The organism is Pseudomonas sp. WP18 (assembly GCF_036689585.1).
In the GTDB taxonomy this organism is placed as follows: domain Bacteria; phylum Pseudomonadota; class Gammaproteobacteria; order Pseudomonadales; family Pseudomonadaceae; genus Aquipseudomonas; species Aquipseudomonas chlororaphis_E.
Genome location: NZ_CP144758.1, coordinates 2271876 through 2381115 on the forward strand (window position 1 = coordinate 2271876; position 109240 = coordinate 2381115).

Here is a 109240-nt window from a genome sequence, read left to right on the forward strand (position 1 = left end):
GCCCCCATCACTGTATTCGCCAACTAAACGAACCTTTCTTTCCATGCATGCAGTCAGCCAGATTCGACTAACATTCAATCAGGATCGCCCGGATCTACACGACGACGATTCCGCAGGCATTGCTGTTCAGGAGGCAAAGCCTGCATTACAGGCGCCACCGATGTACAAGGTGGTTTTGTTCAACGATGACTACACACCGATGGATTTCGTCGTCGAAGTGCTCGAGGTGTTTTTTAACCTGAATCGCGAGCTGGCGACCAAGGTCATGCTGGCCGTTCATACAGAGGGACGGGCAGTATGTGGAGTGTTTACCCGCGACATCGCCGAGACAAAGGCCATGCAGGTCAACCAGTACGCCCGGGAAAGCCAGCATCCGCTACTCTGTGAAATCGAGAAGGACGGTTAACGCCGACCACTTGGGTATGAGGTGAAGCTATGTTAAACCGCGAGCTCGAAGTCACCCTCAATCTTGCCTTCAAGGAGGCTCGTTCGAAGCGTCATGAGTTCATGACCGTCGAGCACCTGCTGCTGGCCCTATTGGATAACGAGGCTGCCGCCACCGTATTGCGTGCCTGCGGCGCGAACCTCGATAAACTCAAGCATGACCTGCAGGAGTTCATCGACTCCACCACGCCCTTGATCCCCGTTCATGACGAGGATCGGGAAACCCAGCCAACCCTGGGCTTCCAGCGTGTCCTGCAGCGTGCTGTCTTCCATGTACAGAGCTCGGGCAAGCGTGAAGTCACTGGCGCCAACGTGCTGGTTGCGATCTTCAGCGAGCAGGAAAGCCAGGCCGTATTCCTGCTCAAGCAACAGAGCGTTGCACGTATCGATGTCGTCAACTACATCGCCCATGGCATCTCCAAGGTGCCGGGGCATGGCGATCATTCCGAGGGTGAGCAGGATATGCAGGACGACGAGGGCGGTGAGTCTTCTTCTTCGGGCAATCCGCTGGATGCCTATGCCAGCAACCTGAACGAACTGGCGCGCCAGGGGCGTATCGACCCGCTCGTGGGCCGAGAGCTCGAAGTCGAGCGCGTGGCGCAGATCCTCGCCCGGCGGCGCAAGAACAACCCATTGCTGGTGGGCGAGGCGGGCGTAGGCAAGACCGCGATCGCCGAAGGCCTGGCCAAGCGCATCGTCGACAACCAGGTGCCGGACCTGCTGGCCAACAGCGTGGTGTATTCCCTCGACCTGGGTGCCTTGCTGGCCGGCACCAAGTACCGCGGTGATTTCGAGAAGCGCTTCAAGGCGTTGCTCGGCGAGTTGAAGAAACGTCCGCAGGCGATCCTGTTCATCGACGAGATCCACACCATCATCGGTGCCGGCGCCGCGTCAGGTGGGGTCATGGACGCGTCCAACCTGCTCAAGCCACTGCTGTCGTCGGGTGATATCCGCTGCATCGGTTCGACCACGTTCCAGGAATTCCGCGGCATCTTCGAGAAGGACCGGGCCCTGGCGCGGCGTTTCCAGAAGGTCGACGTGTCGGAGCCGTCGGTGGAAGACACCATCGGTATCCTGCGCGGCCTGAAAGGGCGTTTCGAGCTGCACCACAACATCGAGTACAGCGATGAAGCCCTGCGCGCGGCGGCCGAACTGGCCTCGCGCTACATCAATGACCGGCACATGCCGGACAAGGCCATCGACGTCATCGACGAGGCGGGTGCCTATCAGCGCCTGCAACCGGTGGACAAGCGCGTCAAGCGCATCGACGTACCTCAGGTCGAGGACATCGTGGCGAAGATCGCGCGGATTCCGCCCAAGCATGTCACCAGTTCCGACAAGGAACTGCTGCGTAACCTGGAGCGTGACCTGAAGCTGACGGTGTTCGGTCAGGACGCGGCCATCGACTCGTTGTCGACGGCCATCAAGCTGTCCCGCGCCGGACTCAAGTCGCCGGACAAGCCGGTGGGTTCGTTCCTGTTCGCCGGGCCTACCGGCGTGGGCAAGACCGAGGCTGCGCGGCAACTGGCCAAGGCGATGGGCATCGAGCTGGTGCGCTTCGACATGTCCGAGTACATGGAGCGCCATACCGTGTCCCGTCTGATCGGTGCGCCTCCGGGCTATGTCGGGTTCGACCAGGGCGGCTTGCTGACCGAGGCCATCACCAAGCAGCCGCATTGCGTGTTGCTGCTCGATGAGATCGAGAAGGCCCACCCGGAAGTCTTCAACCTGCTCCTGCAGGTCATGGACCACGGTACGCTGACCGATAACAATGGGCGCAAGGCGGATTTCCGCAACGTGATCCTGATCATGACCACCAACGCCGGTGCCGAGACGGCGGCGCGCGCTTCGATCGGTTTCACCCATCAGGACCATTCGTCCGATGCGATGGAAGTGATCAAGAAGAGCTTCACGCCTGAGTTCCGCAACCGCCTGGATACCATCATCCAGTTTGGTCGCCTCAGCCATGAGGTGATCAAGAGCGTGGTGGACAAGTTCCTCACCGAACTTCAGGCGCAGCTCGAAGACAAGCGTGTGTTGCTGGAAGTCACCGACGCGGCGCGCAGCTGGCTGGCGGAAGGCGGCTACGATGTGACGATGGGTGCACGGCCAATGGCTCGCCTGATCCAGGACAAGATCAAGCGTCCGCTGGCGGAGGAGATCCTGTTTGGCGAGTTGTCCGAGCATGGCGGTGTGGTGCACATCGACATCAAGGACGGCGAACTGACCTTCGACTTCGAAACCACGGCCGAAATGGCCTGATCGAAACCCGTAACAAGCAAAAGGCGCCGAAAGGCGCCTTTTTGCTGTCTTCGCAACCGCACCCTAACCCCTGTGGGAGCGAGCTTGCTCGCGAATGCGGTTTCTCATTTGACATCCATGAAAGCTGATCCACCGCTTTCGCGGGCAAGCCCGCTCCCACAGGAGAGGCGGGGGATTATCAAATCGCGGACAAACAAAAACGCCCGGCATCAGCCGGGCGTCTTGTATTGACTTGTTAGCGAGCGCGGTAAGTGATGCGCCCTTTGCTCAAGTCATAGGGCGTCAGCTCGACGCGCACTTTGTCACCGGTAAGAATACGAATGTAGTTCTTGCGCATCTTGCCGGAGATATGCGCGGTTACGACGTGCCCATTTTCCAACTCCACGCGAAACATGGTGTTGGGCAGGGTGTCGACGACAGTGCCTTCCATTTCGAAGCTGTCTTCTTTCGACATGCAGTAAAGCCCTCGGTGTCCAGTGAATGGCCCGGTGCAACTGCGCCAGGCAAAAGCGGCGTGCATTGTGCCCGAAAAAGGGGGGGCAAGCCAAGGGGTTCTAGTTCAGGACAACCCAGCGCTGGTTAATCAGCAGTTCAATGGGGCGATATTGGGTCTTGTAGTTCATTTTCTTGCAGTTCTTGATCCAGTAGCCCAGGTACACCGCATCGAGCCCCAGGCGCCGGGCTTCGCTGATTTGCCAGAGGATGGCGAAGCGCCCCAGGCTGCGTCGCTCTTGCTCTGGCTCATAGAAGGTGTACACCGCTGAAAGACCGTTGGGGAGCAGGTCGGTGACGGCAATCGCCACCAACCGTCCGTCGAGACGGAACTCGTAGAAGCGCGAAAAAGGCAGGTCGCGCACCAGGAAGGTGGAAAATTGATCGCGGCTGGGCGGGTACATGTCGCCATCGGCATGGCGTTGCTCGATGTAGCGTTGATACAGGTCGAAATACTCCTCGGTGAACTGCGGCTTGGCCGGCCGGACCTGAAGGTCGGCGTTGCGCTTGAAAATGCGTTTCTGCTGGCGATTGGGCGCAAATTGCACCACGGGGATGCGCGCCGGGACGCAGGCGTTGCAGTGCTGGCAATGGGGCCGGTAGAGATGATCGCCGCTGCGACGAAAGCCCATTTCCGACAGGTCAGCGTAGACATGCACATCCATCGGCTGGCTGGGGTCGAGGAACAGCGTCGTGGCCTGCTCCTCCGGCAGGTAACTGCAAGAGTGGGGCTGAGTGGCATAGAACTTCAAACGCGCCAACTCGGTCATGATCAACCCTCGGGATAAGCTATGGGGTTAAGTGTAAGCCAGGAGCGCCAATGTCGCTCAGCAAACCCAGGTCGCGTGGTTGGGTTGATCCAGGTGCGCCTCGAGGTAGCCGGCGAACGTTGCACGGGGGATCGACCGGGCGCCCAGGCTGTGCAGGTGCTCGGTAGGCATCTGGCAGTCGATCAGCACGAAGCCGGCGGCCTTGAGGTGTTGGACCAGCGTGGCGAAGCCGAATTTCGACGCGTTGTCGGCCCGGCTGAACATGGACTCGCCAAAAAACAGCTGCCCCATTGCCAGGCCGTACAGACCGCCCACCAGCGCGCCCTGGTCCCAGACCTCCACGGAGTGGGCGAAGCCGCGCCGATGCAGCTCCAGGTAGGCGCTCTGCATGGCCTCGGTGATCCAGGTGCCTTCGGCGTAGTCCCGTGGCGCGGCGCAGGCCCGGATGACGGCGGCGAAGTCCTGGTCGAACGTCACCTGGTAGCGTTGCTTGCGCAACAGTTTGCCAAGGCTGCGGGAGACGTGCAGCTCGTCGGGAAACAGCACCGTGCGAGGGTCCGGAGACCACCACAGGATCGGCTGGCCCTCGGAGAACCATGGAAAGCAGCCGTGGCGATAGGCCTGGACCAGGCGGTCAGCGGACAGATCGCCACCAGCGGCCAGCAGCCCGTTGGGGTCGCGCATGGCTTTTTCCAGCGGTGGGAAATCCAGGGAGTTGCGTTGTAACCAGGTCAGCATTGTCATTCGCTTGCAGAAGGGGAGGGTGGGCGCGCGCAGATGAACTGTGGCGAGGGCTGTCAGGTCCTCGCCACAAGACTAACCGTCAAACGGCCGGAATGTCATCGAGATACTTCTCCGCATCGAGCGCGGCCATGCAGCCGGCGCCGGCAGACGTGATGGCCTGGCGATAGACGTGGTCGGCGACGTCGCCGGCGGCGAACACCCCTTCAATGTCGGTGGCCGTGGCATTGCCCTCGCTGCCGCCGCGCACGAGCAGGTAGCCGTCATGCATGTTCAACTGGCCCTGGAACAGTTCGGTGTTGGGCTTGTGACCGATGGCAATGAACACCCCAGCCAGGGACAAGGTGCTGGTTTCGCCGGTCTCGCTGTGGCGCAGGCGAGCGCCGGTCACGCCGCTGGCATCGCCCAGGACCTCGTCCAGGTTCTGGTTCCAATGCAGCTTTATGTTGCCGTTGGCGGCTTTTTCGAAGAGCTTGTCTTGCAGGATCTTCTCCGAGCGCAACTTGTCGCGACGGTGGATCAGGTGGACTTCCCGGGCAATGTTCGACAAGTACAGGGCTTCCTCGACCGCGGTGTTGCCGCCGCCGACTACCGCGACCACCTGGTTGCGGTAGAAAAAACCGTCGCAGGTCGCGCAGGCGGAAACGCCCTTGCCGGCGAAGCTTTCTTCCGACGGCAACCCCAGGTACTGGGCCGAGGCGCCGGTGGCGATGATCAGGGCGTCGCAGGTGTAGGTGCCGCTGTCGCCGATCAGTTCGAACGGGCGCTGCTGCAACTTGGCGGTGTGGATATGGTCGTAGACGATCTGCGTGTCGAAACGCTCGGCGTGCCGCTGCATGCGCTCCATCAGCACCGGCCCGGTCAGGCCTTCGACATCGCCCGGCCAGTTGTCGACTTCCACCGTGGTGGTGAGCTGGCCACCGGCCTGCATGCCGGTGATGACAACGGGCTTGAGGTTGGCCCGGGCGGCGTACACCGCCGCGCTGTAGCCAGCAGGCCCGGAGCCGAGAATGATCAAGCGTGAATGCTTCACTTCGTTCATAAAAACACCTCATAAGCCTTTGTCACAAAAGACAATGCATGGTCCAATTGACGCCTGTGCAGGCCGTTCTGGGCCAGGTGGGGATCCAGGGGCCGGGCGATGCCTCGGGGCCGACAAACCCGTACAATGCTTGAGTTTTGAGCGCAGGATGGGCTAAAGATCAAAATTTTCGGCAGCACCTGCGGTTTTCTGGATGCACCTCACAGTGGTAAAAGTAGTACCGGTTGTGCACATTCACTTTTTTACCTGTTCGTCTTGAGCAGTTTTTTATAGTCATTCAACAGATGGACGCGCCGTTGGCGCAGGAAAAGAAGCGTTTTGAAGAAATCCACCGCAGCACCTAAAACAGTCGTTCCGCTCTGGCGCCAGCAATTGCACTACCGGCTCAAGGAAGGTGCGTTGATCGCGATCGGTGCCTTGTGCCTGTTCCTGATGATGGCTTTGCTAACCTACGGCAAGGACGATCCGGGCTGGAGCCACAACAGCAAGATCGAGGACGTGCAGAACTTCGGCGGGCCGGCCGGCTCCTACAGCGCCGACATCCTGTTCATGGTCCTGGGTTATTTCGCCTACATTTTCCCGTTGCTGCTGGCGATCAAGGCCTACCAGATCTTCCGCCAGCGCCACGAGCCGTGGGAGTGGAGCGGCTGGCTGTTCTCCTGGCGGCTGATCGGCCTGGTGTTCCTGGTGCTGTCGGGCGCTGCGCTGGCTCATATCCATTTCCATGCGCCCACCGGCTTGCCGGCCGGGGCGGGCGGGGCGCTGGGGGAAAGCCTCGGCGACCTGGCCAGGAACGCCTTGAACATCCAGGGCAGCACGCTGCTGTTCATCGCCCTGTTCCTGTTCGGCCTGACGGTGTTCACTGACCTGTCGTGGTTCAAGGTCATGGACGTCACCGGCAAGATCACCCTCGACCTGATCGAATTGATCCAGGGTGCGATGAACCGCTGGTGGGCGGCGCGCACCGAGCGCAAGCAACTGGTGGCGCAACTGCGTGAAGTCGACGACCGCGTCCACGACGTGGTGGCCCCGACGCTGCCGGACAAGCGCGAGCAGGCCAAGGTCAAGGAGCGCCTGATCGAACGCGAGCAGGCGTTGAGCAAACACATGTCCGAGCGCGAGAAGCAGGTGCCGCCGGTCATCAGCATGGCCCCGCCCAAGCCGCCGGAGCCGAGCAAGCGCGTGCAGAAGGAAAAACAGGTGCCGTTGTTCGTCGACAGCGCCGTGGAAGGCACCTTGCCGCCGATCTCGATCCTCGACCCGGCCGAAAAGAAACAGCTCAACTATTCTCCCGAATCCCTGGCGGCCGTCGGCCATCTGCTGGAGATCAAGCTCAAGGAGTTCGGGGTCGAGGTCTCGGTGGATTCGATTCACCCGGGCCCGGTCATTACCCGCTACGAGATCCAGCCGGCCGCCGGCGTGAAGGTCAGCCGCATCGCCAACCTGGCCAAGGACCTGGCACGTTCCCTGGCCGTGACCAGCGTGCGGGTGGTGGAAGTGATTCCCGGCAAGACCACCGTGGGCATCGAGATCCCCAACGAAGACCGGCAGATCGTGCGCTTCTCCGAAGTGCTGTCGACCACCGAGTACGACAACCACAAGTCGCCGGTCACCTTGGCCCTGGGCCACGACATCGGCGGCAAGCCGGTGATCACCGACCTGGCGAAGATGCCCCACCTGCTGGTGGCCGGTACCACCGGTTCGGGTAAGTCGGTGGGGGTGAACGCGATGATCCTGTCGATCCTGTTCAAGTCGGGCCCGGAAGACGCCAAGCTGATCATGATCGACCCGAAAATGCTCGAATTGTCGATCTACGAAGGCATTCCGCACTTGCTGTGCCCGGTGGTCACCGACATGAAAGACGCTGCCAACGCCTTGCGCTGGAGCGTCGCCGAGATGGAGCGCCGCTACAAGCTGATGGCGAAGATGGGCGTGCGCAACCTGTCGGGCTTCAATGCCAAGGTCAAGGAGGCCGAAGAGGCCGGCACCCCGCTGAGCGACCCGTTGTACCACCGCGAAAACATCCACGATGAAGCGCCGCTGCTGCACAAGCTGCCGACCATCGTGGTGGTGGTGGACGAATTCGCCGACATGATGATGATCGTCGGCAAGAAGGTCGAAGAGCTGATCGCCCGTATCGCCCAGAAGGCCCGTGCCGCCGGTATCCACCTGATCCTGGCGACCCAGCGGCCGTCGGTGGACGTGATCACCGGCCTGATCAAGGCCAACATCCCGACCCGCATGGCGTTCCAGGTGTCGAGCAAGATCGACTCGCGGACCATCATCGACCAGGGCGGTGCCGAGCAGTTGCTCGGTCACGGTGACATGCTCTACATGCCGCCGGGCACCAGCCTGCCGATCCGGGTCCATGGCGCGTTCGTTTCCGACGATGAAGTGCATCGCGTGGTGGAAGCCTGGAAGCTGCGCGGGGCACCTGAATACAACGACGACATTCTCAATGGCGTCGAGGAAGCCGGCAGTGGCTTCGAGGGCGGCAGCGGCGGCGGTGAAGAAGATGCTGAAACCGACGCGCTCTATGACGAAGCGGTGCAGTTCGTCCTGGAAAGCCGCCGGGCCTCGATTTCCGCGGTTCAGCGCAAGTTGAAGATCGGCTACAACCGCGCCGCGCGCATGATCGAAGCCATGGAAATGGCCGGGGTCGTGACGGCCATGAACACCAACGGCTCGCGCGAAGTGCTGGCGCCGGGCCCGATGCGCGACTAACGACCCGAGCGGCGTGCTTCACGCCGCTCGCCCCCCTATGAATTCATGAGGATTCCCATGCGCCTGATTCGCATGTTGCTGTTGCCCGTACTGGCCCTGACCACCTTGTCGGCCCACGCTGACGAAAAGGACGTGGCCCGCCTGACCCAGCTGTTGGAAACATCCAAGACCCTGACCGCGCGCTTCTCCCAACTGACCCTGGACGGCAGCGGCACCCAGTTGCAGGAAACCGCCGGCGACATGGCGCTGCAACGTCCAGGCCTGTTCTACTGGCACACCGATGCGCCGGCCGAGCAGTTGATGGTGTCCGATGGCAAGAAGGTCTCCTTGTGGGACCCGGACCTGGAGCAGGTCACCATCAAGACCCTCGACCAGCGCCTGACCCAGACCCCGGCGTTGCTGCTGTCGGGTGACATTTCCAAGATCAGCCAGAGCTTCGACATCAGCGCCAAGGAAGCGGGCGGCGTGATCGACTTCACCCTCAAGCCCAAGACCAAGGACAGCCTGTTCGACAGCCTGCGCCTGTCGTTCCGCAATGGCCTGGTCAATGACATGCAACTGATCGACAGCGTCGGCCAGCGCACCAATATCCTGTTCACCGGCGTGAAGGCCAACGAGCCGATCGCCGCGTCCAAGTTCAAGTTCGACATTCCCAAGGGTGCCGACGTCATCCAGGAATAAGCACAGCCGACTTGTGGGAGCGGGCTTGCCCGCGAATGCGATGTAACATTCAACATCAATGTTGACTGACCTGCCGCATTCGCGGGCAAGCCCGCTCCCACAAGGGTCTCCGGCAACAGGATCGAGTGAGGTTGCATAAGCAGTGATGGACCTGTTTCGAAGCGCACCGATTGCCCAGCCATTGGCCGCCCGCCTGCGCGCGACCAACCTGGATGAGTACGTCGGCCAGGAGCATGTGCTCGCCCGCGGCAAGCCGCTGCGCGAGGCCCTGGAGCAGGGGGCCCTGCACTCGATGATCTTCTGGGGCCCGCCGGGCGTGGGCAAGACCACCCTGGCGCGGTTGCTGGCGGAAGTTTCCGATGCCCACTTCGAGACGGTGTCCGCGGTGCTGGCCGGGGTCAAGGAAATCCGCCAGGCGGTGGAAGTGGCCAAGCAGCAGGCCGGCCAATACGGCAAGCGCACGATCCTGTTCGTCGACGAAGTGCACCGTTTCAACAAGTCCCAGCAGGACGCGTTCCTGCCGTACGTCGAGGACGGTACGCTGATCTTCATCGGCGCGACCACCGAGAATCCGTCGTTCGAACTCAACAACGCCTTGCTGTCGAGGGCGCGGGTCTATGTGCTCAGGAGCCTCGACGAGTCGGCGATGCGCAAGCTGGTGCACCGGGCGCTGACCGAGGAACGCGGCCTGGGCAAGCGCCAACTGACGCTTGACGAGGAAGGTTTCCAGATCCTGTGTGCCGCCGCCGACGGCGATGGCCGGCGGTTGCTCAACTTGCTGGAGAACGCGTCCGACCTGGCCGAGGACAACAGCGAGATCGGCGTCGAGCTGTTGCAAAGCCTGCTGGGCGATACCCGTCGTCGTTTCGACAAGGGCGGCGAGGCGTTCTACGACCAGATCTCGGCGCTGCACAAATCCATCCGCGGTTCCAATCCCGACGCGGCCTTGTACTGGTTCGCGCGGATGATCGATGGCGGTTGTGATCCGTTGTACTTGGCGCGGCGCGTGGTGCGCATGGCCAGCGAAGACATCGGCAACGCCGACCCGCGGGCCTTGAGCCTGTGCCTGGCGGCCTGGGATGTGCAGGAACGCCTCGGCAGCCCGGAAGGCGAACTTGCCGTGGCCCAGGCCATCACCTATCTGGCCTGCGCGCCCAAGAGCAATGCGGTGTACATGGGCTTCAAGGCCGCGATGCGCAGCGCCACCGAGCACGGCTCCCTCGAAGTACCGCTGCACCTGCGCAATGCGCCGACCAAGCTCATGAAACAGCTGGGCTATGGCGAAGAATACCGCTATGCCCATGATGAACCGGACGCCTACGCCGCCGGCGAGGATTATTTCCCCGAGGCCCTCGAACCCCAGCGGTTCTATGAACCCGTGCCCCGGGGCCTGGAATTGAAGATCGGCGAAAAGCTCAACCACCTGGCCCAACTCGATCGCCTGAGCCCACGGCAGCGGAGAAAACCTTGATCCCCCTGATCCTTGCAGTGTCCGCCGGCGGCGTGGCCGGCACGTTGTTGCGTTTCGCCACGGGCAATTGGATCAATGCAAATTGGCCCCGGTACTTCTATACCGCGACGCTCGCCGTTAATATCGTGGGCTGTCTGCTGATCGGCGTTCTATACGGTCTGTTTTTGATTCGTCCCGAAGTGCCCATTGAAATGCGCGCGGGGCTTATCGTCGGCTTCCTCGGCGGCCTGACGACTTTTTCATCCTTTTCACTGGATACGGTGCGCCTGCTGGAAAGCGGGCAGGTGCCGCTGGCCCTGGGCTATGCGGCCATCAGCGTATTCGGCGGGCTGCTCGCCACCTGGGTCGGCCTGTCCCTGACCAAACTTTGATAACGAGAGACCGACATGCTCGATTCCAAACTGTTACGTAGCAACCTCCAGGACGTAGCGGGCCGCCTGGCGTCCCGCGGCTTTGTCCTGGACGTCGCGCGCATCGAAGCGCTGGAAGAACAGCGCAAGACTGTCCAGACGACCACCGAGAAGCTCCAGGCCGAGCGCAACGCCATTTCCAAGAGCATCGGCCAGGCCAAGCAGCGCGGTGAGGATATTGCTCCGTTGATGGCCAGTGTCGAGAACATGGGCAGCGAACTCAACAACGGCAAGATTGCCCTCGACGCGATCCAGACCGAGCTGGACGCGATCCTGCTGGGCATTCCGAACCTGCCACACGAGTCGGTGCCGGTCGGTGAGGATGAAGACGGCAACGTCGAAGTGCGCCGCTGGGGGACGCCGAAGACTTTCGACTTCGCGGTACAGGACCATGTCGCCCTGGGCGAGAAGTTCGGCTGGCTGGATTTCGAAACCGCCGCCAAATTGTCCGGTGCCCGTTTTGCCTTGCTGCGTGGGCCGATCGCCCGCCTGCACCGCGCCCTGGCGCAATTCATGATCAACCTGCACGTGACCGAGCACGGGTACGAGGAAGCCTATACCCCGTACCTGGTCCAGGCGCCGGCTTTGCAAGGCACCGGCCAGTTGCCGAAATTCGAGGAGGATCTGTTCAAGATCGGCCGCGAAGGCGAGGCCGACCTGTACCTGATCCCGACCGCCGAAGTGTCGCTGACCAACATCGTGGCCGGCGAGATCGTCGACGCCAAGCAACTGCCGATCAAGTTCGTCGCCCACACCCCATGCTTCCGCAGCGAAGCCGGGGCATCGGGGCGCGACACCCGCGGGATGATCCGCCAGCACCAGTTCGACAAGGTCGAGATGGTGCAGATCGTCGAGCCTTCCAAGTCCATGGAAGCGCTTGAAAGCCTGACGGCCAACGCCGAGAAGGTTCTGCAACTGCTGGAGCTGCCGTATCGCACCCTGGCGCTGTGCACCGGCGACATGGGCTTCAGCGCGGTCAAGACCTATGACCTGGAAGTGTGGATCCCGAGCCAGGACAAGTACCGTGAGATTTCGTCGTGCTCCAACTGCGGCGACTTCCAGGCCCGCCGCATGCAGGCGCGTTTCCGTAACCCGGAGACCGGCAAGCCGGAACTGGTGCACACCCTCAATGGCTCCGGCCTGGCCGTGGGCCGGACCCTGGTGGCCGTGCTGGAAAACTACCAGCAGGCCGACGGCTCGATCCGTGTGCCCGAGGTGTTGAAGCCGTACATGGGCGGTATCGAGGTCATCGGCTAAATGGAATATTTGCCACTGTTCCACAACCTGCGCGGCAGTCGCGTACTGGTGGTTGGCGGCGGGGAGATTGCCTTGCGCAAGTCCCGCCTGCTGGCCGATGCCGGTGCGCTGTTGCGGGTGGTCGCACCCGAAATCGAACCGCAATTGCGCGAACTGGTGAGTGGCAGCGGTGGCGAATGCGTCCTGCGCGGTTACCTCGAAGCGGACCTGGACGGCTGCGGCCTGATCATCGCCGCCACTGACGACGAGGCACTCAACGCCCGGGTCTCGGCCGATGCCCATCGGCGCTGCGTGCCGGTCAACGTGGTGGACGCGCCGGCCCTGTGCAGCGTGATCTTCCCGGCGATCGTCGACCGTTCGCCGCTGGTGATCGCGGTGTCCAGTGGCGGTGATGCACCGGTGCTGGCGCGGTTGATCCGGGCCAAGCTGGAAACCTGGATTCCCTCGACCTACGGGCAACTTGCCGGCCTGGCGGCGCGGTTTCGCAGCCAGGTCAAGGGCCTGTTCCCGGACGTACAGCAACGCCGGGCGTTCTGGGAAGACGTGTTCCAGGGGCCGATCGCCGATCGCCAGTTGGCCGGGCAGGGCGCCGAGGCCGAGCGTCTGCTGCGCGAGAAGATCGCCGGCCAGGCGCCGCATGCGCCGGGCGAAGTCTACCTGGTGGGGGCAGGGCCCGGTGATCCGGACCTGCTGACCTTCCGCGCCTTGCGGCTGATGCAACAGGCGGATGTGGTGCTCTACGACCGCCTAGTGGCGCCCGCGATCCTCGAGCTGTGCCGGCGTGACGCCGAGCGGGTCTATGTGGGCAAGCGTCGTTCCGAACACGCCGTGCCCCAGGACCAGATCAACCAGCAACTGGTGGACCTGGCCCGACAGGGCAAGCGCGTGGTGCGGTTGAAGGGCGGCGATCCGTTCATTTTCGGTCGCGGCGGCGAAGAGATCGAAGAACTGGCCGCCCACGGCATCCCGTTCCAGGTCGTGCCGGGTATCACCGCGGCCAGTGGTTGCGCGGCGTACGCGGGCATTCCGTTGACCCACCGCGACCACGCCCAGTCGGTACGTTTCATCACGGGCCACCTCAAGGATGGCAGCAGCGACTTGCCGTGGGCAGACCTGGTTTCCCCGGCCCAGACGCTGGTGTTCTACATGGGGTTGGTGGGCTTGCCGATGATCTGCAGCGAGCTGATCAGGCATGGCCGCGCGGCGGATACGCCAGCGGCCTTGATCCAGCAAGGCACGACGGTCAACCAGCGGGTATTCACCGGCACCCTGGCAGACTTGCCGCGGCTGGTGGCGGAGCATGAGGTGCATGCACCGACGCTGGTGATCGTGGGGGAAGTGGTGCAACTGCGCGAGAAGCTGGCGTGGTTCGAAGGGGCCCAGGGGCAGGTCTGAAGACTGCGTCGCGCCCTTCGCGAGCAAGCCCGCTCCCACGTTGGATCGTTGTTCACCATGAATCGGTGGCCATACACGGTCCAGTGTGGGAGCGGGCTTGCTCGCGAAGAGGCCCTCAGTGACAACGGACTTCCCGGATCAATCCCCAGTCCCCCGCCAAATCCCTTTCCCACTCAACCGCGCCCGATCATGGGCCCCGGTGAAGTCCTGCTTCGGCCCCTTCGGTACGATCCCATTGGGGTTGATGGTCTTGTGGCTGCCGTAGTAATGACCCTGGATGTGAACGAAGTCCACGGTCTCGGCGATGCCCGGCCACTGGTACAACTCCCTCAACCAGTTCGACAGGTTCGGATAGTCGGCGATGCGCCGCAGGTTGCATTTGAAATGGCCGAAATACACCGCGTCGAAGCGAATGATCGTGGTGAACAGGCGGATGTCCGCCTCGGTCAGGTATTCACCGGCCAGGTAGCGGCGGCTGGCCAACAGGGCCTCCAGTTGGTCCAGCTCGGCGAACAGGCCGTCGAAGGCTTCTTCGTAGGCGGCTTGGGTGGTGGCGAACCCGGCGCGATACACGCCGTTGTTCACCGCCGGGTAGATCCGCTCGTTGAGCGCGTCGATCTCGCTGCGCAGGTGCGCCGGGTACAGGTCCAGGTGATTTTCAGTCAGGCCGTCGAATGCGCCGTTGAACATGCGGATGATCTCCGCCGATTCATTGTTGACGATGCGCCCCTGTTGCTTGTCCCACAGCACCGGCACGGTGACGCGGCCGGTGTAGTCGGCGGTGTCGGCGGTGTAGCGCTGGTGCAGGAAGTCGAGGTCGTCCAGTTTGTCGCCGGTGGAACCGTGGGTTTTGTCGAAGGTCCAGCCGTTTTCCAGCATCAGGTAGCTGACCACCGAGACGTCGATCAGGTTTTCCAAGCCTTTGAGCTTGCGGAAAATCAGCGTGCGGTGGGCCCAGGGACAGGCCAGGGAGACGTATAGATGATAGCGCCCGGCCTCGGCGGCAAAACCGCCCTCACCGCTAGGGCCGGCGCTGCCATCGGCGGTCACCCAGTGACGGCGCTGCGCCTGCTCGCGTTGGAAGCTGCCGTCCTTGCTTTCATACCACTGGTCCTGCCAGCGGCCTTCGACTAACAAACCCATCTCGATCTCCTCGACCTATAAACGTTGGAGAGGAGTCTATTCCGATAGGTTCGAACAAAAAGCGCAAAGGTTAGGCGTTAATCATCAGTTAAATCGAACGATCCCGGCCGTCCCAGTACTGGCGGGCGCGCTCGAACGCAGCTTCACGAGTCAGGCCCAGGCCGCGCAAGGCCAAGGCCATGGTGGCGATCAGGGCCAATTGCGGGTAGCTGTCCTGTACGTCACCGCGCCAGACGGCCTTCAAGTGTTCGGGGTCGAGGCTTTCCGGCTTGACGTGGCGCTGTTCGGCCAGTCGCGGCCATTGCTCGTCCCAGCTGACGCCGCCGGACGTTCCGTAGAGGTGGCTGTCGGCGTCCGGGTTGATCTCTATTTCGCCGCCGTCACCCTTGATCACGATGGCGGTATCGCCCAGCAAGCCGCTGGCTTCGCGGTGCACGGCCTGGTAGCCGGGGTGGAAAATGCTCTGCAACCCGCACCGTGCGCCCAGCGGGTTGAGGATCCGCGCCAGGGAATGGATAGGCGAACGCAACCCGAGGGTGTTGCGCAGGTCGATCATCCGTTGCATCTGCGGCGCCCAGTCCACCAGTGGCATGAAGGCCAGGCCGCCGTTGTCCAGGGCGCTGGCGACTTGCTGCCAGTCCCGGCACAGCGGGATTTGCAGAAAGCCCAGCAATTGTTCGGTGTAGAGCCGGCCCGCCGTATGAGCGCCGCCGCCGTGCATGAAGATCCGCACGCCGTTCTGCCCAAGGCACTTGGCTGCCAGCAGGTACCACGGCAAATGGCGTTTCTTGCCGGCGTAGGTTGGCCAGTCGAGGTCCACCGTCAACCCCGGCACGACCAGGCGCTCACGCAGGGCTTCGGTGAAACCGGCCATTTCCTCGGCGCTTTCTTCCTTGTGCCGCAACAGCATCAGGAAAGCGCCGAGCTGGGTGTCCTCGACCTGTTCATCCAGCACCAGGCCCATGGCCTGGCGCGCTTCTTCGCGGGTCAGGTTGCGGGCGCCGCGCTTGCCTTTGCCAAGGATGCGCACGAACGGGGCGAACGGATGTTCGGCAGGGGTCTCGAGGGTCAGCGAAGCAAAGTCGGTCATAGGCAATTCGTCGGTTTGGGCAGGCCCGCCAGCTTGGCGGCGAGTTTGGCGGGAGTGCCTTTGAACAGTCGGTTCAAGTGCAGGCTGTTGCCTTTGTCCGCGCCCAATTTCAGCGCGGTGTACTTGATCAGTGGCCGGGTCGCGGGGGAGAGCTGGAACTCGCGGTAGAAGCCGCGCAGCAGTTCGAGGATTTCCCAGTGCTCGGGGCTCAGTTCGATTTCTTCGGTGGCGGCCAGGGCCGTGGCGACATCGGCCGACCAGTCGTCCAGGTCGGCCAGGTAGCCGTCCTTGTCCAGCGCGATGGCGCGTTCGCCCACATTCAACGTGTTCATAGCCAGGTGTTGACCTTGTCATGCTCGATCGACAGTTCGACGAAGGCCGGATAGTCGATGGCCTTGGCCCAGTCTGGCGCTTGCAAGGCGCGGGCCTGGACGTCTTCAGCGAGCACGAACAGTTTCAGGCCGCGGCCCAGCAGGGTTTCAAACGGCGCGGTGCCAGGCCGTAGGGCATACGTCGCGTCGCCGCACAGCAGCAGGGCATCGTGTTCGCCGAATATGCGCAAGCAACTGGCGAAACGAGAGTCGCCGAAGGGCGAGTGAGACAATACGTGCAAGGTCGACATCAGAGGGTGATCACCTGGTCGTAGCGGTCAATGAGCGCGGCGATCTGTGCCGCGTCCAGTACATTCACGTCGTCCAGCGCCAGCGTGTCCGGGGCGACGCCGCGCTCGGCGGCGCTGTCGGCGCAGACAAACAGTTGCTCGACGCCGAACAGCGGCAGTGCCTGCAGGTTCGCGCTCAGGTCCTTCTGCTGGACGGCCCTGGCGTCTTGCGCCGCGAGTAACTGGAGCACGCCGTCGTCGAGAAACAGCAGGCCGATGGGCAGGTCGAACGCGCCGCCGGCCAGGACGATGTCCAGCGCTTCGCGGGCGCTCGGGCCCGACCATGGGGCCTGGCGGCTGATCAGCAGTAATGACTTGGGCATCAAGCGCCTCCAAAACAGATCAGGCGGTCCGCGTCCTGGATTGCATCGTGCAACTGGCCGAGGCCGGACAGGGCCCAGGGCGCCTCGACACTGGCCGCCGAACGCTGGTAGCGCTGGGCTTCCTCATCGTTCAACACACCCCGGCGCAACGCCGCGGCGATGCACACCACGCCGTCGAGCTGGTGGTCGCTGACGAACGTGCGCCATTCGCGTGGCAGGTCCTGTTCGTCCTGGGGCGTGACGATGCTGGCGCCGGCGTTATAGACGCCGTCCTGGTAGAAAAACAACCGCACGATTTCGTGCCCACCGGCCAGCGCAGCCTGGGCGAACAGCAAGGCACGGCGCGAGGAGGGCGCGTGGGCGGCGGAAAACAGCGCGATGGCGAACTTCATGACAGACCCGGTCAGCGAAACTGCGGCCATGATAAAGCTTTATGGGCGGTGGGGCGATTGCCAAGGGGGCTCGACACGAAGGGCATGGCGATCACTGTGTGGTGAGCGAGCTTGCTCCCTCGCCACGGTTACGGCTTGTCTTCAAGGCCATGCAGCTGGCAATACTCCGCCCAGTCCATCCCCGCCATTTCCGCCACTTCCTTGTGCACCTCCAGGCGCTGGGCCTGGTAGTCCTCGGGCGAGGCGGCGGTCAGTTGCAGGGTCAATTCCCAGGCGAACAGGTGCTGGCGCTCGGCCTCGGCTTCGAAGGCTTCATGCAGCCGTTCGGCGCGATATTGTTCGGCGGTCTCGCCCTTGGCCTGGGCGAGCAGCGGGTTGAGGGTGTCCAGTTCATGGCGCAGGTGCGGGCGTTCGTCGAGAAACCTTGCCAGGGCCCGTTCGTGTTGTTGTTCGGTTGCCGCCATGGTGACTCCTTTGGTTGATGGCCCACAGGTTGCGCGAATCGAGGCCTGCTGTCGCGGGTAAATTTCAGTAAAGCAGCGCGACGGTTCGGGTCCTAGTGCTACAGTCGGCTTTTTTCGGTGAGAGAACGCAATGCGAATGTTGACGGTGGCCCTGGCCGCTACCTTGCTGGCCGGCTGTGCGGGTTCGGCGATGAACCAGGCCCGGACCCAGGCGCCCTACAAGACCCTGGCCTCGGACAAGCCTGCGCAGGTCGTGGCCCAGTGCGTGCAGTTTGCCTGGCAGGACGAAGCAGTGTTCGGCGTCGATGCCGCGGCGTACCTGCAACCCGGCGAGAAGGGTGGCCTGACGGTGTACACCCGCTCCGCCGAATCGTTCGTCGATGTCCTGGCCGGCGCCAACGGCACCGCGTTGAACTACTACGCCCAGCACGACGACTTCGTCGCCAAGCGTCGGTTGGCGGCGCTGGCGACCTGTTTGTAAGTCGCCAGCCCAGCAGCCCTGTGGGCGTTCAGTCCGCAGCTTTCAGGCGCTTCTGGAAGAAAAAGTGCTGGTGGCCCGGAGGGTAGTCGTCGATGTGGCCGACTTCCGTGAAGCCTTGCTTGCGATAGAACGCCGGTGCCTGGAAGTCGAAGGTGTCCAGAAAAATGCCCACGCAGTTTTTCTCCCGCGCCAGGTCTTCGGCCATTTGCATCAGGGTCGAGCCCGTGCCTTGGCCGCGGGCCTGTTCCGGCACGACCAGCAACTCGATGTAGAGCCAGCGGAAAAATATTCGCCCGTAGAGCCCGCCGACGACTTCAGTGCTGTGCTCGTCGCGTATCAGCAAGGCGACGAGCTCGGGCACCGTGGCGCCGGTCTGGGCGCTGTTGTAGGCGCGCAGCGGCGCGAGAATGGCCTGGCGCTCCTCGTCGGTGGGCGCATCGGTGCGTTCGATTCGCAGCGTCATTGGGGATGTCCTCAAGCGGGAATGATCTGCGCGAGACTATCGCAACGGGCGCATTGCGCAAACCGGGCCATACTGGCTAGGTCCTAAAACAAGAAGAGACCTGACCCATGATGTTCCAATCCCTTGCCAGGACCCTCCTGGCCACCTCGCTGACCCTTGGCTGCCTGGCCGCGCAGGCCGCGTCCCAGGCGCCGGTTGCCGCCGAAAACGGCATGGTGGTCACCGCCCAGCACCTGGCCACCCACGTGGGCGTCGATGTGCTCAAGAACGGCGGTAATGCCGTGGATGCAGCAGTGGCGGTGGGCTATGCCCTGGCGGTGGTCTACCCGGCGGCGGGCAACCTGGGGGGCGGCGGCTTCATGACCCTCCAACTGGCCGACGGCCGCAAGACCTTCCTGGACTTCCGCGAAAAAGCCCCTCTGGCGGCCACCGCCAACATGTACCTGGACAAGGACGGCAACGTCGTGCCCGAACTCAGCACCCGTGGCCACTTGGCGGTGGGTGTGCCCGGCACCGTGTCCGGCATGGAGCTGGCGTTGCAGAAATACGGCAGCAAGCCCCGGGCTGAACTGATCGCCCCGGCCATTCGCCTCGCCGAAGAAGGGTTCACCCTCGAGCAGGGCGATGTCGACCTGCTGGAAACCGCAACCGATGTGTTCAAGAAGGACATGCGCGACTCCGGGGCGATTTTCCTGCACAACGGCGAGCCCATGCAGGTTGGCCAGAAACTGGTGCAGAAGGACCTCGCCAAGACCCTGCGGGAAATCTCCGCCAAGGGCGCCGATGGCTTCTACAAGGGCTGGGTCGCCGATGCACTCGTTACCTCCAGCCAGGCCAACAAGGGCATCATCACCCAGGCCGACCTGGACAAGTACAAGACCCGTGAGCTGGCACCGGTGGAGTGCGACTACCGCGGCTACCACATTGTCTCGGCGCCACCGCCCAGTTCCGGTGGGGTGGTGTTGTGCCAGATCATGAACATCCTCGACGGCTATCCGATGAAGGAGCTGGGCTTTCATTCGGCCCAGGGCATGCATTACCAGATTGAAGCCATGCGCCACGCCTACGTGGACCGCAACAGCTACCTGGGTGACCCGGACTTCGTGAAGAACCCCATCGACCACCTGCTGGACAAGCAATACGCCGCCAAGTTGCGCGCCGCCATCGAGCCGCAAAAGGCTGGCGATTCGCAGAAGATCAAGCCGGGCGTGGCGCCCCATGAGGGCAGCAACACCACCCATTACTCCATCGTCGACCAGTGGGGCAACGCCGTTTCCGTCACCTACACCCTCAACGACTGGTTCGGTGCCGGGGTGATGGCGAGCAAGACCGGGGTCATCCTCAACGACGAGATGGACGACTTCACCGCCAAGGTCGGCGTGCCCAACATGTACGGCCTGGTGCAGGGCGAGGCCAATGCCATCGCACCGGGCAAGGCGCCGCTGTCGTCCATGAGCCCGACCATCGTCACCAAGGACGGCAAGACGGTGATGGTGGTGGGGACGCCGGGCGGCAGCCGCATCATCACGGCGACCTTGTTGACCATCCTCAATGTGATCGACTACGGCATGAACCTTCAGGAAGCCGTCGATGCGCCGCGTTTCCATCAGCAGTGGATGCCCGAGGAGACCAACCTGGAAACCTTCGCCGCCAGCCCCGATACGCAGAAGCTGTTGGAAAGCTGGGGCCACAAGTTCGCCGGCCCGCAAGACCCCAACCACATCGCGGCGATCCTGGTCGGTGCGCCGTCGCTGGGTGGCAAACCGGTGGGCAAGAACCGCTTCTATGGCGCCAACGACCCTCGCCGTAACACTGGGTTGTCGTTGGGTTACTGATCCCATCAACGTTTGCAGAGGAAAGTCATGAGCACCGCATTGCTGATCATCGATGTCCAGAACGGACTGTGCAGTGGCGAAGAAGAATGTTTCGACATCCAGCGCGTCATCCGGACCATCAACGACCTCAGCGCCAAGGCCAGGGCGGCCGGCTGGCCGGTGATCCTGGTCCAGCATGAGGAGCTGGAAGGTTCGCTGACCCATGGCTGCGACGCCTGGCAACTGGCTGACGGCCTGCTGACTGACGCAGACGATCTGCGGGTGCGCAAGACCACGCCGGACGCCTTCTACCAGACCGACCTGCTGTCGCTGCTGCAAGCGCGGAGTATTGATCGGCTGGTGGTCTGCGGGCTGCAGACCGATTACTGCGTCAACGCCACCGTGCGCCAGGCCCATGCTCTCGGCTATGACCTGGTGCTGGCGGCAGACGCCCACTCTACGGTGGACAACGGCAGCATGACGGCAGAGCAGATCATCGCCAACCACAACAACCGCCTGGGGCGCCTGAGCAGCGCGGTGTCGCGGATCGATGTGGTGCCGGCGGAGGCCGTGCGGTTCTGACCTCACCCAGCACCTGTGGCGAGAGAGCTTGCTCCCTCGCCACAAAACCTGGTCGCCAGGGCGCGACGCCGGTGCTTCAGTTACGCCCAGCCACCCCGGCCACGGGCGCCTTGGCCCGTTCAACCTTGCGGTACGTCAGCAGCACGATACCGGTGACCACGATCGCGCCGCCCAGCACCTGGCCCGGGTTGAGCATCTGGTCCAGCACCAGCCAGCCAATCAGCAGCGTGGCCAGCGGTTCGATGTTCATCACTGGGGCGTTGCGTGGCATATCCAGGCGCGGCACGCAGATGAACAGGACGGTGAACCCGGTGCCGTAGAGCACCACCAGCGTGGCCAGGGCCAGCCAGCCGGTGCTGCTGGCCGGCAGGTCGAAACCGCCGGGCAGGGCGCCGGTCAGGCCGGCGAGGTTGACGCTGCTGAAGACGATGAAAATCGTCAGCAGGCTGCGCACCGAGCCGCGCACCTGGGACAACTTGTGGTCGGTAATCCACAAGGCGCAGGCAAACACGCAGGCGGCGCAGAAGGCCAGCCCCACCCCGACCAGCCATTGCGGGCCGACGCTCTGTTCAGAGGCCAGCCGCGCCGGCACCTCCAGCACGAACACCAGGCCCACCAGGATCATCCCCATCAGTGCGGCGGTGCGTGCGGTCGGGCGGGGCCCACCCAGTGCCCAGGTGAGCAGCGCCAGCAGAATCGGAAAGAGGTTGCCGACCAGCAGCGCCAACGCCACGGGCACCCTCGCCACGGCGGAGTAGAGGCATAGGCTCTGGGCACCGATCAACAACCCCAGCGTCAGCTGCCAGCGCCACGCACCGCGGGGCAGGCGCAGGCTCTGGCGTTGCCACAGCACCAGGGCGGCCAGCACCAGCAAGGTCCCGCCCGAGCGCAGCAGTATCGCCAGCAACACGCCGGCGCCGTCGTCGAAGGCGGCCCGGGCGGCGACATGATTACCGGCAAAGGCGCAGCCCATGCACAGCAGGACAAGCACCGCGAGGTGCCGGGGAAGTGGAGTGGGAGCGGCAGTAGCGAGGGTCATGGCGGTCTCGAAGGGCAGGCCGCCGAGCAAGTATTTCGGATGGCCGTTATTGTTATTAGTTATCGTACAACATGAGTTTTTACCCCACGAAGGGCCAGGAAACAAGCGCGCAGTCGGTATCAGTGGCTCGCCATCAGTGGGCTGAAATGCGGAGCATCGCGAAAAAACGCTGAATTGCCTGTCTTGTACGATGTCTTATCACGGAGTAAAACTGTGCTCCCGTCCAATAACAATAACGGAGAGACGCACGATGGATGCTTCGCAATCTTCAACCGCCGCCGATCAGGGGCGTCGGGTCTTCCTGAAAAAATCCCTGGTGGTTTCGGCGGCTGCCGCTACCTTGGGCAACCTGCCGGGGCTCGCCCAGGCCGAACCGCTGAGCCAGCGTTACCCGGACCCGTTGATCAATATCCTCGACCCTAGCTTCATGGACTTGCGCATCTTCAACGCCAGCGTGGAAAAGCTCGCCACCGGCCTGCGCTGGGCGGAAGGGCCGGTGTGGATCGGCGACGGTCGTTACCTGCTGGTCAGTGACATTCCCAACAACCGCATCGTGCGCTGGGATGAAATCACCGGCGATCTCTCGGTGTACCGCGAACACTCCAACTTCTCCAACGGCATGTGCCGGGATCGCCAGGGACGATTGCTGGTGTGCGAAGGTTCCACCACGTCCAGCGAAGGCCGGCGCGTGACCCGCACCGAGCACAACGGCACGATCACCGTGCTGGCGGACAGTTTCGAGGGCAAGCCGCTCAACTCGCCCAACGACATCGTCTGCAAGAAGGACGGTTCGATCTGGTTCACCGACCCGCCGTTCCAGACCGGCAACAACTACGAAGGGCACAAAGTCACGCCGGCCCAGCCCCATGCGGTGTACCGCATCGATGGCGAGACCGGTACGCTCAGCCGGGTGATCGACGACCTGGCGGGGCCGAACGGGCTGTGCTTTTCCCCGGACGAGAAAATCCTCTACGTGGTCGAAGGCCGGGCCAAGCCCAACCGCCTGATCTGGGCGATCACGGTCAAGGACGACGGCACCTTGGGCGAGCGGCGCAAGCACATCGAGGGCCTGGACTACGCCGCCATCGATGGCATCAAGTGCGACGAAAGCGGCAACCTCTGGTGCGGCTGGGGCGGCAACGGTGACCCCAAGGCCGACCTGGAAAAACTCGATGGCGTGCGGGTGTTCAACCCTCAAGGCAAGGCTATCGGGCACATCTCCCTGCCGGAACGCTGCCCCAATGTCTGCTTTGGCGGCCGGGAAGGTAACCGGTTGTTCATGGCGGGCAGCCATTCGTTGTATTCACTGTTCGTGAATACGCGGGGGGCGACGTTCGCCTGATCGATCGAGTGCTGTCAGGCAGCCCTTTTCCTGTGGCGCGGGCTGCCTCGCAGCCCCGCGCAAGCAAGCGCCCTCGCCACGGAAGGGGCGACGCCGGTCATTTATGGCCGACGTCCAGCCTGGTGTAGGTCACTTTCCCGCCTTCGCTGGCGTACCCGACGTTGTCCAGGGTGTAGACGCCGGCCTTGAAGTAAAAGTCGTAGGCGTACCAGGAAGGGTCCAGCTTGACCTGCTTGCCGAGGCTGTTGATCAGCACGGTGAGCGTGCCTTGCTTGTCCATCTGCAACGCATAGGTGAAGGCTTTGTTCAGCGCCATGTTCGGCACGCTGAAGAGCACCGGGCTCTTCACGTCCTTGGGCTTGACCCGGTATTCCACGTCGAGGTTGCCGGTGCCCTTGGCGTAGCGATACACCAGTTTCAGCAGCGGGGCGGGGGCGTCCTTGGCGTGGATCTGCGCCACCACGACCCGTCCTTCCGACGGTACCTGGTTTACCGACAAGGTGCCGTTGAGGGTGTTGAGGCCACTGTTGTAGCGCCAGTTGCGCAGCTTGCCGTCCTTACCGGTTTCCCGCAGTTCGGAGCGCGGGAAGTCGCTTTTGCCGGTGTGGGAACCGGTCACCGGTGCCCAGAACACGATGCGCTCGCCGTTGCGGTTGAAATACGGGCTCTGCAGCGTCGGCATGGCCTTGGTGGCTACGGTCAGGGCCGGCGTTTGCACGGGCAGGGTGATGTTCCAGACAGTCAGGTCAATCATGCTCAAGCGCTCCAACGGGGCTGGCCGTCGTTCATCGATACTTGGTCTGCTGGGCAACCAATGGCCTTGCCGGGCGCAGTGACTGGTTTATCGACGGCGCGCCGTTTCGCTGGAGCGGCAACTGACGAGCGGCTCTGGGTGGCGCCTCGCAGCTGAACAAGTGAATGCTGTCAATCTGATGCTGATCGGTTAGAGTACGCGCCGCCCGAGAGATGGATCCCGGGCGTTTTCCCATGGAGTATTCAATGAACCACCTCAGCAAGATCGCTGCCTGCGCACTGCTCGGCCTGGCCCTGGCGGGCTGCACCGGCGCCCCGATGAAAACCCAGCAATACGACAGCAGCCAATACACCGTAGTCGGCCACAGTGAAGCCAAGGCCACCGGCCTGCTGCTGTTCGGGGTGATCCCGATCCAGCAGAACAGCCGTTTCGTGCGCGCCCAGACCGCTGCGATCAAGGCTAAGGGCGGCGACGCCATGATCAACACCCAAGTCCAGGAAAACTGGTTCTGGGCGTGGGTCCTGACCGGCTACACCACCTCGGTGTCCGGTGATGTGGTCAAGCTGAAGAACGTTCAGTAAGCCATCGCTGTGGCGAGTCAGCGTCTCCCTCGCCACAGTCCCCTCAGTGCCCCCCGACCACCATCCGACTGAACGGCACCACATACGCCTGCAACGTCACCAGCCCGCCCACCAGGATCGCCAGCACGACCGAGTGGAAGAATACGTAGCGCAGGATTTCCCCTTCATGGCCGTACCAGCGAGTCGCGGTTGAGGCGACCACGATCGATTGCGCATCGACCATCTTGCCCATCACCCCGCCGGAACTGTTCGCCGCCGCCATCAGCACCGGGCTGATCCCCAACTGTTCCGCCGTGACCCGCTGCAAGCCACCGAACAGCACGTTGGACGCCGTGTCCGAACCGGTCAGCGCCACGCCGAGCCAGCCCAGCAGTGTGCCGAACATTGGGTAGAAGATGCCCGTCGCGGCGAAGGCCAGACCCATGGTGGCGTCCAGTCCCGAATAGCGCGTGAGGAACCCCAGGGCCAGCATCGCCACGATGGTGATCAGCGAATAGCGCACCACCCAGAGCGTGCGCAGGTACTGGCGCAGCAGTTGCGGGATCGAATAGCCCATCAGCAGGCCGCCGAGGATGGCCGCCAGGAAGATGCCGCTGCCGGTGGCGGTGAACCAGTTGAACTTGTAGATCGCTTCCTCGGTTTTCGGTTGTGGCACCACCGGCGGGACTTTCTCGATCTGCTGGTGCAGGGTAGTGAATGTCAGCATCGGCGAGAACAGCGGATTGGCCTCGCGCACCGGCTTGCCTTGCTGATCCAGCTTGACCGACTGGGTCTGCGGGTCGAGCGCCGGACGGGTGTCGAACAGGTTCTTGAAGCCCTGGGTGCCCCAGGCGAAGACGAACACGGTGAGGATGATCCACGGCATCCACGCCCGCAGCACGGCCGGGCGCGCATCGCTGGCGAACGCACCGCCGGCGACGGGCTGCGCCTGCTCGCTGGCCTCGATCTTCGAGTCATCGACCCGCCCCGACAGCGCGGCGGAGGTGTGCACCGTGGCCGGTTTCCAGACCTTGAGGAAGCCGGTCAGGCAGGCCATGGAAATCAGCGCGGCAATCACGTCCACCAGCATCGGCCCGTGGTAGTTGGAGACCAGGAACTGCGGGATGGCGAAGCTGACGCCGGCCACCAGGATCGCCGGCCAGATTTCCAGCATCTTGCGCCAGCCGGCGAATGCCCAGATCAGCCAGAACGGGACGATGACCGAGAAGAACGGCAGTTGCCGGCCGACCATCATCGACAGCTCCATTTCATCCAGGCCGGTGACCTTGGCTAGGGTGATGATGGGCGTGCCCAGGGCGCCGAACGCCACGGGCGCGGTGTTGGCGATCAAGGCCAGGCCCGAGGCGGCCAGGGGCGAGAAGCCCAGGCCGATCAAGATGGCCCCGGTCACCGCCACCGGCGTACCGAAGCCGGCCGCGCCTTCGAAGAATGCGCCGAAGCAGAAGGCGATCAGCAGCAATTGCAGGCGCCGGTCGTCGGTGATGCGTGCGAGGGAATCCTGCAGGACCTTGAACGAGCCGTTCTCGGTGGTCAGTCGGTGCAGGAAAATGATGTTGAGCACGATCCAGCCAATGGGTAACAGGCCGTTGGCCGCGCCGTACAACGCCGCCGACCCGGCCATCCCGGCGGGCATGCCGAAGGCGAAGATCGCGATCAGCAGGGCCGACGCCAAGGCCAGCAGCGCCGCCAGGTGCGCCTTGATATGAAAGAACGCCAGGGACGCCAGCATCACCACCACCGGGACCGCCGCCAGGAGCGTCGACAGCACTGCATTACCGAAGGGATCGTAGACTTGTTGCCAGACCATGTTCCACCTCTGCTTTTTATTATTGGAAGTGCAGGCCCCGTGGGGGTTGGCAGAACAGTATAGAAGGGGATTGGGCGGTAGGCCGTCCCGTCAGTTTTGCTCCTCTCGCAGCGCCAGGCTCAAGCCATCGCAGCTTTGCGACCAGGCACTCAACCAGGGCGCCAGCGCCGGCGACTGTTCGGCCAGCCCCAGTGCGCGGATGAACTCACCCGGTGCAACCGTGCCCCGGGCCGAGCGGAACAGGCCCCGCATGATCACCACGCCGACTACGCGCCCCTGGCTGATGAAGCGATGCTCCATGAAGGTCCACTTGTCGTCCCAGCCGAGCATCCGCGAGTGCACCTCGAACGCTTCGAACAACTTGAGTTCGCGCCGGAACTTGCCCCAGACATCCCCCACGATCGGCACCGCGCGTTGGCGCAGGGCGACTTTGTAGGCGCCGCTGCGCAGCACGTAATCCATGCGCCCGACGTCGGCCAGGGTGAAGTAGCGCCCGTTGGTGACGTGGCGGTTGAGGTCCAGGTCCAGTGGCCAGACGCGCATCCGCACCACGGTGGTGCCCAAAGGGTCAGTGGGCTTGCGCCAGGGACGACGCAACAGCATCAACAAGAGTCGGAACCAGAGATTCATGAGCACGCCACCAGGATGGAAACGGCGCACTTTAGCGGCGTGGTCGAGGCCGGGCTAGGTGCGTAAATGACTGTTTTTCGGGAAAACGCGCGTTTGGGGCAGGTCGCGGAGCCCGAGGTTTATGCTGGAACCTGTGGCGAGGGGATAAATCCCCTTGCCACATAAGTGCCTCTACCCTGCAGGTTATACCGGCAACATCAGGCCTTGGCGGCTATTGCCGTCACTTCCACGCGCATGCCTTCTACTGCCAGCGCCGCCACGCCCACGGCCGCGCGCACCGGCCAGGGTTTGGCGAAGAAGCGTTTGTAGACTTCGTTGAAGGCACCGCGATCCGCCATGTCGGTAAGGTAGATGGTCAGGTGCAGGACCCGGTCCATGGAGCTGCCGGCGCGCTCCAGGGCGGTCTTGAGGGCTTGCAAGGTGCATTCGCTTTGCAAGGTGATGTCGCCCAGCTCCAGGCTGCCATCGGCCCGGGTCGGGATCTGGGTGGAAACCAGCAGGCCGCCGAAGCCGGCAACGTCGGAGGAGATGGAATCTGCGTCTGGGTCGGGGGTGAAGGTGATGTCTGGATTGGCCATGCAAGTCTCTTGTTCGAAAGGATGAGGGGCGGTGTTGCGCGGCCAGTTTACCGTCCCTCGTCGAGCCTTTCGTGATTTCCTTGAGTGGCGCTGTCAGCCTCGGCCTTGGATCAGCCGTTGGGGTGGCGGGATGTGTCCGAGGGGTGGGTTGATCAGCGCCGCGCTCGCCGCGATCTGCTGCGCCTGTTCCCAATCCAGGTCGGGCCGTAGCCACTGGAGGGCTTCCTCGCCGGTGAAGGCCAGCAGGCGCTGCTGCTTGCTGGCGATGTCGCCGTAGGTCACCAGGGTCAGGCCGTCGCAGCCGTTGGGTGTTTCGCTGGCCTGGGCCAGAGCCGCGAGGAAGATCGGCGCGCCCTGGTTGGACGCGGTGTAGCTCAGGCGCGGGGAGGCGGGCGCCACGGTGGCGTCGGCCGACTCGTACCAGCCGTTCACCGCCACCAGCACCCGGCCCTCGCGCTTGATTCGATCGAAGACCTTGGAGCGCATCACCAGGTGCAGCGGCAGATGGGTCAGCGGCGGCATCGTTCCGACGGACCAGATCGGCGACCAACCCCAGCGCACCTTGATGCACTCCAGGCGCCCGCCCCGGCAGCGAATGGCACTGAGCTGCATGTTCGGCTTGATCAGGTTCTGCTGGTCGTGGGGTTTGAACTGAGCCGTCACCGACAGCCCGGCGGCGGGCGCACTGGCCTTGAAACCCGTGCCGTGGGTATCGCGTTGGGCAAAAAACGCCAGGGACTCCTTCGAGGAAACCTGTTGGACTAGGCATTCGTACATGGCGAAACTCCGGCAGTGAACTGCAAGGACACTCAATGCGCCCGCCGTTCAAGCCGTGATGCCCCGTCGCTTGCAGCGGTGTCATGTAGCTACGAGCCGTAGCGAGACGCTTGGTTCGAAAATCCTGAGGGCGGGGGGACGAGTGGCGGGTGGGCTGGGCCGAAACCGCCGGATCGGCGTGCAGCCCTGTCGAGGCGGGCCGCCACCGTCATTTGCGGGCCTGGATGAAATCCACGAAGGCCCGCAGCGGCGAGGGCAGGTAGCGGCGGCCGGGGTAGTAGAGGAAGGGGCCGGTGAAGCGCTGCCACCAGGGTTCGAGGACCGGTTCGAGGGCGCCGCTGTCGAGGTAGGGGCGCAGCCAGTCTTCGAACAGGTAGATTACGCCTAGCCCATCCAGGGCGGCCTGGACCGCCAGGTCCACCGCGCCGCCGATCCGCACGATCAACGGGCCGCTCGGGTCGACGCTCACGGTTTCGCCGTCGCGTTCGTACTCCCACGGCGGCATGGCGCCGCTGGCGAACTTGCCCCGCAGGCAGGCGTGCTGGAGCAGGTCCCGCGGGTGTTCGGGGCGGCCCCTGGCGTCCAGGTACGCCGGTGAGGCCGCCGTGGCGAAGCGTTGGAAACGCGGGCCGATGGGGATAGCGATCATGTCCTGCTCAAGGCGCTCGTCGTAGCGGATGCCGGCGTCGCAACCGGCCGCGAGCACGTCCACGAAGCTTTCTTCGGCAATCACCTCCAGGCGAATGTCGGGGTAGCTTTTCAGGAACGGCGTGACGATCGCGGGCAGCACCAGCCTGACCGCGCTGGCCGGTACGTTCAGCCGCAGCGTGCCCGAAGGGCGGTCGCGAAATTCGTTGACCACGTCCAGCGCCGACTCGACCTCGCCCAGGGCCGGCACGATGCGCTCCATCAACCGGGCACCGGCCTCGGTCGGTACCACGCTGCGAGTGGTGCGGTTGAGCAGGCGCACGCCCAGGCGGCGCTCCATCCGGCGTACCGCATCGCTGAGGCTGGAGGCAGACTTGCCGCTGAGCCGCGCGCCTTCGCGAAAGCCCCCTGCGTTGACCACCGCCACGAAGGCCAGCAAGTCCTGGATATCCGCCGCCATTGTTCTCTCCGTCGTACAAGCTGTGCCGATTGCACCCGATTATCAGCGCAATGGTCAATGCTTATAGTGCTCGTACTTTCATTGATCCAAGGGGCACGCGATGAGCATTGCAGACAAGGCAGGCACTTTTCTACTGGGCGACCGTGCGGTCAAGCGCATGGGCTACGGGGCGATGCAACTGGCGGGGCCCCATGTATTCGGGCCACCCAAGGACCCGGCGGCGGCCGTCGCGGTGCTGCGTGAGGCCGTGGCTAGCGGGGTCAACCACATCGACACCGCCGACTTCTACGGCCCGCACGTCACCAACCAGTTGATTCGCGAAGCGTTGCACCCCTACGCCGAGGACTTGACCCTCGTGACCAAGGTGGGCGCAGTGCGCGGCGCCGATGCATCCTGGAACCCGGCCCAGAGCCCCGCCGAGTTGACCCAGGCGGTGCACGACAACCTGCGCAACCTGGGCCTGGATGTGCTGGATGTGGTCAACCTGCGGGTATGGGGCAATATGAATTCGCCGTCGGACGAATCCATCGAGCAAGCCTTCACGGCCCTGGCTGAGTTGCAGCACCAGGGGTTTATCCGGCATTTGGGCGTGAGCAACGTCACCGCCGCGCAGGTCAGGCAGGCCCAGGGCATCGCCAAGGTTGTCTGTGTGCAGAACCACTTCAACCTGACCCATCGGGCCGACGAGTCCCTCATCGCCGAGCTTGGCCGCGAAGGCATCGCCTACGTGCCGTTCTTCCCGTTGGGCGGCTTCACGCCGTTGCAATCGCAAACCCTGTCCAGCGTCGCGGCGCGCCTGGAGGCGTCGCCGCTGTGCGTGGCCCTGGCGTGGCTGCTGCAACGGGCGCCCAACATCCTGTTGATCCCGGGTACGTCATCGTTGGCGCACCTGCGGGAAAACCTCAGTGCCAGCGAGCTGACCCTTGCACCGGCGCTGCTCGCCGAGCTGGACGCCTTGGTGGAGGTGGGCTGACGTCGGGCGCGCGACTCAGTCCGGCTCCGGCCGATGCTGTTCGGACCAGCCGTGGGTCGGCCGGGCGCGGTCTTCGTTGAACATTTCTTCGAGCAATGCGTTGGCTCGTAGGTAGGCGTTGTGGCGGAAGTCGAGGTCGTCCGCCGGGTGGGCCACGATCTCGTCGAGCATCTGCAGGTTCAGGCGACGGAACTGGTCCGCGCGCTCCCGTGCCTCGTAGCTGCCCACACCCATCTGCACCAGGGCGCTTCGACCCAGCGCCAGCGCGCTTTCGAAGGTTTCTCGCTCGGCGGCCTCCACGCCCAGTTGCCGCAGGGCGATGATGTGCCCCATGTCCCGGGCCCGGGCAAGCAGCTTCAAGCCGGGGAAGTGTTCCCGGACCAGGCGCGTCAGCTTCAGGTTGTCTTCCTGGTCGTCGATCGCATTGATCATCACCACGGCCTGGCCCGCGCCGGCCGCTTCCAGCAGGTCGAGGCGGGTGGCGTCGCCGTAGAACACTTTCACGCCGAATTTGCGCAAGGTCTCGATGTTGTCCGGGTCGTGGTCCAGGACCACCACCTCGACGCCGCAGGACATCAGCAGGCGGCCGGCGATTTGCCCGAACCGGCCGAACCCGGCGATGATCACCCGGGGCGTCTGCGGGTCGACCAGGTCGGATTCCTGGCGGTTCTTCTTGCTGGCGGACTCCATGCGCGCCAACAGCAGGATGAGCAACGGCGTCAGGCACATGGACAAGGCCACGGCCAGCGTCAGGCTTTTACCCCATTGCTCGGTCAGGATGCCCGCGACCGTCGCGGCGCCGAACACCACGAAGGCAAATTCGCTGCCCTGGCCGAGCAGCACCGCCTGCCATGAGCGCTGGCCACCGGGGACATTGAGCACGCGTGCGATAAGCCGGATCACCAGCAGCTTGATCAGGATGAAACCCAGGGTCAGGGTCAGGACCTTCAGCGGCGCATGGATCAGGGTGCCGAAGTCGATCGACATGCCCACGCCGATAAAAAACAACCCCAGCAGTAAGCCTTTGAACGGCTCGATGTCGCTTTCCAGGGCGTGCCGGTATTCCGAGCTGGCCAGCAGCACCCCGGCGAGGAATGCGCCCATCGCCATCGACAGGCCGGCTTCCTCCAGCAGGAACCCGAAGCCGAATACCAGGAAGAGGGCGACGGCACTGAAGATTTCCCGCAGGCCGGATTTGGCGACAAAGCGCAGCAGCGGCCGGGAAACGTAACGGCCGAGCACCACGACAAGGCCGACTGCCGCGACGATCTTGCCGATCGACAAGGCCAGGTCGGCGCCTGACGGGGTTCCGCCGTGGGCCGCCAACAGGGGGATCATGGCCACCAGGGGAATGGCGGCGATGTCCTGGAACAGCAGCACGGCAAAACTGCTGCGCCCCACGGCAGTCGCGGTCAGGTTGCGCTCACTCATGGCCTGCATGGCAATGGCCGTGGAGGACAGGCTCAAGGTCAGGCCCACCAGCAGCGCCGCCGTCCAGTTCAGGCCAAGCAGCGCGCAGAACGAGGCGATGGCTGCGCCACAGGCGAGCATTTGCAGCGCGCCGCCGCCAAACACCATTTTGCGCAGCGCCCACAAGCGCTTGGGGTCCAGTTCGAGGCCGATGATGAAGAGCATCAGCACCACGCCGATCTCGGCGAATTCCAGGATCGCCTTGACGTCGGTGACGAGCTTCAGGCCCCAGGGACCGATGGCGCAACCGGCGAGCAGGTAGCCCAGCACCGGGCCCAGCCCCAACCGGACGGCGATCGGCACGATCAGAGCCGCCGAGCCCAGGTAGATGAGCATTTCAATCAGGCTATGTGTTTCCATTTCAATCGTCCTTCCAGGCGGCCAGGCGAGCGCAATAGTGCTCGATTTGTGCGTCTTGGGCGTCGCAGGCACCGGCATACGCGCCGTGCACGGCTACCGGCTCCAGCCACCGCATGTGGCAGTAGAGGGCTGTCGCGTGGAGGGGTTGGGCCAGCGCCAAAAAACCGGGGTAGTCGCCCATCTGGAAATGATCGTGCGCGCCACCGGTGGTGACGGCCCACAGCAAGGGCTTGCCCTTGAGGGCGACGGCGCCCTTGCCATAGGCCCAGCCCTGGGTGAACACCTTGTCGATCCACAATTTCAGCAGTGGCGGGGCGCTGTACCAGTACATCGGGTGTTGCAGCACCACCAGTTGCGCTTGCTCGACTGCCCGCTGTTCGGCCTCGACATCGATGTCGAAGTCCGGGTACAGCTCGTAGAGGGAGCGGATGACCACGTCCGGGTGACGGGCGGCGCGCCTGAGCATCTCCTGGTTGACCCGCGATTTATCGGGGTAGGGATGGGCGTAAATGATAAGAATCATCGGGTGAACTCCATAACGTTCAATTGGCTCCGTCGATCCTTTGGCACACGTGAGCGAAGGGGGAACGATTGCGCCCGAGCGCGGTGTCGGGCAGAAAAAAAGCGCCTTCCCGGACAGGGCCGGGGCAGCGGGGCCGGACATCCTATCGAGGAAGGCGCCGATTGTTTAGCGCATTATTCATCGTGGGGTTTTTTCCAGCCGTTGCCGGGCTAACCATTCAAGGGCAGCAGGACCTTGGCCTCCAGTCCACCACCGTGACGATTGTTCAGGCTCAGCGTCCCGCCATGCTCCAGCACGGTGGCCCGGGCTGCTGACAGGCCCAGGCCGACACCGCCGGTGTTTTTGTTGCGTGAGCCTTCGAGGCGGAAGAACGGAGCGAATACCCGCTCCTGGTATTCGGGGGCAATGCCTGGGCCGCGGTCGAGGATGCGAATCTCGACGTGATCGGTCCAGGCCTTGAGTTGCACCGCCGGTTCGCTGCCGTACTTGATCGCGTTGTCGATCAGGTTCACCAAGGCGCGCTTGATCCCGATGGGCCGGCCGACATAGACGAACCGCTGGGCGCCCTCGAAGGCCACCTCGATGCCGGCGTCCTTGAAATCATCGACGACGGTGTGCAGCAGTTCGGCCAGGTCGAAGGCGGTGGCATGCTCCAGCCGGGCGTCGTCGCGGAAGAACTCCAGGGCCGAGTTGACCATCGCCTGCATCTCGTCCACGTCCCTGAACAGCCGGGATTGCTGCTCGGCATCGTCGATGAACTCCCCGCGCAGGCGCATGCGGGTCAACGGTGCCCGCAGGTCATGGGAGATGGCGGCGAGCATTTGCGTGCGGTCTTCGATGAAGTGCCTGAGCTGGGCCTGCATGGCATTGAAGGCGAGGATCGCCTGGCGGATTTCGTAAGGGCCGATCACGGGAATGGGCGGGGCCCGGTGATCCACGCCAAAGCGCCTGGCCCCTTCGGCGAAGCGTTCCAGAGGCGCGGCCAGGTGCCGGGTGGCGACCAACGCCACGATGAAGGTCGACAGCAGGATCAACGCCAGGATGATCAGGTTGCGCTCCCAGTCTTCCAGCCCCCAGTTGCGCGCGGGCATGGAGAACATCACCCACGAATGATCACTCAACTCGATCAGCGCGGCGTAGCGCCCGCCGGGTTCGCCAGCGGGCCAGTCGCTCGGCTCGTAGCCTTCTATCCGCGCATCCGGCCTGCCCAGTTGCTGGCGCAGCCGCGCCGCGCCGTCGTTGTATTGCGGGTCGTCGTCGATCACCGGCACTCGTGCGTCGTCGTGGTGTTGCAGCCATTGCGTGTTGAATGCCTGGTCGCTGGCGGCCCTGGCGATGGCGGGGCGCTGTTCGGGCGTTGCCGAGTCGATGATGCGGCTGATGGCGGAGATCTTTTCGAACAGGCCGGTTTCCATCAGGGGCGGGCGCGCCCAGGCATCGGCCAATTGGCTGAACAGCGCGTTCAGGGCCAGCAACGTCAGCATGGCACCGAGGGTCGTCAGGGCGATCCAGCGCGCCAGGGTGTCCCGTGGGCGCTTGGCGCCCGAGCGCGGCGGTTTCATCGTTTTACCACCTGGGGCGTGAACAGGTAGCCGCCGTTGCGCACGGTGCGGATCATCGACGCGCCGGTGCTGTCGGTTTCCAACTTGCGGCGTAGCCGGCTGACTTGCACGTCGATGCTGCGGTCGAACGCGTCGTAGGTCTCGCCACGGGCCATGTCCAGCAACTGCTGGCGGCTGAGCACCCGGCGCGGGTGCTCGACAAAGACCAGCAACAGTTCGAACTCGCCGGTGGAGAGCGGGATCATGACGTTGTCCGGTGAACGCAGTTCGCGGCGGGTGACGTCCAGTTGCCAGTTATCGAACGCCAGCACCCAGCGGGACGTGTCGTTGGCGGGGCTCCTGGTTTCGCCGGTGCGCCTGAGGACGGCGCGGACCCGGGCCAGGAGTTCGCGGGCATCGAACGGTTTGGTCAGGTAGTCGTCCGCTCCCAGCTCCAGGCCCACGACGCGATCACTCAATTCGCCCATGGCGGTGAGCATGACGATGCCCACGGTGTGCTCGGCCCGCAGTCGCTGGCACAGCACCAGGCCACTGTCGCCCGGCAGCATGACGTCGAGGATGATCAGGTCCGGCAACCGGCGTTCCACCGCTTGCCAGAGGGCGCGACCGTCGGCGGCCACGTCCACGCTGTAGCCATGTTGTTCGAGGAATTTGCGCAAGAGGGCGAGGACTTCGAGGTCGTCGTCCACCAGTAGTAAATGGCTCACGGCGGGCACGCTGGGCAAGGAATACAGGCGTCGATACTAGGGTCAATCCAGGGCCCGCGTCATATATTTCAATTCGGAAATAAAGTTGCCGCTGGGCAATGTTGCGGAAATCTTCGGGCAAGAAAACGGCGGCAGGATTGCGCCGGTGTCAGTCAGTTTGCCTGCGACCACACTCGCCACGGGCATTCAGGCAGCACTTCCTCAATTCCTTGCGAGACAGCCCCGTATGCCGCTCACCGATCCCGCTTCGTTACGTGTTCGATATTCCCTGGTCCTGGCACTCGCCGCCTTCGCCAGCGGCTGTGCCCAGACGCCGGCGGCCACGCCCGGCCGTTGCGAGCATGCGCGCTATGGCGTCCATGATCCCGCCGAGCCCATCAATCGCGGCATCTTCGCCTTCAACCGGACGGTGGATGACTATGCGCTGGCCCCGGTGGCCCGCGGTTACCGCAAGCTCCCTGGGTTCTTCCAGGCCGGGGTGCACAACTTCGTGGCGAACTTCGGCGAGCCCAAAGTGTTCGTCAACGACCTGCTGCAAGGCAACGGCCAGCGCTCGGTCAACACCCTGGGCCGTTTCGTGATCAACACCACGGCGGGCATCGTCGGCCTGGTCGACGTCTCCGGCAAACTGGGTATCGAACGCCACGAGGCCGATTTCGGCCAGACGTTCGGCGTCTGGAACATCGCGGCGGGGCCGACCGTGGAACTGCCGATACTGGGCACGGCCAACCTGCGGGACGCCACGGGCAAGGTGATCGATTTCATGGTCAGCCCGTTCGGTGACAACAGCAGCACCGTCGACACCCTGGGCACGCTCAACACCGCCGGCGGCATCGTCGATGGACGTGCGCAGGCGTTGCCGCTGACAGACGAACTGCGGACCCGACCGGACTATTACGCGGCCCTGCGAGAGGCCGTGGCACAGCGGCGCGCCGATGTTGTCGCCGAGGGCAAGCTGGGCGCCGTGGTGACCGGTCAATCAACATGCCCGGACGAGGAGAACGCCGATGAGTAGGGGCGCGCTGGTCTTGCATCGACGGATGCGCACGCTTGAGCAGGGGGCCTTGCACTGCCGCGAGGTGGAGCTGCACCTGGCCGAGGATGGGCGCCATGTGGTGCTCAGCCGCTATGTCGAACGGTTCAGCCAGGACCACGCCGGTTGGTGCGCCGTGCACCAGCATCGAGTGGCGTTGGTGGACATGGTGCGCTGGATGGTCGAGAACGGCGAGCGCTGAGGGCGCTGGCTGTCAAATTGCCAGCTTTTCCGGCCGCGGATCAATGAAACATTTCTACATACTTGAGGCTCAAGAATGGTTGTACGATGTCGTATCTAATGTGTTCGACTGTGGCCCGTTTCTCACAAAAAAAATAACGGAGATTCCATCCATGTCGAGCATTCCGTCCGTCGAAGGCAAGGCCGCCGCGCCCGCCCAAGGCCGCTTTGTACGAATACTCAAGCTTCTGGGCCCGGGCATCATCGCGGTCCTTTCCTGGCTCGGCGCCGGCGACCTGATCACCTCTTCGGTGGCCGGTGCGAACTACGGCTACGCGATGATGTGGGTGCTGGCGGTGTCGCTGCTGCTCAGGTACCTGATCGTCAACATCATCGCGCGCTTCCAGCTCTGCAATAACCAGGGCATGACCATCTTGCAGGGGTACGCCCAGCTCAACCCGTTCTTCGCCTGGTTCCTGCTGGTCTACGCGCTGCTCATGGGCCACTTGATGAACGCCTACATGATCAAGGGCGCTGGCGAGTCCCTGGCGATGCTGCTGCGGGTCGACTACCCGTTGCTGTGTTCGGTGGCGGTGGTGCTGGCGGTGTGGCTGCTGGTGGGGCGCAACATCTATTCGATGATCGAAGGGGTGATGAAGGCGCTGCTGGCGATCATGACCCTGGCGTTCATCGCCCTGGCCGTGATGTCCGGACCGGATGTGGTGGGGATCGTCAAAGGCACCATCGGCTTCAGCATTCCTGCGGACGAAGGTGTCCACGGTGCGCTGCTGGTGGCAGTCTCGGTGATTGGCGCGGTGGCCGGCTCGATTGCCAACTTCGTGCATCCATACGTCATGCGCCAGAAGGGCTGGACCGGGCCCGAGCACAAGCGCATCCAGCGCAACGACCTGCTGTTCGCGGTGTTCGTGGGGATTGTCATCAACCTGGCGATCTGGATCGTCGGTGCCGAGATCCTGCGGCCCAACGGCATTGAAGTCAAAACCCTGGGTGACCTGGGCAAGGCGTTGGAAATCTTCTTCGGCCCCATCGGCTGGTATGTGTTCTTCGTCGGCGTATTCGCCACGCTGTTCGCCAGTATTTCCGGCAAGACCACGGCGTTCCCGATGCTCATTACCGATGCCTTCCAGCACGTCCTGCCCAAGCGTCGGGAGCGCTACGGCAAGGAGTTCCACCGTGACCCGATGCACAAGTGGTTCATGCTCTTCATCCTCGTCACACCGTTGATCTGGTCGATGCCCGGCATGCCGGACTTCGTCACCCTGACCATCGGTGTCAGCGCGCTGAACATCGTCGGCCTGCCGGTCATTTCCCTGGGCCTGTTGATCATGTCCAACCAGAAATCGTTGCTGAGCAAGCAATACCGCAACAACCTGTTCGAGAACATCGCACTGCTGTTCGCGACGGGACTGGCGCTGTGGGTGGCGTTCCAGCTGGGGGTCGATCTGTTCACCTGATGGGCGATAGGCCCGGCTCGATAGGGGACTGCTAGACTTCACCGTCCAGTCCCTCTCTCGGAGAACGCGGATGAACAACAAGAACACAATCTGTCTCTGGTACGACGGCGCTGCGCTGCAAGCGGCCCAGTTCTATGCGCAGACCTTCCCGGACAGCAAGGTGCTGGCCGTGCACCGTGCGCCGGGCGATTTCCCTTCGGGCAAACAAGGCGATGAGTTGACGGTGGAGTTCACGGTGATGGGCATCCCGTGCCTGGGGTTGAACGGAGGGCCTTCGGTCAAGCACGGCATTGCGTTTTCCTTTCAAGTGGCCACTGATGACCAGGCCGAGACCGACCGCTTGTGGCACGCGATTGTGAGCAACGGCGGGCAGGAAAATGCCTGTGGCTGGTGTACGGACAAGTGGGGCATCTCCTGGCAGATCACCCCTCGGGTCCTGAGCGAGGCCGTCACTCACCCGGACCAGGCGATCGCCAAGCGCGCCTTCGACGCCATGATGACGATGACCAAGATCGACATCGCGGCGATCGAGGCGGCAGTCAGGGGTTGATCACGGCTGATCCACCGCCTTCGCGAGCAAGCTCCCACAAATGGCTCTGCGGCGCCCTACCGCGCGCCTTTGTGGGAGCGAGCTTGCTCGCGAAGGCGTCGGCCGAAGACTTACCCCTTGCCACCCTCCGGCAACTTGGCAATCACCTTGATTTCAAACTCAAACCCATACAACCAGGTCACACCGACCGCCGTCAGGGTCGGATGCGGAGCGTTGCCCCAGAATTCGGGCACAACCTCCCAGATGGCCTCGAATTTCGCTTCGGGGTCGACGATGAAAACGGTGACGTCCACCACGTCGTCGAAGGTGCAATCGGCGGCCGCGAGAATCGCTTTCAGGTTGTTGAACGCCTGCCGCACCTGGGCTTGTAGCTCGGGCACCGGCGAACCCTCCTCGGTGCTGCCGACCTGCCCTGACACGAACAGAAACCCGTTGGAACGAATGGCCGGCGAATAGCGATTGCGCTCATAAAGCGCCTGGCGTCCGGCGGGGAAAACAACGTCACGCTGTGTCATGCAGACCTCCATCAATGGGCCGTGAGCGACCCGAAATCAACGATGAAGTCACTCTAGGGACTTGTGCCCAGGCGATAAACGAGCAACCTTGGCGATCACTGTTTGTAAAATCCAAACAATCCGACAAGTGCCGAGGCAGATATGGATCGTTTCGATGCGATGCAGGCGTTCGTGCGGGTGGTGGAGGCGGGCAGCTTCACCAAGGCTGCCGAGACCCTGCACATGAGCAAGACCACCGTGACGCAACTGGTCCAGCAACTGGAGGCGCGCTTGCGGGTCAGGTTGCTCAATCGCACCACGCGCAAGGTCAACGTCACCGCTGACGGCGCGGCCTATTACGAACGGGTGATCCGGCTGCTGGCGGACATGGACGATGCCGAGACCAGCCTCGCCGGTGCGCAGACCTTGCCCCGTGGACGGCTGCGGGTGGACGTGCCGAGTCCGCTCGCTGCCATGATCCTGGTGCCGGCCTTGCCTGCGTTCTATGCGCGGTACCCGGACATCCAGATCGACCTGGGTGTCAGCGACCGGATTGTCGACATGCTCGATGAAAACGTCGATTGCGTGGTGCGTGGCGGCGAGCTGGTGGATCAGTCACTGGTTGCCCGGCGCATCGGCGATCTGGCCCTGGGCATTTTCGCCGCGCCGGGTTACCTGGCGCGTCACGGCCCGCCGGATCATCCGCAGGCGCTGGAAGATTCCCTGCACCGTGTCGTTGGTTTCCTCTGGGCGCGCACGCGCAAACCCATGCCGTATGCGATGCATCGCCGGGGCGAGCGCTTGCAGGTCAAGGGCCGCTACGCGCTGGCCGTCGACGATGGCAACGCCTACCTGGCGGCGGGCCTCGCGGGGCTGGGGGTGCTGTGGCTGCCTCGGTACATGTCCAGGCCATACGAAGCGCAAGGCCAGCTCGTACCGCTTTTCGAAGACTGGCGCATAGACCCCATGCCGCTCTACCTGGCCTATCCGCCGAACCGCCACCTCAGTGCCAAGTTGCGGGTGTTCATCGAATGGGTCGCGGAGTTGATGGCGTTGCATGCGCCCGTTATCAATCGTCATGATCCGTGACTACTGACCGCTGCATGCATTTCCAAGCAAGGAAGACGGATGATCGCCCAGGCAATTGTGATACTGCTGGACTACGCGTTGTACCTGATACCCGGCCTTGTGCTCTTCGGGCTGTGGTTCGGCTTGACGCCCAAGGCCCTGACAGGAACGCGTATTTTGATTCTGCTGATGGCGTTCGTGCTGATGCGCGACGTGATGACACCGCTGCGCCTGTGGTCGCTCAAGGGTGACTTGCAGATCAGCTTTCTCGCCAACCCGTTCGTGCTGGCCACACTGGGGCTGTCGTCGCTGGGGCTGATCGCACTGAGTGCTCGCTTGTTGCCCGATCTGTGGCAACTGGTGGTGTTGTCCAAGGGGCGTCGATTGACGGGCGTTGCCCTGGGCGTCGGCGTGGGAGGCTTGATCGGCTTGCCGCTGCGGCTTTGTCAAGCGACTGATGCGGCAATGCTGCCAGGCTATTGGGCATGGTTGCCGGGCATGGTGGTGCTGGCCTATGGTGCCAATATGCTGGAAGAAGTGCTGTTTCGCGGTTTCCTTCAGGGCCATCTCGAACAGCACGTCAGCGCCCTGCGAGCGGCGCTGATCAGTGGTGTGGCGTTTGCGGCGTGCCATGGGTTCCTCGCCTTGAGCGTGACGTCGCTTGGCTGGCCAATTCTTCTTTTCACGTTGGTGGAGGGGTTGGCTTGTGGGTGGGTGCGCATGCGCCACGGGGTCGTGGCATCGACCGCGACGCACGGTACCGCGATCTTGCTGATGGCGGTACCGATGGTGGGCAACGGCTGAAGCAAACCAGATGCAAGAGGGGTCGAAGGTGTATCGATACCCTGGCCAAGAGGAACCACACCATGGACCGATTCACCGGCGGATGCCTGTGTGGCAACGTGCGTATCGAAGCCTCGGGCCGCCCTTATCGAGTGGGGCTTTGCCACTGCCTCGACTGCCGCAAGCACCATGGGGCATTGTTCTTCGCGGCGGCCATATTCCCTGAGACGGCGGTTAGGATCGAAGGCGAGACGCGCGATTACGACGGGCGTTTTTTCTGTCCGCGCTGCGGCTCGTCGGTGTTCGCCCGCAGCGGGGATGAAATCGAGGTGAACCTGGGCGCCCTGGATGCCCCTGATCAGTTGATGCCGACCTACGAGTGCTGGACCCGGCGGCGCGAGGCCTGGTTGCCGGCGTTCGTGCACATGAAACCGTACGCAGGCGACCGTAAGGGCCCTGGGCGGTCAGAGCCGTAGGCGATCAACCGAAGCCGACAATCGCCTTGGTCTCCAGATACTCCTCGAACCCATGGACGCCATACTCGCGGCCATTGCCCGAGCGCTTGTAGCCACCGAACGGCGCCATCGGATTCCAGGCCGGGTAGTTCAACAGCACCTGGCCTGCGCGGATGCGCGACGCCACGCTGCGCACCTGGTCGAGGTCCTGGCCCTGGACATGGGCCCCGAGGCCGTAGACGGTGTCGTTGGCGATGGCGACGGCTTCGTCCAGCGTGTCGTAGGGGATGATGCACAGCACCGGGCCGAAGATCTCTTCCTGGGCGATGCGCATGGCACTGTCCACCTGGGAGAATACCGTCGGCCGGGCATAGAAACCTTTGTCAAAGCCGGGCACGCGGCCTGGCCCGCCGCACAGCAATTTTGCGCCTTCCTCCAGGCCGAGGGCGATCATGCCTTGCACGCGGTTGAACTGCGCTTCGTTGGCGATGGGGCCGAGGACGGTGGCTTCCGATTGCGGATCGCCAACGATGATCGCGTTGGCGGTCGCGGCCGCGAGGGCTTCGACCTCCGCCAGGCGACTGCGCGGTACGATCATCCGGGTCGGTGCGCTGCAGGACTGGCCGACGTTGCGAAATGCCGACATCACGCCTGGCGGCACGGCCTTGGCCACGTCCGCGTCCGGCATCAGCAGGTTCGGTGATTTGCCGCCCAGTTCCTGGGTGACGCGCTTGACCGTGGGCGCGGCGGCCTGGGCCACCAGCGCGCCGGCGCGGTTCGAGCCGGTGATGGAGATCATGTCGATATCCGGATGCGCCGCCATGGCCGCGCCAACGTCGGCACCGCTGCCGTTCACCAGGTTGAAAACGCCTGGAGGGAGGCCGGCGTCATGCACCAGTTGGGCGAAGAGCAGGGCGCTCAACGGCGACAGTTCGCTGGGTTTGAGGACCACCGTGCAGCCGGCGGCAATCGCCGGGGCGACCTTGGCGGTGATCTGGTACAGCGGCCAGTTCCACGGCGTGATGAGGCCGCAGACGCCAATGGGCTCGCGGTCGATGGCGGTGCCGTTCTCGACCTTGCGAAACGCATAGGTGGCGAGCAGGTCACGGGCCACCCGGACATGTTCGGCCGCCAGCGGCACCTGCATGGCCCGGGCGAAACCGATGGCGGCGCCCATTTCCAGCGAGAGCGTCTGGGCCAATGCCTCCTTGTGTTCAAGGATCAGCTCATGGAGTCTGCCCAGGATCGATGCGCGCGTGGCCACCGGGGTCGCGGCCCACCCCGCAAAGGCCCCACGGGCGGCGGCGACTGCCCGGTCGACGTCCTCGCTGGAACCGCGGGCGACTTCGGCGATTACCGCTTCGGTGGCCGGGTTGACCACCGGTAGCGTGGCCGGGTGGGCCGCAAACGACCAGTCGCCGTTGATGTAAAACTGCCCATGCTTCAGCGGGCTATTCGAAGATCGGGTGGTCATCCAACGGGCTCCCATGGGGCGTAATGCGATGGCCGGCAGCAGATCGCGATGCCGTTTCTCATCAATAAACTATCAAAGCCGTTGCGATGGCTTGTGCCGTTGTTGAGCCTGGCAAAGGATAATCTGCTGTATCTGCCGGGCAGACTGGGCAAAACGTAGCGACGCAGGTTTCATGGCGCAAAAAACCTCGGGTCGTCAGCCGATGGCTTGGGCGGTTCAGACAAGCTTGCCGGTGCTCGCGATGCTGGCCGAGAGCGGCGTGGCGAGGGCCATCGGGTCGGTGAAGCGGCGGATGTCGAACGGGCTGATCAAGGTGCCGGTGCTGCCGGTGCTGATCAACTCGGCCATGACATCGCCGACGCCTGGGCCGAGCTGGAAACCATGCCCGCAGAACCCGAAGGCATAGAACAGCCCCGGCACCCTGCCGCTGGGGCCCATGATCGGCAGCGAGTCGGGGGTATAGCTCTCGATGCCGCTCCACACGCGGATGATGTTGAGGTGGCCGACCCCCGGCAGCAGGCGACTCATCTGGTGCATCTGGTTGAGCAGGCTTTCCGGCCGGAAGTAGGCGCGACGGTTGATCATGTCCGGCTTGCAGCGGTTGCCACCGCCGATGATGAGATTGCCCCGGGGGATCTGCCGGAAGTAGATCACTTCTTCCTTGATCTTGGTGAACACTCCAATCACTGTCGGCAACGCATAGGGCACCGGTTCAGTGACCGACATCTGTGGCCCGTTGGGCTCCAGGGGCACGGCTTCGTCGAACTGTTCGGACAGCCTGGCCCCCCAGGCGCCCGCCGTGATCAGCAACTGCTCGCCGATGAACTGCTGGCCGTCGGTGGTGGTCACGTGGAATTCGCCGTTGACCTTTTGCACGTCGGCCACTTCCGTGCGTTCGCGGACGTGGGCCCCGGCCCGGGTTGCCGCGCGGGCAAAGGCCGGGGCCGCCAGGCGCGGATTGGCGTGACCGTCGTGGGGGGCGTAGGAGCCGCCCTTGACCTCGGGGCCGAGGAAGGGAAAGCGCTCGTGCAAGGCCTTGCCGGTGATGATCTGCAAGTCCAGCGCCCGAGCCTCGGGGGCGTCGGCGTAGGCCTGCAGCTCGGCGATCTCGTCTTCGCGATAACACACGCGCATGTGGCCGCTGGGAATGAATTCCAGGTCGTCGCCGATCAGTTCGGGTAGCCGTTTCCATAACCCGTAGGAGCGGTTGGACAGCTCCAGTTGGCCAAGGAATCGTCCCTGGCGCCGCACGTTGCCGAAGTTCACCCCACTGGCGTACTGGCCGATCAGGTCGCGTTCCAGCAACGTCACCGAACGCCCGCGCTGGCGCAGGAAAAACGCCGACGCCGAGCCCATGATGCCGCCGCCGATAATCAGTACATCGCTTTTTTGTGGCTTCATGATGTGTGCTCGATGGGCCCATGGGGCGAGGGTGAATAGGTGCCCTCGGGGACACCGGCCAGCGCTTCGATTTCGATGAGGTAACCGAGATGCAGGGCCGGCACCGGGACCACGGCCTGGGGGTAATGCCTACCCGGCGCGGCAGGCTGGGGGGTATGAATCAAGTCGATTTCACCAGCCATGCAGGCGACTCCAGGTCTGGATTTCGCCGCTGGCCTCACAGGCGCTGTACTGAGCAAACTGCGCGCCCGTGGCGCACGCGTGGTTGGGCAGGATGCGCAGGCGGCTGCCGACGGGAAACCGTGTCGTGATGTCCACGTTTGCGGGCTGTTCCAGGGTGATGATGCCGTGCTCCTGATTGGCGCCGGTGAGCCGCGCGCCGTCGATCCAGTCGCCGGCCTCGTTGCACACCTGGCCGTAGCCAAAGTCGCGCCGTTGGCGCTGCGTCCCCCGGTCGCGACTCATGGCCATCCAGCCGGCATCGGTGATGATCCAGCCTTTGTCTTTCTGATGACCGATCACGGTGGTCAGTACGCTCAGGGCCAACTCGTCGGCGGCGCAAACACCGACGTTGTGCATCACCAGGTCGAAGAACACATACACCCCGGCGCGAACTTCGGTGACGCCTTCCAGGTGCTGCGCCGACAAGGCCGTGGGTGTCGAGCCGATGCTGACCTGCGGGCAGGCCAGGCCGGCTTCGCGGATGCGCTGGGCGGCGCTGACACAGGCGTGCCGCTCCTGTTCGGCCAAGGCTTGCAGCGCCTGGGGCGTGTCGAGTTCGTAGCTGGATCCGGCGTGGGTCATCACGCCGCACAGGTGCATGCCGCCGTCGCTGAGTGTCCGCGCGATGTCGACGAGCGACGGGTCCTCGACCCGCAGGCCGGATCGATGGCCGTCGCAATCGATCTCGATCCAGACGGCGAAACGTTCGTCGTGGTGCCCGCCGAAATCGACGACGGCCTGGGCGGCGGCCAGACTGTCGACCAGGAGGCTCAGCTGGCAGCCCTTGCGCCTGAGGGCCAGGGCCTGGGGCAATTTGCCAGGAGCCATGGCGACCGCATAGAAGATGTCCTGGATGCCGTTGGCGAAACAGTGTTGCGCCTCCTTCAAGGTGGAGACGGTGATCCCGCTGGCGCCGGCCTGGATCTGTGCCTGGACCACGGGCAGGCATTTGCTGGTCTTGATGTGCGGGCGCAGGCGAACGCCCAATGCGTCCATGCGTTGCTGCATGCGTTGGATATTGCGCTGCATTCGCGGCACATCGATGAGCGCAACGGGGGTGTCGAGAAAGGCAAGGGAGGCAGGCATGGGCAGGACTCGGTGAGGGGAGACAGGGCGACTCTACGCAGCCATCGTGAAGTTATGGTTCAATGCTTCGTCATCTATCATTAAGTTGAATTGAATGATTGCCATCGAAGACCTGCGCATGGCCGTGACGCTGGCGCGTTCCGATTCGTTGAGTGCCGCCGCCAGGGCCCTCAATGTCTCGCCTCCGGCGCTATCCATGCGTTTGCGCAAGCTGGAAACGCTGCTCGGCCTGACCTTGGCCAACCGCGACGCCCGGCGCCTGAGCCTGACCGCCGACGGCGAGCGGTTCTCGCGCCAGAGCGCGCTGTTGCTGGAGCAGTTGGAGGCGCTGCCCGAGTCGTTCAAGCAACAGGACGATCAGCTGGCCGGCACCCTCAGGCTGGCGGCGCCGTTCGGCTATGGTCGACAACGCATCGCGCCGCTGCTGGCCCGTTTCGCCCGGCTGCATCCGCACCTGTGCCTGCACCTGGATTTGCGCGAAACGCCCTGGCCTGATCGCCATGACAGCGACGCGGTGATACACGTCGGCGCCCTCAGTGACAGCCAGTGGGTGGCCCGGCCCCTGACCCAGAATGATCGATGGCTCTGCGCAAGTCCGGCCTATCTGGAGCAGTACGGTACGCCTGCGTTACCTGAGCAACTGGCTGAACACCGCTGCATCTGTATTCGGGAAAACGATGAAGACGTCACGCTGTGGCATCTGCGCAACGGGCAGGGGCGCAAGACGTTGCGCATCAAGCCCGCGCTATTGAGCAACGACGGCAGCGTGGCCCGGCGTTGGGCCGAGCAGGGGCTGGGCTTGGTGCTGCGCTCGCAATGGGACGTCAGCAAAGCCATCGCCGAAGGCCGCCTGGTGCGGGTGCTCGCTGATTGGCAATTCGACAGCGCCCCGATCAACCTGCTGGTGCCCTCGCGCAAGCTCCGCAGCGCACGGGTACAGGCCTTGGTGAGCTTCTTCGAGGCTGAATTGAAGGCCTGAGTTCTACAGGCCTACCGCCTTCGCGAGCAAGCTCGCTCCCGCAGTGGTTTGGTGGGGTGCATCCAGTGCAGCAACACCCGATACCTCCTGTGGGCGCGAGCTTGCTCGCGAAAGCGATCGTCCATTCCACACAGCCGGCAGCACTGCCTATTCCAGGCGTAGATTCTGCCGTAAAGCACCCTTTGCAGCGCCGGTTTGCGCACCATAACTGCCCGCAAAGCCTCAGAAACACGGGTGCAGCGCCCACGCCTGGAGCATCCCGCAAAGTCTGCTGAGGGAGCCCCGCAAAACGGTGGTTTGTACCAAGCGGCCAGTATTTTTAACCGTTTTTCCACGGTCTCATGGTGTTGTAATGAAAACGTGATGCAGCGATGCCGCGACGCCTCACGACCCGCAGCAATGTTTGCCACGTCAGGCCCTCAACCATCATCAGGACCCGCACTCATGAGCTTTCTTCGACCCAAGTACATCACCTTCGACTGCTACGGCACGTTGACCAATTTCCAGATGGGCACCATGACCCGCGAGCTGTTTGCCGACCGTGTCAGCGCCGGGCAGATGGACCAGTTCGTCACGGACTTCGCCGCCTATCGTCTGGACCAGGTGATGGGTGACTGGCGGCCCTATGATGAAATCATCAAGACCGCCCTGATGCGGGTCTGCAAGCGTTGGGGCGTCGAGTACCGGGGCGAAGGCCAGCTCTATTACGATGCCGTTCCCACCTGGGGCCCGCACGCCGACGTACCGGCGGGCCTGTCGAAGATCGCCGACAAGATCCCCCTGGTGATTTTCTCCAACGCGATGGACGAGCAGATCATGTCCAACGTCGACAAGCTCGGCGCGCCTTTTCATAAAGTCTTCACCGCCCAGCAGGCCCAGGCCTACAAGCCGCGCCTGGCGGCCTTCGAATTCATGCTCGACAACTTAGGCTGCGGGCCGGAGGACGTGCTGCACGTCTCGTCCAGTTTCCGCTACGACCTGATGCCCGCCCACGACATGAAGATCAGGAACAAAGCCTTCGTCGCCCGTGGCCATGAACAACCAGGCAACGCCATCTACGGCTACCACCAGATCGCCGATATCGGTGGCTTGCCCGGCCTGGTCGGGCTCTGAGGCGCACGCATTCTTCAAGGTCAAAGGGGTTAGACATGGGCAGTGAGTCCTATTGGCTCGATACCGCACCGGCGTTCACCGGTGCCCAGCTCGGCGGGTTGCCGGGGCAGGTCGACGTCGCCATCGTGGGTGGTGGCTTCACCGGCCTGGCGGCGGCCCGCGCCTTGGCCTTGAAGGGCGCCAGCGTGGTAGTGCTGGAGGCCGGCAGAGTGATCGGCGAAGCGTCGGGGCGCAACGGCGGCCATTGCAGCACCGGCGTGGCCCAGGACTACGCCGCACTCACCGCCAGCCTTGGCGCCGATAAGGCGCGTGCCTATTACCAGGCCTACGAAAGCGCGGTGCAAAGCGTCGTTTCACTGGTGGAGCAGGAGGGGATTGCCTGCGACCTCAAGCGCAACGGCAAGCTCAAACTGGCCGCCAAGCCGATGCACTACGAAGGGTTGGCGCGCACTTGCGAGCTGATTCGCAAGGAGGTCGATGCCCAGGTCCAATTGCTGTCTGCGCAAGAGGCCCGGGCGGAGGTCAACTCCAGCCAGTTCCACGGCGGCCTGTTGCAGCGCAACGGCGTGCAGATGCACGTCGGGCGCTTCGGGATCGGCCTGGCCGAGGCGGCGGCGCGTCACGGCGCGCTGATCTTCCAGGGCGTCACGGTCAAGGACTGGAAGGCCAGCGCCGGCGGCTATCGGGTCAACACCAGCAAGGGCACGTTGCACGCCTCGCAGGTCTTGTTGGCGACCGGCGCCAGCCAGCAGGGCGGCTTGGGTTGGTATCGGCGGCGCATTGTCCCGGTGGGCAGCTTCGTGGTGGCTACTGAGGTGTTGCCTGACGCATTGATCGACAGCCTGCTGCCGGCCCGGCGCTCCTATGTCACCAGCCGGATGATCGGCAATTACTTCCGGTTGACGCCGGACAATCGCCTGCTGTTTGGCGGCCGCGCGCGGTTTGCCATGTCCGACAGCGTGTCCGATGCCAAGAGCGGCAAGGTGCTGCAAGCGGCGATGGTGCGGATGTTCCCGCAACTGGCGAACACCCGGATCGATTATTGCTGGGGCGGCCTGGTGGACATGACGTCCGATCGCCTGCCCCGGGCCGGGCAGCATGGCGGGGTGTTCCACTCCATGGGCTACAGCGGCCATGGCGTGCAGATGTCGGTGCACATGGGCCAGGTCATGGCCGAGGTCATGGCCGGCAAGGCCGAGGCCAATCCTTGGCGTGAACTCGATTGGCCGGCCATCCCCGGCCACTTCGGCAAGCCTTGGTTCCTGCCGTTGGTGGGGGCGTACTACCGGCTGCAGGACTACCTGCACTGAGTTTCATGAAGTTGCTTGGCGTTCCATTCACGTTGCGTCAACCGTGCGCAACCGAGCCCTTATCACTTGGAAAGGTAGAACTGACATGACTGACAATAAGAACAGCATCGACAGCCAGTTGATTACCGGCACAGAAAGTCTGCGTGTTTTCGAAGGGCTCAACCGCGGCATGTCGCGTCGCCACGCCTTGCAGATGCTGGGGCTGGCGGGTGTCGCGGCAGCGGGGGCCGGCAGCCTGTTCGGCGCCGCTGGCAAGTTGTTCGCCGATGAACAGGCCAACCCCGGCAAAGGCAAGCCCGGCGGGCGTATCCGCGTCGCGGGCATCTCCAGCTCGACCGCCGATACCCTGGACCCGGCCAAAGGCTCGTCGTCCACCGACTACGTACGTCACTACATGTTCTACAACGGCCTGACCCGTTTCGACAGCCACATGGTGCCGCAACTGGAGCTGGCCGAACGCATCGACACCACCGACGCCACGCTCTGGGTCGTCACCCTGCGCAAGGAAGTGACGTTCCACAACGGCAAGGGGCTGACCGCTGCCGATGTGGTGTATTCGCTGATGCGCCACAAAGACCCGATCACCGGTTCCAAGGTCATGTCGCTGGCGGAGCAGTTCGCCGAGGTCAAGGCCACCGGCACCCACGAGGTGCAGATCCGCCTGAGCGGCCCGAATGCCGAACTGCCGTCGATCCTCGCCGTTTCTCACCTGCTGATCGTCCCGGAGGGCACCAGCGACTTCAACCAGGGCATCGGGACCGGGCCGTACAAGGTCAAGGAATTCAAGCCTGGGGTGCGTTCGATCGGTGTACGCAACACCGGCTACTGGAAACCCGGCCTGCCGTACCTGGACGAGATCGAATTCATCGGCATCGGCGACGAGCCGTCGCGGGTCAACGCGCTGCTGTCGGGCGACGTGCAGATCATCAACGAGGTCAACCCGCGTTCGACCACGCGGATCAAGGACAGCAGCGGCCATCGTGTGGTGGATTCCCCGTCGGGCAACTACACCGACCTGATCATTCGCCAGGACCAGATGCCCGGCCAGAGCGCCGAGTTCACCGAGGCGCTGAAACTGCTGCTGGACCGCGAGCAGGTCAAGTCGGCGATCTTCCGTGGCTTCGCCCGGGTCGGCAACGACCACCCCATCGCCCCCGGCGCACGGTTCTACAACGCCGACCTGCCTCAGCGGGTCTACGACCCGGAGAAGGCCAGGTTCCTGCTCAAGAAGGCCGGCATGGAAAGCATCAGCATGCCGTTGATGTGCTCGCCGGCCGCCACCGGTTCGGTGGACGTGGCCGTGCTGTTGCAGCAATCGGCCAAGGAAGCCGGGCTCAAGCTCAACGTCAACCGCCTGCCGAGCGATGGCTACTGGTCCAACCACTGGGCCAAGCACCCGCTGAGTTTCGGCAACATCAACCCGCGTCCCAACGCCGACATGCTGTTTTCGCAGTTCTTCCAGTCCTCGGCGCCGTGGAACGAGTCCGGTTGGAAGAACCCGCAGTTCGACCAACTGTTGGTGCAGGCCCGGGGGGAAACCGACGAGGCCAAGCGCGGCAAGATGTACGCCGACATGCAGACCCTGGTGCACGACCACAGCGGCATCGGCATTCCGGTGTTCATCAGCAACATCGACGGCGTCGACCAGCGCGTCAAGGGCTATGGCACCAACCCGCTGGGCGGTTTCATGGGCTACATGTTCGCCGAGCAAGTCTGGCTGGACGCCTGATGAGCGTCGGGTATCGGCCGGGTGACCGGGCAGGAGGGCAGGGTGATGAATAGCAGCACACTGTGGCTGATCGGCCGGCGCGCAGGCGCCGCGATCGTGACGCTGTTGATCGTCTCGATGGTGGTGTTCGCCATCACGGCGGTGTTGCCGGGAGATGCGGCGCAACAGGCCCTTGGACAGTTCGCCACGCCGGAGCAGGTCGCGGCGCTGCGGGTGAAGATGGGCCTCGATCAGCCGGGCGTGCTGCGCTACCTGCACTGGTTGACGAGCCTGCTCAGTGGCGACCTCGGCGTGTCGGTCTCCAATGCCGTGCCGGTCACCGAGCTGATGGCAGGCAGGGTGCCCAACACGCTGATGCTGGCGGCCACCACGGCGCTGGTCTCGGTGCCCGTGGCATTGATCCTGGGCATTGGCTCGGCGATGTGGCGTGGTGGCCGCGTCGACGGTTTCATGAGCTTCTTCACCCTGATGATGGTGGCGGTGCCGGAGTTCCTGGTCGCGACCCTGGCGGTGCTGATTTTCGCGGTGAACCTGGGTTGGCTTTCGGCACTGTCCTACGCCAGTGAAATCACCTCGCCGTGGCAGTTCATGCGCACCTACGCCTTGCCGGTGATGACGCTGTGCTGCGTGATCGTTGCGCAGATGGCGCGCATGACCCGGGCAGCGGTGATCGATCAACTGGACAGCCCCTACGTGGAAATGGCCCGCCTCAAGGGCGTGAGTGCGGTGCGGGTGGTGCTGCGGCATGCCTTGCCCAACGCGATTGGACCGATCGCCAACGCCATCGCCTTGAGCCTCTCCTACCTGCTGGGCGGGGTGGTGATCGTCGAGACGATTTTCAACTACCCCGGCATCGCCAGCCTGATGGTCGATGCCGTGACCAACCGTGACATGGCGCTGGTCCAGGCCTGCACCATGCTGTTCTGCACGGCGTACCTGATGTTGGTGCTGATTGCCGATCTGTGCGCGATCCTTTCCAATCCGAGGCTGAGAAACCAATGAACAATCCCATTGTGAAATCCCCGACGGCGGCGGTCGCACTGGCATTGGGCAAGGACGCTCACGGTTCGTCCTGGCTGGGGCTGATCGGCGCCGTGATGTGCGCGGTCTGGCTGCTGGTGGCGATCTTCGGCCCCTGGCTGGCACCGCACCCGGTGGGCGAAGTGGTCTCCGACAATATCTTCGACAGTTTCAGCGCGGCCTACCCGCTGGGCACCGATTACCTGGGGCGCGACATGCTCAGCCGCATTCTCGTGGGCGCGCGCCTCACGGTGGGCCTGGCGCTGGTGGCGGCGGTCCTGGCCAGTGGGCTCGGCACCAGTTGCGCGCTGCTGTCAGTGGTCTCGCCCAAGTGGCTGGATGAACTGATCAGTCGGCTGATGGACGCCTTCATTTCGATCCCGAGCAAGATGCTGGCGCTGATCATGGTCTCGGCCTTCGGTTCGTCGGTGACGCTGCTGGTGTGCACGGCGGTGCTGAGCTACACGCCGGGCGCGTTTCGCATCGCCCGCAGCATGGCGGTGAATATCGAGGCGCTGGAGTACGTGCAAGTGGCCCGCACCCGGGGCGAGCGGCGGCTGTACGTCGCCTGTGTGGAAATTCTGCCGAACATGCTCAACCCGGTGCTGGCTGACCTGGGGTTGCGCTTTGGCTTCATCGTCCTGCTGCTCAGCGGCATGAGCTTCCTCGGCCTCGGCGTGCAACCGCCGGACGCCGACCTGGGATCGCTGGTGCGCGAGAACATCGGTGGCCTCAACCAGGGCGCACCGGCCATCGTGATCCCGGCGTTGGCCATCGGCACCCTGACCATTGGCGTCAATCTGTTTATCGATCGCCTGTCGTCACGGCGCAATCGACGTTCGGGAGGCCATTGATATGAGTGAATTGATCCGAGTCGACAACCTGCGGGTGGTCGCCAGTGGCGAGCGCGGTGACGTGGAGATCGTCAAGGGCGTGAGCTTCGCCCTGGAAAAAGGCGAGGTGCTGGCCCTGATCGGCGAGTCCGGCTCCGGCAAGACCACCATCGCCCTGGCGCTGCTCGGCTACGCCCGGCGCGGCTGTCGCCTGGCGGGTGGGGTGGTGCAGATCGGCGAGCACGACATGCTCGCATTGAGCGAAAGCGAGTTGCAGGGCTTGCGTGGCAACCGAGTCTCGTACATCGCCCAAAGCGCCGCGGCGGCGTTCAACCCGGCCAAGAGGTTGATCGACCAAGTGGTGGAAGGGGCACTGATCCATGGCCTGGGCAGTCGGGCCACGCTGGAAGCCAAGGCCATGGAGTTGTTTCGCGACCTGGCGTTGCCGAACCCCGAACGCATCGGCCGCCGCTATCCTCATCAAGTGTCCGGCGGACAATTGCAGCGGGTCATGGCGGCCATGGCGCTGATCAGCGACCCGCTGCTGGTGGTGCTCGACGAGCCGACCACTGCCCTGGACGTGACCACCCAGATCGATGTGTTGCGTGCCTTCAAACGCGTGGTGCGCGAGCGCGGCGCCACGGCGGTCTACGTGTCCCACGACCTGGCCGTCGTGGCCCAGATGGCCGACCAGATCGTGGTGCTCAACGGCGGGCAGATCTTCGAGCAGAGCGCCACCGCGCCGTTGCTCAAGGGCCCGGCCCACGCCTACACCCGCAGCCTGTTGGCGGCGGCGCGACCGGACATGACCCTGCGCCCGCCGTGCGGCGTGGCGCAAGACACGCCGCTGCTGACCATCCAGGGCTTGACCGCCGGCTACGGCAACAAGGATGCGCGCGGCATGCCGACGATCCGCGTCCTGGAGGACATCGACCTGACGGTGCGCCGGGGCCAGGCCATCGGTGTGATCGGTGAGTCGGGTTCGGGCAAGTCGACCCTGGCGCGGGTGGTGGCGGGGTTGCTGACCCCGGCGGTCGGCGGGCTGACGTTCGACGGGCAACCCTTGGGTGGCAGCCTGTCCGAGCGCACCGATGAACAGTTCCGACGGATCCAGATGGTGTTCCAGAACGCCGACACCGCGCTCAATCCGATGCACAGCATCAGCACCATCCTGGGTCGGCCGCTGAAGATGTATTTCGGCCTCAAGGGCGCGGCCCTGCGTGAGCGTATCGGTGAGCTGATGGACCTGGTACGCCTGCCGCGGGACTTGGCCGAACGCCGCCCCGGCGAGCTTTCCGGCGGGCAGAAACAGCGCGTCAACCTGGCCCGGGCGCTGGCGGCGAAGCCGGACCTGATCCTGTGCGATGAAGTGACCTCGGCCCTCGACACCGTGGTCGGCGCGGCGATCCTCGAACTGCTGCGCGACCTGCGCCAGCAACTGGGGGTTTCCTACCTGTTCATCAGCCATGACATCTCCACGGTGCGGGCGCTGTGCGACGACATCGTGGTGATGTACAGCGGCTACAAGGTCCAGGCCGGTGCGCGGCAAGCCTTCGCCCAGGCGCCGTTCCATCCCTACACCGACCTGTTGATCCATTCGGTGCCAGAAATGCGCCAGGGCTGGCTGGAAAGCTGCGGCGCCACGACTTGCGGCTCGCTGCCCGCCCTGGGGCCGAGGGCCGATGTGCCGGGGTTGTGCACCTTTCTCGAACGTTGCCCGGTGCGGGTCGATGGCGTGTGCAATCGCACCGCGCCGCCGCGACGAATCATCGACGGCGGCAGCGAAGTGCTCTGTCATCACGACAGCGGCGAGCTGCTCAAGACCCAACAGGATTCAAACAGCATGATCGTGGGAGCCTACGCATGAACGCGCGTTTTGTGAGGTTGGCCGAACAGGGCCGGCCCGTTGTCCGATTGAAGGTCGATGGCGAACCCATCGAGGCGTTGCAGGGCGACACGCTGATGGTCGCGCTGTTGACCCATGGCCCGGCGCTGCGCCAGTCGGAGTTCGACCCCGGCAGCCGCGCCGGCTTCTGCCTGATGGGCGCCTGCCAGGATTGCTGGGTCTGGACCCGCGGCGGCGAGCGCCTGCGCGCTTGTTCCAATGAAGTGCGCGAAGGATTGGACATCATCACCCGGCAACCGGAGGCGATATGGCCACTGCGCGGATGAACACTCATCGAATTGCCATCGTCGGCGCGGGCCCGGCCGGCGTGCGGTGCGCCGAGACCCTGGTGGCGGCGGGCTTCAGGCCGATCCTGATCGACGAAAATCGTCGCGACGGCGGGCAGATCTATCGCCGCCAGCCCGAAGGCTTCACTCGCAGCTACGCGACGCTGTACGGCACCGAGGCGGACAAGGCCAGGGCCTTGCACGACAGCTTCGATCGCCTGCGCCCGCAGATCGACTATCGCCCGGACACCCTGGTCTGGAACCTGACGCCGGGCCAGCTGTGTTGCGTCGGCCAGGGCGTGCATTCGACGGTGGAGTACGACGCCCTGATTCTTTGCACCGGTGCCACCGACCGCTTGATGCCGGTCGAAGGCTGGCAACTGGGCGGCACCTACAGCCTCGGCGGGGCGCAGATCGCGCTCAAGGCCCAGGCCGTTTCCATCGGCCATCGCGTGGTGTTCATGGGCAGCGGGCCGTTGCTGTACCTGGTCGCCAGCCAGTATGTGAAAGCCGGGGCCTCGGTGGCCGCGGTGCTGGACACCTCGCCCCTGGGCCATCGGCTCAAGGCTTTGCCCAAGCTCATGGCACGCCCGGGATTACTGTTCACCGGGCTGAAACTGCTGGCGCAACTGTATCGGGCGAAGATCCCGGTGCACCTGGGCATTTCTCCCCTCGGCGTGCTCGGCGAGGCCAGCCGTGGCGTCAGCGGCGTGCGGGTGCGCCGCGCGAATGGCGAGACGTTGACCGTGGCATGCGACGCGCTGGCGCTGGGTTACCACCTGCGGCCGGAGACCCAACTGGCCGACCTGGCGGGCTGTCGCCTGCGCTTTGACGAGGCGAGCAGTCAATGGTGGCTGGACACGGACGCTGAGGGCCGGACCTCGGTCAGTGGCGTCTACGCGGCCGGCGATGGGGCGAAGGTCCGCGGTGCCGATGCCGCCGAACATGCCGGTCGCCTGGTCGCCATGGCGCTGCTCACTGACCTGCAGCAGCCGGTGGAGGCGACACACCTGGCCGATCAGCAGCGTGCGCTCAAGGTCATGGATGCGTTTCGCCTGGGCCTGGCCGAGGCATTCCCCTGGCCTGCCGAACAAGCCGGGGCCTTGCCGGACGAGGCCATCGTCTGTCGCTGCGAAATGATCAGCGCCGGCGAGTTGCGCCGCACCGTCAGCGAGAAGGGCGCCTGCGAAGTGAACCGGGCCAAGGCGTTCAGCCGGGTCGGCATGGGCCGCTGCCAGGGTCGTTACTGTTCCCAGGCCGGGGCCGAAGTGATCGCCGCCGCCGCTGGCATCCCGGTGCAGGAGGTGGGGCGCCAACGTGGCCAGGCACCGGTGAAACCGCTTTCGATGCTGACCCGGGAGGTAACCCCATGACGGTGCAACGAGCCGATGTGGTGATTGTCGGCGGCGGCCTGATGGGCTCGGCCACGGCGTTTTTCCTGCGGCAGCGGGGGCAGTCGGTGATCCTGCTGGAGCGTGACCAGGTCGGTCAGTACGCCAGCGGTGTGAACTTCGGCAATGTGCGACGCCAGGGGCGTTTTCTCGGGCAGTTGGAACTGGCGAACCGTTCGTGGGCCTTGTGGAAGCGCCTGCCGGAGTTGATCGACGATGACCTGGAATTCATCGCCAGCGGTCACATGCGCGTGTGTTATCGCGAGGATGAAATTGCCGAGCTCCAAGCCTACGCGGCGGCGCCTGAGGCGGCGCAGCTGGATTTGCAGATCTACCGGGGCGCCGACCTGCACGAGCGCTTCCCGTTTCTGGGCAAGGATGTCAAGGGCGGCTCCTATGCGCCGCACGACGGGCATGCCAACCCCCGCCTGGCGGCACCTGCGTTTGCGCGGGCGGCCCGGCGGCTCGGGGCGCGGATCGAAGAGCGCACCGAGGTGGCCGAAGTGCACAAGAGTGGCGACGGGTTTGGCGTGACCACCACCGATGGCCGCCAGTTCAGCGCCGCGCAGTTGCTGATCACCGCCGGTGCCTGGGGCGAGAAGCTCTCGGCGCAATTCGGCGAACCGGTTCCCCTGGAAACCAACGGCCCGCAGATGGCCGTCACCGAACCGGTGCCGTATGCCTTGCCGACGGTGATCGGCGTGTACACCAAAATCCCCGAAGAGGTGATCTACTTCCGCCAGATCCCGCGGGGCAACATCATCATTGGCGGGGGATATCGCAGCAAGCCGGACATGCTCAACCGCCGGGCCTACGTCGAGCCGCGCAGCATCCTCAACCAACTGGAGCAGATGCGGCGCCTGGTGCCGGGCATCGACAACCTCAACATCATCCGGGTGTGGAGCGGTATCGAAGGCTACCTGTCGGATGCTTTGCCGGTGATGGGTCGCAGCGGCAATGTCGACGGTCTGTTCTATGCTTTCGGCTTCAGCGGCCACGGCTTCCAGCTCGGCCCGGGCGTCGGCGACGTCATGGCCGAACTGATCAGCACCGGCAGCACCAGCACTTCCATCGAGCCGTTTTCCATTCGCCGGTTCGCCTCATCCGCCGAGCAACGGAGCAAGGCCTCATGAAACCTCGGGTACTGGCCATCCTCGAACGCCTGCTGGCCTTTGAAACGGTCTCCTCGCAGTCGAACCTCGCCTTGATCGAATATGTGCGCGACCTGTTGCTGAGCAAGGGCATCGATTCATTGATCGTCGAGGATGAAAGCGGCAAGAAAGCCAACCTGTTCGCCAGCACCGGGCCACGGGAGTTGCCGGGGATCCTGTTGTCCGGGCACACCGACGTGGTGCCGGCGGCCGGGCAGGCCTGGACGGTCCCGGCGTTCCAGGCGACGCTGCGGGACGGCCGGATCTACGGCCGTGGCAGCTGCGACATGAAGGGCTTCATCGCCCTGGCCATCGACGCCATGCTCGATGCAGCCGAGCATCCGTTGAGCCGGCCGTTGCAGCTGGCGTTGTCCCACGACGAGGAAATCGGTTGCGTGGGGGTGCGACGCTTGCTCGATGTGCTGCACCTGGCGCCGGTGCGACCGTTCCTGTGTGTGATCGGCGAGCCGACCAACATGCAGTTCGTGCTCGGCCATAAGGGCAAGGGTTCCTACCGCACCTACTGCCGTGGCCTGGAGGCGCATTCGTCGCTGGCGCCGCGCTCGGTGAATGCGATCCACCTGGCCTGCGACTTCATCGCCGCCTTGCGCCAGAGCCAGCAGCGGTTGCAGGCGCACGGAGCGCAGGATGCGGATTACGACGTGCCCTACAGCACCGTGCATGTGGGGCAGATTGTCGGTGGCAAGGCGCTGAACATCGTGCCGAACCTGTGCACCCTGGATTTCGAGGTGCGCAACCTGCCGGCCGATGACCTCGACGGGTTCCTGGAGCAGTTGCGCGAACACGCCGAATTGATCGTCAGGGAGGCCAGGCAGTTGTCCAGCGTGGCGGCCATCGAGATCGAAACCGTGAACGTCTACCCGGGCCTGGACACTCACCCGAGCGTCGAGGCGGTGCGTTTCCTCAAGGCCTTCGCCGCCCCGGACACCGGCACCGCCAAGGTCTCCTTCGGCACCGAGGGCGGCCTGTTCAAGCAACGCCTGGACGTGCCGGTGGTGGTCTGCGGCCCGGGCTCGATCGAACAGGCGCACAAGCCCGATGAGTTCATCGAGATCAGCCAGATGGAAGCGGGCGAGCGATTCCTGGATGGGCTGCTGGGATCGCTCAAGCGCTAGATTTCTGTGGGAGCTTGCTCGCGAAAATGGTGTGTCAGCCGCTGCCTAGGTAGCTGATCTGACGCCTTCGCGGATAAGCCCGCTCCCACAGGGTTTCTGCTCGCCGCAATTATCGCAGCCACCCCAAAAACAACTGTGCGAGCTTGCCCCCACTCGGGATTCTCCAACAAGGGGAATCATCAGGATCAGGTTGATTCCGGCGGTCGGTAGAGCCTGCCGTCCCGTCGCGATTTTCAGCATCCAACACTGCGCCAAAATACCCTTTCAGCATCCTGCCCCGTGGCATCTCCCTAGACTGGAATGACCTCGGAACAGGACACGACCATGCTCAAGAATCGCCTGAAAGATCCCAGCCTGCTGGTAGAACTCGCCTACATCGATGGTCAATGGGCCGCCGCTGATGACGCGGCCACCCTCGACGTGCTGGACCCGTCCAGCGGCCAGTGCCTCGCGCGGGTGCCGGCGATGCAGGGCGGCGAAACCCACCGCGCCATCGAGGCCGCCGAGCGTGCCTGGCCAGCCTGGCGTGCGCGCCCGGCCGCCGAGCGCGCGGCGCTGCTGGAGCGCTGGTACCAAGCCATGATCGACAACCTCGACGACCTGGCGCTGATCATGACCTGTGAACAGGGCAAGCCGCTGAACGAAGCCAAAGGCGAAATTCGCTACGGCGCCAGTTTCGTCAAATGGTTTGCCGAGGAAGCCCGCCGGGTGTACGGCGAGACCATCCCGACACCCAGCGGCGACCGGCGCCTGCTCACGCTCAAGCAGCCGGTGGGCGTCTGCGCGGCCATCACACCGTGGAATTTCCCCAACGCGATGATCACCCGCAAATGTGCGCCGGCCCTGGCGGCGGGCTGCCCGGTGATCGTCAAGCCGTCGGACCTGACCCCGTTGTCGGCGCTGGCGCTGGCGCTGCTGGCCGAGCGGGTGGGGATTCCGGCCGGGGTGTTCAACGTCGTCACCGGCCTGCCCACGGCCATCGGCGAAGCGCTGACCAGCAACCCGGTCGTGCGCAAGATTTCCTTCACCGGCTCAACCGCCGTCGGCCGTTTGCTGATGCGCCAGAGCGCCGAGCACATCAAGCGCCTGAGCCTGGAACTGGGCGGCAATGCCCCGTTCATCGTGTTCGACGACGCCGATCTGGAGCAAGCCGTGGCCGGCATCATGCTCAGCAAGTTTCGCAATGCCGGCCAGACCTGCGTGTGCGCCAACCGCATCCTGGTGCAGGACGGCATCTACGAGCGTTTCGCCGCGCGCCTGGTGGAAGAGGTGGGCAAGCTCAAGGTTGGTAGTGGCCTGGAGGCTGACGTGACGATCGGCCCGCTGATCAATCCGGCCGCGGTCGACAAGGTTGCCCGGCACATTGACGATGCCCTGAGCCAGGGTGCTCGGCTGCTGTGTGGGGGCGTGCCTGACGGCGACAGCCAGTTCGTCCAGCCGACGGTGCTGGGGGAGGCCCACGCCGGCATGTTGTTGGCCAGCGAAGAAACCTTCGGCCCGGTGGCGCCGCTGATGCGCTTTAGCACCGAGCAAGAAGCCCTGGCCCTGTCCAATGCCACCCCCTATGGCCTGGGGGCGTACTACTTCACCCAGGACCTGCGCCGCTCATGGCGGGTCGGGGAAGCGCTGGAGTTCGGCATGGTCGGCCTCAATACCGGGATCATTTCCATGGAGGTCGCGCCGTTCGGCGGGGTCAAGCAATCCGGCCTGGGACGCGAAGGCAGCAAGTACGGCCTGGATGAATACCTGGAAGTCAAAGCCTTCCACATCGGTGGGCTGTGAGCCGGTCACCGTTCGAACCAACACCGTGGAGCCACGATAGATGAATAGACCCTTTCGAATCGCCGCCATTGCCGGCGATGGCATTGGCAAGGAAGTCCTGCCGCAAGGATTGCGGGTACTGGAGCAGGCCGCAAAAACATGGCAGCTGGCGCTGAGCATCGAAGTGCTCGACTGGGCCCACTGCGACTACTACCTGGAGCACGGGCAGATGATGCCCGCCGACTGGTTCGAGCGCCTCAAGGGCTTCGACGCGATCTACTTCGGCGCCGTGGGTTGGCCGGACAAGGTCCCGGACCATGTGTCGCTGTGGGGCTCGCTGCTCAAGTTCCGCCGCGACTTCGACCAGTACGTGAACATCCGCCCGGTGCGCCTGTTCCCCGGCGTGCCGTGCCCCCTGGCCGGACGCGAAGCGGGGGACATCGACTTCGTGGTGATCCGCGAGAACACCGAGGGCGAATATTCTTCCGTCGGCGGCAAGATGTTCGAAGGCACCGAGCACGAGTTCGTACTCCAGGAGTCGGTGTTCACCCGGCGCGGTGTCGATCGCATCCTCAAGTTCGCCTTCGACCTGGCCCAGGCCCGGCCGCGCAAGCGCCTGACGGCGGCGACCAAGTCCAACGGCATCTCCATCAGCATGCCCTACTGGGATGAGCGCACGGCGCTGATGGCCGAGCAGTACCCGCAGGTCCAATGGGACAAGCAACACATCGATATCCTGTGCGCGCGTTTCGTCCTGCAACCGGATCGGTTCGACGTGGTGGTGGCGTCCAACCTGTTCGGCGACATCCTCTCCGACCTGGGTCCGGCCTGTGCCGGCACCATCGGCATCGCGCCCTCGGCCAACCTCGATCCGCAGCGGCGCTTTCCGTCACTGTTCGAACCGGTGCATGGTTCGGCGCCGGACATCTATGGGCAGAACATCGCCAACCCGATCGCGATGATCTGGTCCGGGGCATTGATGCTCGACTTCCTCGGCAACGGCGATGAACGTTACCGCGCCGCCCACGACGGCATTCTCAAGGCCATCGAGCAGGTGATCGCCGAAGGCCCGATCACCCCCGACCTGGGCGGCCAGGGCTCGACCCAGGACGTCGGCAGGGCGATTACCGAGGCGCTCCGGGCCGATTGAACGCCATCCACTCGCAGCACCTTTGCCCGCGCACACTGCGGGCTTTTTTATGGGACTGCGCAGGTAAACCCTGTGGGTGGGGCGGGGGGGATTCAACCTGTCCTACCTGACGACATACACCTTGCGCACATAGACCAGGCTCTTCCAGGCACACGGCGCATTCAGCGGCACGAACACTGTATCGCCCGTGCCGACCAGCAGTTCGCGGCCATCGGCGACTTGGAGGGTGACGCTGCCTTCGAGCAGGTGCATCAGTTCATGCAGCTTGTGCGGTCGTGAGCCGCGGGTGTAGGGCGTCGAATCCCAGAGGCCGACGCGCAGGTCGGTGGCCTCCTCGACGAACAGATTGTGCGAGCGACATTGCGGCGTGGCACTGAGCAGGATCTGCGCATCGGGCGCCGCCGAAGGCGAGAGCAGGGTGTGGGCGGGCAGTGCCGTGAGCACGGGCATCCGCGTGTCGATCGCCTGCGTATCGGCGCAGAAGGCCCAGAGCGACTGAGGGTGTGCCTCGACCTCCAGTGACGTCCCGCGGCCGATCACCGCGCTGTCCCCTGGTTTGAGCTGCAGCGTGTGCGCCGGGCTACGCAGGGTGACGTCGCCGGCGTGCACCACGATCGTTTCACTGAACGGGTAATCCTCGACGGTCAATCGTCCGCTCGCCCGGACCACCCCGGCCGCCATGCCATCCGCGCCATGGTAGGCAATGAGCCTGTCGAACGGATCGTTGGGCCCCAGGGTGCCTTCGGTGAACGGGGTCGAGGGGAGGCGGCCGTCGGCGTGGGCCAGCAGCATGGCGGTGGGTTCGAGCATGGCGATGATTCTCTTGGAATGTTGTTCGGAACGGTAAATGCTCAGCCGACGGCCTGGGTCGCCAGCGCGAACTGCTGCACGCCGCCGCTGGGCTGTGGCGGCGTGCCCCGGGCCATCTGGGCGACGCTGTCGACCTGCTTGAGCCCGGCGTCTTCCAGCCAGGGCGCCAGGCCCGTGTGGACGGGAATGTCGATGCGCACGAAGGCGTCCGGCACCCGGGCCAGCAATTGAGTGATCAAGTGCCGGGCCTGCTCGGCGGTTTGCGCCACCACCGGGCCAATGCAGCGGCCACGGCCAAAGGGGCGCAACAGGGCGAAGGCGCACAACTGGCCGTCGCGTTCGATGCCCACCGAATGCTCGACGACCTCGAACAGGTCCGTCAGCAGGGCTTCCCGATCCAGCCCGCTGCCGGCGTTGGCCAGTTGGATCAGGCGGGCGTTGTCGGCGCTGGTCAACGCCCGGCAATGCTCACCGGCGGCCAATGCTTGCAGGGCCGGCACCCGCGCCTGCCCTTGATGCTGCTGGACATGCCCGAAGTCGACGAAACCCTGGCTGGCATACAACGGCGCGCCGGCCAGCGTGGCATTGAGGATGGCCGTCCGCGTGCCGCAGGCCTCGATGGCCAGTTCCATCAACTTGCGCCCGATTCCCTGGCCCTGGTACTCGTCGCTGACAATCACCAGGCCGATGGTGGCATGGCCGCCCTGAGGGCAGGTGAAGGCCGAACCGATCACGCGGCCTTGGTCTTCCACGACGAACCCGTGGGCGACACGCTGCAACATGGCCCAGTCTTCCAGCCGATGAGGCCATTTCAACTGCACCGACAATGCGTGCGCCGAAGGGACATCGGCGGCCGTCATGGAACGGTAGGAATAGGTGGGGCGTTGCGCATTGGACATGGCGAGTCACCGCTGGAAAAGGTGCTTGATGGGGGCGGATTCAACCGCTGCTGGTGCTTGTATCTCACCTGCAACGGGCCCTGACAAGCGCCAGCAATTGATTCGGCAGGTTAGGTAAGCCGGGGCTTTTGCCGCCACATTTCTTGCTCAAATGCGCGGCTTGGCCAGCAGTAAATACCGGGCCATTTTTCAGTGGCCCGACGCGGGGCTTGCCGTGTATCGCCTGTCACGCGACGGGCCTTTGGGCGGGCGATCAGCCTTTTTTCAAGGTCGACAACAGGTCGGTCAGCCCAGGCATGGTCGGGCCGGACTCGTTGGAGATGAGCCCGGTTTCCGAACGACTGAACAGCGACTGCAGGATGATCTTTCGCGACTCTTCGTCCACTTGCGTGTCGTTGTTCAAGGACAGGTACAGGTGCGTGAGCTGTTCTCGTTCCTCGGCATCCCGTTGCAGGTGAAACGCGCTGAAGATCAGCTTGGAGAGCGTCCTGACGGTAAAGGCCAGCGTCGACAGGAGCGAGACGAAAATCAGCGCGCCTTCAATCTGACTGAGCCCCACCGGAGTCCGCGCGCCACTCAACCAGATGTTGAAAGACGTCCATAGCCAGATGACAGAGACGAACAGGATGACGCCGAGCACGCCGGTCCAGATGTAGCCGCGGGTCTGGTGCTCGCTGGCTTTCTTCGCCCAGTAGGTGGCCGGTCCCTCCAGACGCAGCTTTTCCCGGTAGGTGGCTTCCAGCGTGGTGAAACGCTGGGTCCAGTCCTCTTTTTCGGTCTTGTGCCAGTCGGAAAACGTATTCAGCTCTTTTTCAGCTTTGCGGGTGAGCCTGGCTTTGGCTTTGAAGAACTTGGAATGGACGTCGCGCAGGGCCAAGGTTTGCGCAGCGGCACGGCCAGCGAAGGCGCTTTCCAGGGGCAGCTTGAACTCATAAGCCGCCAGGTAGCCCGTCAGGTGATCGAATGAATCCAGGTGCTCGCTTTTTCCAAGGAAGATCCCGTCATAGAAGCCTTCCGCCACCCCCGGTTGTTGTGCGTGCAACTCCAGCCATTTGCGCGTTGCGGGGGACTCGCTGTAGAGCCAGACATCCGAGAGTCTCTCTTCGGGCTGGTCATCGTAGATAAAGTCGTTCTCATTGACCTCGATCTCGTATCGGAGGACGGCCAGGCTGTTGGCCAGGTTTTCGAAGGCTTGGTGCTTCGCAGACATATTTTTGACCTGGAGCGCTTCATGTTGCGCTTTCCAGAAGCTCAGTTCGTTTTTCATGAACTCGCATTTGGCGGCGATGCTTTCGAACACATAGCGTTCGCCGTTCAAGGTGATCAGCGTCCTTGCAGCTTCATTCATGCAGGCGGTCCATCAGAAGTTGAAGGCTAAATGCTATCACTTCGGTGGAGGCCAGAGGTAGTTGGCGTGCTGTGGGGCAACAGCGCAGCCCGGCGGGATAAGCGCCTTGCCACGGCTGCACGCCTCTTGTCGGCCTGGCCTTGCGCCCGTCGCGGTCAGTAACTGCGCGCTCGGTCCACGCATCCCAGCATCGGTTCGCCCCGTTGATGCCGACGAATGTTTTCCAGCAACCCCGCAAAGGCGCTGTCGGGTTGCGTCATGGCGGCGATGTGGGGCGTCAGCAGGATCTGCGGATGAGTCCAGAACGGATGGTCCGGCGGGGCCGGCTCCTGTTCCAGGACGTCGAGCACGGCAGCGCTCAATTGGCCGCTCGCCAGGGCTTGGAGCAGGTCCGCTTCGACCAGGTGCCCTCCGCGGCCCATGTTGACCAGCGCGGCCCCCTTTGGCAGGTGCTGGAACAACGAGCGGTCGAGGATCCCACGGGTCTGCTCGGTCAGCGGCAGCACGCACACGACGATGTCGCACTGGCCGAGAAAGGCCGGCAGTTGTTCGGTGCCGGCAAAGCAGGTCACCCCGTCGATGCGATGTTCGCTACGCGCCCAACCCGACAAGGCGAAGCCGAAGGCCTGCAGGGTGGTGAGTATCTGCCGTGCCTGCAAGCCCAGGCCCATGACCCCGACCCGGCGTTGTTGCGCGGGCACCAGCCGGTGCGCCTGCCAGTTCCCTTGGGCCTGTTGCTGGCGGTAGCGCAGCATGTCGCGGTGCAGGCCGAGCACGGCGAAGCTGGCGTATTCGCACATGCCCTGGGTGATGCCCGGGTCGAGCAGGCGCACCACCGGCAGCGTGGCCGGCAAGCGGTCGAGGTTGAGCTGATCGACCCCCGCCGACAGGGCGAACAGCACTTGCAGGTTCGGCAGCAGTGTCTGGATGTCGTCCGGTGCCTGCCAGGCCGCGAGGTAGCGGATTTCCCGAGGGTCGCCGATGTCTGGCCAGGCACGCCATTGGATGTCCGGCGCGTGTTCGGCGAACAGCCGTCGCCAGTGTTCACCGCGTACCGGGTCAGCTTTGTAGAGCAGGGCCATGGATCGCTTCTCGCCTGAAATCAAGGAGCCTCAAGCATGCCTCAACGGCGGAGCAGGATCTGTCGAAAGGGGCGGCGATAAAACCCGGCGCTGCGTTGCAGGGCCCTCGGGGCGGCAGATTCGATGGGCCTGGGGCGCCTTGGCGGATTCTGCTGTTTGCCGACGTGTAAACAGTCGATCCGAATTTCTCAGTGACCAAGTTCGGCTTAGACAATCGTGTCGAACGCTTAACCTGTGATCACACCGCAGCCGCTTCCCGGGTGCGAGGCTCACGATGGGAAATGCCAATGAACAGTAAAGTCGAAGAAACCCCAAGTCTGCTCCGTCAACGTGATCAATTCGTGCCCCGTGGCCTGGTCACCGCTCACCCCTTGGTGATCGACCGGGCCCAGGGTGCGCAACTGTGGGACGTGGACGGCAAGCGTTACCTGGACTTCGTCGGCGGTATCGGTGTGTTGAACATCGGCCACAACCACCCCAAGGTCGTCGCGGCGGTGCAGGCCCAGTTGCAGAAGGTGTCCCATGCCTGCTTCCAGGTCGTGGCCTACACGCCTTACCTCGACCTGGCCCAGCGGCTGTGCCGGATGATCGGCGGCGAGCAGGCCTATAAAGCGGCGTTCTTCACCTCCGGCGCCGAAGCGGTGGAAAACGCCGTGAAGATCGCCCGGGCCCACACCCAACGCTCGGCGGTGATCGCCTTTCGCGGCGGGTTCCACGGCCGGACCTTGCTCGGCACCACGTTGACCGGCATGAGCCAGCCGTATAAACAGAACTTCGGACCGTTCGCCCCGGAGGTCTTCCACACGCCTTATCCGAATGCCTATCGCGGCGTTACCAGCGAGATGGCGCTCCAGGCCCTGGACGAATTGCTGGCGACCCAAGTGGCGCCCGAGCGCGTCGCCGCCATCATCATCGAGCCGGTGCAGGGCGACGGCGGTTTCCTCGCGGCCCCCGCCGAGTTCCTCCAGGCGCTGCGGGCGCTGACCGAGAAGCACGGTATCGTGCTGATCCTCGACGAGATCCAGACCGGGTTCGGTCGCACCGGTAAATGGTTCGGTTACCAGCACGCCGGGATCCAGCCGGACCTGGTCACCGTCGCCAAGAGCCTGGCCGGAGGCTTGCCCTTGTCGGGCGTGGTCGGCAAGGCGCAGATCATGGATGCGCCGCTGCCGGGCGGGTTGGGTGGCACTTATGGCGGCAACGCGCTGTCGTGCGCGGCGGCGCTGGCGGTGATCGACGCCTACGAGCAGGAGCATCTGCTGGCCCGTGGCGAAGCCCTGGGCGAGCGCCTGCGCCAGGGCTTGTTGCGCTTGCAGGCCCGCTACCCGCGTATCGGCGACGTGCGCGGCAGCGGTTTCATGCTGGCGATCGAGCTGATCCAGGACGACGAAGCCCGCACGCCGGATGCCGAGTTGAACCAGCGGCTGATCGACGAGGCCCGGCTGGGCGGGCTGCTGGTGATCAAGTGCGGGGTCTACCGCAACGTCTTGCGCTTCCTGGCGCCGCTGGTGACCGACGAGGCGCAGGTCGACGAAGCGCTGCAGATTCTCGAGGGCGCGTTGGCGCGGGTCATGAATTGAATCGCCACACTCGGCGCAATTCCTTGGAAGAACGGCATTAGGGACTCATCAGAGGTTTACCCATGAGGCTGACTGAATATCGAGCGTTGTTGATCGACTGCGACGAGGTTCTGGTGGACCGCGATTCCGGTGTCTGGACGGCGTTGCAGCCGCTGTTGGAGCAGCGTGGCGAGCCGCAGGACAAGGCCCGGGTGTTGGCCGAGTTCGACGAGGTGTTGCAAGCCTTGTACCCGCGTTTCGGCGAGCTGGGCTTCAGTGGCCTGCTGTGCTTTGCCCACCGTCAACTGGCCGAACGCTGGAGGCTCAAGGTCAGTTGGGAGGAGGGCATGAGTTTCGCCCGCTCGGCCGCCAGTTGGTCGTTGTTCGAGGATGGGCCGGGTGCGATGCTCTACCTGCGCAAATTCTATCGCCTGCTGGTGCAGGGAGACCGGGATGCCGAAGATCGCGGTGTGTTGTGCGAGCGGCTGGGCATCGAGCCGGAAGATTTCATTTCCCTGGCCAGCGATCCCTTGCAGGATCACGCCTGGTTGCAGGCCAATGCCCTCGACGCCGAGGCTGTCCTGCGGGTGACCCGCCCGGGCGCCCGTGCATTGGCCGTCGGGGCGGCCTGCCTGATCTGTCGCGACCCCGACAAAGCGTCCCGGCCGTGCAGCGCGGACTACTGCATCGACAGCATGGCTGACCTGGTGGCTCAGCATCAGCTGTCTTTACGACGCTGATTTTGTTAGAAGATTGTCTTACAAACGGCAGGCAAGAGGTATGCGATGGAAGGTTTAGCGAAACTGGACCGGATCGACATCAGCATTTTGGTAGAGCTTCAAAAAGACGGTCGCATGACCAACGTCAGCCTGGCCGATGCCGTTGGCCTGTCGGCAAGTCCCTGTCTGCAACGGGTCAAGCGGCTGGAATCGCTGGGCTATATTTCCAGCTACAAGGCCCATCTGAACCTGGCCAAGATCACCGATTCGGTGACGGTCTTCACCGAGGTCACCCTGAGCGACCACAAGCGCGAGGATTTCGCCAAGTTCGAATCCAATATTCGCCTGGTGGATGAAGTGCTCGAATGCCACCTGATCAGCGGCGGCTACGACTACCTGGTGCGCTTCATGACCCGCAGCATCCAGGATTACCAGGACGTGATGGAAAGTCTGTTGGACCGCAACATCGGCATCTCCAAGTACTTCAGCTACATCGTCATCAAGTCTCCGGTGCGCAAGGACGAGATTCCGCTGCGCAAGCTGCTGCGCCATTGAGTCAGCGCTTGGCCGACTGGATCAGCGAGCGCACCCGGCGCCCCAGGTCGGTCAGGCTGAAGGGCTTGGTCATGATCCAGGTCGTCGCATTGGCGCTGACCAGGCTTTCCCCCTCGGCGAAGCCGGTGATGAACAGCACCTTCAGCCCCGGGTCGCGCTTGCGCAATTCGTCGGCGAGACCGATGCCGTTCATGGCGCCGGGCAGGCCGATGTCGGTCAGCAACAGGTCGATGGCCCCGGCTTTTTCGGCTTGCTGCAAGGCCGAGACACTGTCCAGAGCCTCGACGACGCGATAACCGGTTTCCGCCAGGTACTCCGAGACCATCTGCCGGATGGCCGCTTCGTCGTCCACCAGAAGGATCGTTTCGTTGCCGCCGGGTTGCACCGGCGCCACGCTGTCGGGCGCGGCGGTTTTCGTGCGTTGGGAGGCGCGGCGCGCCACCGGGAAATACATCGTCACCGTCGTACCTTCGCCGACATTGCTCTGGATCCTGACGTGCCCTGCGGACTGCTGGGCAAATCCGTAGATCATCGACAGGCCCAGCCCCGATCCCTCGCCCAGGCGCTTGGTCGTGAAGAAAGGGTCGAACACCCGGGACAGGATGTCGGCACTGATGCCCGTTCCCGAGTCCGAGACCGCGATCGCTACATACGGCCCCGGCGGCAACAGTTTTGCGTCGGCGCCGTTTTCCTCGATCACGTAGCGGTGGACGTCGAGCTTGAGGACACCGCCTTCGGGCATGGCGTCCCGGGCGTTGATCGCCAGGTTGAGCAGGGCATTCTCCAGTTCGTTCGGGTCGCACTTGATCGGGTCGTTGTTGCGGAACGAACACTCCACAACGATGTTCGGCCCCACGGAGCGGCGGATCATTTCTTCCAGGCCGGCCACCACCTTGCGCGGTTCGAGGACGGCCGGTTGCAGCGATTGCTGCCGGGAAAAGGCCAGCAGCCGCTGGGTGAGGGCGGCGGCCCGGGTCGCCGAGGTCAAGGCAACGGCGTTGTAGCGCGACAGCTCGGCGTACTGCTGGTTGTCGATGCGCCGCTGCATCAGCTCCAGGCTGCCCGTGATGCCTGCCAGCAGGTTGTTGAAGTCGTGGGCGATGCCGCCGGTGAGCTGGCCGACCGCTTCCATTTTCTGGCTTTGCCGCAGCTTCGACTCGGCCAGGGCGCGCTCGTGCTGTTCGGCCTCCAATTGCCCGGTACGCTGGGCGATGCGTGCTTCGAGCTGGTCGTTCCAGTCTCGCAATGCGGCTTCCAGCTGCACCCGCTCGTTGATGTCTTCGACGGTGCCATACCATTGTTCGCAGTGCCCGGCAGCGTCGAGGCTGCACAACGCCCGGACCCTGAACCAGCGGTATTCGCCGGTGTGCCGGCGCAGGCGAATCTGCGCGTCGAAGGGTTGCAGGCTCGCCAGGGACTGGTTCCACGCCCGGGCGATGGTGAGCTTGTCGTCGGGGTGCGCGGCGTTCAACCATTGGCGCCCCAGCGTCTGCTCCGGGGTCCGGGCGGTGTAGTCGTACCAGCGCGGATCCAGCGACAGCAGCGCGCCATCGCTGGTGGCCGTCCAGGGCCAGAGTGGGTTGAGCTCGGCCGCGATCCGGTAGTGCCTTTCACTCTCGCGCAGCTTTGCCTCGGTCAGGCGCATGGCGTGCAAGGTCACGGAGCGCTTCAAGGCCGCCCCGATCAGGTTGGCGTAGCCGCGCAAAAAATCGATATCGCTCTGGGTAAACTGTCGTGGATGGCGACAGTCGACCTCGAAGATCCCGAACGGTCGCGCTTCGGTGGCGCCATGGACCAGCACGTTGACGAAAGCCTGGACGCCGTTCTGGATCTGGAAGTCGTGATAGCGAAAACGGGTTTCGGTGGCGATGTCCGTGGAAATCACCGCACTGCCGGTGTCCAGCGAGTGGCGTTCGGGGGTGCCGTCCAGCGCCTGCACCCGGACCTGGCCCACCACGCCCGGGGCCCAACCGACTCCGTTGCGCACGGTCAGCGTGAGCCCGTCCTCTTCCAGCAGCATGAATTTCGCCATGTGGGTTTCGAGTGCATCGCCCACCAGACGGCACGCCTCGTCGAGGATGTGCTCCAGGTCGTCCGACACCAGCGCCAGCTCACCGAGTTCGGCCAGCACCTTGCGTTGGCGCAGTAACGTATCTTCCATTGCCATGTGGGTCACCCTTGCTCCGTCTTCCATATCCGAGGGCCGGGCGCAGACTAGGTTCACACGAATCGATGACCGTGCCTGTTCACTTCACCTGTGGGAGTGAGCTTGCTCGCGAAGGCGGTAGGTCAGGCGCTGCAACATGGCTTGATCCACCGCCTTCGCGAGCAAGCTCGCTCCCCCATGGACTGCCTGGTTGCGGGCTATCCCTGGGGAAGCGAGTGGCTTGCGCAGCGTTATTGCTGAAGAAACTTCAACAAGTCCTGGTTCAGGCGATCCTTGTGGGTCTCGGTCAGGCCATGAGGGGCCCCGGCGTAGACAATCAGTCGGGCGCCCTTGATCAGTGCGGCCGAGGCTTTGCCCGAGGCGTCGATGGGGACGATCTGGTCGTCGTCACCGTGGATCACCAGGGTCGGCACGTCGAACTTCTTCAGGTCGGCGCGGAAATCGGTGGCCGAGAACGCCGCGATCGAATCGTAGGTGTTCTTGCTGCCACCTTGCATGCCTTGCGCCCAGAACGACTGGATCAGGCCTTGGGACGGTTTGGCGCCCTTGCGGTTGTAGCCATAGAACGGCCCCGAGGCGATGTCCAGGTACAGCTGCGAGCGGTTCTCCAGGGACGCTTTGCGCAGGCCGTCGAACACCTCGATGGGCAGGCCGCCGGGGTTGGTGTCGGTCTTGAGCATCAACGGCGGCACGGAGGACACCAACACGGCTTTCTTCACGCGTCCGGTGCCGTGGCGACCAATGTAGCGCGCCACTTCACCGCCGCCCGTGGAGAAACCGACCAGGGTCACGTCCTTCAGGTCCAAAGCTTCGATCACGGCTGCCAGGTCATCGGCGTAGTGATCCATGTCGTTGCCTTCCCAAGGCTGGCTGGAGCGACCGTGGCCGCGACGGTCGTGGGCAATCACGCGGTAGCCCTTGGAGGCGAGGAACATCATCTGCGCTTCCCAGCTGTCGGAGTCCAGCGGCCAGCCGTGGCTGAACGTCACGACCTGGCCATCACGTGGGCCCCAGTCCTTGTAGTACAGCTGCACGCCATCTTTTGTGGTGATGTAGCTGGCGGACTGGATCACGCTGCCGACCGCGGACACCGGGGCGGTGGCCTGGGACGGGGTGGCGGCTTCGGCGCCGAGGGAGGCCAGTGCCAAGGTGGCGACGGCCAGGGTGCGGTTCAGTGTGTTCATGGTCTCTCTCCTAAGGGGTTGGTCTGTCTGGTTGCGACCGTTGTCGATCGCTTGGTGTGCAGATTAGAGAGGGACGCCGATGTCGAGAACGGTGCGGGTATTGATAGCAACTATGCGCTTGACCGATAGCTGGGCTTCGCTCCGCTGGGTGGGTGCGAACCTGATGGGAAAGAGGCGCTGAGACCTGCTAGGCAGGCTCCACCTGCGCCGCCAGGTAAACTTGGCGGCGCAGCCATTGGTGCCCGGCATCCTTGTTGTTGCGCGGATGCCAGGCCAGCGACAGGCGCAGGGTCGCCAGTTCGATGGGGGGCTCGAACAGGTCCAGGCGGTCGCGGTACTGGGCAAGGAAACGCGCGGGCAGGGTGCACACCGCATCCGTTGCCGCAATCAACGAGGGCGCGAGGGCATAGCTTTGAATGGAAAACGCCACGTTGCGCACGCGGTTCAGCTCCACCAGTGCATCGTCGACCACACCTGCGAAGCGTCCGCCTTCGGAAGAGACGAGCACGTGGTCGAGGGCGCAAAAAACGTCGAGATCGAGCGGGCCGGTTCCCCGTGGGTGGCTTTTGCGCTGGGCGGTCAGGAAACCGTCCTCCCAGAGGGCGCGCTGCATGACATCGTCACGCAGGGCCTGCGGCACGGTGATCAGCAGGTCGATCTGCCCTTGCTCCAGGCGCTCGAACACATCGTGCGCAGGCTGAACGAAAGCCAGCTTGGCGTGCTTGGCCTCTCGCGCCAGGCCGGCGCAAAGCGCCGGTGCGAGGAGCGCTGCCGGCGTTTCGAATAACGCGATGACGAAGGTGCGGGTCGTTGTGGCCGGATCGAATGCATCGGGTTCACTGGCCAGGCGTTTGAGGCCTTCGAGTACCTGCCGCAAGTCTTGCTCCAGCGCTTGCGCCCGGGGCGTGGGCACGACGCCTCGGCCGTTTGCCGCCGGCACGAACAGCGGGTCGGCGAGGATGTCTCGCAAGCGTGCCAGCCGCGCTGACAGGGCCGGTTGGCTGATGCCCAAGCGGGCGGCGGCCCGGGTGACGTTGCGTTCCTCCAGCAGCGCCTTGAGCGTCAGCAGCAGTGCCGCGTCGAAATCCGTGTAGTTCATCATGATCTCCCGATCAGCGCCTTCAGGCAGGCGGCTGTACGGGCATCAAATCAAACCAGGCAGTGGTCTGTACAGGGCGGCCCGGGCTTGCTCGCCCGTCTCAGTCACGGTTGCGATAGTCGGCCGGCACCCATTCATAGTGCCCGGCTTGCGCGCGAAGGTGGCCTATCCCCGGGAACGGCAAGTGCGCGGCCGCCGACAGGCGCGCCTCGTTGGCCGAGGCCTTGAACTGCTGTTGGCGCTGGGCGCGTGCGCGGTTCTGGTCGACGTCGAAAGTGACCGTCACGTCAGGTCGGGCAAACTGGACCGGGCCGACGTGGAGGAGATCGCCCCAGAAATCGATGCTCTCACCCTGGCTTTCGACCCGGTAGACGCTGTGGCCCGGGGTATGGCCAGGTGTCGGGATCGCCGTGATGCCGGGCACCAGGGTCGTAGGGCCGCTGAAGGTCTTGACTCGGCCTGCATCGACGTAAGGCCCAACGGTCCTCTGGCTCTTCTCCAGGTCCTGGGGTTTGAGCCCTTTGGTCAGATTGGCCGGGTCGAGGAAGAAATCGACGTCGGCCTGGGCCACGTGGACGGTCGCATTGGGGAACATCATCTGCCGGTTGCGCGACAGCCCGCCGGAGTGATCCGCGTGGATGTGGGTGAGCAGGACGTCGCTGATGTCCTCCAGTTTATAACCGGCCGCCGCCAGGCTTTGGGGCAACTTGCCCGCCACCTGGCCAAACAGCTCGCCGGCTCCGGTATCCACCAGCAGCACCCGTGGGCCGGTGTCGATCACATAGGCGTTGATCGACGTCTCGACGGGGTTGCGAATAAAGCCTTTTTTCAGCAACGCATCGATCTTCTCGGCGCTGATGCCTCGCAGCAGCGGGTGCAGGTCCAGCGGCAGCGTGCCGTCGCTCAGGGCGGTGATCTGGAAGGCGCCGACCTGGAATCGGTAGACACCTGCCACCTGCGGTTTGTGGATGGGTAAGGGCTCCGCGACCGGTGTCGCGGCGGCATTTACCGAGGTGATCGTCCCCGCCAGAACCAGGGTGGTAAACAGTGTCGCGAGCGGGAGGGGGACTTTGTTGAACATGTCGAAACTCCTTGATAGCGCAGGCTTCGTTGATCGCGCGAATCAGCGTAGGTCAGGTGCGCACCAGGGAGAACGGTTGTGTTGGTTATACGAGGCATCGGCCCGGTGGATGGCCAGCAGTTCAAGCCGTGGGCCTCCAGTGGGATGCAGGCTACAAAGCCGGGCGGAGTGTCAGGCAGGTGAAAGTGGGAAGTGCTGGCGCCTTCGCGAGCTTGTTCGCGAAAGTGGCGCACCCCCTCAATGCTCGACAGGCGCCTCCGGCGCTTGTTCAGCCTCGGCCGCCAGTTTCAGGCGATCCGCCTTGCTGATGTACTTGGGTTTCTGCGGGGCCAGTTTGGCGCTGGCCTTTTTCGCATGGGCCTGCAGCAACTGCTTTATTTTCTTGCGACGATTCATGACGGCTACTCGGTGTGTAAGCGCGCGGATGATATCAGCAGCGTGAAGCGCGCGGCTCTATTTGAAGAACGTGCTCGGTGTCTTGCCAAACTGCTTGCGGAACATGTTGGTGAACGCACTCGGGCTTTCGTAGCCCAGCGCCAGCGCAACGTCGATGATCTTCTCGCCCATTGCCATGCGCTCGACCGCCTGCAACAGGCGCACCTGCTGCCGCCACTGCCCGAAAGTAATGCCGGTTTCCTTGCGGAACAGCCGCTGGATGGTCTTCTCGTCAAGGCCCAGGCGGGCGCTCCAATCCGACAGCGTCGAGCCGTCGGCGGGGTCGCCTTGCAACGTGACGCAGATCTTCTTGATGCGCCGGTCCGCCGGTTGTGGCAAGTGCAGGGGCAGGGTGGGGAGCAGGGCGAGTTCATCGAGAATCAGCTGCATCACCCGGGCGGCTCGGGTGTTCGGGGCATAGGGGAGTTGCAGGTGCACGGCAACCTTGATCAATTCGCTCAAGAGGGCGGAAATGCTCACCGCCTTCGTTTCCGTCGGCAGGTCTGCGGCGGCATCGGGCCGGACAAACAGGCTGCGCATTTTCACGTGCCCGACGCAGCGCACCGAATGCACCTGCCCGCAGGGCATCCACAGCCCTCGATTCGACGGCACCGTCCACTGACTGGACGCCGTGTGCACCACCATCACCCCTTCGACAGCGTAGATCAGTTGGTGCTTTTCATGGGAGTGCGAGGCGATCAGCCAATTGTCCGGGTAATCGGTCGCCCTCCCGATCATCGTCCAGGCGCCTTCGTCGATCTCGAGCAATGCTTCATTCAACGGTTTGATCATGATGTCCTTTTTGCGACGGTTGATTCCCTTGTCCAGTGAGACAGACATTTTTGTGGATTCTAGGATGATGCCGCGCCTGTCAGAAAGTGCTGTCACCTTCTGCCTACGTTTTTTTTCAGACCCATCGCCTGGAAGCTTTTGTCATGTCCACCACCGCCACAGCCTCGACCACGGCCTCCGTCGTCAATCAAACGAGCCCGCTTGTTATGCGGGTCATCGGTGCCTGCGCCCTTGCGCACCTGATCAATGACCTCATCCAGGCCGTGCTGCCTTCCATCTATCCGATGCTGAAGGCCAACTACGGCCTGACCTTCACCCAGGTGGGATTGATCACACTGACCTTCCAGCTGACGGCCTCGCTGTTGCAACCGTGGGTGGGCTATCACACCGACCGTCATCCCAAGCCCTGGCTGCTGCCCGCCGGGATGGTCTGCACCCTCATCGGCATTCTGATGCTGGCGTTCGTCGGCAGCTTCGGTGCCATCCTCCTGGCCTCCGCGCTGGTGGGCATTGGCTCGTCGACCTTCCACCCGGAAACCTCGCGCGTGGCCCGCCTCGCTTCGGGCGGCCGCTATGGCCTGGCGCAGTCGACCTTCCAGGTCGGCGGCAACGCGGGCAGCGCCTTCGGCCCGCTGCTGGCCGCGGCCATCGTGATCCCTTATGGCCAGGGCCACGTCGCCTGGTTCGGCTTGTTTGCGGCATTCGCGATCCTGGTGCAGTACGGCCTGAGCCGCTGGTATCGCAACCACCTCAACCTGTTCAAGCTCAAGCAGGGCGGCAAGGCGACCCACGGCCTGTCCAGGCAGCGAGTGACCGCGGCCCTGGTGGTCCTGGCGTTGCTGGTGTTCTCCAAGTATTTCTACATGGCCAGCTTCACCAGTTATTTCACGTTCTACCTGATCGAAAAATTCCAGCTGTCAGTGACCAGTTCCCAGCTGTACCTGTTCCTGTTCCTGGGATCGGTGGCCGCTGGCACCTTCTTCGGTGGCCCCATCGGCGATAGGATCGGCCGCAAGAAGGTCATCTGGTTCTCGATCCTGGGCGTGGCGCCGTTCACCCTGGCACTGCCCTACGTGGATCTGTTCTGGACCGGCGTGCTGAGCATGATCATCGGTTTCGTCCTGGCCTCGGCGTTCTCCGCCATCGTGGTTTTTGCCCAGGAACTGGTGCCGGGCAATGTCGGCATGATTGCCGGCGTGTTCTTCGGCCTGATGTTCGGCTTTGGCGGCATCGGTGCCGCGCTGCTGGGTTACCTCGCCGACATCCACGGTATCGAATACGTCTACACCCTGTGTTCCTACTTGCCGTTGCTGGGTGTGCTGACGGTCCTGTTGCCGTCCACCAAGGGCGTCTGAACCGCAGGTGCGCCTTGCGGCGCACCTGCACACCATGGCCTGGAACGTCGAGCCACGAACGGTTAGTCCTGCTGTGATCGACTGACCGGGAGTCGCAGCAGGAGCCTGTTTGGCTTGTGCTATGGCAAAGCGTCGCGCTCCGCAAAGATGCCGGCTATTTGCTCCGCGTTCTCGGTCCCCCAGGTGCACAGGGGGATGATCGCCTCGGCCAGGCTACGCCCCAGCGGGGTCAGCGCATAATCCACGCGCGGCGGCACTTCCTTGTAGTCGGTCCGTGCCAGCACGCGGTCGGCTTCCAGATCCTTCAACTGCTGGATCAGCACCTTGTCGCTGACGGCTGGGATCAAACGCTTGAGCTCGCCATAACGCTTCGGCCCCTCGCGCAGGAAAAACAGGACGAGCGGTTTCCACTTGCCCGAGATGATGCGCAACGTGGCGTTGAGCCCGCAGCCGGTACCGCAGATTTCAGGAGAAAAGGTCATATTTTGATACTTACCAAAAGGTGCATACTTGTTCTTAGGTTATCAGGGCGGCATCCTCGGGCTCAACGAGCAATTTTCTGCTTGGGTTAAACGCCAACGAGGGATGCATGATATGACCAGACTGAATGGAAAGACCGCCGTGATCACCGGCGGTGCTACCGGGATCGGCCTTGCGGCGGCAAAACGGTTCATAGAGGAAGGGGCTTTTGTCTTCATTTTCGGTCGCCGGCAAGAGGCGCTCGATGCCGCCGTGGCCGAACTCGGGGCCAATGCCCGTGCGGTGAAGGGCTCGGTTTCCGACCTGTCCGACCTCGACCGACTTTACGCGGCGGTGAGGGCCGAGCGCGGGACCCTCGACATCGTCTTCGCCAACGCCGGGGCGGGAAGCCAGCTTGTGCTTGGCGAAATCACTGCCGAACACATTGACGAAATCTTCGAGACCAATGTGAAGGGGGCGATCTTCACGGTCCAGAAGGCGCTACCGCTGATGGGCCAGGGTGGCTCGATCATCCTGACCGGTTCGAGTGCCGGTACCACGGGGGCGCCGGGCTTCAGTGCCTACAGCGCCAGCAAGGCGGCAGTGCGCAACCTCGCGCGGACTTGGGCGCTGGACCTGAAGGGCACCGGCATCCGGGTGAACGTGCTGTCGCCCGGGCCGACGGCGACCGAACTCGCCAAGCAGGCGCTGGGCGAGGAGGGCATGAAGGTCTTCGCCTCGATGAACCCGCTCCAGCGCATGGCTGATCCGGCCGAGCTTGGCGCGGCGGCGGCCTTTCTTGCCTCTCAGGACAGCAGCTTCATGACCGCTGGCGAACTCGCGGTCGACGGCGGCCTGGCGCAAATCTGACTCGCTGCATAAGAGCTGCCACCATTTGATTGTGGCGAGGAGCGGTGCAACGATGGCGAGCGATCCGAGCTCAGTCGCTCGCCTCATGACTTCTATGGAGCAGGTAACCCTTCGATGGACATCCAGTTTCGCGGTCACGCAATGCCTCATAATCCGTCCGCAGGCACCTGCGATGAATACAGCGTCAGCGGCATCTCCAGCTTCGATGACGTGCACGGCGCTTATCAGCACATCGCGGCCCGTCACCCAGGTACCAAGCCATTGCTTTCGCTTGATGACCTGCACCAGGCCTGCTACACCTGCGGGCATGCACGGGACAACCTGGGGCTGGATAGTGCATCCGAGCAGGACATCGCCGGGTTGCCGCCCGAATGCTTTGAAAACGGCGAGTACCTGGGGTATCCCACGACCAAGGCCGAATTCGCCATCGGCTATCGCAATTTCATGAACCTGGTCGCGGCCACGTCATTCCAGGACGCCTGCGCCCACGGCCTGACCCTCGACACAACAGCCCTGCAAGAGTGGGAGGCGTATCAGCAAGACCCGGTGTCATTGCTCGACCAGCCGCTCTCGGCACTCGTGGTGCCGGTTGAACAGAGTTACCAGGCGCTCGCCGCTTTCCCCAACGGCTACTTCACTTGCGACCTGGACCCCGCGCAGAACTTCGCGGTGGCCCGCCATTTTGCGCTGACTCATGGTTATGAATTGATCGGGGTGGGGGCATCCTATCTCGGCTACCTGCGCGCAGAACCGCCCGCCCCAGAGGAGGCCCTTGCGGTGGCGGCGGATTTCTGTGCGTTGTACAACACCCGTGACGAAGACCGCGAAACGGTGATTGCTCGGGTCATGGCGGCGATCAACGGGCGTACGCACCTTTGGTTGCGGTATGTGGAGTAGCTGACAGGTGGACCGCGCATGAACGAACTGCCAACAGCCGGCATTGGCCACGACGAGGCGATGCGCAAGAAGATCAGCGCCGCCGTGGCTGCAAGAAACCTGGCGAGTGCGTCAAACAACACCAAGTGGGATGAACTGATCAGCCATTTCCGCCAGCGCGAGGGATGGTGCCCGTCCTGGCGGTACAAGTCAGTCTCCGGCTACATCTCGGGGTGGGATGTGGAATGGTTCTACCATTTGCCGTTTCCATTCGCCTGCGTCGAATGGTTCGACATCGGCCTGACGCAAGAAGGCCCGTTCCGGGGACGGCTGCTGGCCCGGACAACCATCGACCACACCGACGAACTATCGGCAGTGGTCGCACGGATTGGATTCGAATTCGAAGTGCGTGGCGATGTGTTGAGGATCTGGGGTTACTTGCCTAAGTGTTATGAGGATTTTCCACCCGCGTGACAAGTTGCGCATGTCGGACGAAGCCACGGAAGAGTCGCCCAAGGCCCTTCAGGAAACAGGCCGACGCATCGCAAGGATGGCGGCGCCAAAACCGATGAACGTCGAGCCCACCAGCCGGCTGATCCATATGGAGAACGCTGGACGGGTCAGCAGGCCTTTGACCTGGGCCGCAGCGGCTGCGTACAGACTCAGTGACACCAACGACAACCCCATGAATATCGAGGTGAGCAACAGGAATTGCGGCAACAGCGCTGCGCCCTGGTCGATAAATTGTGGGAAGAGGGCGGTGAAGAACATCGTCGCCTTGGGGTTGGTGGCAGCGGTCAGGAACGCCGACTTGTAGAGCTTTTTGCGCGACGGGGCTTGGACTGTCCCGTCTGGCTGGATCTGCTGGGCGAGGATCGGCTGTCGAGTGAGCAACTGCCTGGCGCCCAGGTAGAACAGATAACCGGCACCCAGGACCTTCACCGCGTTGAACATCCATTCGGAGCTGGCAAGCAGGGCACCCAGGCCGGACATCGCCGCCGCCGACAGGCAGAACAGCCCGCAGGCATTGCCCAGCGAAGACCAAACCGCGTACCGCGGCCCGTAGGCCAGGCTGTTATTGATCGCCATCACGGTCGCAGGGCCGGGGCTTGCGATGGCAATCGCGGCGACCAGGATAAAGGCCAGGATTGAGTGCAGGTCCATTGGTCTCATTCATAGGTGGTTGGAGACGGGCATAGTACAAGACAAACCTAGAATTGCCTGGATAAAGCCGCCATCAGGATCCCGGCGGCAATTGCTGGAAGCGGCTTGCGCAGGGTCAGCATCATGACGGCGGTCGTCAGCAGGGCCAGCCGCGCACCGTTGTCACCGGTGACCGCCAGCGGCGTGAGCACCGCCACCAGTACCGAGCCGGACATGGCGTTGATGAACTGCTGCACCCGGTAGTTGATCGGGACGAATGACATCACCAACACGCCGCCCCAACGCGTCGCGAGGGTCACCACGGCCATGATCAGGATGATGAGGAATGTGCCGTAGCCTGAGGTCTCAATGCTCATGTTTTTTCTCCGTCCAGACCGCGCCCAGCACACCACCGGCCAATGCCCCGGTGACCACGTGGGCGTTTTCAGGCAGGTACCTGTACGCCAGCAACGACGCACCGGCGGCCACGCTCCAGATGATCAGCATGCGCAGGTTCTTTTGGCCTCCGAGTACCATGGCGAGCAGAAAGCAGCCCATGACCATGTCCAGGCCGAGGCTCACCGGGTCCTGGATGACGCTGCCGAACTTCAACCCCAGCCAACTGCCGAGCGCCCAGGCCGACCACAGCGCCAGGCCACCGCCAAACAGCAGGCCCAGGCCTGGCTTGCGGTTGCTGAACGCCTGCATGGACATCGCCCAGTTGGCGTCCGAGACCACCAGCATCACGCCATAGCGCCGGGCCCGGGGCAGTTCCCGCAGCCAGGGATACAACGTGGCCCCCATCAGCAGATGCCGGGCATTGATCGCGAATACCGTCACCACCAGCGGCAGCACCGGAACGTGCGGCCCCCACAGGTCAAGCACGGCAAATTGCGCGGCGCCGGCGAATACCAGCGTGCTCATCAGCAAGGTTGACGTTGCGTCCAGGCCGGTTTGCGCAGCGGCAAGGCCGAAGGCAACGGCAAAGACAATCACGAACAGGGAAATCGGTAACAGCTGCTTGAAGCCACTCCATACCAGGTTCCTGTCCAGGCTCACGGAGCCTGCTTCGACACTTAACACACTTCACCTCAAGTCGGACCGCGATCGGGCGCTATTGTGAAAGCAACCATTGGCTTCAGAAAAGCGAATAAGTTTCATGGGTAGCATTCGAATTTCGAATGCTGATGCCTGCGCCTCAATCGCGACCTGTCGGCCTTCGTTGACATGGCGACATGGCGTTAGCCGCAAGGTGATGATTTCTGTTGCCGGCGACATGGAAATCAACGAATGATGGGCACGGGACCCTGGCGAAATGACAGATGAGCATGGACTGGAACGACCTGAGGTATTTTCTCGCCGTGGCGCGAACTGGAAGCCTGACCCAAGCGTCCTCGGATCTCAGGGTCAGCCAGTCCACCGTTGGCCGGCGCGTCATCGAACTTGAAAAGGCCATCGGCATGACGCTGTTTCAACGTCACCCGACGGGCTATTTCCTGACCGATGACGGCCGTGAGGTGCTTCGGCATGCCGAGCTCGTCGAAGACCGGGTCATGGCCCTGGAACTCGGCGTCGCAGGCAGGGACGACAAGCCCGCCGGGACCGTGCGGCTCGCGACATCGGAGAACCTTGCAACGGACCTTGTCATTCCCGCGCTCCCGGCGTTCCGGGAGCGCTACCCGGGTATCTGCCTGGAAATCATCACCAGCACCGTCACGGCCGAGCTTGGCCGACGCGAAGCGGACATTGCGCTGCGCGTCGTTCGGCCCACTCGGGGCAATCTGAAGGTCAGGCGGGTGGGCCACATGACCTACTCGGTCTACGGCAGTCGGGATTACCTTGCGCGTCACCCCTGTATCGAAGGCGAGCCTTTGGGCGGGCGGCATTTCATTACCTGGGACGACAGCCACGGGTTCATGCCGGCCGCGGCCTGGCTCATGCGTGAGCACCCGCGTTGCAAGGTCGCGCTGGTGACGAGCAGTCTGCCGACCCAGATCGCTGCGGTGCGAGCTGGACTCGGCCTGGCGGTGATCCCTGACTTTCTGGTCGCCAAGGAAGATTTCATCCGCGTCGTCCCACCCGAGCAGATGTTCAGTGCCGAGGTCTGGCTGGTGACTCACGCAGACCTCGCTGCCTCTGCCCGTGTTCGAGCCGTCGCAGATTTTATCGCTGAGCATATGGTGGGCGCCGACCCCTGCCTTTCCGTCTTTTGAAAGGGCCTGGAGGGCACTGGACCGTCATGATGTCGGGGAGGTCTTGCCGGCCCACAGGTCGACGGGCCCCAGGCGATCCGCCGCCTGTGTCTCAAGCATCCAGCCGGGGTACTCGGGCGGTAGTTCGCTGACCGCGTCGAGCCGGGCGATTTCATCGTCACTCAGCACAATGTCGACAGCGGCGACGTTGTCCTCGAGCTGGCTGAGTCGTTTCGCGCCGACGAGCACCGAGGTGACGACGGGTTTCGACAGCAGCCAGGCCAAGGCGATGCGGGCCGGGCTGCAGCCATGGGCCTGGGCGATGGGCTTGAGGACGTCGATCACGTTCCAGGCGCGCGCCTTGTCCACAATCGGAAAGTCGAACGATGCACGCCGCGAATCTTCCGGTGCCTGGTTCTCACGGCTGAATTTGCCGGACAGCAGGCCGCCGGCCAGGGGGCTCCAGACCAGCAAACCCATGTTCTCCGCTTCCAGCAGTGGCTTGAGTTCGCGCTCCAGGTCACGCCCGGCGATCGAGTAGTAACCTTGCAGCGTATGGAACCGATCGAGGTTCAGGCGCGCAGAAATGCCCAGCGCCGTTGCAATCCGCCAGGCCTGCCAGTTGGACACGCCCAGGTAACGGACTTTGCCCTGCCGGACCAGGTCGTCCAGTGCGCGCAGGGTTTCCTCCAAGGGCGTCACGTTGTCGGTGGCGTGGATCTGGTAGAGATCGATGTGGTCGGTCTGCAGCCGCCGCAGGCTCGCTTCGACAGCGTCCATGATATGTCCGCGCGAGGCGCCGACATCGTTCCGGCCGGGGCCCATGCGGCTGTACACTTTTGTCGCCAGCACGACTTCGTTGCGCGCGATGCCAAGGTTTTTGAGCGACTGGCCGAGGGTTTGCTCACTCGCGCCCCCGGAGTAGACATCGGCCGTGTCGAAGAAATTGATGCCGGCATCGATACTTGCCTTGACCAGTTCGTCCGCCGCGGATTGGCCGACATCGCCGATGTGTTTATAAATACCGCTGCCGTCGCTGAACGTCATGGTGCCAAGGCACAGTTGAGAGACAAGCAGGCCGGTGTTGCCCAGGGTCTTGTATTTCATCGCGTTCTCCTCAAGACGCGGCAGTGTGATCGAGCCGATGAGCACGCTGCGCGTCCTTCATTGATGGTCGGTCACCAGGCGCGCTTGCCGTGCGTTCCTGGTGTCACGGACTAAGCTAGACGCTTCATTTTCGGAAGAGAACGCCAGAAAACGCAGGATGGTTTTCTGTTTTTGGAAAATCTGCGAAAGCGCCCGTGGCCTTTCAACGTCTACCGAGCGCGCAAACCGGCGCCTCAGATCAGGCAGTAGTCGCTGTATTGACCCATCCCCTTGTGAGCCCCCGTGACCAGATGGACGTAGTGGCCGTTTACCCAGTCCACCGGCAGGCAATCGTCCACCTGGAGCACGGCGTCGGTGTGGGCCTTGAGCCAATCCGCCGGCATGCGGCGCTTGCCCAATTGCTTGGCCTGGGTCTTGTCTCGGGCCACTACCAGCAGGTAGCGGTGGGCTTCACCAAACACTTCGCGCTCGTAGCCACCCAGGTTGATGAAAAACAGCTTGGGTTCGTCGGGGCCTGGGGCCATCGAGCTGAATTCGACGCGGTAGGTGTCGATGCCGTCGATTTCCAGCCAGGAATCGATATGCAAACCCTGACGGCTGCCGAACCACGCCTGGCGCAGTTGGGGGTACGCCTGTTCGAGTGAGTCCGCTTGGGCGAACACCACGTCGTGTACTTCGATGCTGGCTCGGGGGTGACGACCGCCGAGCATGACTACGTACAGCATGAAAACTCCTCACCAGGGACTGTGCATAATCTATACAAAGTTTGAATTTATCTGTACAAGAAACTAATCTTGTACAGATATTTTCGTATTCTACAGGTTCTCCATGGCGCACTCTGTTCGTTGGGCCTGCCTTTGCCTGATGCTGACGGTGATGGCCTCGGCCGCCGCAGACTGGCGAACGACGCTGCCCACCGCGCAACGGCTGGGGGAGGGCGATTTCACCTGGTTCGGCCTGCGCCTGTATACCGCCCGGTTGTGGACCGCCGGCCCGGTACAGGATTGGAACCAGCCCTTCGCGCTGGAGTTGCTTTATCACCGATCGATATCCCGGGAAACGCTGGTGCAGGCCAGCCTCGAGGAAATGCAGCGGCTAGGCCCCGACAGCGTGACAGCCCAATCCGTTGAGGCCTGGACCCAGGCGATGCAGGCCGCATTCGTGGACGTGCGCCCCGGCATGCGCATCACTGGCCTGTACCTGCCGGGCAAGGGTTGCCGCTTCTACGTGGACGGCAAGCTCAGCCATGAAGTAGCCGACCCGGTGTTTGCCCGGGCGTTCTTCGCCATCTGGCTGGATCCGCGGGCCCGCGACCCACAATTGCGCCAGCGCCTGCTAGGCCTGGCGGACAACGACCGAGGGACCTGAACATGTACAAAGCACTTTTGCTGGTGGCCTGTCTGTTTCTCGGCAGTTGCGGCAATGTCGGCGTCGAGCACTATGCCGGGGAACAACCGCGCTTGGACCTGGCGGCGTTCTTCTCGCGACCGGTGCAGGCCTGGGGGATGTTCCAGAAGCGGTCCGGAGAAGTGGTCAAGCGCTTCCACGTTCGCATCGACAGTCGCCGTGAAGGCGAGCGTCTGATCCTCGATGAACACTTCCTCTACAGCGACGGCACGCGACAGCAGCGTACCTGGACGATTGTGCCGGACGGCCCGGGTCGTTGGCGCGGAACCGCCGGGGATGTGATCGGCGAGGCCCGGGGCGAAGTGGCCGGTAACGCACTGCGTTGGCGTTACCGATTGGACTTGCCCGTGGAAGGACGGCATTGGGAAGTGGACCTGGACGACTGGATGTACCTGATGGATGAAGACACCCTGATCAACCGTTCGAGCATGAGCAAACTGGGGGTGGAGATCGGCCAGATCACCTTGTTCTTCCGCCGCTTGCCGGAGGGCACGCCATGAATTTGAGTCAACTCACTGAGCGAGTCACGGCCGGTGAAGTCGAAGCGCTTGAGTTGCTGTCGCTGGAAGGCGGCTTCTACCTCCTGCGCGCCATGACCGGTACCGGTCCGGTCACCCTGAGCGATGCCCAGGGCCAGCCTGTTCGATTGCGTTCATCCACCGAGCTGCGCCAGTTGCTGATCGATCTGCCACCCGTGCCGTGCACGTTGGTGCAGCATGTGGTGCATGATGAAATGTGTGGGCAGCGTGACGGCCCCATCACGCCCTTGCGGCTGCCGTTGACGCTGGCTAGCCAGTGGTAGCTAGGCCGTGGGTCAGCGCCACGCCGCGAGGCGCACAAGCAGGGGAAAGGCCAATGCCCAGACCGCGCTCAACAGCAGGCCCGTTTCCATGACGCCCAGCGGCAGCTCGACCTGCGCCACCCTGGCGCCGCCCAGGTAGGCCAACGGACCTCCCACTGCGCCGAGCATCGCCGCGCGCCAGACGGGCCGGCCGGTCCAGGCCAGGCTGTGGCGCAAGCCGCTGGCCAGGACCAGCCACAACAGCGCCAGCCACAGGGGCAGCGGCCAGTTATCGAAGCGGAATACGTTCAACGCCCCTAGCAGGCTATCCAGCGCACAACCGACCAGGGCGGTGCGCAGCAGGGCCTTTATCTCGCCATTGAAGTCCGGACACAGCCACAGATGCAGGGCCAGGCCGACGGGCACCAGCAACAACAGCCAGGGATGCTGAGCCCCTAGTACGCAGATCCACCAGCCGACCTGCAACCAGAGGGCATTGGCGACCAGCCATCGCCTGGGCATCAAGCCTGCCCGGGCAAGGCTGCACGCCGTGCCTGGGGCGCGGCCCAGAGCAGGTGCGCCACGCCAATGGCGCGCTCCTGGAAACCGCCCTGGCAATAACACAGGTAGAACTCCCACAGACGCTGGAACGTATCGTCGTAGCCCAGCGTCGTCAGTTCGGTACGCGCCTGTCGCAAGTTATCGCGCCAATGTTCCAGGGTGCGGGCGTAGTCCAGGCCGAAATCCTCCAGGTGCACGAGGTTGAGGGCGGTGTGACGGCTGGCGGTGTCGAGCATCACGCTCAGCGAGGGCAGGGCGCCGCCGGGGAAGATGTAGCGTTGGATGAAGTCCACCGAGCGCCGTGCCTGGGCATAGCGCTGGTCTCGGATGGTGATCGCCTGCAACAGCATGAGGCCCTCGGGTTTGAGCAGTGCCGCGCATTGGCGGAAATACACCGGCAGGTAGCGGTGGCCGACAGCCTCGATCATTTCGATCGAGACGAGCTTGTCGAAGGTGCCCTTGAGGTCGCGGTAGTCTTCGCGCAGCACCGTCACGCGCTGCTCCAGCCCCAGGGCCTGCACGCGCTGCACGGTATAGGCGTACTGCGCTTCGGAAAGGGTCGTGGTGGTGACCCGGCAACCGTGCCGAATGGCCGCGTGGATTGCCAGGCTGCCCCAGCCGCAGCCGATCTCCAGCAGATGATCGTCGGGGCGCAGTTCAAGCTTCTGGCAGATGTTTTCCAGCTTGTGCAACTGGGCTTGTTCCAGTGTTTGCCCGGCGTGCTCGAACTGGGCGGCGGAGTACATCATGGTCGGGTCCAGCAGCCGCTCGAACAAGGCATTGCCCAGGTCGTAGTGGGCCAGGATGTTGCGCCGGGAACCGCGTCGGCTGTTGCGGTTCAACCGATGCAGCAGTCGCAGCGCCGGGCGGCCCAGGCGCGCCAGGCCGCCTTCAAGGGCATCGAGCACGTCCAGGTTGGCGACGAACAGGCGGGTCACCAAGGCCAGGTCCGGGCTGCGCCAGAAGCCGTGGATATAGGCCTCGCCCGCGCCGATCGAGCCGTTGCCGGCGATCATGCTCCAGGTGGTGTCGTCGAGGATCTCCACTTCGGCCTGCAACGGGCTGGCGGCATCACCGAAGTTCCATTGCCGCCCATGGCTGAGCAGCCGCAGGTGACCGTGGCGCAGCTTGCCCAGTTGAGCGAGCACGGCGGTGCGGGCCAGCCCGCCGAGCAAAGGCGCCAGGCCCGTGGACTTGCTAACGCTCAGGGTGGAATTGGACATGGTCGGGGTTCTCGCAAGGTTGGCCGAGCGCCAGGTCGCCCGGGCGGGTCGTGTGGTCATGGATTGGGGTGCGCTTGAACAACAAGCGCAAGGCTTGCCAGTAAATGGCCGAGACAGTGCGCAGGCTCATCCAGGGGAACGCCAGGATGTATCGATGCAACGCCTTTCGATCCAGCGGCTGGCGGCGCAAGGCGAGGTCGGCCTCGAAAACCCTGTCGGTGCCTTGCCAGTTCTCCATGTGGATGCGCACGTGCTGTTCGTCCAGGGCGAATCGCAGGCGATAGTCCATGTCCATCGGCATGAACGGCGACACATGGAAGGCTTTGGCCACGGCGAACGGTTTGGCGAGGTCGTCTTGCACCGGCAGCACGTAGTGGAATCGCTCACGCCACGGCGTGTTGCGCACTTCGAGCAGGATCGCCGCCAGGCGCCCGTCGCGGTTGTGGCAGAAATAGAAACTCACCGGGTTGAACGACAGGCCCCAGCAACGCAACTGCGTGAGCAGGTGGACCGGGCCCTCGGGCGTTTGTCCCGTGGCCTGTCCGACCAGCAGGCGGGCGGCCTGGGCCAGTGACTCGCCTTGACGGGTCCGCGCCGGCAGGTAGTCGCTCTCGCGCCAGCTCAGCGGTGCCAGGCGCCAGCGCCCCAGCCAGCGCGACAGGCCGAGCAGCCAGGCTTGCTCGTCCAGGTCCAGGTAGAACAGGCCGATCCGGTAGCGGAAGGCATGGCGCCGTGGCGACAGGCGACGGTGGCTGATCCAGCCCAGGCAAAGGCTGCTGTTCACAATGTTTCTCCGAAATGCTCAGCCACCTTCAGCGCGCTGACCACCCCGTCCTCGTGAAAGCCGTTGCCCCAATAGGCCCCGCAGTAGTAACTCAATTGCTGGCCTTGCAGTTGCGCGTGGTCCGCTTGCGCAGCCGATGCGGCCAGGCTGTACTGCGGATGGGCGTACTGGAAGCGGGCGATGATCTTTGCCGGGTCCACCAGCGCTGTCTGGTTGAGGCTTACACAGAAGGTCTCCGATGCCTGGATACCTTGCAGGATGTTCATGTTGTAGGTCACGGCCGCCGGGGCCTGGTCGCTGCCGCCGAGGCGATAGTTCCAGCTGGCCCAGGCCCTCCTGCGGCGCGGCAGCAGGCGGCTGTCGGTGTGCAGCACGACGTCATTGTCGGCGTAGCGGATGGCGCCCAGTACGGCGCGTTCTTGCGGGCTGGGCGCTTCCAGCAGCGCCAGGGCCTGGTCGCTGTGGCAGGCGAACACCACGCTGTCGAAGCGTTCCGGGCCGGCGGCGCTGGTCAGCGTTACGCCGCCTTCGTCGCGGCTGACCCGGTGAACCTTGCAGTTGAGCCGGATACGTTGCGCGAACGGTTGGCACAACGGCGCGATGTAACTGCGCGAGCCGCCTTCGATGACCCGCCATTGCGGACGCTGATTCACCGATAGCAAGCCGTGGTTGCGGCAAAAGCGCACGAAGAACTGCAGGGGAAAGTCGAGCATATCCGCGGGGGACATCGACCAGATCGCCGCGCCCATCGGCACGATGTAGTGCTCGATGAAGCGCTGGCCGTAGCCCTGCGCTTGCAGGTAGCTGCCCAGCGTGATGCTGGCGTCGATACGCTGCTCGTCCAGGTCGGCGAGCGCCTGACGATTGAAGCGCAGGATATCGCGCAGCATTCCCCAGAATCCCGGCGACACCAGGTTGCGACGCTGGGCGAACAACGTGTTCAGGTCGTGACCGTTGTATTCCAGGCCGGTGAGCGGGTTATGCACCGAGAAGCTCATCTCGGTCGGCCGTGAGGCGACCTTGAGCTGATCGAGCAAGCGGATGAAGTTCGGATAGGTCCAGTCGTTGAAGACAATGAAGCCGGTGTCGATGGCATAGTGCTCGCCACGCCAGGCCACATCGACGGTGTGGGTGTGACCGCCAATCCATTCGGCGGCCTCGAACACCGTCACTTCGTGTTTGCGTGACAGCAGGTGGGCGCAGGTCAGGCCCGCGATGCCGCTGCCGATGATTGCTATACGCATCGATCGTCAATCCTGTTCATGGCGGGCCAGGCGTTGGCCCAGCTTCAGGCGCAGGCACGCGGGCATGGCCCCGAGCAGGCGCAACACCAGGGTGAAAATGCCGGGGAAGTTGATCTCCAGCGGCCGTCGGGGCAGACGCTTGGCGATATGCCGTGCGGCGCGCTGCGCCGACCACAGTTGCGGCATGGGGAAGTCGTTGCGACGGGTCAGTGGCGTGTCGACGAAGCCGGGGCTGACCAGGGTGACGTCGATGCCCTCGCTGGCCAGGTCGATACGCTGCGACTCCACCAGATAGCGCACGGCCGCCTTGGACGCGCCGTAGGCACCGGCGCGGGGCAAGGCCAGCCAGGTCACCGAACTGCCCATCACCACCAGGTGGGGTCGCTGGCCATTGCGCAGCAAGGGCAGGGCGGCCGCCAGGCAGTGGCTGACCCCCATGAGATTGGTGCGCATCACTCGCTCGACCACGGCGGGGTCGAAATGGCCCGGTTCCAGGTACTCGCAGGTGCCGGCATTGAGGATCGCCATGTCCAGCGCTCCCCAGGCAAGCTGGATCCGGGCGGCGATCCCGGTCACTTGCTCCGGGTCGTCGAGGTCGCCGATGGCCAGCAATACCTGGCCGGGAAACCGCTCCGCCAGAGGTGCGAGGCTATCTGCGTGGCGACCGCCCAATGCCACCTGATGGCCTTGCTCCAGCAGGTGTTGCGCGAGCGCGGCCCCGATGCCGCTGCTGGCGCCGGTCAGCCAGCAACGGCTCATGCCAGCCGGCCCTTGAGCCAGCGGATGGCGCCGCCCATGACCGGGATGTGTTCATAGAGCAGGGCGCCGGCGTCGAAATAATCCTGGTGGAAATGGACCCGGTCGCTCCACTGCAAATGACTGCAGCCTTGCAGGGTGATCTGCTCGCCGCGGGCCAGGCGTGGATGACGGAACTGCAGCGTCCAGCGCAGGTAACCTTGCCCAGGCTGGACTTCGTCGGCGCTGGTGAAGGCATAGCGGATGTCGTGGGCGTTGGCGTACAGCTCGGTGAAGTAGGCTCGCAGGTCCTTCAGGCCCTGGATCTGATGCAGGGGATCACGGAAGATGATGTCTTCGCTGTACAGCTTTTCCAGTGCATCGAGGTTGTCTCCCGTGAGACTGGCAAAGTCCTCGGCGAATTGCTGCAGGTAGGCTGACATACGGCACTCCAGGCAATCCTGTACAAAAAAGAAATGTTGTACAGGTATGGCTGAAGCGTACGGTTAAATCTGTACAAGTCAATCCTCTTGTACAGTTTTTTGTTTCAACGATTGATCTCGGCGAGTTGCCGACGCAGTTCCGCGACGTCTGCTTCCAGCGCGCGAACCTGTTCCTCGGCGGCAATCTGCGCCGTAACGTCGCGTTGGATGCCGATGTAGTACGTCAACTGGTCCGCCTCGTTGTGCACGGGCGTGATGGACAATTCATTCCAGAACAGACTGCCGTCCTTGCGATAGTTGCGCAGGACCTGACGGCAGGGCCGGCCCTGGCTGATCGCCTCGCGGATAGCGGCGATGCCCGCCTGATCATGATCCTGGCGCTGGAGAAAGCGGCAGTCCTGGTAGAGGATGTCGTCGGCGCTATAGCCGGTGAGGCGTTCGAAGGCCGGGTTGGTATAGATGAGGATGCTGTCGTTGCCCTCCTGCTCGGCGACGACGATGCCATCGTTGGAGTTTTCGACCATCAATTGCAGCAGCTTTGCGTCGATCATTGGGCCCACCCACGAAATAATGCAGCGGTCTGCGTAGCGCACCTGTGCGAAGCGTCGGTGCGGTTTGCCACATGATGACCTACGGATGCTCGCCGCAGAAAGACTGTATGGGTTTAGAATGTGCCACCTTTCGGATAAACCCCTCGTATGACTGAAGCCACCCCACCCGATTTGCTGCCCATGCGTGACGTGGTCAGCCTGACCGGCATCAATCCGGTGACATTGCGTGCCTGGGAACGACGCCATGGGTTGATCCGCCCGCAACGCACCGACGGTGGTCATCGGTTGTACACGGTCGAGGATGTACAGCGCATACGCGACATCCTGCGCTGGACGGCCGGTGGCCTGCCCATCAGCAAGGTCGGCGAACTGCTCGAAGGCCAGCACGAGGTGGTCCCGCCCGAGGATAACGCGCTTGACGATTGGCGTGCCGCCGTCGTGCACGCCACCAAGGCCTTCGATGCCCGGGCGCTGGAAGACCTCTATCACCGGTTGTTCACGCTATTGCCCAAGGCTGTGGTACTGCGCAAGGTGTTGATGCCGGTCTGGCAAGACCTGGCGGCGGGCAGTGCGTTGGGGGCGTGCAGCCAATGGCTGTTTCTCGACACGTTCCTGCGCAATCGCCTGATGCTGCGCCTGCAGAGGGATCAGGCGGATGCGCCGCACGTACTGCTGGCCGGCACCGAAGGGCATGCCGAACTGCAGTTGTTGTGCGCCGCCGTGCTGCTGGGCGGCAAGCAGCAACGCATCGACGTGCTCGGTTGCGGGCACCCCTTGCAAGAGCTTGCCCTGGTGTGCGCGGCCATCCAGCCGGCGGCGCTGGTGATTGCGTTGCAGGCGCCTGTCAACCCCCTCCTGGCCACGCGCCTGCGTTCGTTACAGATGGACATCGCTTGCCCACTGGCCCTGACGGGGGTGGGGCTGGCTGGCTCGCAAGCCGCCCTGCAAGGCATTCCGCTGTGCCTGTTGAACGAGCAGGACGCCGATGTCGAGGGGGTGCTCAACGCCTTGATCAGAGGCTCCCTGGATCTGTGACCGCTTGTTTGCACGATTGCATGTAGGCATTGAGGCCATCCAAGTGGTGGCCTTTTGATTTCGGGTGGATCCCGCTAGAATCCGCACCCCTCTTCGTGAGCGGCAACTAGAACATTACGCAAGGAAGTTGATATGCAATTTGCAAAAGCCATGGGTCTTGTCCTGGCCTTGAGCCTCACTGGCTGCGCCAGCTTCACCAAGGATGAAGTCGCCCCAGTGAACCTGCCTTCGATGGCCGGTTATTCGAACAAGCCGAACGTCTATGTCGACTTCGATTTCTATCAGGGCGAACCTGACAGTGCCAAGGCCACCGAAGTGCCGCAGGCCCGGGACATGCTCAAGCCCGAGCTGAAACGCACCATCGATGAATCGGGGCTGTTTGGCCGTGTGGTTTTCGACGAATTCCAGAAACAACCCGGTGACTACAGCCTGCGCCTGAAGGTCTACAACCACGCGCCGGGCGGCGGTCAGTTGGTCTTGGCGTTCATCAGTGGTTTCTCGCTCGGGATTATTCCTGCACTGGCAACGGACCAGTACACCATGAGCCTGGAAACCGTGGATGAGCGTGGCCAGCCACTGGGCAAAGCCAACAACCATGACGCGATCAACACCTGGATGGGCATCTGGTTCCTGCCGCTGGCAGGCAATACCCCCAAGGCAGCCGTCACTGACACCTTCAACCGCCAGGTCAATGCGCTGTTGAAGAACTGGGTCGACAACAACCGCACGAAATACTCCGCTGTCGACACCCGCATTCCACGGGGCTGACACCGCTGAAAAAAAGAGCCGCGATTGCGGCTCTTTTTTTTGCTTACTTCAACGCTTGAGTGAACTGCGGGTCGCTGTACAAGTTTTTGAGCAAGTCCTGCACCATCGGGTTGTAGTTGTTCGCGGCCGCCGGGATGGCGATCGGGCCGAAGAAACTGCTGTCCCATTCGCGCTGCACGTCCTTGGTGGCTTCGTAGAGAACCTGATCGCCCTTGCGCAGCGTGAAGCGTGCGGACAACTCGCCATGACCGCTGCCCATGCCGGCCGTGAGCTGGTTCTTGATCAACCGGACTTGCAACTGACGGTCAGCGCGAGGGTCCAGCAGACCCGCCTGGCGCAGTTCGTCGTTGATCGCTGCCTGGATGTGCAGCGGAACGCTACCGGCAGGCGAAGAGATCGGGTTCATGCGCACCATCAGCGACCCTTGGCCGGAATCGGCATCGACCTGGGCTTCACGCACGGGCTGCACGGGCTCCTGTTGCTTGAGCTGTTGAACGTTCTGGAAGTTGGGTTCGTAGCGGGTCATGGTCACACCGCAGCCTTGAAGCAGCAGGGCGCAGAACGGTAGAGCCAGGTAGAGCTTCTTCACAGCAAATCCTTATGTGCTTTTTTAAAGAGGCGTGATTATCGACAGATAGCCATGAGCCATCAAGGATTAGACGTGTGCAGTGCCGATGGAATGCCTGCCGGGCCGTTGCAGCTTGCAGCAGATGAGCAAGGACCGCTGCCTGTTGCCAGCGGTCCCCGGTTGCCAGAGGGCGTGTTATTGCGCCGCTTTCTCGATCAGGTTGGCCACCACCTTCGGGTTGGAAACCATCACCACGTGTGAGGCGCCTTTCACCACGACGGTCTGTTTGGAATGGGCACGCTCTGCCATGAACGCCATGGCTTGAGGCGGGATGTTCTTGTCCTTGTCGCCGTACACGAACCAGGATGGAATGGTTTTCCAGGCCGGGTCGGTCGCGGCTTCGTTGAGCGCGGCGACGGTGACCGGACGCTGACCGGCAGCCATCAGGCGTGCTTCGGCCTCAGGTACATCGGCGGCGAACTGGTCGTGGAACTTGTCCTGCTGGATGTACAGATCCTTGCCGCCGTCGGCCAGGTCCATCGGGGCCGCCAAGGCCGAAGCCAGGGTACCGCCCGGGAACCGTCCAGACAGTTGCGCCGCCGTCTCGCCCGTCTCGGGCGTGAACGCTGCCACGTACACCAGGCCCTTCACGTTGGGGTTGCCGTACGCCGCCTCACTGATCACCGAGCCGCCGTAGGAGTGGCCGACCAGGACCACCGGCGTCTTGATGTTCTTGACGATGCTCGCCACGGCCTGGGCATCACTGCTGACGCCCCGCAAAGGGTTCGCCGCCGCAATGACCGGATAGCCGTCCTTTTCCAGAATTTTCACCACGCCGTTCCAGCTCGAAGAGTCGGCGAAAGCGCCATGCACTAGCACGACAGTGGGTTTGACGTCGGCCGCGTTTGCAAGACCGGCAGCTGCGAAAGCGGTGGCGAGGGCCAGGCCAGAAAGAAGCTTTTTCATGAGTCATTACCTTTAAAAAGAAGAAGCGGGTGGTTGCCTGTTGTGGCGGTGTGCACGTTCGGGAAGGCCCGTGACGTCAGACCGAGACGTGCAGGCGCACATCGACATTACCGCGGGTGGCGTTGGAGTACGGGCAGACCTGGTGGGCCGCGTCGACCAGCGCCTGGGCATCGGCTTGATCAAGGCCCGGCAGGCTGATGTGCAGGTCGATGTCGAGGCCGAAACCGCCGGGGATCTGGCCGATGCCGACGTGGGCGGTGATCGAGGCGTCGTCCGGGATCTTGCGCTTGCCCTGGCTGGCGACGAATTTCAGCGCGCCGATGAAGCAGGCCGAGTAACCGGCGGCGAACAGTTGCTCAGGGTTGGTCGCCGCACCGCCGGCGCCGCCAAGTTCCTTGGGGGTAGTCAGCTTCACGTCGAGGATGCCGTCGTTCGAAACAGCGCGGCCATCACGGCCACCAGTGGCGGTTGCTACAGCGGTGTAGAGTGCTTTCATGGTCTTTCTCCTGAGAGTAGATGCGGACGGTGCTGGTTAGGTTTTAGCGCCTTAAATGTTTGCGCGCTAAGAAGTTGAGTGAAAATTATCGCATTGAAATTTAGCGCGCAAGCTAATTTTTGGAAATACATTGAAATTTCCATTAGCTAATTGTTTTTAAAGGGAATATTTTTTAAGGCACGAAGACGTCTGTCCCGTTCGCGAGACGACAGGGGTGGGCTTGGCTTCTGGACTGCTATCGAAAACGTGCTGATTTTCGCTGACGCTGCGCGCGACCTCGAAGGCGGAGGTCGCGCTGTTCTTCAGATCACCGCTTATTGGCCACGGCTAACGAACGTTGCGATGCAGCATCAGACGCGCACTTTCGTGAAGGCCGCGCGTCAGTTCCTGCAAGCGCAGGAACTCTTCAGGGTGTTGCGCGGCCACGTCTTCTCAGGGCGTTGGCGAGGCCAGGTCATGCAGGGTAGGTGAGCTGCCGTCGTGTTGCATCTGCAGCAGGAAGTGTTGGGTCACGCCGCCGATGATCGGGAAGGTGCCTTCGCGCAACACCAGCGGCACCACGCGTTCGCCTTCGGGGGCGGGCTGCTGGATGTCCCGGCCCATGGCGCCGTTGGTGAAGGGGATGCCTGCCAGGCCCGCCACGGTGGGCAACAGGTCGGCCAGGCCGACGGCCTCTTCGATCACGCGGGGCGCGAGGCCTGGGGCGTGGATCAGCAACGGTACGTTGTTGCTTTCCAGACCCAGCTGTTCGAAGGCGGGCGCCATGTGCGGGATCTGGCTGATGCGTGTGTTGTGGTCGCCAAAGAACACAAAGATGCTGTTGTCGTAGTAGCCGCCGGCCTTGGCGATCTCCATCAGACGGCCGATGTTGTAGTCCAGCAGGCGCACCGCGTTGTATTGCTCGACGCTGCGCGAACCGGCGGCCTGGGCTTGTTCCAGCGTCACATCACTCACCTGGAAGCCGTCGTTGTGCTTGGGGATGGTGAAGGGGCGATGGTTGCCGGAGGTTTGCAGGTAAGCGAAGAACGGCTGGTCCTTGGGGACGGCGCGCAGCCGTTCGTCACTCTCCTTGAACAGGTCCAGGTCGGAAATGCCCCACACATCCACCCGTGGCGATCGCCAGTCGCTCTCTTCAAACAGCTGCACATCGTCGATGCTCTGGCGGATCAATGCATTGATATTGGCCCAACCGGCGTTGCCGCCGATCATGTAGAACTTCCGATAGCCTTCGAACGCGTTGATCAGTGTGTGCTGCCGGGTGATCAGCGGGTTGCGCGTGGCCGTTTCCTGGCGGGTGACGTCGGGTACGCCCGTGATGCTGGCCCAGACGGTCTTGGCGGTGCCCGTGACCGGCACGTAGAAATGCTTGAAGAACCAGCTCTGCGTGGCGAGTTTGTCCAGGTTCGGCGTGGGATTGAGTGGGTTGCCGTAGGCACCGACGGCGCTGGTGCCGAGGGATTCGAGCATCACAAAGATCACGTTCGGCGGGCGCTCGCCGGCCAGCCGATAGGGCTGTACGCCTTGATGGCGCTTGAAGTCCAACTGCCGGGCATCCGGCCGATCCACCCCCAGGTACTTGGCGATTTGCGGATAATACTGGCGCACCAGGGCTTCATCGAACTGCGATTGGCCAGTTTTCAGGGTGTCGTACAGAAACAGCACCGGGTTCAGCCCCACGGCGGCCACTTGGCTGTTGCCGGAAAAGAATGCATCGCTCCAGCGCAGGGGCACCGGGTTTTCCAGGTTGAGGTTGGCGACGCGGCCGAGCAGGGCCAGCAACACGGCGATCACGCCCATCACTGAGACGGATGCCAGCGCCCACCGGTTGTGGGAGGTGGGCGTGCGGTCCAAGGTCAAGCGCTCCAGGCGGACCAACGCCCACACCCACGCCACCACCGCTGCCAGCCAGCCGGCGGTGATCCATAGCACCGGGTAGGTTTCCCACACCATCTGTTGTGAAATCTGCGCGTCTTGCAGGTAACGCAGTACCGTCGCATTGATGCGCACGCCCAGGTAGGCGTAATGACCGAAGTCGATGATGTACACCAGGCCGATCATCGCCAAGGCCACAGCCAGATACGCGCGCGCCAGCCAGCGCAGGGCCGGGAGGGTGCTGAGGTTCCAGCGCGGTAGCCACGCCAGCACAGCCAGCGGCAGCAGGAGCAGCACGGCCAGGCGCAGGTCGAAGCGCAGGCCGATGCCCAGGGTTTCCAGCAGCGCCGGGGTGGTCAAGTCCAGACCTGAAAAGCCCAGCAGGAACACCAGCCGCAGCGCCACCAGCAACGCAAATACCAGCCCGATCGCGCCCACGCCGTAGCGCAAGCGGCGTGATTGCAACGCGCTCATCATTGACCTCTGTGCCATTTCAAAAGGGGACGCCAGGCGATGCCGATCAACAACCCTGCACCGGCGATCAGGCAGTAGCCGGCCAGCAATGGGTCCATCAGATAATCCCAATAGTTTTCCGAGGCCTTGAGCCGCAAGGCGAACGCCAACGTGCCGATCGCCAGCATCCCCACCGCCAACGCATGCCTCAGCCACAGCATCAGCAGCGTCGCCGCTGCCACCAGCACGATCATCGGTCGAGGGTTGAAGCCCCAGCGGTAGGGCTCGAAATAGGTCAGGCCCAGCGTGGCGGGGTAGAGCACCAGGCTCAACAGACCGAACAGCAGCCACATTTGCACCTGGTGCCGTCGAGCGAGCGGCGGCACCACGCCCAGGCGGTTGAGCACGACCCACGCCAGCAGCACCAGCGTGCTGATGGCCAAGTCATCGGTAAAACTGCGCACGTACGCCGCCAACGGCAGCTCATTGACCTGCACAAAACTCACCGCCGCCAGCATTGGCAACAGCCATGGCCGCCAGGGTGCGGTGAACCGGAGCGTGCTCAAAAGCACGAACCCCAGCAGCACGAAACTCAAGTGGGCCTGCCACAGAGAAACCATCACAGACGCTCCGCCAGCCAGGCTTCGTTGAAGCTGACATGTTTGATGAACGTGTTATTCCACGAGTACACCAGGTGATACATGCCGTCCGGGCTGCGGCTGAAGTACGGGTACTCGTATTCGAAATCGCAGCCTTGGGGCTTGCATACGCGGTAGTCGAGGTTGCTGAGGAAGCGTTGCGCCAGCGGTAACCGTTTCGCACCGCTGGAGGCGCGAAAGCCTTCGCCAATGATTGCTTTATAGGCTTCGGGGGAAAACGGCTGACCGAGCGGGTCGGGCGACTGATCCAGTTCCACCACGGTGCGCCACTGACTGAGCTGGGCGTCGGTGCTGTAGAGGCTGAGCTTGAAGCGGCCGTCCTGCAGGTCGTTCAGGGCCACCAGCAAACCGTCGTCCGCGGTGCCCACCGCCGCCAGCGACGAATTGGGGTTGGCGGGCTCCAGTGGGTACGGCGGGCTCCAGGTTTGCCCGGCGTCCGCGGTGCGGCTGGCCAGCACGCGGTGATGGGTGTCGCCGGCATAGCGCAACATCGCCACGGCGCGCTGGCCGTCCAGCGGCACGATGGTCGGTTGCAGGGCGTTCTTGCCACGGCTGATGCGGAATTTGTCGATCACGGCGCCGTCCGCGCTCAGGTACAGGTACTCGGCAAACTTGCCCGTGAACTCGTGGTACACCGGCAGGCCGATGGAGCCGTCGGCGTGGAACACCGGGGCGGCGCGGACCAGGGTGCTGATGTTGAAGAACGGCGACGTCACCAATTGCCGGGGCGCTGTCCAGCTGGCACCAAGGTCATCAGAGACCATCACGTTGATCGCGCTGGTGGCCCAGCCGCCTACCGAGACCGATACGTAGAACATCCACAGGCGATTATCCGGCGCCAGGGCGATCACCGGGTTGCCGAGCTTGCGGATGTGACGTTGGGTGCCATCGCGGGTGCTTTCCCGCGTGGCCAGTACCTGTTCGGCGCCCCATTCGCCGCTGCGCGCATCAAAGCGGGCGGTGCGCACCTGCACATCGGCGGCGCCTTCGCGCGAACCGGCGAACCACACGGCCATCAGGTCGCCGCCGGGCAGGGCCGTGACCGATGAGGAATGCACGAAATCCGTGAGCTGGGTGGACACGAATCGGCTGCTGTACTGCGTCGGTGCATCGACGTTTGCGGTGTTCGAAGCGACCTGGGCAAACGGCGCCAACACATGGGGCGGATGGCTTTGCCAGGCCGCGAAGAACACTCCCAGCAAGAGGCCAATCAATAAGGTGGAGCGCATAGGGAACCCGTGGCAAGAGAAATTACTGCCCACGTTCATCCGGCAGGCGCTTCCTGCGACCGGTGAGCATGGATAACGGCAGGTTGTCCCGCACCAGGACACTTTCAAACAGCGCCGCCAGCACGTGGATACACACCAGGGCCAGCAGCCCATTGGCGGCCGTTTCATGGACCTGGAGCGGCCAATCGGCGCCCCACAAGGCGTCGACTTCCTGCATCAGGAAACCGCTGACGCCGATCAGCAGCAACGCCAGCAACATCGACAGCATCACCAGCGCGCCAATGGGCGAGTGGCCCAGGCGATGTTGCGGGCGACCGTTGAGCAACGAGCGCACGTGGGCATTGAGCCTTCTGGGGGTAGGCCAGAAGTCCGCCCAACGTGCACTGCGCGGTCCGACAAATCCCCACACGGTTCGTACCAGCAGCCAGGCCATGGCGTAGTAGCCCAGCCAGACATGCCAATCGTCGCCGGCTTCGTTGAAGAAGTAGTTGGCGACAAAGACCCCGGCAATGGAGGCATGGAACAGCCTCACCAAGGGGTCCCACAAGCGCAGGGATTCGCCGGGCATCAGCCTTTGATCTCCGTCTTCACCGCCTTGCCGGTGACCGGGTCGTGGTAGATTTCGACCTTGCGCTTGTCCTTGTCGAAACCGTAGATCTCGTAGCAGTTGCCGTCAGTGACCTTGAATTTGCTGATGGTGTAGCCGTCAGCCTTGAGTTTGTCCTGGAAGGCTTTTTCGTCTTGCCATTGCGAGCGCTCGGCGGTGGTGCATTGCGGGCCGGCGAAGGCCAGAGGGCTGGCGATGATCAGGGACAGCAGGAGAATTTTGCGCATGGAAAAGCTCTCAGCAGATGTGGGAGATTTCACAATGCAAAACCAACCTTAGGACAATCTTAGTTTGCAACGAGCCGTAACATCTTTGCCGAAATAACCCCGATCAGAACCCGGCATGATGCCGCCGATTCCTCCAGAGACTTTTGCCATGCGCCTACTGCTTGTCGAAGATGACCGTGCCCTCGGCCAAGGGATTCGCGTGGCTTTGGCTGCCGAAGGCTACACCCTGGACTGGTTGCAGGATGGCGCCGCGGCCTTGCACGCCTTGCGCAGCGAAAGCTTCGATTTGCTGTTGCTCGACCTCGGCCTGCCACGGCTCGACGGGATTGACCTGCTGCAACAACTGCGCGCCGGACAGCATGACTTGCCGGTGCTGATTCTCACCGCTCGCGACGGCACCGCCGAGCGCATCGCCGGCCTCGACGCCGGTGCCGACGACTACCTGGTCAAACCTTTCGACGTGGAGGAACTCAAGGCCCGCGTCCGAGCCCTGTTGCGCCGCAGCTAGGGCCGCGCGCAACCGATGCTCGAACACGCCGGCGTCAGCCTCGATCCGGCCACCCAGCAGGTGCGCTACCAGGACGCCGACATCATCGTCACCCCCATGGAGTACCAGTTGTTGCACCAATTGATGGTGCGCCCCGGCAAAGTGGTGACCCGCGAGCGCTTGTCCCGCGCGCTGTACGGCTGGCAGGAACGGGTGGAGAGCAACACGCTGGAAGTGTTGATCCACAACCTGCGTAGAAAGCTGTCCACCGAACTGATCCGCACCGTGCGCGGTGTTGGCTATGTGCTGGCGCTCAAACCATGAATTCCGTACGAGCGCGCATCCTCGTTCCGGTGCTGGTGCTGATCCTGCTCGGAGACGCCTTGATCAGTTGGCTGGTGCTGCGCGACAGCCACCACGAAATCGAGGAGGTCTATGACGCCCAACTGGCCCAAAGCGCGCGCCTGCTGCAAGGCGTGCTGCGCCAGCGCGACCCTGGCGAAGCGGATTGGGACCGCTTGTACCAGGCCTTCGACCAGGCCATGAGCCGCGTGGGCGAGGACGGCGTGGCCCATCCTTATGAAACCCGGTTGACCTTCCAGGTCTGGAGCAGCGAAGGTGAGTTGCTGGTGCGTTCCGCGCAGGCCCCTGCGCTCGCGGCACCCCCGACGACCCTCGGCTCCCACGATCTGCTGCTCAATGGCAACGACTGGTGCGCCTTCCTCCTGGCCGACCCGCAACAGGGCCTGCTGATCTGGGTGGGCGAGCGCGATGACATCCGCCAGGACCTGATCCAGCGCATCGTGCGCCACACCCTCTGGCCCACCCTGATTGGCGTGCCGCTGCTGACCGTGCTGATCTGGCTGGTCATCGGCTGGGGGCTCAAGCCTCTGCGCGCCATGGCCCGCTCCATTCGTGGGCGCACGGCTGAAACCTTGCAGCCGCTTCATCTGAAGCCACTTCCCAGCGACCTGGAACCCATGCAGACCGCGCTCAACCGGTTGCTGGTGCAGGTGGACGAGTTGCTCGAACGCGAACGTCGCTTCATCGCCGATGCCGCCCATGAATTGCGCACGCCCCTGGCGATCCTGCGCATCCATGCCCAGAACGCCCAGAACGCCGACACGCCTGAACAGCGGTACGAGGCGCTGGACTTCCTGGTAAACGGTGTAGATCGCGCCACGCGCATCGGCAGCCAACTACTGACCATGGCCCGCATCGAGCCACAACTGAAAAACCCCAAGCGCAGCCGTGTGCAACTGACCGAACTGGTGCGCGAAGAACTGGCCGAACTGACGCCGCTGGCCATGGAAAAAGACGTGGAGCTGGTGCTGGAAGGCAATGAGGAATGCTGGGTAGAGAGCGAACCCGTGGCGTTGGCCATTGCACTTCAGAACCTGGTGACCAATGCACTCAACTTTTCCCCGCCCGGCAGCGAAGTGAAGGTGGTGATCAGCGCCCATTGCCTGAGCGTGGAAGACCAGGGGCCGGGGATCGATGAAGAGGAAATGGGCCGACTGTTCGAGCGCTTCTACAGCCGGGGCAATGCGAAGGGCGCCGGGTTGGGGCTGTCGATTGTAGAGATGATCGCCAACAAGATTGGTTGCGACTTAAGGCTCTACAACAAGCCTGGAGGCGGTTTATGCGCAGAGCTGACCTTGAATCGGGTCGCCCCTCGGATGGATGGCCCAGTGAGGGTTGCGCGTTCGGAAGCGATGGATGAACCGGTCGGCTGAAGCCCGTGGCTGCTGTTCACACGGGCATTCTTCGAGCATCGGGTTCGCTCAGATCAACAAGTCCTCATAAAACGCACCAAACGGGCGCTCAGGATGGGCCAATTGGATTTCCAGGATCCACAGGCCGGTATTGGGGTATTGCGCCAGGTTCCCGAGGTCGCCGCCGCGATGAATCGCATGGGGGAAGTCGCTGACCCGGTGGCCCTTGATGTCGAGGTTGAGCGTCCAGCCCATGGCTTTCGCCTGGGCGGCTGCGAAGTCGTAAAGCGCCACCCCGGATACCTGTTCACTGCGCCAGAAGCCCTCGACCTGGTCGAACAGTGTCTTGGCGGCTGCGGCACAGGCAATCATCTGCGGGTCGGAGCCCGTGGTGAAGGTCGCCCCGGCGTCACCCTCATGGCCTTGCCAGACGACGCCCATGTCGATGAAGAAAATATCGTCGGTTCCCAGCTCGGGATCGCCCTCGGAGCGCTGTTTGAACGTCTTGAGCGTGTTGGCGCCGAAGCGCACCAGCAAGGGGTGCCAGATCCGGTCCATGCCCATTTGCGCCAGGATCGTCTTGCCTTGTGCCTGCGCCTCGGATTCGCGCATGCCGGGGGTGATGGCGCGGGCGATCTGATCGATGGCCTTCCAGGTCATCTGCTGTGCATGGCGCATCGTTTCAAGCTGATAGCGCTCACCGACCGCTTCTTTGTTGTTGGAGACAGCATTCATCGTTCATTCCCTTGGCATGAAAGGCGCGGCTCAAGCGCTATATATTTCCATATATTGCGGTAGTCGATATCAAAAATAAAGTTTCCGGTTTCGCTCCCTTGCAGGGTTGCAGCGGCCGTCGCCGAAACCGTGAGTTACTTGGCTGCCCGATGCCTGCAGGGTTAAAGTCAACTTCAAGGTCAATGGGTGTTCTGGAGCGGCGATGAGGATTGGTGAACTGGCGAAAATCAGCGGGTTGGCGCCCTCGCGCATCCGCTTCTACGAGGCGAGCGGTCTGATCCGGTCGGTCGAGCGCAAGGCCAACGGTTATCGTGACTATGCGCCTGAGACCGAGTGGATCCTGCAGATCATCACGGGGGCACAAGCGGCAGGGTTTTCATTGGAGCAGATCCGGCAATTGATGCCGGTGGACGCCAACGGCTGGCAGGAGGAAGAGCTGCTTGGCGGGCTCAGGCAAAAGGTCGAGGAAATCGAAATCCTGCAGCAGCGACTGGCCCAGAACAAGGCCCAGCTGCTGCTGGTCATCAAGGGCATCGAGGGCAAGCCCGAGGGCGTGGCGTGTGCCGACAACGCGCAATTGTTGTTGCACCGCCTGCGTGAAGAAGGGGCGAGGGCAGCCCCAGCCCGTCAGGACGGGGTGACGTCCAAGGGGAAAAAAGCACGCAGGGTTTGAAGCTGAAAAAAATCTGTTGACCTTAAAGTTGACTTCAATCTTAAGGTGGCTGCCTCCCCCCGCTGAGGACTGCCCCATGAGTTTGTTCGACCGCCTGATCCTTCCCAACGGCTCGACCATCCAGAACCGAATCGCCAAAGCCGCCATGGAAGAGAACATGGCAGACGCCGACCAGGCGCCCTCCGAAGCCCTGATGCGGCTTTATCAGGCGTGGGCCGATGGCGGAGCCGGCCTGATCATCACCGGCAACGTCATGGTCGACGGTCGTGCCATGACCGGTCCGGGGGGCGTGGTGTTGCAGGATGACCAGCAACTGGACAAGTTCAAGCGCTGGGCACGTGTGGGTCGATCCGGCGGTGCGCAATTCTGGTTGCAGATCAACCACCCAGGTCGCCAGATGCAGGCCAATCTCGGGCAAAAGGCCTGGGCACCATCTGCTGTGCCGCTGGACCTGGGCTCCATGTCCAAGCTTTTCTCAACGCCTCACGCCATGACCCCGGCGGTGATTGAAGAGGTCATCCAGCGCTTTACCCGCAGCGCGCGCCTTGGCGAGCAGGCCGGTTTCACCGGGGTGCAGATCCACGCTGCCCATGGTTACTTGTTGAGCCAGTTCCTTTCACCGCTGACCAACCAGAGGACGGACGAGTGGGGCGGCTCCCTGGAAAACCGCGCGCGCCTGTTGCTCGACATCGTCAAGGCCGTCCGGACGGTGGTGTCCGCGGAATTTGCGGTGGCGGTCAAACTGAATTCTGCTGACTTCCAGCGCGGAGGGTTCACGGCCGACGACGCCAGGAAGGTCGTCGAGTGGCTCAACGATCTGGGGGTGGACCTGGTGGAGCTGTCGGGCGGCAGTTACGAAGCCCCCGCCATGCAGGGTGATGCGCGCGATGGGCGTACCCTGGCGCGTGAGGCCTATTTCGTCGAGTTTGCCCGCGACATCCAGACCGTCGCCAGGATGCCCGTGATGGTCACCGGCGGTGTGCGCCGACGCCCGGTGGCTGAGAGTGTCGTGGCCAGTGGGGTGGACATGGTGGGCATCGGGACGGCGCTGGCCATCGACCCGGGCCTGCCTCGTGATTGGCGCCAGGGCAAGGACAGCGCCCCTCAACTGCCGCCGATCACCTGGAAGAACAAAGCCTTCGCGGCCCTGGCCAACATGGCGGTGGTCAAGTTCCAGCTGAGTAAACTCAGCCGCGACAAGCAGCCCGACCCGACGGTGTCGCCATTGCGCGCGCTGATCTTGCAGCAGCTCGCGGTGCTCTGGCGCACCCGGCAATATCGGCGTTGGGTACAGAAGCGTCTGGTGTGAGGTGTCGGGGCTTTTCGTGACCGCTGGCGACTGTGCCGGTGTCTTGCTGGGGGCCCTGAACCGGATTTCCCGGCTATTGAATCAGCACCTCAATCGAGAAGTGGAACAAACTAACGTCGTGGTAGTCTTCAAGTGTGCCCCCTGACAACGAACTGTTCTTGGCAGGGTGGCGGCCCGCAACGCTGGAGTCTTTTTTCCATAGGAGGTTTCGAGTGCCCTGGAAGTCAAACCTTGTAGTGCTTGCCCTGTCTGCCGTTGCCTTTTCGGCGCAGGCCCAATCCGATAATCAAGTGGTCGAGGACATGGTGACTCGCTCGGCCAATGTCTGCCCTGGCCACAGCACTGAGCGCACCACGCCCACGGTGAAGGCGGTGCCTGTCGGCGCGTTGCGGGTGATGCTCGATCGCGGCTTGGTCATGTGTCCCGATCGGCGTCTCGATGCCGATGCGCCGGCGGTGTTCTACGGCAGGGTCGGCGTATTCGAATGGAACCCCGAAGTGCCTGCAAGCTCGCAAGTGATCGCCAAGCAGATCGACGCCATGACCCGCAAGGACGAGTACCCCTCGGACACCTTGGTTTGGGACGCAACGGGGACGCCCCTCCAGCAGCGCACGGTGCCGGCTTTCGAACCCAAGCCAGGGGCTGCTGTGCTGTATCAGATACGGTAAGCGCTCTGCATCCACACGCCCGCGGGACGAACCTTTCCAGAGAGAGGCAGAATCGGCATGGCGCAGCACCATCTTGGCTTCCCGGGGACGATTCAGGGCCTGGTTTCAGCCGCGAGTCCATGGCCGGCTGAACCTGGATGTCACGAGGCGAAAAGTCTCGTGTCGGGCTAGCCTGGAGAAGGCCCCCTGAACATAAGGAAATGGGCGTCACCATGACAGACCGCGAACGGCTCCACCTGGATGGCTATGTCCTGCTGCGCCGGGCGATCCCGGCCGAATGGCTGGCAGGCCTGCGCGTCGTGTTCGATGCGGGTGTCCGGCCCTCGGATCAATGGCCGACACCGCGGGGCTGGGACTGGCGACATTCGCTGCTTGAGGGTGATGCGCAGATTCAGGCGGTGTGCCGCTTGCCGCCGTTGCTGGCAGCGGTGGGCGAAGTGATCGGCGAACGGTTCTTCCTGGCGCAAGTGGAAGGGCGCGAGCCCCTGGCGGGCGGCGGCCACCAGCAGTTGCACCGCGACCTGTCGGCCCAGCGCCCCGGCGATACGGCCGTCGCCCTGGCGTTCTTCGACGACTATGGCCCCGAGAACGGTGCGACACGCCTCGTGCCCGGCAGCCATCGCCCCGACCCGCAAGCCCCCTCCTTCGATTTCACTGACGAGTCCCGCTCCGTCCAACTGTCGGGTTGCGCCGGTGACATTCTGGTTTTTGACGCCGAACTGGTTCACGCCGCTAGCCTGAATGTGAACGGTGCGCGTCGTCGCTCCATCCTGATCGGGTACTTTTCAGAGCAGCTCTATGCCTCGCACCTGGAGACCGCCGCGCTGCGCAGCATCCAGATGGACACGAGCGAGCGATTCGAACCTTCCGGGGTTGCCTTGGGCCCGCTGTAGCACGACTTCTGCCCAACGCGGCGGGAAGGCTGTCCGGCCGCTCGGCTCATGGCTCGAATTCCGTTTGCAGCATGGCCAGGAATGCTTCCCTGGCAGGGTGCGGGCCGGCGTTTTCAGGCCAGTAGAACAGGTTGTCGATGCCCGTCAGTTCGGCGAACTCATACCCGCTGCAGCCGGCGCCCTGGCGGTATTGTTCATAGATCCCGCGCGGCACCAGCGAGACACCGGCACCCGCACTGACACACCCGACGATGGCGCCATAGCTGGCGATGCTGACGATGGGTTGCACTTGACCGTGACGCAGTAGCCATTGCTCCAGCGCCAGGCGATAAGGGCAGCCCGAAGGCCACATGAAGATCGCCTTGCCTCGAAGGTCTGCGGCGCTGCGCAACGGTCCGTGGGATTCGGACGCGATCAGCACCAGGTCTTCGCGATACGTCACCACCCGTTTGAGCCCAGGCCGCTCGATGTCGACGGCGACGATCACGCCGTCGAGGCGGTGGCGCTGACTATCATCCAGCAGTTGGGACCAGTTTCCCGTGCTCAGTTCCAGGGACACTTGCGGGTATCGGGCGTGGTATTTCGCCAGCAGTTGCGGCAGGCGCCCGCTGGCGCTGGACTCAATGGCGCCAATGCGCAGCGGCCCGCTCGGCGTACTGTCAGGGCCAACCGCGTGACGCGCCTGTTCCGTCAAGCTCAGGATTTTTTTCGCATAGTCCAGGAACACTTCGCCCGCCGGGCTGATCCGCAGGCCGCGACCTTCACGAAAAAACAACGCGGTGCCCAGTTCCCGCTCCAAGGACTTGAGGCGCGCAGTGATGTTGGACGGTACGCAGTGCAGCACTTCGGCCGCACGGGCAATGCTGCCGGTGTCGCAGACCGTCTTGAGCATGCGCAGTTGGGACAGTTCCATGGCTCACCCAAAGTGAATGATGGATTGAGTTTAAGTCACTTGTGCTGAGGTGGGAGAGGTTTCGATACTCCCAGGCAAACGGCCTTGTGCAGGAACTCAGGATGCAAACCCGTGGCATGTCGTTCGAAGGCGCCAAGAGCCTGCGCAAACCGGACGTGAAGGTTCTACTGGCGACGCTGTTCGTGATTGTCTGCTGGGCCTATTCACCGATTGGTATCCACATTGGCTTGCAGGCCTACGCGCCCGGTCAACTGGCGTTGATGCGGTTCCTTATCGCTTCGCTGTTCATGGCCCTCGTGGCGACGGTGAAGGGGATTGCCCGGCCGCGGCTCAGGGATTTTCCGCTGCTGGCGGTGTTGGGTTTTTTGGCCGTGAGTCTGCACCACATTGCGCTCAATTACGGACAGCGGGGTGTCAGTGCCGGTGCGGCCAGCGTGCTGGCTCAATCCACGCCGCTGTTCAGCACGTTGCTGGCGCAATGGGTCTTCAAGGAACGCGTCTGTGGTTGGCGCTGGGGCTGTGTGTTGTGCGGGCTATTGGGCGCCGCCGTGGTGGTCGCGGGGGATCATGGCTGGGGAGCGGTGGACGCCCATGGGCTGTTGATCCTGTTGGCGGCGCTGTCCTGGAGCCTGTATTTCTCTTTGCAAAAACGCCACGCCCATCGTTACGACGGATTGACCATGGTGTGCTACACCCTGTGGTCAGGCACCCTCCTGTTGTTCGTGTTTGCACCGGGCCTGGCGGGCGCGGCACGCCAGGCCTCGGCATCGGTGAACCTGGCGGTGCTGACCCTCGGCGTTTTCCCCAGCGCGTTGGCTTATCTCGCCTGGGCCTATGTGCTGGCGCACAGCAACGTGAGTCGAGCAACAATGGCGCTTTACCTGATACCGCCCACCGCGATGTCGATGGCCGCCCTGGTGCTGGCCGAGCGTCCCTCGATAATGGTCATGACAGGAACCGTCATCGTGTTGGTGAGTGTGCTTGCGTTGAATTTCGAGCCGATAACGAAGAAGTCTCCGACAGCTTTTTAGGGTTGGCCCTCGGAAGTGCTCCCCTTACGATCTGACTCTGCCACGGCGCCCCCCTCGGGCATCCGATGCCCAGTCTCTATCGTGAGGACAGTTCGATGCCTGAAACCGTATTCGCCAAGACCGACGAACGGAGTTACCGCGCTTGCGACATTTGGCGTTAACATGGCGACAAATGTCGCAGAAAGGTCAATGCCATGTCCGTAGCCAAGCAAGCAGACGCTTCAGTCGTCAAAACCATGACGAGGGCGAAGAAGGCCAGCAGGAAGCCTACCGAAGTGTTGCTACAGGGCCGCAAGGGGGATGAGCGCTTGTTGATCATCCGCTACGCGCAGGAAGGTTTTTACCTGAGCGACGTCAAGGAGATGCTGTCCACGTCCACGTTGTACCTGGAGCATGATCTGGTTCAGCGCATTACCGGCAAGTCCGTCAGGACCGTCCAGCGCCTGGCGAAGGAGACCCAGCCCATTCGCCTGAACCCGCAGCAGAGCACGGTGGCTTTCCAGTACGCCCAGGTCCTGGAACAGGCCATCAATGTCTTTGGCAGCCAGTCGTTGGCGGAGGACTGGTTGAGAAAGCCCTGCAAGTACCTGGACGGCCACGTGCCACTGGAACTGATCGACAACGCGCTGGGCTTCCAGGTGGTGGAGGATTACCTGACCCGAATCGAACACGGGGTTTACCAGTGAATCCTTTGCCCTGGGAGGGGCGATGGCACGCTTGGCGCCTTGATCGCGAGGTCTACAGGCAGACGTGGGACAGCGGCATTGGTGCGCAACGAAGCGGTGGCCGGTGGAACCCGCCCGGGCGACGGGTCATCTACGCTTCGGCTGACCCGGCCACGGCCATTCTGGAGGTGGCGGCGCACCTGGGGTTCGATGCCCTGGACACGGTGCCCCATCTGCTGACCTGCTTCGAGGTGCTGGATCCGGCGCTCATCAAAGTGGTCCAGGCCGAAGACGTGCCCAACCCGAACTGGCTGGCTCCGGCTCGCCCCTCGCCCAATCAGCAGCAGTTCGCTGACGCGTTGCTGGCGCAGCACCCCTTCGTGCTGATTCCTTCGGCGGTGACCCAGCATTCCTGGAACCTGCTGGTGAGCTGCGACCTGGCGGCGGATCAGTTCAGGCTGGTCTCGCAGGAGCGGTTCGGCCTGGATACTCGCTTGGTCAAGTGAGCACCGGCCCTGTTCGATGGGGGGA

Annotated in this window: 116 protein-coding genes and 2 pseudogenes; 56 read left to right on the forward strand and 62 right to left on the reverse strand. The window is 63.5% G+C overall.

The window, feature by feature from the left end:
* The first annotated feature begins 43 nt into the window (after nt 1-43).
* Together clpS and clpA are read left to right on the forward strand one after the other, a co-directional pair.
* Nucleotides 44-406: an ATP-dependent Clp protease adapter ClpS gene (gene clpS / locus V5F23_RS10195; protein ID WP_003180089.1), complete on the forward strand. Its 363-nt coding sequence runs from the start codon at nt 44-46 to the stop codon at nt 404-406.
* 29 nt (nt 407-435) lie between these two features.
* Complete coding sequence (gene clpA, locus V5F23_RS10200; RefSeq protein ID WP_042731108.1) at nt 436-2706, forward strand: ATP-dependent Clp protease ATP-binding subunit ClpA; 2271 nt, start codon at nt 436-438, stop codon at nt 2704-2706.
* Between the two features lie 235 nt (nt 2707-2941).
* Here the strand turns inward: clpA and infA are convergent, their stop codons facing one another.
* From infA to trxB, 4 genes are all read right to left on the reverse strand, one after another.
* Entirely contained in the window at nt 2942-3160 is a 219-nt protein-coding gene (gene infA / locus V5F23_RS10205; protein ID WP_002553999.1) for a translation initiation factor IF-1, read from the reverse strand.
* A gap of 100 nt (nt 3161-3260) precedes the next feature.
* A complete protein-coding gene (locus tag V5F23_RS10210; protein ID WP_042731107.1) occupies nt 3261-3968 on the reverse strand; it encodes an arginyltransferase in 708 nt (235 codons plus the stop codon).
* Between the two features lie 57 nt (nt 3969-4025).
* Nucleotides 4026-4706, reverse strand: a complete 681-nt coding sequence (gene aat, locus V5F23_RS10215) for a leucyl/phenylalanyl-tRNA--protein transferase (protein ID WP_042731106.1) — start codon at nt 4704-4706, stop codon at nt 4026-4028.
* Nucleotides 4707-4791: 85 nt separating this feature from the next.
* Nucleotides 4792-5751: a thioredoxin-disulfide reductase gene (gene trxB / locus V5F23_RS10220; RefSeq protein ID WP_042731105.1), complete on the reverse strand. Its 960-nt coding sequence runs from the start codon at nt 5749-5751 to the stop codon at nt 4792-4794.
* Nucleotides 5752-6069: 318 nt separating this feature from the next.
* Between trxB and V5F23_RS10225 the strand changes: the two genes are divergently transcribed.
* The 6 genes from V5F23_RS10225 to cysG all read left to right on the forward strand — a co-directional run bounded on the left by V5F23_RS10225 (nt 6070) and on the right by cysG (nt 13689).
* Complete coding sequence (locus V5F23_RS10225; RefSeq protein ID WP_042731104.1) at nt 6070-8475, forward strand: DNA translocase FtsK; 2406 nt, start codon at nt 6070-6072, stop codon at nt 8473-8475.
* Between the two features lie 57 nt (nt 8476-8532).
* Nucleotides 8533-9156, forward strand: a complete 624-nt coding sequence (lolA, locus tag V5F23_RS10230; RefSeq protein ID WP_042731103.1) for an outer membrane lipoprotein chaperone LolA — start codon at nt 8533-8535, stop codon at nt 9154-9156.
* A 145-nt stretch (nt 9157-9301) separates the two neighbouring features.
* Complete coding sequence (locus V5F23_RS10235) at nt 9302-10627, forward strand: replication-associated recombination protein A (protein ID WP_042731102.1); 1326 nt, start codon at nt 9302-9304, stop codon at nt 10625-10627.
* Complete coding sequence (gene crcB / locus V5F23_RS10240) at nt 10624-10998, forward strand: fluoride efflux transporter CrcB (RefSeq protein WP_042731101.1); 375 nt, start codon at nt 10624-10626, stop codon at nt 10996-10998. The genes V5F23_RS10235 and crcB overlap by 4 nt, the downstream gene beginning before the upstream one ends.
* A 15-nt stretch (nt 10999-11013) precedes the next feature.
* Nucleotides 11014-12294, forward strand: coding sequence for a serine--tRNA ligase (gene serS / locus V5F23_RS10245; protein WP_042731100.1), 1281 nt, complete (start codon nt 11014-11016; stop codon nt 12292-12294).
* A complete protein-coding gene (gene cysG, locus V5F23_RS10250; protein WP_047737197.1) occupies nt 12295-13689 on the forward strand; it encodes a siroheme synthase CysG in 1395 nt (464 codons plus the stop codon).
* Nucleotides 13690-13827: 138 nt separating this feature from the next.
* Here cysG and V5F23_RS10255 read toward each other — a convergent pair whose 3' ends face one another.
* The 7 genes from V5F23_RS10255 to V5F23_RS10285 form a co-directional block, all read right to left on the reverse strand.
* The gene (locus tag V5F23_RS10255) at nt 13828-14832 is read right to left on the reverse strand and encodes a glutathione S-transferase family protein (protein ID WP_042732608.1); all 1005 of its coding nucleotides are present in this window, start codon (nt 14830-14832) and stop codon (nt 13828-13830) included.
* Nucleotides 14833-14920: 88 nt separating this feature from the next.
* A complete protein-coding gene (locus V5F23_RS10260) occupies nt 14921-15922 on the reverse strand; it encodes a glycosyl transferase family protein (RefSeq protein ID WP_042732607.1) in 1002 nt (333 codons plus the stop codon).
* Nucleotides 15919-16254 carry a TusE/DsrC/DsvC family sulfur relay protein gene (locus V5F23_RS10265; RefSeq protein WP_042732606.1) on the reverse strand — a complete coding sequence of 112 codons (336 nt, stop codon included), beginning with the start codon at nt 16252-16254 and terminating at the stop codon, nt 15919-15921. The genes V5F23_RS10260 and V5F23_RS10265 overlap by 4 nt, the downstream gene beginning before the upstream one ends.
* Entirely contained in the window at nt 16251-16544 is a 294-nt protein-coding gene (gene tusB / locus V5F23_RS10270) for a sulfurtransferase complex subunit TusB (RefSeq protein ID WP_042732605.1), read from the reverse strand. Before tusB ends, V5F23_RS10265 begins: the two co-directional genes overlap by 4 nt.
* Nucleotides 16544-16906 (reverse strand): sulfurtransferase complex subunit TusC, encoded by a 363-nt coding sequence (tusC, locus tag V5F23_RS10275; protein WP_042732604.1) that lies wholly within the window; start codon nt 16904-16906, stop codon nt 16544-16546. The genes tusB and tusC overlap by 1 nt, the downstream gene beginning before the upstream one ends.
* Nucleotides 16906-17298, reverse strand: a complete 393-nt coding sequence (tusD, locus tag V5F23_RS10280) for a sulfurtransferase complex subunit TusD (RefSeq protein ID WP_042732610.1) — start codon at nt 17296-17298, stop codon at nt 16906-16908. Before tusD ends, tusC begins: the two co-directional genes overlap by 1 nt.
* 128 nt (nt 17299-17426) lie before the next feature.
* The gene (locus V5F23_RS10285; protein WP_123578775.1) at nt 17427-17762 is read right to left on the reverse strand and encodes a DUF6388 family protein; all 336 of its coding nucleotides are present in this window, start codon (nt 17760-17762) and stop codon (nt 17427-17429) included.
* A gap of 130 nt (nt 17763-17892) precedes the next feature.
* On the opposite strand from V5F23_RS10285, the gene V5F23_RS10290 reads away from it, so the two are divergent.
* Nucleotides 17893-18243, forward strand: a complete 351-nt coding sequence (locus tag V5F23_RS10290) for a hypothetical protein (protein ID WP_047737184.1) — start codon at nt 17893-17895, stop codon at nt 18241-18243.
* Nucleotides 18244-18271: 28 nt separating this feature from the next.
* Here V5F23_RS10290 and V5F23_RS10295 read toward each other — a convergent pair whose 3' ends face one another.
* Nucleotides 18272-18706 carry a GNAT family N-acetyltransferase gene (locus V5F23_RS10295; protein ID WP_047737182.1) on the reverse strand — a complete coding sequence of 145 codons (435 nt, stop codon included), beginning with the start codon at nt 18704-18706 and terminating at the stop codon, nt 18272-18274.
* Between the two features lie 107 nt (nt 18707-18813).
* Here V5F23_RS10295 and ggt point away from each other — a divergent pair, with 107 nt between their 5' ends.
* Complete coding sequence (ggt, locus tag V5F23_RS10300) at nt 18814-20541, forward strand: gamma-glutamyltransferase (RefSeq protein WP_047737179.1); 1728 nt, start codon at nt 18814-18816, stop codon at nt 20539-20541.
* A 27-nt stretch (nt 20542-20568) separates the two neighbouring features.
* Entirely contained in the window at nt 20569-21102 is a 534-nt protein-coding gene (locus tag V5F23_RS10305; RefSeq protein WP_042731681.1) for a cysteine hydrolase family protein, read from the forward strand.
* 76 nt (nt 21103-21178) lie between these two features.
* Here V5F23_RS10305 and V5F23_RS10310 read toward each other — a convergent pair whose 3' ends face one another.
* Complete coding sequence (locus V5F23_RS10310) at nt 21179-22141, reverse strand: DMT family transporter (protein WP_042731688.1); 963 nt, start codon at nt 22139-22141, stop codon at nt 21179-21181.
* Between the two features lie 250 nt (nt 22142-22391).
* Between V5F23_RS10310 and V5F23_RS10315 the strand changes: the two genes are divergently transcribed.
* The gene (locus V5F23_RS10315; protein ID WP_042731682.1) at nt 22392-23483 is read left to right on the forward strand and encodes an SMP-30/gluconolactonase/LRE family protein; all 1092 of its coding nucleotides are present in this window, start codon (nt 22392-22394) and stop codon (nt 23481-23483) included.
* Nucleotides 23484-23580: 97 nt separating this feature from the next.
* On the opposite strand, the gene V5F23_RS10320 is transcribed toward V5F23_RS10315, so the two are convergent.
* Nucleotides 23581-24237, reverse strand: a complete 657-nt coding sequence (locus tag V5F23_RS10320; protein WP_042731683.1) for a polysaccharide lyase family 7 protein — start codon at nt 24235-24237, stop codon at nt 23581-23583.
* 245 nt (nt 24238-24482) lie between these two features.
* Between V5F23_RS10320 and V5F23_RS10325 the strand changes: the two genes are divergently transcribed.
* Nucleotides 24483-24818: a hypothetical protein gene (locus V5F23_RS10325; protein ID WP_042731684.1), complete on the forward strand. Its 336-nt coding sequence runs from the start codon at nt 24483-24485 to the stop codon at nt 24816-24818.
* A 43-nt stretch (nt 24819-24861) separates the two neighbouring features.
* On the opposite strand, the gene V5F23_RS10330 is transcribed toward V5F23_RS10325, so the two are convergent.
* The 5 genes from V5F23_RS10330 to V5F23_RS10350 all read right to left on the reverse strand — a co-directional run bounded on the left by V5F23_RS10330 (nt 24862) and on the right by V5F23_RS10350 (nt 29718).
* Entirely contained in the window at nt 24862-26625 is a 1764-nt protein-coding gene (locus V5F23_RS10330) for an L-lactate permease (protein WP_042731685.1), read from the reverse strand.
* 90 nt (nt 26626-26715) lie between these two features.
* Entirely contained in the window at nt 26716-27255 is a 540-nt protein-coding gene (locus tag V5F23_RS10335) for a thioesterase family protein (RefSeq protein WP_042731686.1), read from the reverse strand.
* A 197-nt stretch (nt 27256-27452) separates the two neighbouring features.
* The gene (locus V5F23_RS10340; RefSeq protein ID WP_042731687.1) at nt 27453-27833 is read right to left on the reverse strand and encodes a RidA family protein; all 381 of its coding nucleotides are present in this window, start codon (nt 27831-27833) and stop codon (nt 27453-27455) included.
* 93 nt (nt 27834-27926) lie between these two features.
* Complete coding sequence (locus tag V5F23_RS10345; protein ID WP_080922141.1) at nt 27927-28610, reverse strand: SOS response-associated peptidase family protein; 684 nt, start codon at nt 28608-28610, stop codon at nt 27927-27929.
* A 208-nt stretch (nt 28611-28818) separates the two neighbouring features.
* Nucleotides 28819-29718: a LysR family transcriptional regulator gene (locus V5F23_RS10350; RefSeq protein WP_338474536.1), complete on the reverse strand. Its 900-nt coding sequence runs from the start codon at nt 29716-29718 to the stop codon at nt 28819-28821.
* A gap of 100 nt (nt 29719-29818) precedes the next feature.
* Between V5F23_RS10350 and V5F23_RS10355 the strand changes: the two genes are divergently transcribed.
* Nucleotides 29819-30691, forward strand: coding sequence for an aldo/keto reductase family oxidoreductase (locus tag V5F23_RS10355; protein WP_042729107.1), 873 nt, complete (start codon nt 29819-29821; stop codon nt 30689-30691).
* A 15-nt stretch (nt 30692-30706) separates the two neighbouring features.
* Here V5F23_RS10355 and kefC read toward each other — a convergent pair whose 3' ends face one another.
* The 5 genes from kefC to V5F23_RS10380 all read right to left on the reverse strand — a co-directional run bounded on the left by kefC (nt 30707) and on the right by V5F23_RS10380 (nt 35499).
* Complete coding sequence (gene kefC, locus V5F23_RS10360) at nt 30707-32521, reverse strand: glutathione-regulated potassium-efflux system protein KefC (RefSeq protein ID WP_042729106.1); 1815 nt, start codon at nt 32519-32521, stop codon at nt 30707-30709.
* Between the two features lies 1 nt (nt 32522).
* Nucleotides 32523-33044, reverse strand: coding sequence for a glutathione-regulated potassium-efflux system oxidoreductase KefF (gene kefF / locus V5F23_RS10365; RefSeq protein WP_042729105.1), 522 nt, complete (start codon nt 33042-33044; stop codon nt 32523-32525).
* Nucleotides 33045-33253: 209 nt separating this feature from the next.
* Complete coding sequence (locus tag V5F23_RS10370) at nt 33254-34606, reverse strand: HAMP domain-containing sensor histidine kinase (RefSeq protein WP_042729104.1); 1353 nt, start codon at nt 34604-34606, stop codon at nt 33254-33256.
* Nucleotides 34603-35313 (reverse strand): response regulator, encoded by a 711-nt coding sequence (locus V5F23_RS10375; protein ID WP_042729109.1) that lies wholly within the window; start codon nt 35311-35313, stop codon nt 34603-34605. The genes V5F23_RS10370 and V5F23_RS10375 overlap by 4 nt, the downstream gene beginning before the upstream one ends.
* 42 nt (nt 35314-35355) lie before the next feature.
* Nucleotides 35356-35499 (reverse strand): hypothetical protein, encoded by a 144-nt coding sequence (locus V5F23_RS10380; protein WP_160310716.1) that lies wholly within the window; start codon nt 35497-35499, stop codon nt 35356-35358.
* A 40-nt stretch (nt 35500-35539) separates the two neighbouring features.
* On the opposite strand from V5F23_RS10380, the gene V5F23_RS10385 reads away from it, so the two are divergent.
* The 4 genes from V5F23_RS10385 to V5F23_RS10400 all read left to right on the forward strand — a co-directional run bounded on the left by V5F23_RS10385 (nt 35540) and on the right by V5F23_RS10400 (nt 38551).
* Nucleotides 35540-36328 carry a VacJ family lipoprotein gene (locus V5F23_RS10385; RefSeq protein ID WP_042729103.1) on the forward strand — a complete coding sequence of 263 codons (789 nt, stop codon included), beginning with the start codon at nt 35540-35542 and terminating at the stop codon, nt 36326-36328.
* Nucleotides 36321-36548: a hypothetical protein gene (locus V5F23_RS10390; RefSeq protein WP_042729102.1), complete on the forward strand. Its 228-nt coding sequence runs from the start codon at nt 36321-36323 to the stop codon at nt 36546-36548. The genes V5F23_RS10385 and V5F23_RS10390 overlap by 8 nt, the downstream gene beginning before the upstream one ends.
* Before the next feature lie 151 nt (nt 36549-36699).
* The gene (locus tag V5F23_RS10395) at nt 36700-38001 is read left to right on the forward strand and encodes an Nramp family divalent metal transporter (protein ID WP_042729101.1); all 1302 of its coding nucleotides are present in this window, start codon (nt 36700-36702) and stop codon (nt 37999-38001) included.
* A 70-nt stretch (nt 38002-38071) separates the two neighbouring features.
* Complete coding sequence (locus tag V5F23_RS10400) at nt 38072-38551, forward strand: VOC family protein (protein WP_042729100.1); 480 nt, start codon at nt 38072-38074, stop codon at nt 38549-38551.
* A gap of 110 nt (nt 38552-38661) precedes the next feature.
* Here V5F23_RS10400 and V5F23_RS10405 read toward each other — a convergent pair whose 3' ends face one another.
* Nucleotides 38662-39066 (reverse strand): RidA family protein, encoded by a 405-nt coding sequence (locus tag V5F23_RS10405; protein WP_042729099.1) that lies wholly within the window; start codon nt 39064-39066, stop codon nt 38662-38664.
* 141 nt (nt 39067-39207) lie between these two features.
* On the opposite strand from V5F23_RS10405, the gene V5F23_RS10410 reads away from it, so the two are divergent.
* From V5F23_RS10410 to V5F23_RS10420, 3 genes are all read left to right on the forward strand, one after another.
* The gene (locus V5F23_RS10410) at nt 39208-40134 is read left to right on the forward strand and encodes a LysR family transcriptional regulator (protein ID WP_042729098.1); all 927 of its coding nucleotides are present in this window, start codon (nt 39208-39210) and stop codon (nt 40132-40134) included.
* Between the two features lie 39 nt (nt 40135-40173).
* Nucleotides 40174-40917 carry a CPBP family intramembrane glutamic endopeptidase gene (locus V5F23_RS10415; RefSeq protein WP_042729097.1) on the forward strand — a complete coding sequence of 248 codons (744 nt, stop codon included), beginning with the start codon at nt 40174-40176 and terminating at the stop codon, nt 40915-40917.
* Between the two features lie 62 nt (nt 40918-40979).
* Nucleotides 40980-41372 (forward strand): GFA family protein, encoded by a 393-nt coding sequence (locus V5F23_RS10420; protein ID WP_042729096.1) that lies wholly within the window; start codon nt 40980-40982, stop codon nt 41370-41372.
* Between the two features lie 4 nt (nt 41373-41376).
* Here the strand turns inward: V5F23_RS10420 and V5F23_RS10425 are convergent, their stop codons facing one another.
* The 4 genes from V5F23_RS10425 to V5F23_RS10440 form a co-directional block, all read right to left on the reverse strand.
* The gene (locus tag V5F23_RS10425) at nt 41377-42825 is read right to left on the reverse strand and encodes an aldehyde dehydrogenase family protein (protein WP_042729095.1); all 1449 of its coding nucleotides are present in this window, start codon (nt 42823-42825) and stop codon (nt 41377-41379) included.
* Between the two features lie 216 nt (nt 42826-43041).
* Entirely contained in the window at nt 43042-44226 is a 1185-nt protein-coding gene (locus V5F23_RS10430) for an FAD-binding oxidoreductase (protein ID WP_042729094.1), read from the reverse strand.
* Entirely contained in the window at nt 44223-44408 is a 186-nt protein-coding gene (locus V5F23_RS10435) for a hypothetical protein (RefSeq protein WP_042729093.1), read from the reverse strand. Before V5F23_RS10435 ends, V5F23_RS10430 begins: the two co-directional genes overlap by 4 nt.
* The gene (locus tag V5F23_RS10440) at nt 44398-45534 is read right to left on the reverse strand and encodes a DSD1 family PLP-dependent enzyme (RefSeq protein ID WP_042729092.1); all 1137 of its coding nucleotides are present in this window, start codon (nt 45532-45534) and stop codon (nt 44398-44400) included. Before V5F23_RS10440 ends, V5F23_RS10435 begins: the two co-directional genes overlap by 11 nt.
* Before the next feature lie 94 nt (nt 45535-45628).
* On the opposite strand from V5F23_RS10440, the gene V5F23_RS10445 reads away from it, so the two are divergent.
* The 13 genes from V5F23_RS10445 (at nt 45629) to V5F23_RS10505 (ending at nt 61279) form a co-directional block, all read left to right on the forward strand.
* Nucleotides 45629-46513 carry a LysR family transcriptional regulator gene (locus V5F23_RS10445; protein WP_042729091.1) on the forward strand — a complete coding sequence of 295 codons (885 nt, stop codon included), beginning with the start codon at nt 45629-45631 and terminating at the stop codon, nt 46511-46513.
* A gap of 444 nt (nt 46514-46957) precedes the next feature.
* On the forward strand, nt 46958-47626 hold the full coding sequence (locus V5F23_RS10450; protein ID WP_212803634.1) for a haloacid dehalogenase type II: 669 nt from the start codon (nt 46958-46960) through the stop codon (nt 47624-47626).
* A gap of 35 nt (nt 47627-47661) precedes the next feature.
* Nucleotides 47662-48936, forward strand: coding sequence for an FAD-binding oxidoreductase (locus tag V5F23_RS10455; protein WP_042729089.1), 1275 nt, complete (start codon nt 47662-47664; stop codon nt 48934-48936).
* A gap of 85 nt (nt 48937-49021) precedes the next feature.
* Nucleotides 49022-50665, forward strand: coding sequence for an ABC transporter substrate-binding protein (locus tag V5F23_RS10460; RefSeq protein ID WP_123578790.1), 1644 nt, complete (start codon nt 49022-49024; stop codon nt 50663-50665).
* A gap of 45 nt (nt 50666-50710) precedes the next feature.
* Nucleotides 50711-51667, forward strand: coding sequence for an ABC transporter permease (locus tag V5F23_RS10465; protein WP_042729087.1), 957 nt, complete (start codon nt 50711-50713; stop codon nt 51665-51667).
* The gene (locus tag V5F23_RS10470; protein WP_042729086.1) at nt 51664-52539 is read left to right on the forward strand and encodes an ABC transporter permease; all 876 of its coding nucleotides are present in this window, start codon (nt 51664-51666) and stop codon (nt 52537-52539) included. The genes V5F23_RS10465 and V5F23_RS10470 overlap by 4 nt, the downstream gene beginning before the upstream one ends.
* A gap of 1 nt (nt 52540) precedes the next feature.
* On the forward strand, nt 52541-54385 hold the full coding sequence (locus V5F23_RS10475; RefSeq protein WP_338498320.1) for an ABC transporter ATP-binding protein: 1845 nt from the start codon (nt 52541-52543) through the stop codon (nt 54383-54385).
* Nucleotides 54382-54690 (forward strand): (2Fe-2S)-binding protein, encoded by a 309-nt coding sequence (locus V5F23_RS10480; protein ID WP_042729084.1) that lies wholly within the window; start codon nt 54382-54384, stop codon nt 54688-54690. The genes V5F23_RS10475 and V5F23_RS10480 overlap by 4 nt, the downstream gene beginning before the upstream one ends.
* A complete protein-coding gene (locus tag V5F23_RS10485; RefSeq protein WP_212803636.1) occupies nt 54672-56063 on the forward strand; it encodes an NAD(P)/FAD-dependent oxidoreductase in 1392 nt (463 codons plus the stop codon). Before V5F23_RS10480 ends, V5F23_RS10485 begins: the two co-directional genes overlap by 19 nt.
* Nucleotides 56060-57214, forward strand: a complete 1155-nt coding sequence (locus V5F23_RS10490; RefSeq protein ID WP_123578792.1) for an FAD-binding oxidoreductase — start codon at nt 56060-56062, stop codon at nt 57212-57214. Before V5F23_RS10485 ends, V5F23_RS10490 begins: the two co-directional genes overlap by 4 nt.
* Nucleotides 57211-58368, forward strand: a complete 1158-nt coding sequence (gene argE, locus V5F23_RS10495; protein WP_042732804.1) for an acetylornithine deacetylase — start codon at nt 57211-57213, stop codon at nt 58366-58368. Before V5F23_RS10490 ends, argE begins: the two co-directional genes overlap by 4 nt.
* A gap of 324 nt (nt 58369-58692) precedes the next feature.
* A complete protein-coding gene (locus V5F23_RS10500) occupies nt 58693-60150 on the forward strand; it encodes an NAD-dependent succinate-semialdehyde dehydrogenase (RefSeq protein ID WP_338498324.1) in 1458 nt (485 codons plus the stop codon).
* Between the two features lie 40 nt (nt 60151-60190).
* On the forward strand, nt 60191-61279 hold the full coding sequence (locus V5F23_RS10505) for a tartrate dehydrogenase (RefSeq protein ID WP_212803637.1): 1089 nt from the start codon (nt 60191-60193) through the stop codon (nt 61277-61279).
* A gap of 102 nt (nt 61280-61381) precedes the next feature.
* Here V5F23_RS10505 and V5F23_RS10510 read toward each other — a convergent pair whose 3' ends face one another.
* From V5F23_RS10510 to V5F23_RS10525, 4 genes are all read right to left on the reverse strand, one after another.
* The gene (locus tag V5F23_RS10510; RefSeq protein ID WP_338498326.1) at nt 61382-62089 is read right to left on the reverse strand and encodes a cupin domain-containing protein; all 708 of its coding nucleotides are present in this window, start codon (nt 62087-62089) and stop codon (nt 61382-61384) included.
* Between the two features lie 41 nt (nt 62090-62130).
* Nucleotides 62131-62988 (reverse strand): GNAT family N-acetyltransferase, encoded by an 858-nt coding sequence (locus tag V5F23_RS10515; protein ID WP_123578795.1) that lies wholly within the window; start codon nt 62986-62988, stop codon nt 62131-62133.
* Between the two features lie 253 nt (nt 62989-63241).
* Nucleotides 63242-64336: a DUF6161 domain-containing protein gene (locus tag V5F23_RS10520; protein WP_052497383.1), complete on the reverse strand. Its 1095-nt coding sequence runs from the start codon at nt 64334-64336 to the stop codon at nt 63242-63244.
* 155 nt (nt 64337-64491) lie between these two features.
* On the reverse strand, nt 64492-65418 hold the full coding sequence (locus V5F23_RS10525) for a glyoxylate/hydroxypyruvate reductase A (RefSeq protein ID WP_042730600.1): 927 nt from the start codon (nt 65416-65418) through the stop codon (nt 64492-64494).
* 287 nt (nt 65419-65705) lie between these two features.
* Between V5F23_RS10525 and gabT the strand changes: the two genes are divergently transcribed.
* From gabT to V5F23_RS10540, 3 genes are all read left to right on the forward strand, one after another.
* Nucleotides 65706-66998, forward strand: a complete 1293-nt coding sequence (gabT, locus tag V5F23_RS10530; RefSeq protein WP_042730599.1) for a 4-aminobutyrate--2-oxoglutarate transaminase — start codon at nt 65706-65708, stop codon at nt 66996-66998.
* Nucleotides 66999-67060: 62 nt separating this feature from the next.
* A complete protein-coding gene (locus V5F23_RS10535) occupies nt 67061-67717 on the forward strand; it encodes a 2-haloalkanoic acid dehalogenase (RefSeq protein ID WP_042730598.1) in 657 nt (218 codons plus the stop codon).
* A 45-nt stretch (nt 67718-67762) separates the two neighbouring features.
* Nucleotides 67763-68251 (forward strand): Lrp/AsnC family transcriptional regulator, encoded by a 489-nt coding sequence (locus V5F23_RS10540; RefSeq protein WP_042730597.1) that lies wholly within the window; start codon nt 67763-67765, stop codon nt 68249-68251.
* 1 nt (nt 68252) lies between these two features.
* Here the strand turns inward: V5F23_RS10540 and V5F23_RS10545 are convergent, their stop codons facing one another.
* From V5F23_RS10545 to V5F23_RS10570, 6 genes are all read right to left on the reverse strand, one after another.
* Entirely contained in the window at nt 68253-70418 is a 2166-nt protein-coding gene (locus tag V5F23_RS10545) for an ATP-binding protein (RefSeq protein ID WP_047735655.1), read from the reverse strand.
* A 230-nt stretch (nt 70419-70648) separates the two neighbouring features.
* The gene (locus V5F23_RS10550; protein WP_042730595.1) at nt 70649-71602 is read right to left on the reverse strand and encodes an alpha/beta hydrolase; all 954 of its coding nucleotides are present in this window, start codon (nt 71600-71602) and stop codon (nt 70649-70651) included.
* Nucleotides 71603-71789: 187 nt separating this feature from the next.
* Nucleotides 71790-72701, reverse strand: a complete 912-nt coding sequence (locus V5F23_RS10555) for a LysR family transcriptional regulator (protein WP_338498329.1) — start codon at nt 72699-72701, stop codon at nt 71790-71792.
* A 100-nt stretch (nt 72702-72801) separates the two neighbouring features.
* Nucleotides 72802-73782 carry an MBL fold metallo-hydrolase gene (locus V5F23_RS10560; RefSeq protein ID WP_338498331.1) on the reverse strand — a complete coding sequence of 327 codons (981 nt, stop codon included), beginning with the start codon at nt 73780-73782 and terminating at the stop codon, nt 72802-72804.
* 237 nt (nt 73783-74019) lie between these two features.
* Nucleotides 74020-74178 carry a DUF2986 domain-containing protein gene (locus V5F23_RS10565; protein ID WP_080964271.1) on the reverse strand — a complete coding sequence of 53 codons (159 nt, stop codon included), beginning with the start codon at nt 74176-74178 and terminating at the stop codon, nt 74020-74022.
* A 57-nt stretch (nt 74179-74235) separates the two neighbouring features.
* Nucleotides 74236-75057: a helix-turn-helix transcriptional regulator gene (locus V5F23_RS10570; protein WP_338474552.1), complete on the reverse strand. Its 822-nt coding sequence runs from the start codon at nt 75055-75057 to the stop codon at nt 74236-74238.
* Nucleotides 75058-75152: 95 nt separating this feature from the next.
* Here V5F23_RS10570 and V5F23_RS10575 point away from each other — a divergent pair, with 95 nt between their 5' ends.
* Nucleotides 75153-76364, forward strand: coding sequence for an MFS transporter (locus V5F23_RS10575; protein ID WP_042728459.1), 1212 nt, complete (start codon nt 75153-75155; stop codon nt 76362-76364).
* Nucleotides 76365-76483: 119 nt separating this feature from the next.
* On the opposite strand, the gene V5F23_RS10580 is transcribed toward V5F23_RS10575, so the two are convergent.
* Nucleotides 76484-76846, reverse strand: a complete 363-nt coding sequence (locus V5F23_RS10580) for a helix-turn-helix domain-containing protein (RefSeq protein WP_042728460.1) — start codon at nt 76844-76846, stop codon at nt 76484-76486.
* A gap of 112 nt (nt 76847-76958) precedes the next feature.
* Here V5F23_RS10580 and V5F23_RS10585 point away from each other — a divergent pair, with 112 nt between their 5' ends.
* The 3 genes from V5F23_RS10585 to V5F23_RS10595 all read left to right on the forward strand — a co-directional run bounded on the left by V5F23_RS10585 (nt 76959) and on the right by V5F23_RS10595 (nt 79043).
* Complete coding sequence (locus tag V5F23_RS10585; protein ID WP_042728461.1) at nt 76959-77693, forward strand: SDR family oxidoreductase; 735 nt, start codon at nt 76959-76961, stop codon at nt 77691-77693.
* Nucleotides 77694-77834: 141 nt separating this feature from the next.
* Nucleotides 77835-78590: a DUF4253 domain-containing protein gene (locus V5F23_RS10590; RefSeq protein WP_080922018.1), complete on the forward strand. Its 756-nt coding sequence runs from the start codon at nt 77835-77837 to the stop codon at nt 78588-78590.
* An 18-nt stretch (nt 78591-78608) separates the two neighbouring features.
* Nucleotides 78609-79043, forward strand: a complete 435-nt coding sequence (locus V5F23_RS10595) for a DUF6678 family protein (protein WP_042728463.1) — start codon at nt 78609-78611, stop codon at nt 79041-79043.
* A gap of 48 nt (nt 79044-79091) precedes the next feature.
* On the opposite strand, the gene V5F23_RS10600 is transcribed toward V5F23_RS10595, so the two are convergent.
* Genes V5F23_RS10600 through V5F23_RS10610 form a run of 3 tightly spaced genes read right to left on the reverse strand, consistent with a single transcriptional unit; the run spans nt 79092 to nt 80795 of the window.
* Complete coding sequence (locus V5F23_RS10600; protein WP_042728464.1) at nt 79092-79733, reverse strand: LysE family translocator; 642 nt, start codon at nt 79731-79733, stop codon at nt 79092-79094.
* A gap of 47 nt (nt 79734-79780) precedes the next feature.
* Entirely contained in the window at nt 79781-80089 is a 309-nt protein-coding gene (locus V5F23_RS10605; RefSeq protein WP_042728465.1) for an AzlD domain-containing protein, read from the reverse strand.
* On the reverse strand, nt 80079-80795 hold the full coding sequence (locus V5F23_RS10610) for an AzlC family ABC transporter permease (RefSeq protein WP_042728466.1): 717 nt from the start codon (nt 80793-80795) through the stop codon (nt 80079-80081). Before V5F23_RS10610 ends, V5F23_RS10605 begins: the two co-directional genes overlap by 11 nt.
* A gap of 245 nt (nt 80796-81040) precedes the next feature.
* Between V5F23_RS10610 and V5F23_RS10615 the strand changes: the two genes are divergently transcribed.
* Nucleotides 81041-81925 carry a LysR family transcriptional regulator gene (locus V5F23_RS10615; RefSeq protein ID WP_042728498.1) on the forward strand — a complete coding sequence of 295 codons (885 nt, stop codon included), beginning with the start codon at nt 81041-81043 and terminating at the stop codon, nt 81923-81925.
* A 24-nt stretch (nt 81926-81949) separates the two neighbouring features.
* Here the strand turns inward: V5F23_RS10615 and V5F23_RS10620 are convergent, their stop codons facing one another.
* The gene (locus V5F23_RS10620; protein WP_042728467.1) at nt 81950-83011 is read right to left on the reverse strand and encodes an aldo/keto reductase; all 1062 of its coding nucleotides are present in this window, start codon (nt 83009-83011) and stop codon (nt 81950-81952) included.
* Nucleotides 83012-83244: 233 nt separating this feature from the next.
* On the reverse strand, nt 83245-83736 hold the full coding sequence (locus tag V5F23_RS10625; protein WP_042728468.1) for a DUF1543 domain-containing protein: 492 nt from the start codon (nt 83734-83736) through the stop codon (nt 83245-83247).
* A 103-nt stretch (nt 83737-83839) separates the two neighbouring features.
* Between V5F23_RS10625 and V5F23_RS10630 the strand changes: the two genes are divergently transcribed.
* From V5F23_RS10630 to V5F23_RS10640, 3 genes are read left to right on the forward strand one after another with little or no spacing between them, the layout of a single operon-like run.
* Entirely contained in the window at nt 83840-84379 is a 540-nt protein-coding gene (locus V5F23_RS10630) for a chalcone isomerase family protein (protein ID WP_042728469.1), read from the forward strand.
* Nucleotides 84380-84381: 2 nt separating this feature from the next.
* Nucleotides 84382-84918, forward strand: coding sequence for a DUF3833 domain-containing protein (locus V5F23_RS10635; protein WP_042728470.1), 537 nt, complete (start codon nt 84382-84384; stop codon nt 84916-84918).
* Nucleotides 84915-85220 carry a DUF6482 family protein gene (locus tag V5F23_RS10640; RefSeq protein ID WP_042728471.1) on the forward strand — a complete coding sequence of 102 codons (306 nt, stop codon included), beginning with the start codon at nt 84915-84917 and terminating at the stop codon, nt 85218-85220. Before V5F23_RS10635 ends, V5F23_RS10640 begins: the two co-directional genes overlap by 4 nt.
* 12 nt (nt 85221-85232) lie before the next feature.
* Here V5F23_RS10640 and V5F23_RS10645 read toward each other — a convergent pair whose 3' ends face one another.
* From V5F23_RS10645 to V5F23_RS10675, 7 genes are all read right to left on the reverse strand, one after another.
* Nucleotides 85233-85721, reverse strand: a complete 489-nt coding sequence (locus V5F23_RS10645; protein WP_042728472.1) for a DUF2878 domain-containing protein — start codon at nt 85719-85721, stop codon at nt 85233-85235.
* On the reverse strand, nt 85721-86983 hold the full coding sequence (locus V5F23_RS10650) for a cyclopropane-fatty-acyl-phospholipid synthase family protein (protein ID WP_042728473.1): 1263 nt from the start codon (nt 86981-86983) through the stop codon (nt 85721-85723). Before V5F23_RS10650 ends, V5F23_RS10645 begins: the two co-directional genes overlap by 1 nt.
* Nucleotides 86958-87767, reverse strand: a complete 810-nt coding sequence (locus V5F23_RS10655) for a DUF1365 domain-containing protein (protein ID WP_123578809.1) — start codon at nt 87765-87767, stop codon at nt 86958-86960. The genes V5F23_RS10650 and V5F23_RS10655 overlap by 26 nt, the downstream gene beginning before the upstream one ends.
* A complete protein-coding gene (locus V5F23_RS10660; protein ID WP_042728475.1) occupies nt 87764-89011 on the reverse strand; it encodes an FAD-dependent oxidoreductase in 1248 nt (415 codons plus the stop codon). Before V5F23_RS10660 ends, V5F23_RS10655 begins: the two co-directional genes overlap by 4 nt.
* A 6-nt stretch (nt 89012-89017) precedes the next feature.
* Complete coding sequence (locus V5F23_RS10665) at nt 89018-89770, reverse strand: SDR family NAD(P)-dependent oxidoreductase (RefSeq protein WP_042728476.1); 753 nt, start codon at nt 89768-89770, stop codon at nt 89018-89020.
* Nucleotides 89767-90189: a nuclear transport factor 2 family protein gene (locus V5F23_RS10670; protein WP_042728477.1), complete on the reverse strand. Its 423-nt coding sequence runs from the start codon at nt 90187-90189 to the stop codon at nt 89767-89769. Before V5F23_RS10670 ends, V5F23_RS10665 begins: the two co-directional genes overlap by 4 nt.
* A gap of 104 nt (nt 90190-90293) precedes the next feature.
* Nucleotides 90294-90740 carry a PAS domain S-box protein gene (locus V5F23_RS10675; protein ID WP_042728478.1) on the reverse strand — a complete coding sequence of 149 codons (447 nt, stop codon included), beginning with the start codon at nt 90738-90740 and terminating at the stop codon, nt 90294-90296.
* A gap of 147 nt (nt 90741-90887) precedes the next feature.
* Between V5F23_RS10675 and V5F23_RS10680 the strand changes: the two genes are divergently transcribed.
* Nucleotides 90888-91775, forward strand: coding sequence for a MerR family transcriptional regulator (locus tag V5F23_RS10680; RefSeq protein ID WP_338498342.1), 888 nt, complete (start codon nt 90888-90890; stop codon nt 91773-91775).
* A gap of 132 nt (nt 91776-91907) precedes the next feature.
* Nucleotides 91908-92543: a hypothetical protein gene (locus V5F23_RS10685; RefSeq protein ID WP_338498344.1), complete on the forward strand. Its 636-nt coding sequence runs from the start codon at nt 91908-91910 to the stop codon at nt 92541-92543.
* 43 nt (nt 92544-92586) lie between these two features.
* On the opposite strand, the gene V5F23_RS10690 is transcribed toward V5F23_RS10685, so the two are convergent.
* The 8 genes and pseudogenes from V5F23_RS10690 to V5F23_RS10725 all read right to left on the reverse strand — a co-directional run bounded on the left by V5F23_RS10690 (nt 92587) and on the right by V5F23_RS10725 (nt 99620).
* A complete protein-coding gene (locus V5F23_RS10690) occupies nt 92587-93132 on the reverse strand; it encodes a hypothetical protein (RefSeq protein WP_042728481.1) in 546 nt (181 codons plus the stop codon).
* A 174-nt stretch (nt 93133-93306) separates the two neighbouring features.
* Entirely contained in the window at nt 93307-94077 is a 771-nt protein-coding gene (locus V5F23_RS10695) for an alpha/beta hydrolase (RefSeq protein ID WP_042728482.1), read from the reverse strand.
* A gap of 76 nt (nt 94078-94153) precedes the next feature.
* Entirely contained in the window at nt 94154-94573 is a 420-nt protein-coding gene (locus V5F23_RS10700) for an organic hydroperoxide resistance protein (protein WP_042728483.1), read from the reverse strand.
* A gap of 327 nt (nt 94574-94900) precedes the next feature.
* Nucleotides 94901-96919 (reverse strand): annotated as a pseudogene (locus V5F23_RS10705) (sulfatase-like hydrolase/transferase).
* Nucleotides 96919-97518, reverse strand: coding sequence for a hypothetical protein (locus tag V5F23_RS10710; protein ID WP_338498345.1), 600 nt, complete (start codon nt 97516-97518; stop codon nt 96919-96921). The pseudogene V5F23_RS10705 and the gene V5F23_RS10710 overlap by 1 nt, the downstream one beginning before the upstream one ends.
* Nucleotides 97518-98786 (reverse strand): sialidase family protein, encoded by a 1269-nt coding sequence (locus V5F23_RS10715; protein WP_338498347.1) that lies wholly within the window; start codon nt 98784-98786, stop codon nt 97518-97520. Before V5F23_RS10715 ends, V5F23_RS10710 begins: the two co-directional genes overlap by 1 nt.
* A 22-nt stretch (nt 98787-98808) precedes the next feature.
* The gene (locus V5F23_RS10720; RefSeq protein WP_042728487.1) at nt 98809-99354 is read right to left on the reverse strand and encodes a cytochrome b/b6 domain-containing protein; all 546 of its coding nucleotides are present in this window, start codon (nt 99352-99354) and stop codon (nt 98809-98811) included.
* The gene (locus V5F23_RS10725; RefSeq protein ID WP_042728488.1) at nt 99354-99620 is read right to left on the reverse strand and encodes a PepSY domain-containing protein; all 267 of its coding nucleotides are present in this window, start codon (nt 99618-99620) and stop codon (nt 99354-99356) included. The genes V5F23_RS10720 and V5F23_RS10725 overlap by 1 nt, the downstream gene beginning before the upstream one ends.
* Nucleotides 99621-99768: 148 nt before the next feature.
* Between V5F23_RS10725 and V5F23_RS10730 the strand changes: the two are divergent.
* Both V5F23_RS10730 and V5F23_RS10735 read left to right on the forward strand, forming a co-directional pair.
* Nucleotides 99769-100431: pseudogene (locus tag V5F23_RS10730) on the forward strand (response regulator).
* Nucleotides 100428-101843, forward strand: coding sequence for an ATP-binding protein (locus tag V5F23_RS10735; protein ID WP_042728489.1), 1416 nt, complete (start codon nt 100428-100430; stop codon nt 101841-101843). The pseudogene V5F23_RS10730 and the gene V5F23_RS10735 overlap by 4 nt, the downstream one beginning before the upstream one ends.
* A 48-nt stretch (nt 101844-101891) precedes the next feature.
* Here the strand turns inward: V5F23_RS10735 and V5F23_RS10740 are convergent, their stop codons facing one another.
* Complete coding sequence (locus V5F23_RS10740) at nt 101892-102557, reverse strand: M24 family metallopeptidase (RefSeq protein WP_042728490.1); 666 nt, start codon at nt 102555-102557, stop codon at nt 101892-101894.
* Between the two features lie 202 nt (nt 102558-102759).
* Here V5F23_RS10740 and V5F23_RS10745 point away from each other — a divergent pair, with 202 nt between their 5' ends.
* The 4 genes from V5F23_RS10745 (at nt 102760) to V5F23_RS10760 (ending at nt 106100) form a co-directional block, all read left to right on the forward strand.
* Nucleotides 102760-103230 (forward strand): MerR family transcriptional regulator, encoded by a 471-nt coding sequence (locus tag V5F23_RS10745; protein WP_042728491.1) that lies wholly within the window; start codon nt 102760-102762, stop codon nt 103228-103230.
* Nucleotides 103231-103306: 76 nt separating this feature from the next.
* Nucleotides 103307-104539 (forward strand): NADH:flavin oxidoreductase/NADH oxidase family protein, encoded by a 1233-nt coding sequence (locus tag V5F23_RS10750; RefSeq protein WP_338498352.1) that lies wholly within the window; start codon nt 103307-103309, stop codon nt 104537-104539.
* Between the two features lie 212 nt (nt 104540-104751).
* A complete protein-coding gene (locus tag V5F23_RS10755) occupies nt 104752-105207 on the forward strand; it encodes a hypothetical protein (protein WP_042728493.1) in 456 nt (151 codons plus the stop codon).
* Nucleotides 105208-105419: 212 nt separating this feature from the next.
* Complete coding sequence (locus tag V5F23_RS10760) at nt 105420-106100, forward strand: phytanoyl-CoA dioxygenase family protein (protein ID WP_042728499.1); 681 nt, start codon at nt 105420-105422, stop codon at nt 106098-106100.
* A 46-nt stretch (nt 106101-106146) separates the two neighbouring features.
* Here V5F23_RS10760 and V5F23_RS10765 read toward each other — a convergent pair whose 3' ends face one another.
* Complete coding sequence (locus tag V5F23_RS10765) at nt 106147-107013, reverse strand: LysR substrate-binding domain-containing protein (RefSeq protein WP_338498354.1); 867 nt, start codon at nt 107011-107013, stop codon at nt 106147-106149.
* A 101-nt stretch (nt 107014-107114) separates the two neighbouring features.
* On the opposite strand from V5F23_RS10765, the gene V5F23_RS10770 reads away from it, so the two are divergent.
* The 3 genes from V5F23_RS10770 (at nt 107115) to V5F23_RS10780 (ending at nt 109215) form a co-directional block, all read left to right on the forward strand.
* Nucleotides 107115-108044 (forward strand): DMT family transporter, encoded by a 930-nt coding sequence (locus tag V5F23_RS10770; RefSeq protein WP_042728495.1) that lies wholly within the window; start codon nt 107115-107117, stop codon nt 108042-108044.
* Between the two features lie 236 nt (nt 108045-108280).
* Nucleotides 108281-108730, forward strand: coding sequence for an antitoxin Xre/MbcA/ParS toxin-binding domain-containing protein (locus V5F23_RS10775; protein WP_042728500.1), 450 nt, complete (start codon nt 108281-108283; stop codon nt 108728-108730).
* Nucleotides 108727-109215, forward strand: a complete 489-nt coding sequence (locus V5F23_RS10780; RefSeq protein ID WP_047735610.1) for an RES family NAD+ phosphorylase — start codon at nt 108727-108729, stop codon at nt 109213-109215. The genes V5F23_RS10775 and V5F23_RS10780 overlap by 4 nt, the downstream gene beginning before the upstream one ends.
* The last annotated feature ends 25 nt before the right edge of the window (nt 109216-109240 follow it).

Excerpts from the sequence above, each read along its gene's own strand:
- clpS (WP_003180089.1), top strand. The coding sequence starts at position 44 with ATGCATGCAGTCAGCCAGATTCGACTAACATTCAATCAGGATCGCCCG.
- clpA (WP_042731108.1), top strand. The coding sequence starts at position 436 with ATGTTAAACCGCGAGCTCGAAGTCACCCTCAATCTTGCCTTCAAGGAG.
- infA (WP_002553999.1), bottom strand. The coding sequence starts at position 3,160 with ATGTCGAAAGAAGACAGCTTCGAAATGGAAGGCACTGTCGTCGACACC.
- V5F23_RS10210 (WP_042731107.1), bottom strand. The coding sequence starts at position 3,968 with ATGACCGAGTTGGCGCGTTTGAAGTTCTATGCCACTCAGCCCCACTCT.
- aat (WP_042731106.1), bottom strand. The coding sequence starts at position 4,706 with ATGCTGACCTGGTTACAACGCAACTCCCTGGATTTCCCACCGCTGGAA.
- trxB (WP_042731105.1), bottom strand. The coding sequence starts at position 5,751 with ATGAACGAAGTGAAGCATTCACGCTTGATCATTCTCGGCTCCGGGCCT.
- lolA (WP_042731103.1), top strand. The coding sequence starts at position 8,533 with ATGCGCCTGATTCGCATGTTGCTGTTGCCCGTACTGGCCCTGACCACC.
- V5F23_RS10235 (WP_042731102.1), top strand. The coding sequence starts at position 9,302 with ATGGACCTGTTTCGAAGCGCACCGATTGCCCAGCCATTGGCCGCCCGC.
- serS (WP_042731100.1), top strand. The coding sequence starts at position 11,014 with ATGCTCGATTCCAAACTGTTACGTAGCAACCTCCAGGACGTAGCGGGC.
- cysG (WP_047737197.1), top strand. The coding sequence starts at position 12,295 with ATGGAATATTTGCCACTGTTCCACAACCTGCGCGGCAGTCGCGTACTG.
- V5F23_RS10255 (WP_042732608.1), bottom strand. The coding sequence starts at position 14,832 with ATGGGTTTGTTAGTCGAAGGCCGCTGGCAGGACCAGTGGTATGAAAGC.
- V5F23_RS10260 (WP_042732607.1), bottom strand. The coding sequence starts at position 15,922 with ATGACCGACTTTGCTTCGCTGACCCTCGAGACCCCTGCCGAACATCCG.
- V5F23_RS10265 (WP_042732606.1), bottom strand. The coding sequence starts at position 16,254 with ATGAACACGTTGAATGTGGGCGAACGCGCCATCGCGCTGGACAAGGAC.
- tusB (WP_042732605.1), bottom strand. The coding sequence starts at position 16,544 with ATGTCGACCTTGCACGTATTGTCTCACTCGCCCTTCGGCGACTCTCGT.
- tusC (WP_042732604.1), bottom strand. The coding sequence starts at position 16,906 with ATGCCCAAGTCATTACTGCTGATCAGCCGCCAGGCCCCATGGTCGGGC.
- tusD (WP_042732610.1), bottom strand. The coding sequence starts at position 17,298 with ATGAAGTTCGCCATCGCGCTGTTTTCCGCCGCCCACGCGCCCTCCTCG.
- V5F23_RS10285 (WP_123578775.1), bottom strand. The coding sequence starts at position 17,762 with ATGGCGGCAACCGAACAACAACACGAACGGGCCCTGGCAAGGTTTCTC.
- V5F23_RS10290 (WP_047737184.1), top strand. The coding sequence starts at position 17,893 with ATGCGAATGTTGACGGTGGCCCTGGCCGCTACCTTGCTGGCCGGCTGT.
- V5F23_RS10295 (WP_047737182.1), bottom strand. The coding sequence starts at position 18,706 with ATGACGCTGCGAATCGAACGCACCGATGCGCCCACCGACGAGGAGCGC.
- ggt (WP_047737179.1), top strand. The coding sequence starts at position 18,814 with ATGATGTTCCAATCCCTTGCCAGGACCCTCCTGGCCACCTCGCTGACC.
- V5F23_RS10305 (WP_042731681.1), top strand. The coding sequence starts at position 20,569 with ATGAGCACCGCATTGCTGATCATCGATGTCCAGAACGGACTGTGCAGT.
- V5F23_RS10310 (WP_042731688.1), bottom strand. The coding sequence starts at position 22,141 with ATGACCCTCGCTACTGCCGCTCCCACTCCACTTCCCCGGCACCTCGCG.
- V5F23_RS10315 (WP_042731682.1), top strand. The coding sequence starts at position 22,392 with ATGGATGCTTCGCAATCTTCAACCGCCGCCGATCAGGGGCGTCGGGTC.
- V5F23_RS10320 (WP_042731683.1), bottom strand. The coding sequence starts at position 24,237 with ATGATTGACCTGACTGTCTGGAACATCACCCTGCCCGTGCAAACGCCG.
- V5F23_RS10325 (WP_042731684.1), top strand. The coding sequence starts at position 24,483 with ATGAACCACCTCAGCAAGATCGCTGCCTGCGCACTGCTCGGCCTGGCC.
- V5F23_RS10330 (WP_042731685.1), bottom strand. The coding sequence starts at position 26,625 with ATGGTCTGGCAACAAGTCTACGATCCCTTCGGTAATGCAGTGCTGTCG.
- V5F23_RS10335 (WP_042731686.1), bottom strand. The coding sequence starts at position 27,255 with ATGAATCTCTGGTTCCGACTCTTGTTGATGCTGTTGCGTCGTCCCTGG.
- V5F23_RS10340 (WP_042731687.1), bottom strand. The coding sequence starts at position 27,833 with ATGGCCAATCCAGACATCACCTTCACCCCCGACCCAGACGCAGATTCC.
- V5F23_RS10345 (WP_080922141.1), bottom strand. The coding sequence starts at position 28,610 with ATGTACGAATGCCTAGTCCAACAGGTTTCCTCGAAGGAGTCCCTGGCG.
- V5F23_RS10350 (WP_338474536.1), bottom strand. The coding sequence starts at position 29,718 with ATGGCGGCGGATATCCAGGACTTGCTGGCCTTCGTGGCGGTGGTCAAC.
- V5F23_RS10355 (WP_042729107.1), top strand. The coding sequence starts at position 29,819 with ATGAGCATTGCAGACAAGGCAGGCACTTTTCTACTGGGCGACCGTGCG.
- kefC (WP_042729106.1), bottom strand. The coding sequence starts at position 32,521 with ATGGAAACACATAGCCTGATTGAAATGCTCATCTACCTGGGCTCGGCG.
- kefF (WP_042729105.1), bottom strand. The coding sequence starts at position 33,044 with ATGATTCTTATCATTTACGCCCATCCCTACCCCGATAAATCGCGGGTC.
- V5F23_RS10370 (WP_042729104.1), bottom strand. The coding sequence starts at position 34,606 with ATGAAACCGCCGCGCTCGGGCGCCAAGCGCCCACGGGACACCCTGGCG.
- V5F23_RS10380 (WP_160310716.1), bottom strand. The coding sequence starts at position 35,499 with ATGCCCGTGGCGAGTGTGGTCGCAGGCAAACTGACTGACACCGGCGCA.
- V5F23_RS10385 (WP_042729103.1), top strand. The coding sequence starts at position 35,540 with ATGCCGCTCACCGATCCCGCTTCGTTACGTGTTCGATATTCCCTGGTC.
- V5F23_RS10390 (WP_042729102.1), top strand. The coding sequence starts at position 36,321 with ATGAGTAGGGGCGCGCTGGTCTTGCATCGACGGATGCGCACGCTTGAG.
- V5F23_RS10395 (WP_042729101.1), top strand. The coding sequence starts at position 36,700 with ATGTCGAGCATTCCGTCCGTCGAAGGCAAGGCCGCCGCGCCCGCCCAA.
- V5F23_RS10400 (WP_042729100.1), top strand. The coding sequence starts at position 38,072 with ATGAACAACAAGAACACAATCTGTCTCTGGTACGACGGCGCTGCGCTG.
- V5F23_RS10405 (WP_042729099.1), bottom strand. The coding sequence starts at position 39,066 with ATGACACAGCGTGACGTTGTTTTCCCCGCCGGACGCCAGGCGCTTTAT.
- V5F23_RS10410 (WP_042729098.1), top strand. The coding sequence starts at position 39,208 with ATGGATCGTTTCGATGCGATGCAGGCGTTCGTGCGGGTGGTGGAGGCG.
- V5F23_RS10415 (WP_042729097.1), top strand. The coding sequence starts at position 40,174 with ATGATCGCCCAGGCAATTGTGATACTGCTGGACTACGCGTTGTACCTG.
- V5F23_RS10420 (WP_042729096.1), top strand. The coding sequence starts at position 40,980 with ATGGACCGATTCACCGGCGGATGCCTGTGTGGCAACGTGCGTATCGAA.
- V5F23_RS10425 (WP_042729095.1), bottom strand. The coding sequence starts at position 42,825 with ATGACCACCCGATCTTCGAATAGCCCGCTGAAGCATGGGCAGTTTTAC.
- V5F23_RS10430 (WP_042729094.1), bottom strand. The coding sequence starts at position 44,226 with ATGAAGCCACAAAAAAGCGATGTACTGATTATCGGCGGCGGCATCATG.
- V5F23_RS10435 (WP_042729093.1), bottom strand. The coding sequence starts at position 44,408 with ATGGCTGGTGAAATCGACTTGATTCATACCCCCCAGCCTGCCGCGCCG.
- V5F23_RS10440 (WP_042729092.1), bottom strand. The coding sequence starts at position 45,534 with ATGCCTGCCTCCCTTGCCTTTCTCGACACCCCCGTTGCGCTCATCGAT.
- V5F23_RS10445 (WP_042729091.1), top strand. The coding sequence starts at position 45,629 with ATGATTGCCATCGAAGACCTGCGCATGGCCGTGACGCTGGCGCGTTCC.
- V5F23_RS10450 (WP_212803634.1), top strand. The coding sequence starts at position 46,958 with ATGAGCTTTCTTCGACCCAAGTACATCACCTTCGACTGCTACGGCACG.
- V5F23_RS10455 (WP_042729089.1), top strand. The coding sequence starts at position 47,662 with ATGGGCAGTGAGTCCTATTGGCTCGATACCGCACCGGCGTTCACCGGT.
- V5F23_RS10460 (WP_123578790.1), top strand. The coding sequence starts at position 49,022 with ATGACTGACAATAAGAACAGCATCGACAGCCAGTTGATTACCGGCACA.
- V5F23_RS10465 (WP_042729087.1), top strand. The coding sequence starts at position 50,711 with ATGAATAGCAGCACACTGTGGCTGATCGGCCGGCGCGCAGGCGCCGCG.
- V5F23_RS10470 (WP_042729086.1), top strand. The coding sequence starts at position 51,664 with ATGAACAATCCCATTGTGAAATCCCCGACGGCGGCGGTCGCACTGGCA.
- V5F23_RS10475 (WP_338498320.1), top strand. The coding sequence starts at position 52,541 with ATGAGTGAATTGATCCGAGTCGACAACCTGCGGGTGGTCGCCAGTGGC.
- V5F23_RS10480 (WP_042729084.1), top strand. The coding sequence starts at position 54,382 with ATGAACGCGCGTTTTGTGAGGTTGGCCGAACAGGGCCGGCCCGTTGTC.
- V5F23_RS10485 (WP_212803636.1), top strand. The coding sequence starts at position 54,672 with ATGGCCACTGCGCGGATGAACACTCATCGAATTGCCATCGTCGGCGCG.
- V5F23_RS10490 (WP_123578792.1), top strand. The coding sequence starts at position 56,060 with ATGACGGTGCAACGAGCCGATGTGGTGATTGTCGGCGGCGGCCTGATG.
- argE (WP_042732804.1), top strand. The coding sequence starts at position 57,211 with ATGAAACCTCGGGTACTGGCCATCCTCGAACGCCTGCTGGCCTTTGAA.
- V5F23_RS10500 (WP_338498324.1), top strand. The coding sequence starts at position 58,693 with ATGCTCAAGAATCGCCTGAAAGATCCCAGCCTGCTGGTAGAACTCGCC.
- V5F23_RS10505 (WP_212803637.1), top strand. The coding sequence starts at position 60,191 with ATGAATAGACCCTTTCGAATCGCCGCCATTGCCGGCGATGGCATTGGC.
- V5F23_RS10510 (WP_338498326.1), bottom strand. The coding sequence starts at position 62,089 with ATGCTCGAACCCACCGCCATGCTGCTGGCCCACGCCGACGGCCGCCTC.
- V5F23_RS10515 (WP_123578795.1), bottom strand. The coding sequence starts at position 62,988 with ATGTCCAATGCGCAACGCCCCACCTATTCCTACCGTTCCATGACGGCC.
- V5F23_RS10520 (WP_052497383.1), bottom strand. The coding sequence starts at position 64,336 with ATGAATGAAGCTGCAAGGACGCTGATCACCTTGAACGGCGAACGCTAT.
- V5F23_RS10525 (WP_042730600.1), bottom strand. The coding sequence starts at position 65,418 with ATGGCCCTGCTCTACAAAGCTGACCCGGTACGCGGTGAACACTGGCGA.
- gabT (WP_042730599.1), top strand. The coding sequence starts at position 65,706 with ATGAACAGTAAAGTCGAAGAAACCCCAAGTCTGCTCCGTCAACGTGAT.
- V5F23_RS10535 (WP_042730598.1), top strand. The coding sequence starts at position 67,061 with ATGAGGCTGACTGAATATCGAGCGTTGTTGATCGACTGCGACGAGGTT.
- V5F23_RS10540 (WP_042730597.1), top strand. The coding sequence starts at position 67,763 with ATGGAAGGTTTAGCGAAACTGGACCGGATCGACATCAGCATTTTGGTA.
- V5F23_RS10545 (WP_047735655.1), bottom strand. The coding sequence starts at position 70,418 with ATGGCAATGGAAGATACGTTACTGCGCCAACGCAAGGTGCTGGCCGAA.
- V5F23_RS10550 (WP_042730595.1), bottom strand. The coding sequence starts at position 71,602 with ATGAACACACTGAACCGCACCCTGGCCGTCGCCACCTTGGCACTGGCC.
- V5F23_RS10555 (WP_338498329.1), bottom strand. The coding sequence starts at position 72,701 with ATGAACTACACGGATTTCGACGCGGCACTGCTGCTGACGCTCAAGGCG.
- V5F23_RS10560 (WP_338498331.1), bottom strand. The coding sequence starts at position 73,782 with ATGTTCAACAAAGTCCCCCTCCCGCTCGCGACACTGTTTACCACCCTG.
- V5F23_RS10565 (WP_080964271.1), bottom strand. The coding sequence starts at position 74,178 with ATGAATCGTCGCAAGAAAATAAAGCAGTTGCTGCAGGCCCATGCGAAA.
- V5F23_RS10570 (WP_338474552.1), bottom strand. The coding sequence starts at position 75,057 with ATGTCTGTCTCACTGGACAAGGGAATCAACCGTCGCAAAAAGGACATC.
- V5F23_RS10575 (WP_042728459.1), top strand. The coding sequence starts at position 75,153 with ATGTCCACCACCGCCACAGCCTCGACCACGGCCTCCGTCGTCAATCAA.
- V5F23_RS10580 (WP_042728460.1), bottom strand. The coding sequence starts at position 76,846 with ATGACCTTTTCTCCTGAAATCTGCGGTACCGGCTGCGGGCTCAACGCC.
- V5F23_RS10585 (WP_042728461.1), top strand. The coding sequence starts at position 76,959 with ATGACCAGACTGAATGGAAAGACCGCCGTGATCACCGGCGGTGCTACC.
- V5F23_RS10590 (WP_080922018.1), top strand. The coding sequence starts at position 77,835 with ATGCCTCATAATCCGTCCGCAGGCACCTGCGATGAATACAGCGTCAGC.
- V5F23_RS10595 (WP_042728463.1), top strand. The coding sequence starts at position 78,609 with ATGAACGAACTGCCAACAGCCGGCATTGGCCACGACGAGGCGATGCGC.
- V5F23_RS10600 (WP_042728464.1), bottom strand. The coding sequence starts at position 79,733 with ATGGACCTGCACTCAATCCTGGCCTTTATCCTGGTCGCCGCGATTGCC.
- V5F23_RS10605 (WP_042728465.1), bottom strand. The coding sequence starts at position 80,089 with ATGAGCATTGAGACCTCAGGCTACGGCACATTCCTCATCATCCTGATC.
- V5F23_RS10615 (WP_042728498.1), top strand. The coding sequence starts at position 81,041 with ATGGACTGGAACGACCTGAGGTATTTTCTCGCCGTGGCGCGAACTGGA.
- V5F23_RS10620 (WP_042728467.1), bottom strand. The coding sequence starts at position 83,011 with ATGAAATACAAGACCCTGGGCAACACCGGCCTGCTTGTCTCTCAACTG.
- V5F23_RS10625 (WP_042728468.1), bottom strand. The coding sequence starts at position 83,736 with ATGCTGTACGTAGTCATGCTCGGCGGTCGTCACCCCCGAGCCAGCATC.
- V5F23_RS10630 (WP_042728469.1), top strand. The coding sequence starts at position 83,840 with ATGGCGCACTCTGTTCGTTGGGCCTGCCTTTGCCTGATGCTGACGGTG.
- V5F23_RS10635 (WP_042728470.1), top strand. The coding sequence starts at position 84,382 with ATGTACAAAGCACTTTTGCTGGTGGCCTGTCTGTTTCTCGGCAGTTGC.
- V5F23_RS10640 (WP_042728471.1), top strand. The coding sequence starts at position 84,915 with ATGAATTTGAGTCAACTCACTGAGCGAGTCACGGCCGGTGAAGTCGAA.
- V5F23_RS10645 (WP_042728472.1), bottom strand. The coding sequence starts at position 85,721 with ATGCCCAGGCGATGGCTGGTCGCCAATGCCCTCTGGTTGCAGGTCGGC.
- V5F23_RS10650 (WP_042728473.1), bottom strand. The coding sequence starts at position 86,983 with ATGTCCAATTCCACCCTGAGCGTTAGCAAGTCCACGGGCCTGGCGCCT.
- V5F23_RS10660 (WP_042728475.1), bottom strand. The coding sequence starts at position 89,011 with ATGCGTATAGCAATCATCGGCAGCGGCATCGCGGGCCTGACCTGCGCC.
- V5F23_RS10665 (WP_042728476.1), bottom strand. The coding sequence starts at position 89,770 with ATGAGCCGTTGCTGGCTGACCGGCGCCAGCAGCGGCATCGGGGCCGCG.
- V5F23_RS10670 (WP_042728477.1), bottom strand. The coding sequence starts at position 90,189 with ATGTCAGCCTACCTGCAGCAATTCGCCGAGGACTTTGCCAGTCTCACG.
- V5F23_RS10675 (WP_042728478.1), bottom strand. The coding sequence starts at position 90,740 with ATGATCGACGCAAAGCTGCTGCAATTGATGGTCGAAAACTCCAACGAT.
- V5F23_RS10680 (WP_338498342.1), top strand. The coding sequence starts at position 90,888 with ATGACTGAAGCCACCCCACCCGATTTGCTGCCCATGCGTGACGTGGTC.
- V5F23_RS10685 (WP_338498344.1), top strand. The coding sequence starts at position 91,908 with ATGCAATTTGCAAAAGCCATGGGTCTTGTCCTGGCCTTGAGCCTCACT.
- V5F23_RS10695 (WP_042728482.1), bottom strand. The coding sequence starts at position 94,077 with ATGAAAAAGCTTCTTTCTGGCCTGGCCCTCGCCACCGCTTTCGCAGCT.
- V5F23_RS10700 (WP_042728483.1), bottom strand. The coding sequence starts at position 94,573 with ATGAAAGCACTCTACACCGCTGTAGCAACCGCCACTGGTGGCCGTGAT.
- V5F23_RS10710 (WP_338498345.1), bottom strand. The coding sequence starts at position 97,518 with ATGGTTTCTCTGTGGCAGGCCCACTTGAGTTTCGTGCTGCTGGGGTTC.
- V5F23_RS10715 (WP_338498347.1), bottom strand. The coding sequence starts at position 98,786 with ATGCGCTCCACCTTATTGATTGGCCTCTTGCTGGGAGTGTTCTTCGCG.
- V5F23_RS10720 (WP_042728487.1), bottom strand. The coding sequence starts at position 99,354 with ATGCCCGGCGAATCCCTGCGCTTGTGGGACCCCTTGGTGAGGCTGTTC.
- V5F23_RS10725 (WP_042728488.1), bottom strand. The coding sequence starts at position 99,620 with ATGCGCAAAATTCTCCTGCTGTCCCTGATCATCGCCAGCCCTCTGGCC.
- V5F23_RS10735 (WP_042728489.1), top strand. The coding sequence starts at position 100,428 with ATGAATTCCGTACGAGCGCGCATCCTCGTTCCGGTGCTGGTGCTGATC.
- V5F23_RS10740 (WP_042728490.1), bottom strand. The coding sequence starts at position 102,557 with ATGAATGCTGTCTCCAACAACAAAGAAGCGGTCGGTGAGCGCTATCAG.
- V5F23_RS10745 (WP_042728491.1), top strand. The coding sequence starts at position 102,760 with ATGAGGATTGGTGAACTGGCGAAAATCAGCGGGTTGGCGCCCTCGCGC.
- V5F23_RS10750 (WP_338498352.1), top strand. The coding sequence starts at position 103,307 with ATGAGTTTGTTCGACCGCCTGATCCTTCCCAACGGCTCGACCATCCAG.
- V5F23_RS10760 (WP_042728499.1), top strand. The coding sequence starts at position 105,420 with ATGACAGACCGCGAACGGCTCCACCTGGATGGCTATGTCCTGCTGCGC.
- V5F23_RS10765 (WP_338498354.1), bottom strand. The coding sequence starts at position 107,013 with ATGGAACTGTCCCAACTGCGCATGCTCAAGACGGTCTGCGACACCGGC.
- V5F23_RS10770 (WP_042728495.1), top strand. The coding sequence starts at position 107,115 with ATGCAAACCCGTGGCATGTCGTTCGAAGGCGCCAAGAGCCTGCGCAAA.
- V5F23_RS10775 (WP_042728500.1), top strand. The coding sequence starts at position 108,281 with ATGACGAGGGCGAAGAAGGCCAGCAGGAAGCCTACCGAAGTGTTGCTA.